Raw genomic sequence first — 92,605 nt, 5'->3', positions numbered from 1 at the left:
GGGCGGATCCTGAAGATGAGCGGCAGCCCGTGGCATGGGGTGGAGGCAAGCGGATCGGTGTCGGCGGGGCGATACCGTGAACGAGTTGGTGGGGTGGAAAGGAAGTGGGAAGGGCAGGGGCTTTGCGCGAGGGCAGGCGGGTTCCGCCGGGCTGGTGGCGCGATGATCGGCCGCCGCGCCATTTCCATGGAGGGGGCGGTTTTGTTTGGTAGACCAATCGAGCGGGGGTGGGTGTTTCCCCGGGGAAACGGGAGAGAGGTTTCCTGGGGGGAGAGGCAGGCGGGGGGGAGCTGTTTCCCCGGGGAAACAAAGGGCAGGGGAAAGGCAATCAGCCCGACCGGCCCTCTATCCTTCCCCCTGTCTCTATCCTTCCCCCCGCTTTCCATCAGCGCTGAAGTCCTATGCCCTGGCGTTCGAGATGTTCGAGCGTGTCGCGCAAGGCGGTCGCCAGCGTCTCCATATCCGCGCCCGACCCTGCATGAAGGCGGATGGTGATGCCCTGGCGGTTGACCGACTGCACCGTCAGCGCCGGGCGGCCATAGCGGGTGTTCCAGGTGAAGGGCTCGTCCTTGGGCGCGGATTGCGCGACGCGTGGGGCGTCGAGCAGACGCTTGAGCACTTCCGCCGCCGGGATCGTGGACGCGCCCGCAGCCCGCAAGGCGCGCTGCTCGGAGGCGAGGCGTCCTGCCTCCGCATTGATGGCAGGCGCCGCCTTCTGATCGTCCAGAGCCTGGGCCAGCGCATAGGCCGGCTTCAACTGCACGTCGGCAGGGGAGGCGAAGGCGTCGATGACCGCGTCCTCTATGCCCGCCACCTTGATCATCTTGCTGAGCCACCCCTTGGAAAGCTTCAACCGCTCGGCCATGCGGGTCAGGTGGCTGCCATAATGGGCCTTGAGCGCCTCGGCATAGTTGCGCGCGCGTTCCAGGTCCGACACGTCCTTGCGCGCGCGGTTTTCGAGGTCGGCAAGGCGGAAGGCCGCTTCATCGTCCAGTTGCGCGACCTGCGCCACGAACATCATGTCCGAATAGCTGTTCGCGCGCAGCCAACTGATCGACCAGTGGCGGCGGGTGCCGGCGATCACTTCATAATCATGATCCGCGTCATCCTCGATCCGGCGGACCACGGCGGGCACCTTCTGCCCGCCTTCCGCGATGATCGAATCGATCAGTTCGCGGCAATTTTCCTCATTGAGATGCGCGTAAAGGCGGGCATTGCCGCGCCAGATGCGCACCCTGGCCGGGTCGAGCAGCAATTGCGTGACCTGGCGCACTTCGCCGGAGGCGAGGCGGGCGAGGGCGGATTCGCGGCCGAGCAAGGTCGTGCCACGAGCGCGGTCCTGGCGGGGCGCAGCCGGGGCAGGGGAGGGGGGCGGCACGGGCGTCTGGGCCGTTTCCGGCTCGGCGGGCGCGGGCGTGGCCGCCTCCGGCTCGTCCGACAGAAGCGCCGCCAGATAATCGGATTGTTTACGCGCCATGACATTCCCCTTTCCCGAATCGGGAACATATGGTGAACATATGCGTGTAGGACAGACTTTTATGCCGCATTGACAATGTCCTCCTCCCGCGCTGGGGCGACGCGGCCCCAACCCTGGCGCACCAGCGCCTCGATCTGGCCCATGGCTTCGTCCAGATTGGCGCGGCAGCGCTTGTGCGTGCGCGGCGTGCCGATCGGCTTTTCCAGCTCATAGACCGTCATCATGCGCAGCGCCGCATGGCTGATCTCAGCGCTGTCGAGGATCGGGATGGGAAGGAGGGCAGGGCCGAAGCTCTGTTCCATGATGGCGCGGACCATAGAATGGCTGGGATCGTTGCTGTCGAATTTCGAGCAGAGCAGGCGGACGAAATGATAGTCGACCTCGATCCCCGCCTGCTGGAGCTGGCCGATCACCTGATCCATCATCGAGAGGAACTGGACGGTCGAGCAGAAATCGGGCGTGGTCGCCGCCAGCGGCACCAGCAGGGCGTTCGCCGCCTGCATCACCGCCAGGCTGATCGTGCCGAGCGCTGGCGGCGGGTCGAGCAGCACCACGTCATAATGGCGGGCGAGGTCCATCAGCCCCTGCTTCAGCTTGCGGAAGCGCGCCGCCAGCACGGAGCCGCCGTCGCTGCCCGCCGCCGCCAGCTCATATTCCACGTCGAACAGTTCCAGATTGGACGGGATCAGGTCGACATTGGGCCAGGCGGTGTGCTTGACCGCATAGAGCAGGTCGACCTGTGTCGGGTCGATCGACAGATAGGGGTAAAGCGTCTCTTCCCGCTGGATGTTGAAATGCGGGTTGAAGCCGAACAGCGTGGTGGTCGTCGCCTGGCTGTCGCAGTCGACCACCAGCACGCGATAGCCCTGGACCGCGAAATAATGGGCGAGATGGGTGGTGACGGTCGACTTGCCGACGCCGCCCTTGAAATTCTGGACCGCGATGATCGCGGGCACGTCCATCGGGGCGCGTTCGGGCGAAGCGCCCAGCACCTGCCGCATGTTCAGCAGCTCTTCCACCTTGTAGCCGGGGCGGCGTCCATTTTCGGTCGGCGGGGCAGGGGGCAGGCGGCCATCCTCCTCCGCCATGCGAATCCGATTCGTCGAGCAGCCAAGCAGTTGCGCCGCCTCGGCAATGCCGAAGCGGATATTGAGTTCCTTGCGGCTATCCGGCAGAAAAGCCTTACGGCGCAGGCGTTCGACCATCTTTTCGCCGGCCTCCGCCAGATCCCCGATCTGGGTTACCACTGCGTTCATTTGTGCCCTCACGCGCGAAGTTGAAGCTTGTTCCGGATTGATGTGCCATAAATCCTTCAAATTGGCAAATGAGGGGGATTTGAGATGCGGATCGGGGCCGAGGGTGGATAATGAAGCCATTTTCTGCCGGCAAGCCGGGACAAGGGGCCGCGTTCGGGCTATGCGTGACCGGCAGACGGATTCGTCGGAGAACGACACCATATGAGCTGGTACGATCGGCAGGAAAATTGGAAGGCGCAGAGCGAGGATGCCCGCAACGAAGCGGACATCGATTATGCGCGGGTCATTCATTCCGCATCCTTCCGCCGATTGCAGGGCAAGACCCAGATCCTCAACCTGGGGGACAGCGATTTCTACCGGACGCGGCTGACCCATTCGCTGGAGGTCGCCCAGATCGCGGGCGGGATCGCCCGGCAGTTCCGGCAGGATTTCGCGGACCATCCGGCCATTCCCCATCTGCCCGACCACAGTCTGATCCAGGTGATCGGCATCACCCATGATCTGGGCCATCCGCCCTTCGGCCATGGCGGCGAGATCGCGCTCAATTACTGCATGCGGCAGGCGGGCGGGTTCGAGGGCAATGGCCAGACCCTGCGCATCCTTTCGCGCCTGGAGAAATTCTCCGCCGGGGCAGGGGCCAATCTCATGCGGCGGACGCTGCTGGGGGTTCTCAAATATCCCGTTCCCTTCTCGCAGGCCTATAATCCCGCCTGCGCGCCACGGCTCAACGACAAGCCCACCGCCATCCGCATCATCGACCGCGCCGCATCGAAGCCGCCCAAATGCTATCTCGATAGCGAGAGGCAAGTGGTGCAATGGATATTGGCGCCCCTGTCGAGCGCCGACCGGGAGGCGTTCACGGCGTTGCGGCCGCAGACCGGCCAGCATCACAAGGCCATCCATAAATCCTTCGATTGCAGCATCATGGATGTGGCCGACGATATCGGTTTCGGCGTCCATGACCTGGAGGATGCGCTGGCGCTGCGCCTGATCAGCGAAGAGGCCTTCCGCTCGCTGGTGCCGGAGGAGGAATGCGCCTCCTTCCTCGTCCATCTGAAGCAGAAATATCCCGGCGAGTCCGAGAATAATGTCTATGAGAAGCTGGTCGGGACGCTCTTTGGCGAGGGCGGCGAACGCAAGCGCTGCATCAGCCGGATGGTCCACCATCTGATCACCCATTGCCGCATCGAAACGCTGGAGGAATTTGAGGAACCGCTGATCCGCTATCGGGCCGGGATGCTGGAAGGGCCGGCGCGGTTCCTGGGCGCGCTCAAGAACGCGGTCTACCGGGCCGTGATCCAGAGCGCGGGGGTGCAGCAACTGGAGTTCAAGGGCCAGAAAATGGTCGTCTCGGTCTTCGAGGCTCTGGCGTCGGAGCCGGAGACGTTGCTGCCCGCCGAACAACTGGCGCTGGTCCGGGCGGGGGAGGATGTGCCGAGGGTCATTTGCGACTATATTGCGGGCATGACCGACGGCGCCTTGCTCAAAGCCTATGACCGGCTTTTCAGTCCGCGCATGGGGTCGATTTTCGACCAGTTCTGATGGCGCGACGGCTGCCTGAGCCGGGTATGCCATGTGCGAACAGGATCTTGTATCGGGTGATGTTCCGACCCAAAGAGACTGTTAAACCTGCGCCGGCAATTCCGTTCGATAAACCACCTGGCGCAAGCCAAAGCTTGTCTTGACTTCGGCCACACCCGCGATCTTGGTAAGCTTGGCCCTGAGGAATGTTTCGAACTCGCTCAAAGATCCTACCAGTACGCGCAGATGATAATCGGCGTCTCCGGACATCAGGTAACATTCCATGACTTCCGGAAAACCCGAGACCATATTCTCGAAAATTTCGAGGTGCTTGTCATCTTGCCGGTCGAGGCGAACGCGGACGAACGCCGTGACCGACAAACCGACGGCAGCGGGATCCACCAGTGCAACATAGCGCGAAATGATACCCCGATCCTCCAGGTGCCGAAGCCGCCGCAAGCAAGGGGAGGGGGAAAGGCCCACCTTTTCCGACAACTCCTGATTCGACATGCGACCGTTGGCCTGGAGTTCGGCGAGAATTCGGAAATCGAGCGCGTCCATTTCCACATAGGGCATATTCTGTCTCCAAAAATCTAAAAACAAGCATAATCAGCTAAAGTGAATTCGGATACAGCAATTCTTCGCAAGGACATGCCCCGTTTTCCTACGCTATGCCTTTTCTCTCACATCGGGGCACAGCATATGGATTCGACAATTTCCCATTCACGGCATGACACGGTCAGCGCTCTGGAGCATTTGGAGACGCGCCTTCTCTGGCTGTCGTCCTGGATGATCCACAATGCCAATCACATCCGCCCCAAGCGCGACGGATTGAAGGTAGGCGGCCATCAGGCGAGCTGTTCGTCGCTGACCGCGGTCATGACGGCGCTCTATTTTTATGCGCTGCGTCCGCAGGACAAGGTTGCAGTCAAGCCGCATGCCGGTCCGGTCCTGCACGCCATCCACTATCTGCTCGGCAATCAGACCCTCGAGCGCATGCAGAAATTTCGCGGGCTTAATGGTGTCCAAAGTTATCCTTCCCGCACCAAGGACAAGATACCCGTCGATTTCTCGACCGGATCGGTTGGTCTCGGCGTCGCCGTGACCGCCTTCTCCAGCCTGGTTCAGGATTATCTGATCGCGCATGGGCAGGTGAAGGAGGAGAATGCCGGGCGGATGATCGCCCTCATGGGCGATGCTGAGCTTGACGAGGGCAATATCTATGAATGCCTGATCGAGGGGTATAAGCACGATCTTCGCAATTGTTGGTGGATCGTCGACTATAATCGCCAGTCGCTCGACGCCACGACGGCGGATCGCATGTTCCGCCGCTTCGATGATATTTTCGAGACCTGCGGCTGGCGGGTCGTCACGCTCAAATATGGCAAGATGCAGCAGGCGGCTTTTGCCCGTCCCGGTGGCAGGGCGCTCGAGGAATGGATCGACAATTGCCCCAATGCCGAGTTCGCGGCGCTCACCTATCAGGGCGGCGCGGCCTGGCGCGAGCGGTTGACCGCCGACATCGGCAAGAAGCCGAACGTCAGGAAGCTGCTCGACAGTTTCGACGATGAGGCGCTGGCCCGGCTGATGACGAACCTTGGCGGGCATTGCATCGAGACGCTGATCGATGCGTTCGACGGCGCCCAGGACGACAGGCCGACGCTTTTCATCGCCTATACGGTCAAGGGCCATGGGCTGCCGCTGGCGGGCCATAAGGACAATCATAGCGGGATGATGAACCCGTCGCAGATGGATCAATTCCGCGCCAGCCTGGGCATAAAGGAAGGCGAGGAATGGGAGCGGTGGGGCGGCCTTGGCGACAATGCGGCAGCCGAACTCAAGGCGTTCGTGGCCGGAAGTCCGGTCGCGAAGGTGAAGCCGGAGCCGGTCGCGCCTGCCGTTCCTGTTCCCGCGCGCCTGCCGACGCCCGAGGGCGCCGACCAGTCGACGCAGGCGGCGTTTGGCCGCATCCTCCTCGATCTCGCCAAGTCCGGCGAGGAACTGGCGGATCGCATCGTGACCACCGCGCCTGACGTCACCCAGACGACCAATCTGGGCGCCTTCGTCAATCAACGGGGATTGTTCCGCCGCCAGGAACTGGCCGATGTATTTCACAAGGCGAAGATTCCCTCCGCGCAGAAATGGACGCAGCATGCCGCCGGCCAGCACATCGAACTGGGCATAGCGGAGAATAATTTCTTCATCATGCTCGCCTCGCTGGGGCTGGCCGCGCCACATTTTGGCACACGGCTGCTGCCGGTCGGCACCGTCTATGATCCGTTCATCGCGCGCGGCCTCGATGCGCTCAACTATGGTTGCTATTCGGACTCGCGCTTTCTGCTGGTCGGCACGCCGTCCGGGCTCACGCTGGCGGCCGAAGGGGGCGCGCACCAGTCGATCAACACGCCGCTCATCGGCATGGGCCAGCCCAATCTGACCTATTTCGAACCGGCTTTCGCGGACGAACTGGCGGCGATGATGCGCTGGGCCTTCGATCATATGCAGCGGCCCGACGGCAGTTCCGTCTATCTGCGCCTTTCGACCCGGTCGATCCCGCAGATCGCGCGTCACGATGATGGCTGGGAAGTCGATGCGCTGAAGGGCGGCTACTGGCTGCGACGGCCCGCCGAGGGCGCGGAGGCCGCTGTCGTCTTCACCGGGGTGGTCGCGCCAGAGGCGATGGCGGCGTGGGAGCAACTCGCCGAGGACATCCCCGGCATAGGCCTGCTCAACGTCACCTCGCCCGACCTGCTGCATCGTGGTTGGTCGGCACGCCGTGCGGCGCGCTGGTCGGGAGGGGCGGTAACGCCTTGCCATGCCGAAAAGCTCCTTTCCGCGCTCGCCCCGGGGGCTGGGCTTGTGACGGTCCTGGACGGATCGCCCGGCGCCCTCTCTTGGCTAGGCGGCGTCAAGGGGATGCGGGTCAGCCCGCTCGGCACGGATAGCTTTGGCCAGACCGGCGACTTGCCGGACCTCTATCATGCCTATCGGTTGGACAGCGACGCCATCGTCGAAGCTGCTGCCGAACTCTTTCTGGGGAACTGACATGCCGATCGAACTCAAGATGCCGGCGCTGTCGCCGACGATGGAAAAAGGCACGCTCGCAAGATGGCTGGTGGCCGAAGGCGACATGGTGAAGCCCGGCGATCCTGTCGCCGAAGTCGAAACCGACAAGGCGACGATGGAGATTGAGGCAGCCGATGGAGGTCGCATCGCAAGTCTCGTCATCGCCGAAGGCACAGACGACGTCGCGGTCGGGACGGTCATAGCCTTGATCGCCGAATCCGGCGACGCCGTTCCGGAGCCCGTGCTCGAGCAGGCGGTTCCGGTTCCTGCCGCTGCCGGGCCCGTCGAGGCCACCCCAGTGGCGTCCATGCCCGCTCAAGCCCCTGTCCAGCCCAGGCATGCGCCGGAAGTGGCCGCGCCCCGTGCCCGCCTGTCGCCTGCCGAACGGGTCAAGGTCAGCCCGCTTGCCCTTCGCATCGCCGGGGCCAAGGGAATCAACCTTGACGGCATTAGCGGGACGGGCCCCAATGGCCGCATTGTTCGAGCGGACCTTGGCATCGGGTCACTCGTTACGTCACGACCCGACGCCGTTCCCCAGGCGATCGCCGTTCAACCGGCGCCCGCGATCGCGAGCCCCCCTGCAGGCGTCCCGGCGCAATCGGTCAAGCTCAGCTCGATGCGCAAGACGATCGCGCGGCGGCTCACCGAAGCCAAGCAGACCGTTCCGCATTTTTACCTGACGGCGCGTTGCAATCTCGATCCGCTGCTGAAACTGCGGGGTGAACTGAACGCCGGCCTCGCCTCACGCGGCGTCAAGCTCAGCGTCAACGACATGCTGATAAAGGCCATGGCGCTCGCGCTCGTCGAGGTGCCGGATGCGAACGTGCAGTTCGGCGGCGACGAACTGCATCGCTTCGGTCGCGTCGACATTTCGATGGCTGTGGCGATCGATGGCGGTCTCGTCACGCCGGTGATCCAAGGTGCGGACACGCTCTCGCTTTCCGCCATCGCAACGGCCAGCAAGATGCTCGCCATCAAGGCGCGCGACGGGAAGTTGCTGCCCGAGGAATATCAGGGCGGCACCGCGTCCATCTCCAATCTCGGCATGTTCGGGATCGATGAGATATTTCCCGTCATCAACCCGCCACAGGCGTTAATTCTCGGCGTTGGCGCGGGCGTCGAGCAGCCATGGAAGGTCGATGGGAAGATCGGCCTTGCAACCATAGTCGCCGCGACTGCCAGCTTCGATCATCGCGCCATCGATGGCGCGGTCGCGGCTCGGTTCATACAGGCACTACGCGCCCTGGTGGAAGAGCCGGTGCGCATCTTGGCCTGAAGGACGAAAGCCCGGGAGGAGGACAGCGCTCTTATGCCGAACCGGAGGGGCGAGGCGATTCCAAACGCGGATCACCCGGCGGCTTAGGGATAATGCCAAATGGTCGAGTGGCGCTCACGGACTTATCCGTCGCGCTCCAGTGAGAGGATCGGATCCGCGCCCGAGGGTGGTTTGAGATTGCCGGTGAACGGCCGGGGCAGTCAGGGATTCCGGCCCTTCAAACTCGTGAAGAATCGCACGGGCCATCGCGGCGTGACCCCTGGCGTCAGGATGGGAATCGCGCGGCAGCCGCCAGTCCGGGGCGAGCGGCACCATAAGATGCGGAATGGCGCCGTTGCCGAAAATCGCCCGCCCAAGGGCGAGTTCGCGCGCGCCTTCGGGCTGGAACACGGGCACCAGGATCAGCGGCCGGGCGCCGCGCGCCCGCGCCATCGCGACCGCGGCCTTTAACAGGCGGCGGTCGCTGGCGATGGCTTCATTGATGGCGGCCGCGCCATGATAGGGAAAGAGCACCCGTCCCAGATGGCCGAGCGCCCAGCTCGGCTCTGCCGCGTGCCAACGCCCCGCGCTGTCGATCCAGGGCCGGTTATGGTCGAGGTCGCGCGCCATCAGGCTGGGCGAGAACAGGAAGACCACCGCCCTGGGATTCCGGAAGCGCGGGAGTTCGCGCTGGAGATGCAGAAAGCTCTGGCTGACGGAATAGGCGTTGACCGCCAGATTGGCGCTCTGGATGCCGCTCGACCCTTGCACTTTTCCCGCCAGCGTATCCCGCCAGTTCAGTCCCTTGCCGAACATGATCGATTCCCCGACAAACAGGATCGAGGGGGCTGTCAGGTCGAGCGGCGGCGCGCCGGGAGCGACCCGATAGCCATGGCTGTCGATCTGATAGTGCGGCCGCCACGCATATTCCGGGTCGGCCACGCGGCGCGACGGGACATAGACCCAGCCGAGCAGCGGATCGACCCGGCGCAGCGGCTCATCGCCCGGAGTCCATGGCCGGCCTTTCCGCCCGGAGTTCCATTGCAGGATCACCTCGCTCGCGGGCAAGGCCAGCAGTACGGCCATGCCTATGACGATCCCGCGCCACAATCTGTCGCCGCGTCCGGCCCTGATCCAGCGCAGCGCGAGCATCAGGACAAGCGCGAGCGCCATCAGGATGAGCCGCTCGATCTGAACGATCGTCATCAGCCAGTCGCTGGGCACGAGAATGTCGGGGAGCAGATGGCGGTCGACCCAGGCACGGGTCATGCCGATCGCCAGCCCGCCCAGCAGCAGCGCGGCGGCGCCGACGCACAGCATGGCGCCTGGGCGCAGCGCCTGGCTCATGCGGATACGCCGGAAAAGCGGAACCATTGTCGGACGGGCGGCATGGACGGGCATGGCAAGCCTTTGTGCCGCTGCCGCCGCCGGTGGTTCAAAGGGCGAAGGCCAGCGCGATCACCAGCGCGCCTTCTGCGCCATGCTGCCCATCCTGACCGGTCCAGGCGACGTCAAGATCGACCCGGCCAAGGCGGCGGCGCAGGCCCAAACGCCAGTCGGTGGCGTCCCCCGCATAGCTGTCCGGCCGATCCTTCAAAAAGGTCAGCCGCCCGGCATGGCCGACCAGCGTCCAATTGCGGGCAAGGCCCAGATGGCCGTTCAGTTCCATGTAGAGCGTCGGCGCGTCCCTGAGGAAATAGGCGGGTGACAGGTAAAGGCGGCCGGAAACATGCCGACCGGCGATGCCGACATAGGCTTCGGTATAACTGCCGCCGCCGTTGATGGCGGAATAGCCGCTGTAGCGGTTGTGGACGATGCCGACATCGATCGTCGCCGCATCCGACAGGTGCTTTGCAAATCCGGCATAGGGCCGGAAGGACAATGGCTTCAGCCCTTCGTCGCGCGTCGCGACCAGCGCCGCTGCAGCGCCGAGATAGAAGCCCTCGTCACCGTCATGCACCATTTCCAGCTCCGCGACGGGCCGATGATCGCTGATCGGCTGCCCGCGCAGCCGGGTCTGGCTGGAAAGGGTCAGGCTGCCACCCAGTTGCGCGGCGGCGGGGGTGGCGAAAAGATGAGCGGTCAGCAGCAGGGCGCAACGGCCTAGTTGTTTAGTCGCGGCCCGCCGATGCCACGGCCACCGCGCAGGCGCCGTCGCACCCTGCGGCCCTGCCTTGCACCGTGGCGAGCGCATCGATCACCCCTCCTGCCGACATCACGAACATGAAGCGTCCCTGCCTATGCCCCCGCGCCTGATCGATCAAGGCGATGAGGCCGCTGACATGCGCCGCCGCATAGGATGTACCGTCCACCAGGCTCCATTTGCCGCCGGGCTCGGTCGCCGGGATGCCCGTCGCCGGCGCGATCTGGACGGGCGCGTGCCTGCCCGATACCGGACTGCCGGAGACGGCGATGACCCCCGGCCAGGAGGCGGGGAAACCGCCGTCCGGCCGATGCGGGTCATAGGCGGCCACGACTGCCATGTTGCGCGCCATGGCCGCGTCCAGCAGCGTGGAAAGCAAGCGGTCCGGCGGCCCGCCCAGGCTCATGTTGATGACCGCTGCCTTATGATCGATGGCATAATGGATCGCCCGGGCCAGGCTGAGGCTGTCGCACAATGCGATCGACCCAGGGCTGCCCGCCTGCCAGCAGGCGCGCAAGCCCAGCAGTTGCGCGTCCGGCGCCACCCCCACCATGCCGATCCGGTTGTGGGCCCGCGCCGCGATGATGCCGGCGATCGCCGTGCCATGCGCTTCGGCCGCGAAAGCCCTGCCCGTGACGAGATTGACATTGGCCCGCACCTGCCCCGCCAGATCGGGGTGGCGCGCGCCGATGCCGCTGTCGATCACCGCCACCGTGACGCCGCGCCCCGTCGCCAGCCGGTGGACCGCGTCCAGATGCCAGAGGGTTCGTGCGGGTTGGGCGGGGTAGAGCGGGTCATCATGACCTTGAGCGCCGCCGAGGGTCTGATAGTCATGCATCGGCTGCGACCAGGCGATATGGCTGTCCTTCGCCAGCTCCTGCATCATCGCTTCCGCAGATGCCCCGTCGGGCACGCGCATCACGAAACAGTCGAGGCCGATGACCGGCATCATCCAGTCCGTCACCAGCGTCAGATGATGATCGCGGGCGATGCGCTGCGCCGCGCGCAGCATCTGGGCGCGGCGAATGCCGTCGCCATAGTCGCCGTCATAGTCGCCGCCCGCCCGGAAATGAGCCGGCGGAAGATGGAGCATCACCAATATCTGCTCCCCCTTGGCCGGGTGCGTGGCGGCGGGCGCGGCGAGTGCCGCGATCAGCAATGCGATCGTCGCGCGCAGGCGGAACAGCGCCGGGATCATGGCGCGGGCTCGATCGGCTGGGCGAGCATGATGCTGCGCCGCGTGCGCAGATCGGCCAGCGCCGCATCCCGCCGGGTCGGCGCGACATCCAGCACATAGGCGCCGGCGGCGGTCGGACCGTCGACCAGCCTCGCTCCGGCGCGTTCGATCGTGAAGCGCAATTCCCGTTCAGGCGTATCGGGCCGGAAGATGACGAGTATGTTGCCGTCGCCCCGCGCCGCCGGTGCGCCCAGCGTGCGATAATCGGCCTGCTGCGCCGCCGGGCGGAAAAGGAGAACGGCCCCGCAGAGCAGCATGGCCGGCATCGCGGCGACGGCCGCCAGCACCGGCCATGCGAAGGTTCGCCGGGGCGGCGTCACGCGTTCGGCCCTTTGGGTCGGCGCCAGGTGGCGTTGCAACTTTTCCCAGCCCAGATCGGTTCCGATCGGCAGCCCTGCTATGGCCGCCTTTAACCGTTTTTCCCGGTCCAGGGCCGTCCGGCATTGGCCGCAGTCATGCAGATGCGCTTCCACCAGCGCCTGGTCATCGGCGTCCAACTGCGCCGTGACATACCAGGGCAGCAGCATTTCCATCGCCCGGTGCGGATCGCCGCGAAAGGAGAGAATGTCGGCCATGACCTGTCAGATCCAGTCGCCATAATCGCCCGGCAGGGCGCGCCGCAAGTGCCGCCGGGCATGGAACATCCGCGTCTTCACCGTATCGACCGGGCAATCCATGATCTCCGCGATATCGCGATAGCCGATCTCGTGAAAATAGCTGAGGTCGACGACTGCCCGCTGCTCCGGCGAAAGGTCCGCCAGCGCGTGGAGCAGCGCGGCGCGTATCCTGTTGTCGCCGGCGCATTGTTCGGGCGAGCGATCGGGGTTGATCCGTTCTTCGATGAACCTGTCCTCCACCGGATCGTCCTGTTTGCGTAGCGCCTTCATCGCCTTGCGCCAGCCGATGGTGAACAGCCAGGTCGACAGTTTCGACCTGCCGGAAAAACTGTCGGGCCGGTCCCATAGCACCAGCAACGTATCGTCCAGCACCTCCTCGACCAGATGCGGGCGGCGCAGGATGTTCGTCAGGAACCGCGCGAGGCGCGGCTGATAATGGCGATAGAGCGCCTCGAACGCCTTGAGATCGCGCCGCTTGACCCGCGCGAGCAGATACAGATCCTCCTCGGCGCGCGCATGCGCGCTCGCTTCCGTTCGGCCTGCCTTCCCGACTGTCTCCAAGAGCGACTCCTTCGCTGCATGAGTGTGCGCCCGCTGGCGCGGCGGTTCAAAAATATTTTGCAGGGGGCCATGAACCGGCCGCTTCGGCCCGCGCCACTCAGGGCTATTGAGGAAGGAGGCATGACATGTCTCATGCGCGATGGTCTGCGGTTCTGGCCGCTCTCATTCTGGCATCGACCGCCGGGGCGCAGCCCGAGGCCGACAGTTGGAGCGGCGCCCGGCTCGTTACCATCCAACTGTCGAGCTTCCGGTTCGAGCCGGCGGACATCGTGCTGGAACATGGCCAGCCGTACCGGCTGCATTTCGTCAACAATGCGTCGGGAGGGCATGATTTTGCCGGGAAGGAATTTTTCGCCCAGGCGCGGATCAGGCCCGAGGATGCGGCCAGGATCAGCGGAGGCCGGGTCGAACTTAGCGGCGGGGAAAGCGTCGACATCCATTTGATCGCGCCGTCGCCGGGCCGCTACAAGATACGCTGCACCCATTTCATGCACAGCATGTTGGGGATGACCGGGCGGATCGTGGTGCAATGATGGGCTGGCGCGCGCCGATCGACCGGATGGTGTGGGGCGACCCGCGCCGCCGGGCGCGCAAGCTGCTGCAATTTGCGGAGGTCGAGGCGCAGGGCGCGCGCGACCTTTTCCGCACGGCGGAAATCACGCGCGATCCTTTGCTGCGCCGCCGCCTCTTCGCCCATGGAAGGGACGAGGTGCGCCACGCCGCTTTATTCCGCGAGCGGGGACTCGCGCTGCGGCGGACGCTGGCCGATCCCGGCCCCGATCGCGCATGGGGCGACGGGCTGATTCCCGGCGAGCGCGGCTTCGACCGGCTGGAGGTCGAGAGAGAAAGCATGGTCGCGCTGCTGGCCTTTATCCATCTGTCGGAACGGGCCGCGGCGCACGCCTTTGCCGCTTATGGCGCGGCGCTGGACCATGATCCGGAGACGCAGGCGGTGATCGCGCGGATCGCCCGCGACGAGGAGGGGCATATGCGCTATTCGCACGACGAACTCGCTCGCCTGGCGCCGGATCGCGGCCGCCGGGCGGTGTGGGTCGCACGCCTGCGACGGCTCTGGCGGGCCTATTTGCGGCTGGCGCTGATCCTGGCCGACATGATCTCGCGGGTCATGCTGACCTTGCTCTATTTCCTGCTGCTGGCGCCTTTCGCCTGGATGGCGAAGCGGGCGGCCCGGCGGGAGGCGTCCGGCTGGCACATGTGCAAGGATCAGCCGCGCGACGATGGCGGAGGGCAATATTGATGAAGATCCTCGGCATTTCAGCCTTCTACCATGATGCGGCCGCTGCACTGACGATCGACGGGCTGCCCGTCGTCGCCGTGCAGGAGGAGCGCCTGTCGCGATCCAAGAACGACCCGGCCTTTCCCCTGCGCGCCATCCAATGGTGCCTCGACCAGGCAGCGGTGGAGCCGGACGATCTGGACGCGGTGATCTTCTATGAACGGCCCGCGCTCAAGTTCGACCGGGTGCTGACGACGTTGCTGCGCGGCTTTCCGCATAGCTGGCGCATCTTCCCCAGGGCGATGAAGAATATGGTGGGGGAGAAATTATGGGTGCGCGGCATCATCAGCGCGCAGTTGGGAATCCCGGTAAAGCGCGTTCATTTTACCGACCACCATCTCTCGCACGCAGCCGCCGCCTTCCTGACCGCCCCGACCGAACGGGCCGCGATCCTGAGCGCCGACGGCGTGGGCGAATGGGCGACGCTGACGGTGGGGCAGGCGCGCAAGCAGGTGGGCGGGCCGACGGAAATCAGCCTGCGGCGGGAAGTGCGCTTTCCCCATTCGCTCGGCCTTTTCTATTCCGCCTTCACCGCCTGGCTGGGATTTCAGGTCAATGAGGGGGAATATAAGGTCATGGGGCTTGCCGCTTATGGCACGCCGCGCTTCGCCGGGGAGGTGCGGCGCATCCTGCAACGGACGCCCGATGGAGCCTTTGCGCTGGACCTTCGCTATTTCGATTATCATCAGGCGGTCGACGCCGCCTATTCCCGCCGCTTTGTCGAACTGTTCGGCCCGCCCCGCGATCGGTTCGAGCCGATCGACCTTGCGACGCCGCTGGGGCAGCATCAAGCCGATGTCGCGGCGAGCGCGCAGCTTGTGCTGGAGGAGGTGATCGTCGACATCGCCGCCGCGCTTCAGAAGGAAACCGGCCTGCCCGATCTCTGCCTGGGCGGCGGCGTGGCGCTGAACGGGGTCGCCAATGCCCGCATCCTGCGCGAAGCGGGCTATGAGCGGCTGTTCGTGCCCTCCGCGCCGGGCGATGCGGGCTGCGCCTTGGGGGCGGCGCTCTGGGCCGACCGCATCCTGTTCGGCCAGCCGCATCGCGATTGCCCCGATCATCCCTTCTGGGGGCCCGCGGTCGAGGCCGACGATCTGGCGCGGCTGGCCGCTGAGGACGGGCTGCCCTTCGAACGAGTGGGGGATGCGGCACTGATCGACCGGCTGGTCGATGCGATCGGGCACGGCGCGATCGTCGGATGGATGGAGGGCGCGGCGGAATTCGGGCCGCGCGCGCTCGGCCACCGCAGCATCCTTGCCGATCCGGGCGATGCGGCGATGCGCGACCGGATCAACCGCGACATCAAATTTCGCGAATCCTTCCGCCCCTTTGCGCCGGTGGTGCCCGCCGAACATGCAGCGACCTATTTCGAGTTGCCCGCGGGCGGCGCACGTCTGGGCCGGTTCATGTCGGGCGTTTTCCCGGTCCGGCCTGAATGGCGGAATCGACTGCGCGCCGTCACCCATGTCGACGGCACCGCACGCGTGCAGATCGTGGAGCGGGCCATGGCGCCTCGCCTGCACGCGCTGCTCATGGCCTATTGGCAGCGTCACGGCTCTCCCGTCCTGCTCAACACATCCTTCAACCTGGCTGGCGATCCGATCGTGACCAGCGCCGCGGAAGGCTATTCGACATTCCGCCGCGCCGGCATGGACGTGCTGATCGCGGATAATCTGATGGTCCGCCGCGATCATGCGCGGCAGGACCATGAACTGGAGGCAGTGGCATGATCCCGCGCAAGGGGCGCTTGCGGCGCCAGCTCATCATCGTCGGCAGTGCATCCGGGACCATCGCGGATCTGGTGCGGGGTCTGTGGCGGGCGCCCGGCGGGCGGCGCTGGATGATCCCGCCGGTGATCTTCTTCTGCTCCGTGGGGGTGATATTGACGCTGGCGGCCGGCGTTGAGGCGCTGGCGCCCTTCATTTACTCGATCTTCTAGGGATGGATGCGCGCGCCCTGCCGCTGCTTGCCTGTCCCCGGTGCGGCGGGCGGCTGGATGAGGCGCTATGCTGTCGCGAATGCGCGGCAGGCTACCGGCAGGCCGACGGCATAGCCGAGCTGCGCCTGCCCGGCGCTGCGCGAACCGAGTTGGTCAGGAATTTCTATGAGGCGGCGCCATTCCCCGGCTATCCGCCCCGCGACAGCATCGACTGGCTGCGCGCCCGGGCGGAGCGCAGCCCGTTCGCCCGGCTGCTCGATGCGGCGATCCCCTATGATGCGCGGATCGTGGAGATGGGTTGCGGCACCGGCCAGATGAGCCTCTATCTCGCGCGCGGCGAGCGGATGGTGATTGCCGCGGATCTCTGCCGCGCGTCGCTGGCGCTCGGCCGGGCGGCGGCCCGGCGGCTCGACATCGGCCAGGTCGAATTCGTCGAAACCGACCTGCATCTTTCGGGGCTGCGTGAGGGTGCCTTCGATATCGTCTATTGCTCGGGCGTGCTGCATCACACGCCCGATCCCCGCGCTGCGTTCGGGCATGTGGCCCGGCTGGTTCGCCCTGGCGGCCTGATCGTCATCGGTCTCTACAACCGCTATGCGCGGCTGCCGCACAGGTTGAGGCGGGGGGTCGCAATGCTGAGCGGCGGGCGCTGGGTTCCGGGCGATCCGGTGCTCGCCAGCCGTCGGCTGCAGCCAGGTCGGTATCGGGCCTGGCTGCGCGATCAATATCATCATCCCGAAGAGCATAGCCACACATTGGCGCAGCTCCGCCGCTGGTTCGCGGACAACGGCATCGCCTATGTCCGGACCTTCCCCAGCGCGTTGCTCGGCCAGATGGAGGATATGCGGTTGACCGACGCCGAGGAAGATCAATGGTGGCTGGAAGACCTGTTGGCGCAGATCGGCTGGATCGGCCGGATCGGCTGGGAAGGTGGTCTTTTCGCGGCGGTCGGGCGCGCGGGGTAGCCAGCCTGGATCGGCGCCGGCGCTAAAATGCGCTCTTCCGCGCATTTCCAAACAGACTCTCAGGCGATTATCTTGTTTCTCTCGTCACGTACTAATACGGATCGTTTCATCCTTCGGTCACTGAAATATCGGGGAGATGGACGAGGTGATGGAAGATACGGCAGCCGCTCCGGGAAGGGGAGAAAGATCCGGGACGCCCGGCTTGAGAGCCATGTTGCGCCGTCTTGGGCCGGGGCTCATCACTGGCGCGGCGGACGACGACCCAAGCGGGATTGGCACGCACAGCCAGGTCGGAGCGCAGTTCGGATATGGTCTTGCATGGACTTTCGTCCTCAGCTTTCCCCTCATGGTCGCAATCCAGCAGGTGGCGGCCGAAATTGGAAGGGTGACCGGCGCCGGGATCGCGCGCAATCTGCGCCGTCACTATCCGCGTCCCTTGCTCTGGACGGTCGTGGCCCTTCTGCTGATTGCCAATATTGTCAATCTGGGCGCCGATCTGAGCGCCATGGGCGCAGCGCTGTCTCTTTTGGCAGGGGGAAATTCCACCTTTTACACCCTGTCATTTGGAATCGTCTGTATCCTGGCTGAGGTGGGACTGAGCTACCCTCGTTATGCATCCATATTGAAATGGACGACACTCTCGCTCTTCACCTATTTCGCCGTAGTCATGGTTGCGCAGGTTCCGTGGGCGCACGCGCTCCGATCTCTCGTCGTGCCGGAAATTCAGTGGAATGCCGCCTACGCAACGGCCCTCGTGGCGATCTTGGGCACGACGATCAGCCCCTATCTCTTTTTTTGGCAGGCCGGGCAGGAGATTGAGGAGCAGCATCGCCATCACGCCAAGCCGCTTTGCATCGCCCCGCAGACGGCCGGCCGCGAGCTGGCGCGCATTCGCTTCGATACATTGACGGGGATGGCGTTCAGCACCTTGGTCTCGCTCGCGATTGTCTTCGCTACGGCCGCCACGCTCCACGCTCACGGCATTTACGACATTGCGACCTCATCACAGGCCGCCGAAGCGCTGCGCCCGATCGCCGGAAAATTCGCCTTCGCCATGTTTGCCCTGGGCATTATCGGGACGGGCCTGCTTGCCGTTCCTGTGCTGGCAGGATCGGCAGCCTATGCGGTCACCGAGATGGCGGGGTTAAGCGGCAGCCTCGACGCCAAGCCGCTGTCGGCGCGTCTGTTCTACGGAACTATCGCTGCCACGACGCTCGGGGGGGCATCTCTAAACGGAATTGGCATCGATCCGGTCCGCGCGCTTTATTGGGCCGCTGTCGTCAACGGCATTCTGGCTGCGCCCCTCATGGTGGTCATGATGCTCATAGCCCGTAATCGTCGCGCCATGGGACGATTGTGCCTCCCCTTCGGTCCGACCGTCATGGGCTGGGGCGCCACTATCGTCATGTTCGCCGCAACCGGCATATTCCTTGTCTTTACCGTCCTTAGTTGACTGGATTGCTCCATCACCGCCTGGAGTGGAGCCGGTGCCAACCGCGGGCGATTCACTCGTTTCTTGTGACCGGGATGAGCGCACCTGATATGCCGCGAGAGGCCTTGGAGGCCAGGAATAGGATCACGTCGGCGATCGTCGAAGGTTGAACCCACTGCGCGAAGTCCGCATCCGGCATGTCGGCGCGGTTGGTCGGCGTGTCGATAATGCTGGGCAGGATCGCATTCACCGTTACGCTGGTGCCGACAAGCTCCTCCGCCAACGCCTCCGTCAGGCGATGCACCCCCGATTTTGCCGCCGCATAGGCGCCCATTCCGGCACCCGCCTTGATCGCGGCGCCGGCCCCGATATTGACGATCCGCCCCTCGCGGGCCGCGGTCAGGTGCGGCAAGGCCAATTGCGTGATCGTCGCGGCCGTCGTCAGGTTCATCGCCTGCATCCGGGACCAGTTGCCCAGATCGCCACCCGCCAGCTTGTCCCAGACGAAACCCCCTGCGATATTGACCAGGACATCAATGCCACCATGGGCGGCGACAATCCGCGCCAGAGCGTTTTTCGTCTTCTCGCCGTCCGTCAGGTCAATCCCGCCAATGTCCAGCGCGCCCGGCAAGGCAGACCTGGCCGCCGGAGCATAGTCGATGCAGGCGACCGCATAACCCTGTTCGATGAAGGCGTCAGCGGCAACGCGGCCCAGCGCGCCAAATCCTCCGGTGACGATAACCGATCTTGTCATGACTTTCCCCTTTATCGTGACTGTTCCCATGGAATGGGCATTGTCGCGACGATCGTTCCCGATCGTGAGACACTCCAGAATTGCATGCGTTCAGCCTAGCGCAGACACCGGAACCAACCAAGGGGACCGCAAGTCCCGCCCAGCTTCACCGAGACCATGCCATCAGCCGCGAACCCCGTTAATTATTGCCGCCGATCAGATCCCCCAGGCCGCCGAGCACGGAGCCTTCGCCGCGATTCTGTCCTCCCCGGCTTCCCGCCGCCGCGAGCATGCGGCCGGCCAGGCGGGAGAAGGGCAGGGACTGTATCCACACCTTGCCCGGCCCGGTCAGCCGCGCGAAGAACAGGCCTTCGCCGCCGAACAGGATGCTGCGCACGCCGCCCGCCCGCTCCAGATCGAAATCCACCGTGTCGGTATAGGCCGCGACGCAGCCGGTATCGACGTGAAGCTGCTCGCCGGGCGCCAGTTCGCGCTCCACGATCGTGCCGCCCATCTGGACGAACACCCAGCCGTCGCCTTCCAGCTTCTGCATGATGAAGCCTTCGCCGCCGAACAGGCCGGTCATGATCCGCTGCTGGAAATGGATGCCGATCGAAACGCCCTTCGCCGCTGCCAGGAAACTGTCCTTCTGACAGATCAGCCGGCCGCCATATTGGTCGAGCCGGATGGGGAGGATCGCGCCCGGCGTGGGGGAGGCGAAGGCGACCCGCGCCTTGCCATGGCCGTTATGCGTGAAGACCGTGGTGAACAGGCTCTCTCCGGTGACGAGCCGCTTTCCCGCGCCCAGCAGCTTGCCCATGAAACTGCCGTCGCTGCCGCCGCTGCCGTCACCGAAGACGGTGGTCATGCCGATCGCCGCATCCTTCCAGACCAGGGCGCCGGCCTCCGCCACGGCGCTTTCGCCCGGATCGAGTTCGATCTCCAGAAATTGCAATTCCTGGCCCTTGATCTCGAAATCGATGTCGTCGGCCAGGCCGGGTTGACGATGATGTTGCCAGGGACTGGGGTTCGGCATGTTCGCGCTCCTGATGCTTCGGGGCTCGTCATAGCCGCTTCCGGGCAGCTTGCGCCACCCTTTGGACCTGCATTCCCCAAGTGGCGTGTCGTTTGAGGTGAAGATCGCCTGTATCCGAGCGCTAGACAAGGATTTTCTGCCGCAAGCGGCACCTGCGGTCGCGCAGACTGCTGGATCTGGACGGATCAGACCGCGAAGCCGCTGTTTCCTTGCCCAGGGGCGGCGTTTTTCAGCGCAGCGGACAGATCTGTCCAGCCGCTTTCGTTCAGTTTGAGCGTGGATCGCGATCATGCGCATAGCGGTGGCGCTCGCAATCGGCGGATAGCGGCGAGGATGGCGCGTACCATCGTGCCGGTGACAGCGACCTCGGCCAGCTGGAAGGTGATGGTGCGGGCGTGACGGACCACACGTGCCCCGATCTTGATCAGCTTCAGTTGCAGGCTGGTCAACGACCAGTCGGCCATGGCCTCGGGCAGCTCGATGCAGCGCAAGAAGGTGGCCAGGTTGTACGCCAGGGCGTGCAGTTGCAGCCGCACCTCATTGTCGCGGAACTTCCGGCACGACAGCCGCGTCCAGCGAAAGGCGTATTTGCCCTCTTTGATGTGCTGCTCGGCGGTGCCGCGCTGGTTGTAGAACCGCACCACCCAGTCCGGCTCCATCGGCAGGTTGGTGACGATGAAGCCGACACGCGGGAACAGTTCGCCCGGATGCCATTCGATCTTGGCGATCACCCGGCGTTCCTTGTCCCAGGACGCCGCCTGATACTCGAATTCCTCGAAGAACCGCTTGACCTTGGTCAGTGACGGCCGCCCGACAGGGCGCGTTAGCCGATGCGCGATCTTGTCCTTGAGGACCGCGTTTGCGGGCAGCCGGATGGCGTAGAAGAACCGCGCTTCTTCCAATCGCTCATAGATCGCCGGGATCGCGTAGGCAGCATCGGCCCGGAAGAACCTGCCACCAAGGTCGCGCTCCGCGTAGCGCGCAATGACGGGGTCGAGAACATCACGCCAGCCATCGGCGCTGTGGACGTTGCCATGGCGCAGGGCGCAGCGTTCCAGCATCCCGAACTGGTTGAACAGAAAGTTGGGGTGATAGCAGCTACAGTCGAAATGGCCATTCCAGGCGGACCCTTCCTGGTCGCCATGGGTCGGGCTGACCGAGCTGTCCATGTCCAGAACGATGTACTTCAGCCCGTTACGGTCATGGAACCGGTCGATCCATTGCCCGTTCAGGTCGGCCAGCGCGGCACGGTTCCCGGCCAGAGCCAGCGTCTCGGTCTCGAACCGTCCCATCTGCGATGCCGAGGCCGCTTGTGCATCGACCGCTCTGCCGCCGACAACTTGGCGCATGACCGGATCGCAGGCGAGACGGTTGGCGTCGTTGACATCCTCGTATCCGGCCAGCCGCCCAAAGACTGATTGCCGGAACAGGCCGTCGAGCCGATGGACCGTGTTCTTGCCAGAGCGAGTATCGCGCAGCGCCGCTGACGCCAAATCGGACAACCCGAGCGCGTCATCAAGCTCGCGCATCACCAGAAGGCCGCCGTCGGAACTGAGCTGCGTGCCGCGAAATTCCAGCCGCACGCGAGGGTCGAAATCCACCCGATCTGCCCGTTGCAAGCCCGCACCCTCTGGGTGATCCATGAAACGCGCCCCTCGCAGCCTTCAACACCATGTTTTATATAGGAAATATAATGGTCAGGACAGCGAAATCAGCGCCTTACTTGGGAAATGTGGGTTGGAGGCTTGTCCGGCGGGGGCGCCCGCCGTCCGCGATGAGCGGCGGCGTGTTCTGACCCGACCCAAGGTCTAATTGCCCATTCTCCCGAAAGGTTCATCCTGTCCTTCAAGTTTCAGACGAGTCCGGGAGAGGATGATGTTACAGCAGGCAATGGCGCGGTTCGCGGGCAAGACACTGATCCGCGATAAATACGACAATTTCATCGGTGGCCAGTGGGTGGCGCCGACCCGTGGCGACTATTTCGACAATATCTCGCCGGTGACGGGACAGAGCGTGTGCAAGATCGCGCGGTCGACCGCCGAGGATATCGAGCTGGCGCTCGACGCGGCGCATCTCGCCAAGGAAAGCTGGGGTCAGCGTTCCGCCACCGAGCGGGCCAATGTGCTCAACCGCATCGCGCAGCGGATGGAGGAGAATCTCGACCTGCTCGCCATGGCCGAGACGATCGACAACGGCAAGCCGATCCGCGAGACGACTGCCGCCGACATTCCGCTCGCCATCGACCATTTCCGCTATTTCGCGGCCTGCGTTCGCTCGCAGGAAGGGTCGATTGCCGAGATCGACCATGACACGGTCGCCTATCATTTCCATGAGCCGTTGGGCGTGGTCGGGCAGATCATTCCGTGGAACTTCCCGATCCTGATGGCGGCGTGGAAGCTCGCCCCCGCGCTCGCGGCAGGCAATTGTGTGGTGCTCAAGCCCGCCGAGCAGACGCCCATGTCGATCATGGTGCTGATGGATCTGGTGGGCGACCTGATCCCCGAAGGCGTGCTGAACGTCGTCAACGGCTTTGGCGTCGAGGCGGGCAAGCCGCTGGCCACCAACAAGCGGATCAGCAAGATCGCCTTCACCGGGGAAACCACCACCGGGCGGCTGATCATGCAATATGCGTCGGAAAATCTCATTCCGGTGACGCTGGAGCTGGGCGGCAAATCGCCCAACATCTTCTTTGCCGACGTGATGGACGCGGACGACGATTATTTCGACAAATGCCTTGAGGGCTTTGCGATGTTCGCGCTCAACCAGGGCGAGGTTTGCACCTGTCCGAGCCGCGCGCTGGTGCAGGAGAGCATCTACGAGAAGTTCATCGAGCGCGCCGTCGCCCGCGTGCAGAAGATCGTGCAGGGCAGCCCGCTCGATCCCGCGACGATGATCGGGGCGCAGGCGTCGAACGATCAGTTGGAGAAGATCCTTTCCTATATCGACATCGGTCGGGATGAGGGCGCGAAGGTGCTGACCGGGGGTACGCGTGCGCATCTGGGCGGCGAGCTGGAGCAGGGCTATTATGTGACGCCGACCGTGCTGGAAGGGCATAACAAGATGCGCATCTTCCAGGAGGAAATTTTCGGCCCAGTGCTGTCGGTCACGACCTTCAAGGATGAGGCGGACGCGCTCCACATCGCCAACGACACGCTTTACGGTCTGGGCGCGGGCGTGTGGAGCCGCAACGGCAACACCGCCTATCGCATGGGCCGCAATATCCAGGCCGGGCGCGTGTGGACCAATTGCTACCATGCCTATCCAGCCCACGCGGCCTTTGGCGGTTACAAACAGTCGGGCATCGGCCGCGAAACCCACAAGATGATGCTGGACCATTATCAGCAGACCAAGAATTTGCTGGTGAGCTACAGCACCAAGGCCTTGGGCTTTTTCTGAGGCGAGCGGCGGGTCGCACCATGCCGAAGGCGGGCCTCTCCTCTTTCACGCCTTCGGCTTTCGGCGGGCGCCTGGAGACAGGTGCCCGCTTTTTTTGTTTTTTCCTTCTCCCTTGAGGGAGAAGGATATGGAGCCTTGCTGAGCGGAGCGAAGCTAGGCGGAGTTGGATGAGGGGGTGGCACCTGCGCTATCCCCCTCACCCAGCTTCGACTAGGCAGCAAGCTGCCAAGTCTGCGCAGCCCTCTCCCTCAAGGGAGAGGGGTAGGAGTGAACCCTATGAACCTTCCACCCCGCATCCTTGCCACGTTAGAAGCCGAAGCCTTGATCGCCCGGCTGACCGTGCGCCACGGCCCCTTGATGTTCCATCAGTCCGGCGGTTGTTGCGATGGCTCCGCGCCGATGTGCTTCCCCCGTGGCGAGTTCAAGGTCGGAGGGCAGGACGTGCTGCTGGGCCATGTCGCGGGCGACGTGCCGGTGTGGATCGGCGCGGCGCAGTTCGAATATTGGCGCCATACCCAGATCACCATCGACGTCGTGTCGGGGCGCGGCGCGGGCATGTCACTGGAAAGTCCGGAGGGGATGCGCTTCATCGTCCGCTCGCGGGTGTTCACCGACGAGGAGGTGGAAGCGCTCGCCGCAGCGGGCGAACCTTTGCGCGGCGGCTGATTATGCATAGATAAGAACAGGAGAATCTGCGGGAGAGGAAAATGACGGTGCTGGCATCGGAAATCGCCTTTGCGTCGAGCCATGCGGGCGATCCGGCCAAGGCCATGGCGGACGTGGCCGGGCAATTGGGCGACGAGCCGCTGGCCGGGATGCTGCTTTTCTGCTCGCATCGCTTCGACCGGGAGGCGTTGGCCCGCGCGGTCAACCGGCAGAAGGAGAATATGGGGGGCGATGGCGTGGTGGCGATCGGCTGTACCAGTTCGGGCGAGCTCACCGAAAATGGCTATGATGAGGACAGTTTGAGCGTCATCGGCTTTCCTGCTTCCGCATTTCACATGAGCTCGCTTTGCTTCGACGATATCGAGAATTTCGACCCCGCTGCCGCGCGCCAGGCGGTGCGCAGCCTTGCCGCCCGCGCCGAGCGGGAAAGCCGCCATCTGGGCGACAGGGTCAATCACGTCGCCTTGTTCCTGGTCGATGGCCTGTCGCACCGGGAGGAATTGCTGACCATGACGATCCAGGATGCGCTGGGCGACATCGCGCTGATCGGCGGATCGTCGGGCGACGGCATGGCGTTCCGCGAAACGGCGATTTTCGACGGAGGCCGCTTTCAGCCGCGAGCGGCGGTGGTGGCGATCCTGTCGACGCCGCGCCCCATTCATGTGTTCAAGGCTCAGCATTACCGGCCGAGCGAGGCGAAGATGGTCGTCACCGGCGCCATTCCGCAGGACCGGATCGTGACCGAGATCAATGCGGAACCCGCCGCGCAGGAATATCTGAGGCTCGCGGGTCATGCGGGCGAGGCGCTGGGCGTTGCCTTCTATGCCGCGCATCCGCTGATGGTGCGGGCGGGAGGCGATTATCATGTGCGGTCGATCCAGAGTGCGAACCCCGACGGCAGCCTCACCTTCTACTGCGCCATCGATGAGGGGATCGTGATGACCGTGGGCGAGCCGGTGGACCGGATTGCGCGTATGGACGCCCTGTTTGCGGATATTGCCGCCGAGGTCGGGCAGGTCGACCGGATCATCGCCTTCGATTGCGTGCTCAACCGCATCGATGCCGAACAGCGGCAGATCAGCCGGGACGTGTCGGCGCTTTATGGTCGGCACCGGGTGATTGGCTTCAACACCTATGGCGAGCAATATCATGCCCTTCACGTCAACCAGACCTTCAGCGGCCTTGCCATCGGGCGATGAGTGAAGCGGACCTCTCTTCCGCCGAAATCGAGGCGCTCAGGCATGAGAACCGCAAGCTGCGCAAGATCAATGCGGCGCTGATCGATCGCGTCGAACGATCGAGCGACATGGCCGGCAACGCCTTTTCGATGTTCGAGACGGCGATTTCCCTCGAAGCCATGGTGCGCGAGCGGACGGTGCAGCTCGAAGATGCGCTGGCGAAGCTCGCGGAGGCCAATGCCGACCTCGCTTCCGCTCATGCGCTGGCGGATGCAGCGCGGATGCGGCTGCGCGACGCGATCGACTCCATCAATGAGGGCTTCGTCCTGTTCGACGCGGAGGACCGGCTGGTCCTCTATAACGAGGCCTATCTGGGTTTCTGGCCCGAAATTGCGGATCATATCCGCGAGGGCATGAATTTCGACGAGATCGCCAAGCTCGCCGCTGCCCATCATCGCCCGGTCGGGCAGGACCGCTGGGTGTCGGACCGGCTGGCGCGGCACAGCGTGGCGGAGGGCGGCCATGTGCAGGCTCTGTCCGATGGGCGCTGGGTGCAGATCAACGAACTGCGCACCAGCGAGGGCGGCATCGTCGGCATCTATACCGACATAACCGAGGTGAAGGCGGAGGATGCCCGCGACCGGGCGCGGGAACTGGCCGAGCGCAACATCGTGTTGCAGGCGACGCTCGATAACCTCTCCGAAGGCGTGTGCCTGTTCGATGCGGAGGGGCGGCTGGCGGCGTGGAACGAGGCGCTGCAACGTCTGCTGGGATTGCCGGAGGATTGGGCGCAGGGACGGGGCACCCATGAGGCGTTGCTGGATTGGTGCCGGGGCACGCTGGGCATGGACGACAAAGGCTGCCTCGACCGGGGCGGGGCGCGCTATCGCAGCGAACTGGTCCAGGCGGGCGAACGGCGCTTCGAGATACGCAGCAACGCCATGGAACGCGGCGGTCAGGTGATCGGCTTTACCGACGTCACCGACATGCTGCGCGCCCAGGCGGCGCTGCGCGAGACGGCCGAGTCGCTGGAGCGGCGCGTGGCGGAGCGCACGTCCGAACTGGAGGCGGAGGTGGCTGAGCGGCGCCAGATCGAGGCGCAGTTGATGGACGCGAAAACGGCGGCGGAAAAGGCCAATCTGTCCAAGACCAGCTTCCTGGCCGCCGCCAGCCATGACCTGTTGCAGCCCTTGAACGCGGCGCGGCTGTTCGTCGCGGCGCTGGGCGACCGGCGGCTGGCGCTGCCTACGCGGGCGCTGGTCAACCAGACCTCCACCGCGCTGGATTCGGTGGAGGATCTGCTGGAGGCGCTGCTGGAGATCAGCCGCCTCGATGCGGGCGCGATCCAGCCGGAGATCAGCGATTTCCGCATCGACCGGCTGCTCGGCACGCTGCGGACGGAATTCGCGCCGATGGCCCGCTCATCGGGCCTGACGCTGACGGTGGAGACGGAGCAGGTCTGGGTCCGGTCCGACATCCGCCTGCTGCGCCGCATCCTCCAGAATTTCCTGTCCAACGCGCTGCGCTATACCCAGCGCGGATCGGTGCGCGTCATCTGCGCGCCGGGGCCGGAAGGCATTCGTCTGAGCGTCACCGACAGCGGCCCCGGCATCCCCTTCGACAAGCAGCAACTGATTTTCGAGGAATTCCGCCGACTCGATAGCCGGACGGCGGGCAAGGGGCTGGGCCTCGCCATCGTCCGCCGGGCGAGCGACATGCTGCGCCATGAAGTGACGCTGGAATCAGTGCCGGGGCAGGGCGCGACCTTTTCCATCCGCGTGCCGCCGGGCGAGGCGGTGGTGGAAGAGGGGGAGGGCGGCAGCCTGCCCCGCAGCGACCGGTCGATGCGCGGGCTCAAGGTGCTGGTGATCGACAATGAGCGGGCGATCCAGACCGGCATGTCGACGCTGCTGGGCGGCTGGGGCTGCACGGTGACGACGGCGGCGGGTTTCGATGAGGCGGTGGCCGCCTTTGCCGGGGACGGGGCGCCCGACATCATCCTGGTCGACTATCATCTGAACGACGGCGAGACGGGCGATACCGTGATCGAGCGGCTGCACGGCCATTTCGGGCGGGTGGTGCCGTCGGTGATGATCTCCGCCGACCGGGGCGAGGAATTGAAGGCGAAGCTGGACGGTTGGGGCATTCCCCTGCTGGGCAAGCCGGTCAAGCCCGCCCAATTGCGCGCGCTGCTGCGGACGATGTTGAAATAGGATATTGGAGGTCGGGAACAACTTAATCCTCCCCACGCGTAGCGCAGGAAGGATTAGGAAGGGGCCAGATGCCGCCGTTCCATTTCGTCCAGAACAGCCTGTTCGAACCCGGTCGGATGTTTCGGATCACCGATCTTGCGGCGGATCGCGACGAGCTGTTCGTCCGTCAGATTGGCCGCTTCGGCAGCGTCTTTCAGATGATCATGCACAGCGAATCTCCCGCATCACTGCGGGCGGCAGTGTCGCATGAAAGTTACGCAAGCTCAATTAAGCGAAAAGTTCTAGTCCGATTGGCAAAGGCCGCCCCCGAAGGAGCGGCCTTCCCAACCATCAAGCCGCCAGGTCGAAGCGGTCGGCGTCCATCACCTTGGTCCAGGCCGTGACGAAGTCCTTCACGAACTTGTCGCCCGCATCGGCGGAGGCGTAAACCTCCGACAAGGCGCGGAGCTGCGAATTGGATCCGAACACCAGATCGACCCGTGTGCCGGTCCATTTCTGCTGGTTGGTATCGCGGCAGGTGCCCGTGAACAGATCCTTCTGCCCCTCCACTTCCTTCCACGCCGTGCCCATGTCGAGCAGGTTGACGAAGAAGTCGTTGCTGAGAGTCCCCTGCCTGTCCGTGAACACGCCATGCTGCGACCCGCCATGGTTGGCGCCCAGTACGCGCAGGCCGCCGACCAGCACCGTCATTTCCGGCGCGCTGAGCGTCAGCAATTGGGCGCGGTCGATCAGCAGTTCCTCGACCGGAACGTTGAACGGTACGGGCAGATAGTTGCGGAAGCCGTCGACTTTCGGCTCCAGCGGCTCGAAATTCTGCACGTCGGTCTGTTCCTGCGTCGCGTCGGTGCGGCCCGGAGTGAAGGGCACCTCAATGCTGCGCCCGCCGTCCTTCGCCGCCTTTTCGATCGCCGCCGATCCGGCCAGCACGATGAGGTCGGCCAACGAGATCTTTTTCACGCCCGCGCCGTCGAACTCGGCCTTGATCTTCTCCAGCGCGGTCAGAACGCGGGAGAGCTGTTCGGGCTGGTTCACGTCCCAGTCCTTTTGCGGGGCGAGGCGAATGCGCGCGCCATTGGCGCCACCGCGATGGTCCGAACCGCGATAGGTCGAGGCCGACGCCCAGGCCGTCTGCACCAGTTCCCTCACGCCAAGGCCGGATGCCAATATCTTTTGCTTGAGCGAGGCGATGTCCGCCGCATTGACCAGCACATGGTCGACGGGCGGGATAGGATCCTGCCAGATCAGGTCTTCGGCCGGAACTTCGGGGCCGAGATAGCGCGCCTTCGGCCCCATGTCGCGATGGCACAGCTTGAACCAGGCGCGGGCGAAGGCATCCTCGAACGCCGCCGGATCGTTGCGGAACCGCTCGGAGATTTTCCGATATTCCGGGTCCATCTTGAACGCCATGTCGGCCGTGGTCATCATCGTCGGCACGCGCCTGTCGGGGCTGTGCGCGCCCGGCGCCATGTCCTCCGGCTTCTGGTTCACCGGCTGCCACTGCTGGGCGCCCGCCGGGCTCCTGACGAGTTCATATTCATAGTCGAGCAGCATGTGGAAGAAGCTGTGGTCCCAGGTCCGGGGCGTGGGCGTCCACGCGCCTTCGATGCCGCTGGTGATGGTGTGATCGCCCACGCCGCTTTCATAGCCGCTCTGCCAGCCCAGCCCCTGCTGCGCGATGTCGGCGCCCTCCGGTTCCCTGCCGATCTTCGATGCGTCGCCCGCGCCATGGGCCTTGCCGAACGTATGGCCACCCGCCGTCAGCGCGACGGTCTCCTCATCGTTCATGCCCATGCGCAGGAAGGTTTCGCGAATGTCCCGCGCCGATTGCAGCGGATCGGGATTGCCGCCCGGCCCTTCGGGATTGACGTAGATGAGGCCCATCTGGATCGCGGCCAGCGGGCTTTCCAGCACCATGTTCCTGTCGGGCTGAATGCGGGTCTGGTTGCCGGGCTGGTTGACCCAAAGCTCCTCCGTGCCCCAATACACGTCCTTTTCCGGCTCGAACACGTCGGCGCGGCCGCCGCCGAAGCCGAAGACCGGCCCGCCCATCGACTCGATGGCGACATTGCCCGCCAGGATCATCAAATCCGCCCAGCTCAGCGCCTGGCCATATTTCTGCTTCACCGGCCAGAGCAGGCGGCGCGCCTTGTCCAGATTGGCATTGTCCGGCCAGCTATTGAGCGGCGCGAAGCGCTGCGAGCCGGAAGAGGCGCCGCCGCGCCCGTCGCCGGTGCGGTAGGTGCCCGCCGAATGCCAGGCCATGCGGATGAAGAAGGGGCCATAATGGCCATAATCCGCCGGCCACCAGGGCTGGCTGTCGGTCATCAGCGCCGTCAGATCCTTCTTCACCGCGTCGTAATCGAGCGACTTGAACGCCGCCGCATAGTCGAAATCGTCGCCCAGCGGATTGCCCGACAGGCCGTTCTGCTGAAGGATGTCGAGCGAGAGCTGATTGGGCCACCAGTCGCGATTGGTGCGTCCCAGCAGGGATCGCAGCGCGGCCGGTTCCTTCATCGGGCAGGCCAGCGGATCATTGCTCGTCTTTGCGTCCATTGCACGATTCCTTTCAGCTTCTCCGGGACCGGGATTCTAGGCCATGCCCGGCGAGGGGGGAACATGGCAGGCCATGTTATTTTTCCGATAACAGTGTGGAATTTATTGCATGAGAGGGGGAACATAACTCCCCTCCCGCAAGCGGGAGGGGTCGGGGTGGGCGCCGCGCCAGCGGCGTTCTGCCCCAGCCGATAGGGCAGAAGCTCGCTTTGCTCGCGCCCACCCCTAACCCCTCCCGCTTGCGGGAGGGGGACAACTTTTCATCTCTATATACTGAACGCGAAATGCCCGGCGCCCTTTTGCAGCCGCCGCCAGTTTTCCGCATTCATATGCACCAGCGTATGATGATCGCCGCCCTCGAACCAGACATCCTGATCCATCAGCATGTCGTCGTCGATGATCGTCTTCAATCCGAAGGCCGCGCCCACCGGCGGGATCGCGCCCAGTTCGCAGTCCGGGAACAGAGCCGCCGCCGTATGCTCCTCCGCCAGCGCCACGTCGCGCGCCAGCCATTGCTGCAGGAAGTTGAAGCTCACATGCTTGGAGGAGGGCAGCACCGCCAGCATATATTCGTCGCCCGCCTGCACCAGCACGGCTTTGGCGACCTGTCTTCCGGGGACATGCGCCGCCTGCGCTGCCCGGGCCATTTCGGTGGCGGGCTCATGCGGCCATTCGTCGAATCGCGTGCCGCAGCGGTCCAGATAGCCGCGCAATCTTTGGGAAATCGCCATGACATCCTCCATCGGCCTACGCCTGAAGACATGGTCAGCCGGGCGTCAGGCGCGGTGCCGGAAAAGGATGCCGGCACTGGGGCGGGCGGCGGGTCTGGCCAATGCCATCCAATGGACAAGGAATAGCAGATTTAGCGCCGATAACCAATCATCATGGGGCCATGCCGATGCGCGGGCGAAGGCGTTCGTCAATGCCTCCAAAGGGGCATCGGCCCTTGCCCTGAATCGCTGGCGGATCAGCATGTTGCGCAGATGCCGGGCGCGGGCCGCCAGTTTAGGATGGCGCCGCCGCTGACCGCTCGGGGAGGCGGTGGCATCGCGCCATCCCCCCAATGGCGCGATTTCCGGGTCCGGCTGCCCCGACCATTTGCCCATGACGGTTACAGCCGGACCCAATATGCGCCGGCCCGCAGCGCCGGGGCGCTGCGGGCCGGTCCCGGTCAGGCGAAGGATGCCTGGGTGATCGCCGCCGCATCCACATTGGTCAACCGCGCCAATATGTCGCCGCTGCCGCCGTCGATGATCAGGCTTTCGCTGCTGCCGCCGCCATTGGCCGTGGGGTCACCCTGCACGATCTGGAGGCTGGCGAAGGTCACGCTGTCGGGCAGCCGCAGATGATCGACCCCGGCCTGGAAATCGGTGATCAGGTCGGCCACCGACAGCGTCTGGCCATGGGGCGCTTCCAGGATGAACAGGTCGGCTCCGGCCCCGCCGGTCAGCGTGTCGGTGCCCGCGCCGCCGTCCAGCAGGTCATTGCCGTCCAGCCCGTTCAGCAGGTCATTGCCGACATCGCCCAGCAACAGGTCGGTCCCCGCCGTGCCGGTCAGGTGCAGGTCGGCGCTGATCGCCACGCCATTGGCGTCGAAGGTCTGGACGAACACGCCTTCGGGCACGTCCACCGGCTCCCGCACGCTGATCGTGCCGGTGATGGTGGACCCGGCGGTGAGGCCGCCGACGATCAGGATCGCCTGATAGTCATGCCCCGCCAACTGGTCGAGCAGCGCCTGCGGCACATGATAGAGGCCGCTGGCGTCCGCCGTCAGCCCGCTGATATTGATCGCGCCCGTGGGCAGGGTGGTCGCATTGGCGATGCCGCTCAGGTCGATCGATGTCGCGCCGTTGGGCGTCACCTGCAGCAACAGCGTGGTCGGCGTACCGGCGATGGAGTCGATGTGGAACGTCTCGGCATGACCGGCGCCGGTCGCGATGACCCCGAAGCCGCCCGGCCCGACCTGAAGGCTGCTCGCCACATCATGCAGCCCTGCCGTGGGGTCATAGCGCTGATCCTCCAGCGCATAGGCATGGACGGTCGCATTCTGCCCGGTGGTGAGGCCGCTGACCGTCAGCGTCAGGCGGTTGTCCAGCGCGAACTGGTCGAGGATCGCCTGATCGATCTGGACGGTGCCGTCCACAACGGTCAGGGCGATCGTCTTCGACAATCCGTCATTGCCCTGGCCCACCAGCGCGAAGCTGGCATTGGCGGGGGCCGACCCGACATAGAGATCGACCGGCTGCCCGACGATCGCGGTGCTGGTGAGCTGGGGCGTGAAGACGATCTGGCGTCCGACCTCCTCGGGTTCCAGCACATAGCTGAGCGCATAGCCGCCATTGTCGAGCGCCTGAAGGTCGAAGGAAACGGCATCGCCGTCGGCGTCGCTAAGCTGCGACGCGATGCCCTGCAGATGCACGACGCCACCCGACTTGCTGCCGTCTGCGGCGAAGCGCTGCACCGCAAGCCCGTCGGCCTGATCGTCGCCGTCGACATCGACCACCCAACTGACGGCAAAGCCCCCGCCGGTCAGGGGCGTGACGCGCAGCGGATTATCCTCGTCATCGCCCGAAATCCGGCTGTCCGGGCCGTCCAGCCGCTGGCCGGTATCGACCCCCGCCACGCCATTGGCGTCGAAGGTCTGGACGAACAGCCCCTCGGGCAGCAGATGCGGCGTGCGCGCGCTGACCGTGCCGGTGATGGTGGAACCGGCGGTCAGGCCCGCGACATTCAGCGATGCCTGATAATCATGCCCCGCCAACTGATCGAGCAACGCCTGCGGCACGGCATAATTGCCGCCTGCATCCGCCGTCATATTGGTGATGACGATGATGCCGCTGGCCAGCCGGGTCGCGTTGGCGATGCCCGTCAGGTCGATGAAGGCGCCGCCGCTGGGCGTCAGCAGCAAGGTGACGCCGCTCGCCGGGCCGGAGCTGCTGTCGATATGGAAGGCTTCGGCATTGCTGCCCGGCAGCACGATCGTGCCCACGCCGTTTCCTGCGACCTGCCGGCTGACGCTGACCTGTTGCAGCACCGCCGCCGGATCATATTGCTGCACTTCCTCGGCATAGATGCTGGCGCTGACGGTCTGCCCGCTCGTCAGGCCAGAGACCGTCAGCGACAGGCGATGGTCGATGGAGAATTGATCGAGGATCGCCTGGGTGATCGCGATCTCTCCGTCGACCACGGTCACCGCCACCGACTTGGCCAGCCCGTCCATGCCAAGGCCGGTCAGGGCGAAGCTGGCGTTGGCGGGCGCGTTGCTCAGATAGATGTTCGTGGGCTCACCGATGATCGGCACGCCGGTCAGCGACGAGCTGAAGGTCACGGACTGCCCCACCTCCGGCCGGGCCAGCGAATAGGCCAACACATAGCCGCCATCGTCCAGCGCCTGCAGGTCGAAGGCGACATCCTCATCCGCGGCATAGTCGATCAATTGCTGCGCGATGCCTTGCAACAGCACGACGCCGCCGACCTTGCTGCCGTCGGCGGCGAAGCGCTGCACCGCAAAGCCGTCGCCCTGATCGTCATGATCGGCGTCGACCACCCAGTTGACGACGAAGCCGCCGCCCGACAGCGGCGTGACGCGCACGCCATTATCCTCATCATCGCTGTAGAAGCGCGATTCCGCGCCATCCAGCCGCGCGCTTTCGTTGACCGACTGGCCCTGCGCGTCGAAGGTCTGGACGAACACGCCTTCGGGCACGGCAACCGGCTCGCGCACGTCGATCGTGCCGGTGATGGTGGACCCGTTGGTCAGCCCACCGACGATCAATATCGCCTGATAATCATGGCCGGCGAGCTGATCGAGCAGCGCCTGCGGCACATGATAGATGCCGTTCGCGTCCGCGACCACGCCGTTGATCTGGATCGCGCCATTGGAAAGCTGAATGGCGCCGGTCACGCCGCTGATGTCGATGATCGATCCGCCATTGGGAGTGATCTGTATGTTGACGAAGGTTGGCGTGCCGACGACGGCGTCGATATGGAAGCCTTCAGGATGGCCCGTGGGCGTGGCGAGCACGCCGACGCCGTTCGTCACCGCGCGGCTGACGCTGATCTGCTCCAGCGCCGCCGCCGGATCATAATGCCAATCCTCCAGCGCATTGATTAAGACATTGGCGGTCTGCCCGGTGGTGAGGCCGCCGACCGTCAGGGTCAGGCGGTTGTCGATCGCGAACAGGTCGAGCATCGCCTGCGTGACCTCTACGCGTCCATTGACCGGGGTCAGCGTGACCGTCCTGGCCTGTCCGTCCGTGCCCAGCCCGGCCAGCGCGAAAACCGCATTGGCGGGGGCCGCCTGGATGAAGATATCGGTCGGCACGCCGACAAGGATGGTCCCGGTCGATTGCGGGTTGAAAGCCGCCGGCCGGCCCACATCCTCCAGCGCCAGCGAATAGGTCAGCGCATAGCCGCCATTGGCCAACGCCTGCACGTCGAAGGCCTGCTCGTCACTTTCGCTGTCGATCAGTTGCTGGGAAATCCCCCGCAACAGGATGATGCCGCCATCCTTGCTGCCGTCGGCGGCGAAGCGCTGGATGGCGAGGCCATCGACATCGCCGTCGCCATTGGTATCGACCGTCCAGTTGACCGCAAAGCCGCCGCCCGGCAGCGCGGTCAGGCGCAGCGCATTTTCCTCGTCATCGGCTTCGATGCGGGCGCCGACGCCGTCGATGCGCGTGCTCGGGTCGACGATGGTTTCCGTCGTGTAGAAATAATGGCCGGTCGGGGAGGGCGCGCTGCTGTTGCCCGCCGTATCGGTCGCCACCGCCGAATAGCGCACCGTGCCTTCGCCCAGTTGCGCGATCTCCGCAGCGGACAGCGCCACGGAAAAGGCCGTGCCCGTCACCACCGCCTGCTTGACCAGCGTCTGCGCGCCGTTGGTGAGGGTCAGCGTCACATTGCTGCCCGCCTCGACCGTGCCGGTGATGCTGGTGCCGTTCGCCGCTTCGCCGCCGGTCAGCAGCGGTCCTTCCGTTGCCGCCAGCGCAGTTGGCGCCGCGGGGGGCGTGGTGTCGAGCGTCACCGCGGCGGGCAGCGATACAGCGCCCGCGAGGCCAGCCGTCGATACGAAGCCCGCCGTGATCGACTTGGCGCCGTCCGCGCCCAGATCGCTCGCCGCCAGCGCAATGCTGACGGTGCGGCTGGCAATGTCTCCGGCGCTGAGGGTAACCGCCTTGACCTCCGTGCCGCCGATCATCAGGCGCAGCGTATCGCCCGCCGCCACGCCGCTGCCGGAGCCGAGGCCCACCGACACGACCACGCCGTCGGCCGCTTCCGCCGCCGAAATGCGCGCGCCGTCGTCCACCACCGGCCGGTCGGGCGCACCCAGGGCGCCTGCCGTTGGCGGGGTGGGCACGATCACCTGCACCTGGGTCGAGGCGTCATCGATCTTCTCCGCCAGCGCTGCGCCCTGATAGGCGGTGCTGTTGAGAGCAGCGCCGCCGCCGACCGCCGTGCTCACTTCGCCCGCCAAAGTTTCCTGCGCCACGATTTGCGAGGTGGCGACCGCCGTCAGCGTGTCGACCGCGCTGCTGCCGCTGGCCTGCGCGATGCTCAGATTGACGCTCGCGAGCGAACTGCTGATCGCGGCGGCCTGCGCTGTGATGCCGGTCCCGCTTGCCGCCGCGACGGCCTGCACGATCTGGCCGATGGCCGCGCTGCTCGTCAGGTCGACGCTGCCGCCTGCGACCTGGCCTGCAATGGCGGTGACGGCGGCGTCCAGTCCCGCCTGCGCGCCGCTGCCCGCCGCCTCGCTGGCGCTGGCCATGACCGACAGGATGTTGGCGACCTGGATCGCCGCCTTCTGCACCGCCACCGCATTGGCGAGCGCGGCGCTGTCGGTCGATGCCGCCACGACGGCGATCGGATCATAGCTGCCAAGGTTCAGCGCGGCGTCCAGGCCCAGCGCCGCCTTTACCTGCGCTTCAGCATTGGCGATCTGCGTGGCATTCGCACCCGCGCCCGCCAGCGCGGCGACGATGGTGGTCAGCGGCGTGACGACGCTCGACCCGTCCGGCGCGCTCAATTGGCCGGTAAAGGCGATGCCGGTCGAAATATCGCGCGATAGGTTGGTGCCGTCGCCTGCGATCAGAGGCGTCAGCACGATCTGGCCGGTGCCGAACAGGCCGCTGAAATTGCCCTGTGCGTCGGTCGTGGTGTAATATTCGGCGGTGAACAGGCCGTCGCCATTGGCGTCGACAAAGGCCTCGCCCGCGTCGCGTACCCCATTATTGTTGCCGTCGGTGAAGCTCTCATGGTCCCAGACGCCGTCGCCATCGGCATCGCGGAACACCAGCGCGTTTGCGATATAGCCGTCAATGGCCGCACCGCTCGCGCCCGGATCGAAAGCGACGTTCAACGAAGCGGCCCCGCTCGCATTGCCCGCCACATCGGTAAAGGCACCGCCCGCGACCGAGATGGCGACCGCGCCCGTCGGCGTCAGCGTCGCCGTATAGACATTGGCGTTGCTGGGGGAAACGGCGAGATTGCTCAAAGTCCCGCCCGAAACGCTGATGTCGCTCGCGTCGAACCCGGCGGGCGTTTCGCTGAAGCTGAAGGTCACCGTCGCCGTCTGCCCCGCCACCAAGGCGGCAGGTACGGCACTGATCGCCACCGCCGGCGCGGTCGTATCGACCGTGATCGCCAGAGCGGAGGACGCCGTCCCCACATTCCCGGCCGCATCGGTCGCCGTCGCGGTTATGCTGTGCGCTCCTTCGCCCAGCGACACATCGATGCTGAATGCGCCGCCGCTGCCCGCAGTCGCCGTGCCGAGCACCGTGCTGCCGTCCCGCAGCGTCACCGTGGCCCCGGCCTCCGCCGTGCCGGTGATGGTGAGCGCGCTGGTCTGTTTGGTGATCCGGTCGCTGCTGGAGCTGCCGCTATCGTCCGCCGCCGCCAGCGCCAGGCCGGTGGGCGCGACAGGCGCGGTCGTGTCCTTGGCCTTGCCGCCGCCGCCGCCCGCCGCAGCGGCAATGCCGCCGACCGCCGCCAGACCGCCCAGCACGCCGAAGATCAGCCCGTTGCCGCCGCCTGCGCCTTCACTGGCCGCAGGAGCGGAAGGCGCTGCCTCCGCCGGAGCCGCCGCAGCATCCTGCGCCGCGCCCGCCGCCTGGCTGATCCCGTTCCCGGCCTCGGCAAAGGCGGCATCGGGCACCTGCACCGTCACTTCGCCGCCGTGCCGCACATAATGGGCGCCGTTGACCGCCTTGCCGGTGGCTTCATCGATGATGGCAACAAGGGCGTCCTTGTCCGCGGTCAGCACATTCGTGCCCTTGCCCAGGGCGATCGTGCGGACCAGCTTTCCGCCCTTGGTCGAAATCTTCGCTACGATCTTCATTGCGGAACTCCCCTGTTACATATTGTCCGTGAATGGTTTTCAGCGTTCCCGGAACGCTTCCTCGATCTTCAGTACCGGCCGCAGGAAATAGTCCCACACCGTCCGCCGCCCGGTCAGTATCTCGACCGTGCCGGTCATGCCGGGAATGATGGGCAGTGGCCTGCCGTCATGGACCAGCGAGGATTGCCCGGTGCTGATCAGCACCCGGTAAAAGGCTTCCTCGTTGGGCTTGCGGTCCTCGCGCAGCGTGTCGGGGCTGATCGTCTCGACCCTGCCCTTCAGCGATCCGTAGACCAGGTAATTATAGGCGGCGAGCTTCACCGTCGCGTCCTGCCCCGGCCGGATGAACGCGACGTCGGACGGTCTGATCTTCGCCTCCACCAGCAGCACGTCGCGGAACGGCACGATCTCCAGCATCGCCGCGCCCGGTTGCACCACGCCGCCGATCGTCGTCACCTGCACATTCTTGACCGTGCCCCGCACCGGCGCGCGCAGCACCGTGCGGTTCAGCGCGTCGCGCCGCCCGGTCACGACCTCCGACACCTGCGACAGCTCGCTCTCCACCTTGGACAGCTCCGTCCCGGCATCGGCGCGGTAGCGGTTGGTGCGATCGCTGATCTGCATCTGCGCGTCGTTGATCTGGCGGCGCAGGCGCAGCACGTCGACCTCCGGCACCAGCCCCCGCGCGGCCATGGGCGCGGTAATCCCCAATTCCCGCCGCATCAGCGCGATCGATCCGGACAGCGCCGCCGTCGACTGATCCACCGCCGCCCGCCGCACGTGGTACGTCTCCGTCTCATAGCGGATCAGGTCGGCATCCCCGGATATCTCCTTCGGGAAGGAAAGCGACAACCCGCTCGCCTCCGCCCGCAAGCGCGCCGCGCTCGCCAGCAGGGACCGCCGCCGTCGTTCCATCTCGTTGAAGGAGGATTCCGCCCGCGTCGGATCGATCACGATCAGCGGCTGGCCCGCTTCCACAAGGTCGCCTTCATGCACCTTGAGCGCGGAGACGATGCCGCCCTCCAGGCTCTGGATCGTCTGCACCTTGCCCGACGGCACGATCTGCGCCGCGCCGGTGGTCACTTCCTCCAGCACGGCGAAGCGCGCCCAGACCAGCAACGTCGCCAGCAAAGCCAGCAGCAACAGGGAAAAGACCAGCCAGCCCGGATGCCGGTCCCGCACCTCGGCCACCGCCAATGGCGAACGCAGGGCAGAGAGCATCGTCATGCCGCCGACCTCACCTTGCCCTCGGACAGCGCTTGCAGCACCGCGTCGCGGGGTCCGTCGGCAATGACCCGTCCGGCATCCATGATGATCACGCGGTCGACTAGCGGCAGGATAGAATTTTTGTGCGTCACGATCACATAGCCCGCCCCGCGCTCGCTCAAGGCGGCGATGCTGCGCAGCACCTCCGCCTCCGATTGCTGATCCATGGCGGAGGTCGGCTCGTCGAACAAAGTGACGGCCGCCTCTGCCATGAGCGAGCGCGCGACCGCCACGGTCTGGCGTTGCCCGCCCGACAGCGTGTCGCCGCGCTCACCGACCCCCCGGTCGAACCCCAGTGGATGCGCGCCCGCCAGCGCCGTCACCCCGGTAGCCTCCGCCACCTGCAACAGCCGCTGGTCGCTCGCCTGCGGCGCCCCCACCAGCAGATTGTCGCGCAACGTCCCATGAAACAGCCGCGCATCCTGCCCGACCAGCAGCAGGGTAGAGCGAATATCGGCAGGCTCGATGGCGGTCATGTCGACGCCGTCGAGAAAGACCTGCCCCTCCTGCGGCCGGTAGAGCGCCGCCAGCATCCGCAGCAGGGTCGACTTACCGCTGCCGATCCGCCCGAGGATCGCGACTTTCTCGCCGCGCTTGATGCTCAACGACACGTCGTTCAACGCCGGTTGCGCGCCCTGCTCATAGGAAAAGCTAACATGGCGCAGCTCCACATCGCCGCGCCACGCATCGCTGGACAGCAAATGGCGGCTGGGATCGCGGTCCAGCGGCAGGGCCATGATCTGGTTCAGGCTCGCCAAAGCCGACCGCACCTGTTGAAACCGCACCGCCAGCGAGGAGAGCGTCACCAGCGGCGCCAGGGACCGGCTGGAAAGCTGCACGCAGGCCACCAGCGCGCCCGCCGTGGTCTGGCCGATGCTCGCCAGATAGACGCCCCAGGCGAGCAGGACCGCCGAGCCGATCTGCTGCACGGCAATGGTGATGTTGAGCGCCAGATTGGACCAGCGTTGGCTGGCCAGCGCCCGGTCCGCGATGAAGCCGCTGGAAATCTCATGCCGCCGCCGCATCCGCCCTTCGGCGCGCAGGGCTTTCAGCGTCTCCAGCCCTTCCAGGCTCTCGATCACCGTGCCGTGCCGCACTGCCGCCTCGCGCAAATTCTCGCGCGCCAGCTTCGCCATCGGAATCTGCACCAGCAGCGACAGGGCGAGCACGATGAGGAAGGCCAGCAACGGCACCGCGACCAAAGCCCCACCGATCATCGCGCAAACGGTCAGGAACAGCAGCGCGAAAGGCAAATCGGCAATGGTCGTCAACGTCGCGCTGGTCACGAAGCCGCGAACGGATTCGAACTCCTTCAGCACATTGGCGAAGGCGCCGGAGGATTGCGCCCGCGCCTCCAGCCGCGTCGCCAGCACCCGCGAAAACACGGCGTCGCCCAATATCAGGTCGATCTTCTTGCCCGCCGCGTCCAGCGCGTGGCTGCGAATGGTCCGCGACACGAACTCGAACAGGCAGGCGATCGCGACCCCCGCCAGCAACGACCATAGCGTCACGAAGGCGAGGTTTGGCAGGATGCGGTCATAGACCGTCATCATGAAGATGATCCCGGCGAGCGAGAGCAGGTTGATCACCGCCGACAGCGCCGCCGCCTCGTAAAAATAGCGGCGATGCCGCCACAGCACCGGCCAGAACCAGCCGCTGCCCTGCGCCGCCACCAGATCGTCGGCGCGTCCGTCCACAGCGGTCGGCGGCGCAAAGGCGATGCACCGCTTCACCTCATCCACGCCGATGCCGACCCCCGCCGCGTCGATCAGCACATCGCCGTCCCGCCGGACCGCCACCAGCACCAGCCCATCGGCCAGCAAGGCGACCACCGGCAGCAGATCGTCGGTCACCGCCCGCGCCCCGATGGCGCTGGCGCGGATGCCCAGTTCGGCAAGGCTGCGCAGCATGTCCTCGGGATCGCCGCTGGTCCCGATCGCGGCGCGCAGCACCGCCGCGCTCACCCCATGCCCGCGCAAGTCCAGGCAGCGGGCCAGCGCATCGGCCAGGGAAGTCACGGCCACCAACTCCGTCATGGCCTTGCCCCCGGCCCGATCATTGGCCCCCCGACGACCGCCGGATAGATGCGCCCCAGCACGCCCATCAGTTGATATTGCGTCTGCGCAATATCGAAGCGTTCGTTCACCAATTGGGCGCGCACATTGAACCGCTCCAGCTCATAACCCAGCAGGTCGAGAATGGTCCGCCGCCCCAGCCGGAACTGTTCGAACACGATATTACGCGCATCATCCGCCCGCGCGATCAGCCCCGCGAGCGAAGGTAGCCGCGCCCGCCGCTGCGCCTGGAATGTCCAGAGCCGCCGCACTTGCGCGCCCAGAGAAGTCCGGGCCAGCGTCGCGCTGGACTCCGCCGACTCCAGTTCCGCCCTGGCCGCTTCATGCCGCGCCCGCCCGCCGCCGCTGTCGAAGGGCAGGGCGCTGGCGCGTAACCGCACCGCAAAGCCGTTGAACAGCCGGGTGTCGCCTTCCACCGTCCGCTCGGACGTGCGTGCGCCCTCCAGCGCCAATTGCGGCAACCACCAGTTGCGCGTGCCCTTTACCGCCTCGGCATTTTCCGCGACCTCGATATCGGCGCTGCGCACGGCGGGACTGCCTGCCGCCATCGCCTCGCCATTTTCCGCCGTTTCAGGCAGGGCTCCGGCGATGTCCGGCACGCTTCCCTGCGGTTCGACCGGCAAAGTGGACACTTCGCGAATGCGCCCCCGCGCCTCGGCCAGCGTGATCTCCCGCGTCTGGAGCGCGGTGCGTGCTTGCTCCAGCCGCGATTCCACCATCACCACATCGGAAGCACGGCCCCGGTCGAAGCTCGCAATCTCCACCACCAGCCGGTCCAGCGCTTCCAGCGCCGCCACTTGCTGCGTGCCGATGTCGATCAGTTCCGCTGCCCGCGCATGGTCGATCCAGGCGGCGGCGAGCTGTTGCGACAGATCCGCCAGCGCCGCCTGCTCCTGCACCCCCAGCAGGTCGACCCGCAACCGCCGCCGCCGGATTTCCGCTGGAGTGCGTCCGCCGTCATAGACAAGCTGGCTGACCTTTGCTTCCGGCAACAGGGCGAAACCGGACGACCGGCTGCTATTGCCGTCATCCCACCCCAGATCGGTTTCCACCCCGAATTGCGGCCGGTAACTGGATTTCGCAGCGCGCACATCCGCGCGTCCGGCACGGGTCAATTGCTGCGCGGCGACGATCCTGGGATGCGCGGCGGCGACACGCTCAAGCACCTGCTCGAACGTCTCGGCCCTTGCCGGAGCCGACAAGATCGACGCGCCCAGCAACAAACCCCGCCACCAACGACCGGAAACCAACAGCGAAATTCCCCCAACAGACTCGCCGCTGGACTAAAGAGCCTTGGCTTTTCGCACATCACCCATATGCGGTATGGCCCGGTAAAAGCGGGTGGGATCGGACTTTCCTGTCCTGCTACGGGACTTTCCGTCGAGGCGAGACTGGCGCTTAATATTGTAGGGCGCATGTCGGCCCGGACATTTCCGTGCTCCTGCGCAGGCAGGAGCCCAGGCCTGCCGTCTGAACTGGGCTCCTGCCTGCGCAGGAGCACGTATTGCTTAACGGCTACACGATCTAGTCGGGAATCCGCCCTAATCCGCCCGGAAATGCACCTGATTGGCCTTGATCACCGCCTGCGTCCGGCTGAGCACCCCCAGCTTCTGGAGGATGGCCGACACATGCGCCTTGATGGTGGTCATCGACACGCCCAGATCATGCGCAATCTGCTTGTTGAGCCGCCCGCGCACCAGATGCGCCAGCACCGTCTTCTGCTGCGGCGTCAGGCTGTCGATCCGGCGGCTGATCTCATCCTCCTCCGCCGTTGGCGCGACGCTCTCGCCCATGGCTTCGGGCAGGTAGATTTCCCCCGACACCACGCGATGCAGCGCATCCACGATGGCGCTGCGCTTCAACGACTTGGGAATGAAGCCCGCCGCGCCCGCGGCCAGCGCCTCCTGTACGATAGCGCGGTCGAAGGCGCCTGAAACCATCACCACGGGAAGGATCGGGAAACGATCCCGCAGCAGTTTCAGGCCATCAAGGCGGCGGACATCGGGAATGTTGAGGTCGAGGAGGATCAGGTCGAAATTGTCCTGCTTTTCCAGCGTGGCGACGGCTTCGTCGAGCGTCGCCGCCTCGAAAATCTCGATATTGTCGAAGCTGATCGCGATGACGCTGCGCAGCCCGTCGCGCACAAGGGGGTGATCGTCGACGATCAGCACGCGTTCCATGATCGGCTCATCGCTCATTATGTGGCCCACCCCTCGGCCCGGATAATCGGACAAGTCATGGGATGAGGCAAGCCGCATCGCGCCGGGCGGAAGTGCCGCAACATTCTGCACATGATTGCCGCGTCCCATGACGATCATCTTACTATCCTTTACTTAGGCAGCTTGAACACCCAGAGCGAACCGCCCTGATTGATGTCCTTGAAGCTCTTGGCGACCTCGCCGCCCCACAGCGGCACCGCGCCGCCCCAGCCGGACATGACGGCGACATATTGCTCGCCATCCTGTTCCCAGGTCACGGGGCTGCCCACCACGCCCGAGCCGGTCTGGAACTTCCACAATTCCTGCCCGGTCTTGGCGTCGAAGGCCTTCAGATAGCCCTCTGGCGTGCCGGTGAAGACGAGGTTGCCCGCCGTCGACAGCACCCCGCCCCAGAGCGGCGCCTTGTTCTTATATTCCCAGACGATCTTGCCGGTCTTGGGGTCCATGGCGCGCAGCGCGCCGATATGATCCTGCGCAATCGGCTTGATGGTGAAGCCCGCGCCCAGATAGGCCGCGCCCTTCTTGTAGGCGATCGGTTCGTTCCAGATGTCCATGCCCCAGTCGTTGCTGGGCACGTAGAACAGGCCGGTGTCCTGGCTGTAGGCCATGGGCATCCAGTTCTTGCCGCCCAGGAAGCTGGGGGACGCGAAGACCGGCTTTCCCTTTTCCGTGGTCGGCGCGCCGGGGCGGCCAGCCTCGATCGTGTTGGGCTTGCCGCCCTTGTCGTAACCATTGGCCCAGGTCGTCTGCATGACGAACTTGTTGGCGCTGATGAACTTGCCGTTGGTGCGGTCGAGCACGAAGAAATAGCCGTTGCGGTCGGCCTTTGCGCCGAGTTTCATCGGCTTGCCGTTGATCGTCGCGTCGAAGGGAATGAACTCGTTCACGCCATCGAAGTCCCAGCCGTCATGCGGCGTGGTCTGATAATGCCATTTGATGACGCCGGTGTCGGGATCGATGGCGAGGGTCGAACTGGTGTAGAGATTGTTGCCGGGGCGCAAATGGCTGTTCCAGGGCGCGGGGTTGCCGGTGCCGAAGAAAAGCAGGTTGGTTTCCGGGTCGTATGTGCCGCCCAGCCAGGTCGCGCCGCCGCCGGTCTTCCACAGGTCGCCGGTCCAGCTTGCGTTGGTCTTGCCGGTGATGCCGTTATCCTTGCCGCCGAGCGTGCCCATATGACCCTCGATCGTCGGGCGGCGCCAGACCAGTTCGCCGGTGTTGACGTCGCGGGCTTCCACCGCGCCGACAATGCCGAACTCGCCGCCGGAGTTGCCGTAGATCACCTTGCCCTTCACCACCATCGGCGCGGCGGTGGCGGAATAGCCGGCCTGATAGTCAGCGGTCTGCTTGTTCCAGATGACCTTGCCGGTGTGGCGGTTCAATGCCACCATATGCGCGTCGAGCGTGGCGAAGATGATCTTGTCGCCATAGATCGCCGCGCCGCGGTTCACCACGTCGCAGCAGGGCATGATCGCTTCGGGCAGGCGGGCGTCATATTGCCATTTTTCCTCGCCGGTGCGCGCGTCGAAGGCGAAGACGCGCGAATAGCTGCCGGTGACGTAGATGGTGCCGTCATAGACGATGGGCTGGGCTTCCTGCCCGCGCTGTTTTTCGCCGCCCAGCGAGGAAGCGAAGGCGGGGACGAGTTTCGACACGTTGGAGGCGTTGATGGCCTTCAAGGGGCTGAAGCGCTGCGCCTGCGGACCCATGCCATAGGTCAGGACATCGCCGGGCGTTGCCGCGTCGTTCATCAGGTCCGCATCGGTCGGCCCCTCGGCCAGAAGCGGCGCGGCGGCGATCGCCAGCGTCAATATTGCGGCGCCGGACAGGCCACGCATCATATGTCCTCTCATTCCATCCTCCCTCTGTTGTGGAGCGTTGGACACGCCCCCGACATCATCAGATTATTGCACCCATTGTGCGCAGCAATTGGACCTTGGGTCGGTCTTTTTTGTTGGCTCCCTCCCCTTCAGGGGAGGGTTGGCCGATTTATCCGGGGTGGCGTTTGGGGCACACCCCCACCCCTCGGTCCCCTCCTGAAGGGGAGGGGAAGATCAGGTTTCATCCCGCCGCCAGCGCGGGCGTCCACTCGACCCCATAAGGCGCGAACAGCGCCTTCATCTCGCCGCTCGCGGCCATGGTGGAGACGATCTCCTCCACCGCGTCGCCCAAAGTGCGGCTATTTTCCTTGACCGCCATGCCGATGTCCCAGCCGGGTGAGGTGAAGGCAGGCAGCGGGCCTTTGCGCACCGTCAAGCCCGCAGCCCCCCGGTGCAGTCCTTCCTCGATCTGCGCCCGGCTGGCGAGCACCGCATCGGCCTTGCCCGCCGCCACTGCCGCCACCGCGTCGGAGCCGCTGGGATAGTGCGCCACATCCTTCGCCAATATCCCGCCGAAGGAGCCGATCAGGTAGAAATCGGGAATGGAATCCAGCTCCGCGGCGAGGCGATGGCCGCGCCATCCGGTCGGCGGCGCTTCCAGGTCGATGACATTTTGCGTACCCGCAAAACGAAAGCTTTCGCGATAATAAGGCGCGACGATCGCCACTTGATCGTTGCGCGCGGCGAAGGTCCGGTCGAAGGGAATGTGCAGCATCAGATCGCCGGGCGCGAAGCCGAGCAATCCGCCTTTCCACACGCCATGGCGCAGATCGTCGTCCACGCTTTCGTCGGCCACGAGCTCGGCCACATCGGCGCGCACGCCCAGCTTCGCGGCGAGGGCGTGGGCCAGATCGACGTCGAGGCCGACGAGCTTGCCGCCTTCCTCCCATGACCATGGGCGGCTGTCCTTATAGACCACCACCCGCAGCACGCCGAGTTCCTTGACCTTGCCCAGCGGCGCAGCATGGGTCATCCCCGGCAGCAGCCCGAGCGCCACCGCCGCGCCCGCTCCGCCCAAAAGGCTTCGCCGGCTGATCATGCCGTCAGCCCTGGAACTTGGTTTCGAGCCAGGCGCGGATCGCCCAGCCGGCCTTCTGGCCCAGAACATCCCCGAACGGTGGCATATAGACTTTCCCATCGTGGCTGGAGCCGTGGCGGAAACGCTCCACAAACCACTGATCGCCGGACTCGCCTTGCTCAAGATAGCGCAGATCGGGGGCGATGCCGCCGCTTTCCGCGTCCAGCCCATGGCAGCGGGCGCAATTCTGGCCATAGGCCGACTGGCCGATCTCGATCGCCTTGGCATTGCCGCTATAGGGGTTTTTGCCCAGCCATTCCTCGCCGATTTCCGGCAGGGCGGAGGTGTCGACGGCCTGCGGCGTCACATTGCCATGCGCCATCAGGCCGGTTGCCGTGGTCGCGCCTAAGATAGCCATGGCGCCCAGCAGCGAAATGCGTCCCAGATTCATCTTCGAAATCCTCACCCGTAATTCCCCTGATTGGCTGCGAGTGTAGGCCGACGGGCTTTGCTCCCCTATTGGCCGTTGGTACAATCCCGCAGCCGCCGCCCGCCCGATAGAGCCCTGGGAGGAGAGCAGGATGGAGAGGAACATGAAGCGCATCCTATGGGCGGGGCTGATGCTGGTCCCGATGAGCGCGCAGGCTGAGACGCTTTATGTCTCCAATGAGCGCGGCAACAGCGTCTCGGTGATCGATGCGGCCAGCGCGAAGCTGGTGGCGACCTGGCCGGTGGGCGGGCGGCCGCGCGGGATCACCGTGTCGAAGGACGGCAAATATATCTATCTCTGCGCGTCGACTGATCATGCGGTGCAGGTGATCGAGCGGGCGACGGGCAAGGTGGTGGCGGAACTGCCGTCCGGCGAAGATCCCGAGCAATTCTTCCTCTCGCGTGACGGCAAGACCCTGTTCGTCGCCAATGAGGATAATGCCGCGCTGACCGCGATCGATCTGGCGAGCCGGAGCGTCGCCTTCCAGGTCGATGTCGGCGGCGAGCCGGAGGGCGTGGCGCAAAGCCCGGACAGCCAATGGGTGGCCGTGACGTCGGAGGAAGACAATGTCGTCAACTGGATCGACGTGGCGAAAAGGGAGATGGTCGACGCGACGCCCGTCGACCTGCGCCCCCGCCATGTCGAATTCACCGCGGACGGTAAACAGCTTTGGGTCGCGGCGGAGGTGGGCGGCACGGTGCAGATCATCGACACCGCCTCGCGCAAGGTGGCGGAGACGTTGCACTTCGCCATTCCGGGTGTGGCGGAGCATCGCATCCTGCCCTGCGGCATCCGCTTCACGCCCGACGGCAAGACGGCGGTGATCGCGTTGGGACGGGCGGATCATGTCGCGCTGGTCGACGTGGCATCGCGCAAGGTGCGGGCCTTTGTGCCGGTGGGCAAGCGGGTGTGGCACGTCGCGGTGAGTGGCGATGGCGGACATGCCTATGCGGCCAATGGCCTTTCGGACAATGTGAGCGTGATCGACCTGGCCAATGCCACGGTGACGGGAACGATCCCGGTCGGCGCCGCGCCTTGGGGGATCGTGGTAGTTCCTTGATATTCCCCTCCCGCAAGCGGGAGGGGTTAGGGGAGGGCGTGAGCGCAGCGAGCTTCTGAGCCATCCGTGAGGCCGGAACGCCGCTGGCGCGGCGGCCCACCCCCGACCCCTCCCGTAAACGGGAGGGGAGAACAAGCGCCTCGCTTCCTTCCAACTCCCTCCTCCCAAGGGAGGAAGCCCTAAGTCCAATTTCCAGTATGAGGCTGTCCGCCCCACTCTTCCCTTCGCCGGGGGCTTTGACCGGCACATAAGAGGGAGGATGTTATGAAAAGGACGCTGCTCCTCGCGAGCGCGGCCATGGGGCTGCTTTGCGCGACTGCTACGCCAGCCATGGCGGGAACGACGGCCGATCTGCTGAAGCGGCTGCATGAAAAGGGTATTCTCTCCGACGATGAATATCAGGAACTGCTGAAAAATGAGAGCGCAGAGGCGGCGGCAGCCCCTTCGGCGCCTCCGGTAACGCCCGATGCGTCAGGCGGCGGGCGGACCGTTCGCATGACCGATAGTGGCGTGGGCTTCGAAATGGGCGGCGTGACGCTGAAATTTTCCGGCTCGGTCAACGGCTTCTACGTCCATGACAACGGCGAGGCGCCCAGCGCCACCAACAGCGTCGTGGGCGGCGTGGCGACCGTGGGCAGCAACAGTTCGGCCATCCGCAACGGCTTGCTCCCCGGCTTCCTGAAGGTGGAGGTCACGACCAACCAGGGCGGCTGGGACGTGGGCGCGCATTTCGGCATGTATCCGGGCATCAACTCCGTCAGCTATTCGGGCGGCGGCGCGAACAGCCCCGGCAATCCGCGCGGGCTTCAGACGGCGGGCATCGATTTCCGCCAGACCTATCTGACCTTTGGCCGCCCCGGCTTTGGCGAAGTGAAGATCGGCCGCGACATCGGCCTGTTCGCTTCGGAGCAGATATTGAACGACATCACCCTACTGTCGTCGGGCACGCCGGCGGGCAATGTCGCGCCGTCGAACACGACGCTGGGACGGATCGGCGTCGGTTATATCTATACCGACTTCCAGCCTCAGATCACCTATACCACGCCCAATCTTAGCGGCTTCACCGCCAGCATCGGCATTTTTGAGCCGCTCTCCTCGCTGACGGGGCCGGATGAGTCCAATAAGGAGCCGGGCTTCCAGGGCAAGCTGGTCTATGACGGCAAGTTCGGTGGCGTGGGGACGCGCCTCTGGGCCGCGGGCATCCGGCAGAAGCATAATGTGATCGCTGGCCCCGATTATACCGGCTGGGGCTGGGATGCGGGCGCGAAGGTGACGGTGGGGCCGCTGACGCTGGTCGGCACCTATTATGATGCCTCGGGCCTTGGCACGACGGCGCTCAACCTGTTCGATACCGATGGCCTGGGCAATAAGCGCGACAGCCATGGCTTCTATCTTCAAGGGCTGGCGAGCTTCGGGAAATTCTCTGTGGGCGGCAGCTATGGTGAGAGCAATCTCGACTATGCCAATGCCGCCGACGCGCTCGCCAATCCGACGCTTGTGGACAAGAATTCGAGCTGGGTCGGGCAGGTCCGCTATGGCCTGACGAGCTGGGTCACGCTGCTCAGCGAATATGTCCACACCAAGTCGGAAGCGCATAATGGCAACCGGGCGAGTTCCGACGCGATCGCGGCGGGGGCGATCCTGTTCTTCTGATCCGACCTTAGGAACAATGTCACGGGGCGGGGCCGCATCCTACCAAGGGTGCGGCCCTTTTCATGGGCAGATAAAAAGGATTGGGGATGAGGAAAGGCCTGTGGCTGGCGGGCACGGCATGGGCGCTTCTGGCTGGACGGGCAGAGGCCGACACCGCCGATGCCGATGCGGAGCGGCAGGCGATCATCGTCACCGCGCCGGGCGGCGCGGTCGATGCCGATGATGCGCTTCGCCTGACCGGCGCCGACATCAACCGCGCCGGAACGCCCGATCTGCTGGGCGCGATCACCCGCTCCATCGCGGGCGTCACCTTGCAGGACGCGCAGGGCAATCCCTGGCAGCCCAATCTCGTCTATCGGGGTTTCACCGCCTCGCCGCTTCAGGGGCAGGCGCAGGGGCTGGCGGTCTATCTTGACGGTGCGCGCTTCAACCAGCCCTTTGGCGATACGGTCGCCTTCGACCTGCTGCCCGAGGCCGCCATCGGCAGCTTCACACTGTTCGACAGCAGCGCCGTCTATGGTCTCAACGCGCTGGGCGGAGCGATGGTGGTCGACACCAAGACGGGGCTCAGCGATCCGGGGCTGGAGGCAAGCCTGACCGGCGGCCGCTTCGGCGCGCGGGAGGCAAGCGTGGCGGGCGGTTTCGGCAAGGGCGACTTTAGCGCGTTCGGCGCGTTCCAGTACCGTCATGAGGATGGCTGGCGCGACCATTCGCCGTCGACGCTGTATAATGGCTATGCCGATCTGGGCTTCGATACCGCGACGGGCGGGCTGCATCTGAAATGGGTCGGCGCGGATACCGACCTGACCGGCAATGGCGTCGCGCCGGTGGAGCTGCTGGCGGCGGACCGAAGCGCGGTCTTCACCTGGCCGGACAATGCCAAGGCGCGCTATGGCCGGGTCAGCCTGCATCCCTGGGTAGCGTTGAGCGAGCGGACGCGGATCGAGGGCACGCTTTATGCCCAGCGGTTGAAGCTGCGCACGGTGAACGGCGATGCCGCCGATATCGAGGGGTGCGGGGATGGACTGCTCTGCCTGGAAACCGTCGATGGCGGGGAAGAGGCGCTGCTGAAGGACGCGGGCGGCCAAGCGATTGCCGATGTGCTGGGCGGCGAAGGCTATGGCGTGCTCAATCGAGGGCGGCTCGACAGCCGGGCGATGGGTGCCCTGGCGCAGATCATCGACGAACGGCCTGTGCTGGGGGGTAGCAATCATCTCGCCATCGGCATGAGCTATGACACGAGCCGCAGCCGTTTCGGCGCCTCGACCCTATTGGGCGCGCTGACCGAAGATCGCAGCGTTGAGGAGCTGGGGCCGGTCATTGTGCAGCGGGATGGCGCCATCGGCCCGGTCGGGCTGGTGGCTCGTGCCAGCTATTGGGGGGTGTTCGCGCAGGACCGGCTCCCCTTGACGGAACGGCTCTCGGCGGAGATCGGGCTGCGCTATAATCACGCCGCGATCGTCATGCTTGATCGGATCGGTACGGCGCTCAACGGCGACCATCGGTTCGAGCGGCTCAATCCCGGCATGGAATTCGACTATACGCTGTCGGAAGGCCTGAGCCTTCGGGCGGGCTATGCGGAGAGCAATCGCGCGCCGACGCCTGCTGAACTGTCCTGCGCGGATGAGAATGCGCCGTGCAGCCTCGCCAATTTCTTCGTCGCCGATCCGCCGCTGAGACAGGTCGTCGCCAAAAGCTGGGAGGCGGGCGCGAGCGGGCAGGGGCGGCTGGGTGGATTTCAGCTCGAATGGCTGCTGTCGGCCTATCGCGCGCGCAACCGCGACGACATTCAATATGTCGCGTCGGACATTCGTGGGCGGGCCTGGTTCCGCAACATCGGCGCGACCCGGCGGCAGGGCGTGGAGTTCAATCTGAAGGCGAAGCGGGGCGGCTTTTCCGGCGGCTTCAGCTATGCCTTCACCGATGCGACCTACCGGCATGAGCTGGCGCTTTCCAGCCCCGCCAATCCGGCGGCGGATGAAGCGGGGGTGATCTTCGTGCGGCCCGGCGACCGGCTGCCCGGCATCCCGCGTCATAGCGCAACGCTGTCGCTGGATTATGCGGGGCGGGGCTGGTCCGTCGGCGGCGATGTGATTGCGCGGTCGGAGCAATATCTGGTTGGCGACGAGGGGAATGATCAGCCGCGGCTGAGGGGCTATGCGGTGGTCAATCTGCGCGCCGGGATCGACCTTGTGTCGGGAGTGACGCTGTTCGGGGAACTGCGCAATGCGTTCAACCGGCGCTATGCGACCTTCGGGACGTTCAGCGACGTGGGGGAGGTGGCGATGGAAGAGGCGCCGAATGCGTCCGATCCACGCGCCTATGGACCGGGTGCGCCGCGCCGTTGGTATGCGGGGGTGAAGGCGGAGTTTTGAGGGGAATGGTTTTTGGCCAATTGCGGACGTATCCTTCTCCCTCGGAGGGAGAAGGATACGGAGCCTTACCGAGCGGAGCGAGGTTAGGCGCAGTTGGATGAGGGGGAGCGGGCCAAAGGCCCGCGCGATCCTGTGGATCGCTTCCCCCTCTCCCAGCTCCGACTAGGCAGCAAGCTGCCAAGTCTGCGCAACCCTCTCCCCGGTGGGGCGAGGGATTTCCGAATGTCCGCAAACCACCCATGCCTGCCTTCATCCAGCCGATCAGCCCTAGGACCAAAGGCCCATTGCGGCGATCCGCCGCGCTGCGTCATCTTGCGCCAAAGCCAATTTTCCTGGGAGAGAGCCTTGACCGACATTCGCATCACCCTGGGCGGCATCGCCGCCGCTACGCTTCTGACGCTGGCGCCGCTGTCGGCGCAGGCCAAGGATATCGTCGTCCATATGAAGAACCAGGGCGCGGACGGCGCCATGGTGTTCGAACCGTCCTTCGTGAAGGCGGCGGTGGGCGACACCATCCGGTTCCAGCCGACCAACCCCAGCCATAATGCCGAAACCATGCCCAACATGCTGCCCGTTGGCGCCACGCCGATGAAGGGCATGATGAACAAGGAAGCGGTGCTGACCGTGACCAAGCCGGGCCTCTACGGCATCAAGTGCATGCCGCATTATTCGATGGGCATGGTGGCGCTGGTGCAGGTGGGCAAGGTGGCCCCGGCCGATCTTGCCGCCGCCAAGGCGGTCAAGCTGCCGCCTTTCGCCGCCAAGCGGATGACCGCCGCGCTCGCCAAAGTGAAGTGAACGGGCCGATGCTGAACATCCCTACGCAAAGAAGCGATGACCTCTACCCCGTGCCGCCCCACTGGGCGGCAGAGGCGAAGGTCGATGCGGCGGGCTATGCCGCCGGCTATCGCCGCTCGATCGAGGATGCCGACGCCTATTGGCTGGAGCAGGCGAAGCGGCTGAACTGGCTGCGCGAGCCGACCCGCGCCGATGAAAGCAGCTTTGCGCAAAGCGATTTCGGCATCAAATGGTTCAGCGACGGCATGCTGAACGTGTCCGCCAATTGCCTCGACCGGCATCTGGCCGAGCGCGGGGACCAGACGGCGATCATCTGGGAGCCGGACGACCCGAGCGAACCGGCGCGGCGCTTTACCTATCGGCAGGTGCATGAGGAAGTCTGCCGCTTCGCCAATGTGTTGAAGGGCGCGGGCGTGGGACGCGGCGATAGGGTGACGCTCTATCTGCCGATGATAGCGGAGGCGGCCTTCGCGATGCTCGCCTGCGCGCGGATCGGCGCGATCCATTCGGTGGTGTTCGGCGGTTTTTCGCCTGAAGCGCTGGCGGGCCGGATCACCGATTGCGACAGCAGGATCGTCATCACCGCCGATGAAGGCCGGCGCGGCGGTAAGACGGTGCCGCTCAAGCACAATGTCGATGCGGCGGCGGCGCTGGCGCCGATGCTGGAACGCGTGATCGTCGTCCGGGCGACCGGCGGCGACGTGGCGATGGAGCCGGGCCGCGACGCTTATTATGACGAACTGGTCCCAAGCGTTTCCGCCGACTGCCCGGCGGAGGCGATGTCCGCGGAAGACCCGCTGTTCCTGCTCTACACATCCGGATCGACGGGCAAGCCCAAGGGCGTGCTGCATTCGACCGGCGGTTATCTGCTCTGGGCGGCGATGACCTTCGATCTCGCCTTCGACCATCGGCCCGGCGAGGTGTTCTGGTCCTCCGCCGATGTGGGCTGGGTCACGGGGCACAGCTATATCGTCTATGGGCCGCTCGCCAATGGGGGCACGACCCTGATGTTCGAGGGCGTGCCCAACTGGCCCACGCCGTCCCGCATCTGGGAAGTGGTCGACCGGCATCAGGTGACGACGCTCTATACGGCGCCGACCGCGCTGCGTTCGCTGATGAAGGAGGGGGACGCGTTCGTGACCCGCACCAGCCGCGCTTCGCTGCGGCTGATGGGCACGGTGGGCGAGCCGATCAATCCCGAAGCCTGGCGCTGGTATCATGAGGTGGTGGGCGAAGGGCGCTGTCCGATCGTCGATACCTGGTGGCAGACGGAGACGGGCGGGCACATGATCACCCCGCTGCCGGGCGCGACCGACCTCAAGCCGGGGGCCGCGACCAAGCCCTTCTTCGGCGTTGCGCCTTTGCTGGTGGACGGCAACGGCGTGGCCGTGGAGGGCGCGGGCGAGGGCAATCTCTGCATTGCGCGGAGCTGGCCGGGTCAGGCGCGGACGGTGTGGGGCGATCATGAACGGTTCTTCCAGACCTATTTCACCACCTATCCGGGGCTGTATTTCACAGGCGACGGCTGTCGGCGCGATGCGGATGGGGATTATTGGATCACCGGGCGCGTTGATGACGTGATCAACGTGTCGGGCCATCGCATGGGCACGGCGGAGGTCGAAAGCGCGCTGGTGCTGCATGAGGCGGTGGCCGAGGCGGCGGTGGTCGGCTTCCCGCACGACATCAAGGGGCAGGGCATCTACGCTTATGTCACGCTCAACAGCGGCGAGGTTGCCGATGAGGCGCTGCGCAAGTCGTTGGTGACATGGGTGCGGCAGGAAATCGGGCCGATCGCCACGCCCGACGTCATCCAGTTCGCGCCGGGACTGCCCAAGACCCGTTCCGGCAAGATCATGCGCCGTATCCTGCGCAAGATCGCGGAGGGCGAGATGTCCGCTCAGGCGTTGGGGGACATATCGACGCTGGCCGACCCGGCAATCGTGGAGGAATTGATCCGGAGCCGGGCGGGATAAGTCGACCTTCTTTCCCACCCGGCGTTGCTTGCCGAAATCGCAGGGTTAAGGAAAAATTGACGGCCATTGGCCAAGCCCTGCTCCTAAACCATTGATCATAATCGCTTTGTGATCGGCCGCGTCCAATGATAGGAAGAGGCGCGGTTCCGAGGCAAAAGGTTGTCGATGGATAGGAAATTGGCAAGCGAACGGGGTGCCGAACAAAAGGCGTTGGCGGCGCGGTGGGGCATCGCCACCGAGGCCATGGAGGCTTTGGCCGGGGCGCGGTCCATGGAGGCGGTGACCTATGTGTTGCGGGCCTTCGCGCGCCGTGCCGTCGGGGCGGACGGCATTGCGGTGGTCCTCCGCGATGAGGACCAGTGCCATTATATCGCGGAAGATTCGATGGAGCCGCTCTGGGCGGGGCAGCGCTTTCCCGCCTCAAGCTGCGTGTCTGGGTGGGCCATGGAGCATCATCAGACAGTGGTGATCCCGGACGTTTTCGATGATGATCGCGTGCCGGTCGAGGCCTATCGCACCACTTTCGTGCGGTCCATGGTGATGGTGCCGATCGGCCGCATCGAACCCATCGCCGCGCTCGGCGCCTATTGGTCCGAATTCGCCCAGCCCACCGACAATGAGATCGCGCTGCTGGAAGGCCTGGCCCGCGCCGCATCCACCGCGCTGGAAAATGGGCGCCTCTTTGCGTCGCTCGAAGCGCTGAACGACCAGCTCGAACATCGCGTCCGGGAACGCACCAGCGAACTGGAACGGTCGCAGGACAGTCTGCGCCAAGTCCAGAAGCTGGACATGCTCGGCCAGTTGACCGGCCATGTCGCCCATGATTTCAACAATCTGCTGATGCCGATCGTCGCGGGGCTGGACCTGATCCTGTCGGGGAAGAGGACGCCGGAGTCCATCGAGCGGCATGCCACCATCGCCATGCAGGCGGCGGAAAGCGCCCAGACTTTGGTCCAGCGGCTCTTGACCTTCGCCCGTCGTCAGCCGCTTGCCGCCAAGGCGGTCGAGCTGCCAGCTCTGCTCGGCGGCATGCAGGATTTGCTTGCCAGCACGCTAGGGCCACGGATCGCGCTGTCGATCGATCTGCAGGCGATGCTGCCGCCGGTTCGCGCGGACGCCCATCAGCTTGAAGTCGCGCTGCTCAATCTGGCCGTCAACAGCCGGGACGCCATGCCCGATGGCGGCATGCTCAGCATTAAGGGGGAAGCCAGGCGCAACCGGCTGCCCGCCGCGCTTGCGCCCGGCCAATATGTCTGCCTCACCGTCACGGACAACGGCGCCGGCATGCCTCCGGCGGTCAAGGCGGCGGCGATGGAGCCCTTTTTCACGACCAAGCCGTCCGGGCATGGCACGGGGCTCGGCCTGTCCATGGTCCATGGCCTTGCCGGTCAATTGGGGGGCATGGTGGAAATCGACAGCGCCGTCGGCAAGGGCACCAGCATCCGGCTCTGGCTTCCCATCGAGCGCGCGCCCAGCCCGAAGGTCGATCTCCCGGTCGTGGAAGAGGGATCCAAAGAGCGTTCGGGGAAGGTTCTGCTGGTGGACGATAATGACCTTGTCCGGAACAGCACGCGCGAAATGCTGATCGACATGGGCTATGAGGTGATCGACACCGACCGCGCCGAACGCGCCCTTGGCATGATCGAGTCCGGCGATCGGCCCGACATCCTCATCACCGACCATATCATGCCGGGGATGACGGGGGTGGAGCTGGCGCTGCGCCTGCGTGTCGATCACCCGCACATCGCCTTGCTCATCATATCAGGCTATGAGGGGGTCGACCTGATCGCGCCGGACATCACCCGCCTGTCAAAGCCGTTCCGGCACCAGCATTTGCAGGCCTGTATAGCCGCGGCCCGCGCGCAGGCGATCTGACCGGGGGCATTTTCAAGTCGGAGGATCAGGCCGGAATAACCCGTCATGCCGAACGAGGCCGGCATGACGGGTTATCCCTTATTTTTCAAGCGGGTTGAACAGCGTCGACCGTATAATGCGCGCTGGTCTTGGCGGCGACTTCCTCCGCCGTCACGCCCGGAGCGAGTTCGACGAGGCGGAACGGGCTGTCATGGTCGGGCCGCTGGAAGACGCAAAGGTCGGTGACGATCATGTCGACCACATTCCTGCCGGTCAGCGGCAGGGTGCAGGCCGGGATGAACTTGGGGCTGCCGTCCTTGGACGTGTGCTCCATCACCACGATGATCTTCTTGACGCCCGCGACCAGGTCCATGGCGCCGCCCATGCCCTTGATCATCTTGCCGGGGATCATCCAGTTGGCGATGTCGCCATTTTCCGACACCTCCATCGCGCCCAGCACGGTCAGGTCGATATGCCCGCCCCGGATCATGGCAAAACTGTCGGCGCTGGAGAAATAGACCGACTGTGGCAGTTCGCTGATCGTCTGCTTGCCCGCGTTGATGAGGTCGGCATCCTCCTCGCCCTCATAGGGGAAGGGACCGATGCCCAGCATCCCATTCTCCGACTGGAGCGTCACTTCCACGCCCGCCGGGATATGGTTCGCCACCAGCGTCGGAATGCCTATCCCCAAGTTCACATAGAAACCGTCCTGCAGTTCCTTCGCCGCGCGGGCGGCCATTTCATCTCTCGTCCAGGGCATCAGACAGCCTCCCTCTGGCGAACGGTACGGAATTCGATCTTCTTGTCATAGGGCGCGCCGACGATCATGCGCTTCACATAAATGCCCGGCAGATGGATGGCATCGGGATCGAGGCTGCCCGTCGGCACCACTTCCTCGACCTCAGCCACGCAGATCTTCGCCGCCGTCGCCATGGGCTGGTTGAAGTTGCGCGCCGTCTTGCGGAAGATCAGATTGCCGCTCTCATCGGCCTTCCAGCCCTTGATGATCGCCACATCCGCGAAGATGCCGCGCTCAAGGATATAGTCCTGCCCGTCGAAGCTCTTGACCTCCTTGCCCTCGGCCACGGCGGTTCCCACGCCCGTCTTGGTGTAGAAGCCCGGAATGCCCGCGCCGCCGGCCCGGCAACGCTCGGCCAGCGTTCCCTGGGGGCAGAATTCCACCTCCAGCTCGCCTGCCAGATATTGCCGCTCGAACTCCTTATTTTCACCGACATAGGAGGAGATCATCTTCTTGACCTGCCGCGTACGCAGCAGCTTGCCTAGCCCTTCGCCGTCGATCCCGGCATTGTTGGAGGCGATGGTCAGATCCTTGACGCCCGAATCCCGGATCGCGTCGATCAGCCGCTCAGGGATGCCGCACAGGCCGAAACCCCCCGCGCATAGCTGCATCCCGTCGAAGAGCAGACCCTCCAACGCGCTCGCAGCATCCGAATAAAGCTTTTTGACCATAAGCATGCATCTCCTTCGAATGGCCATTCTGGCGGGAAGGATTTATCATTTCTAATGATTTGTTTTTTGCTCTAACCAAAAATAATGTCTATCAATCGCATCGGCCTCTTCCATCTCGAAACCCTGCTCTGGATCGACCGGCTCGGTACGTTCGCCGCCGCCGCCGAACGGCTGAACACGACGCAGCCCACCATTTCGGCGCGCGTGCGGGAATTGGAGGGCCATCTGGGCGTCCGCCTGTTTCGGCGCGAAGGCCGGACCATGTCTTTCACCCCGGCCGGACGCCAGTTGGTGCGGGATTGCGGACCGCTCTGGAGCGATCTGCAGAGCATGCTCCTGCGCTGTGGAGGGTTGGAGGAAGCGACCGGCGTGATCCGAATCGGGGCAGGGGAGATCGCCGCCGCAAGCTGCCTTCCTCCCTTCGTGTCCCAATTGAAGGCGGATATGCCGCATGTCAGCCTGGAACTGGAAATCGACCTTACCGCCAACCTGATCCAGCAATTGCTGACCGGGCGCACCGACATTGCGTTCGCGGCCGGGCCTGTGGCGCATCCGTCGCTCCAGTCCCATCCGATCGGGGCGGTTCGCCTGGCCTGGCTCGCCAGTCCTGCCGTCGCTGCGTCATTTCACGGCGATGCGGGGGATCGCACGATCCCGATATGGTCGCTGGCCAGCCATTCACCCATTTACGGGCGCATGCGCGATGCGATCGCCGCGTCGCGGATCGCGCATAAATCGCTCAACCTATGCAACAATGCGCGGATGATGATCGACATCGCCAAGGACGGGGGCGGGATCGGCATTTTCCCCGAGCCCATGGCCCGCGACGACCTGATGAGCGGCGCTCTGGTCGAGCTGGAGGGGATGCCGGCGCTGGCGCCCATCGACTTCCATGTCGCGAAGCGCATTTCCGACAATGATCCGGTGACTCATGCGATATTCGATCGCGCCAGCGCGCTTCGTCTGGGACCAGAGGGCGATGGCGATCAGGAACCCAATGCCTGATTGGGATCGATGGTCTTGATGCTGGTGGGCGCCTCCCGGCCTTCATAAGGGGCCGTTACACCGGGCGCGGCAGGGGCGGCGTTCGATCCGATGTTAACCTCCCTGTCGACATAGACCTCGAACAGCGTGCCGGAGGGTAATTTGACGTCCTTGCCCCGGATGATCACCGCCAGCGGCAGGAAGAGGATGCCCGCGCCCACCGCGCCTAGCGTGCCGGATTTGCCCTTTGCATTGCGTTCACCACGCACCGGCACGTCGATTCCGCCCGCCTTGACCGTGCTGACCTTGATGTCCAGCTTGCCGGACCGGCCCAACAGGCCATTGTCCCTGGCCCGGCTGACCTCTCCGACCGCCGGGCTGCCCGCAGGGATCAGCGTCACGCCCCCGATCGTGACCGGCTTGGCGACCGCCAGCTCGACCGGGTCGCCAACGCGCGCTGATTTGGAGGAAAGCTCCTGACGCGTCTCCAACTGGATGGTCATGCCTTCGGGAAGGATCATCGACTGGGCGAGGGCCGGACCAGCGGTCGCCGCCAGCAGCAGGGAGGCCAGGGCCGCCCATCTCCTGGTCCGGCGCATCGGCAATGACGCGTGAATCATCGGGCCATCCTCTCCACCTGATGCAGTTGGTCGGGCCTCCAAAGTCGAACGCAAGTTTACGCTTCTGAAGGCCGGGCATCAAGAAACGAGTCCGGCATCCCCAAATGGTTTTTCGTTCGGCCGATCTCAGCCCGCGGCCGAAGCCTTTTGCCGGGACGGCTGAAAGGCCTGCGCCAGTGGTCCTGTCATGCCGATGATGGCGAGATCCCCGTCCATCAGCATCCTGCCTGCCTGTTTCCGCTGCACCTTGCCGCTCGTCGTGCGGGGAATCGCGCTGGCGGGCACCATCACCAGATCGGTGATGCTCAGTTCCAGCCGCTCCATGGCGATGGCGCGCAATTTGCCGGCGGTTTCCTGCAACATCTCGTCGGACAGGGACCGGGCCTCGTCCCGCTTCATCTCCGCGATCAGGACGATGTGCTGCACGTCACCGATCTCGATCTCGACGGCGGCGGCGCTGGCCTGGCCGACCGTTCCGGACAGTTCCGACCAGATATGTTCGACATCGCTGGGCGCATAGTTGCGGCCGCGTACGATGATCGTGTCCTTGAGACGGCTGACGATGAAAAAACCCTCGGGCGTGGAAAAGCCCAGGTCGCCCGTTCGGAGGAACGGCCCGCCTTCATCCAGCCGCCCGCCGAAGGTCGCCTCCGTCGCCGCTTCATTATCGATATAGCCCACCGCGATATGCGGACCCCGCAGCCAGATTTCGCCCACTGAGCCATCGGGCAGCGGTTCGCCCGTCTTGGGATCGACGATACGTGCCTCCGCCCCTGCCATGGCTGGGCCGCAGCAAGCGAGGTCGAGTCCCTCGGCGCTTTCCTCCGCCCGCCCGGCGGCCAAGGCGCGGCTGTCATAGGTTCTGACGACCGGCTCGCTTTGCGGCGGCACCGCGATCGTCACCAGCGTCGATTCCGCGAGCCCATAGCAGGGCAGGAAGGCGCGCTTGTCGAAACCGGCATCGGCAAAGCATTCGGCAAAACGGTCGAGCGTGCTGGGCCGGACCCGCTCCGCGCCGTTGAAGGCGACCCGCCAGCTCGACAGGTCCAGTTCCGGGATACCCCGGCGCGTGGCATAGTCGACGCACAGGTCATAGCCGAAATTCGGGCCGCCGCTGGTATGGGCGCGATAGCGGGAAATCAGGTGCAGCCACGACATCGGCTTGTTGATGAACGCGGCTGGCGAGGTGATCACGCAGGTCGAGCCCAGGAACAGCGGCTGCAATATATTACCGAACAGCCCCTGGTCGTGATAATGCGGTACCCAGCCGACGAAATGGGAATCTTGGCTGTGGCCGAAGGCGGCCTGGATCATCGTCTCATTGGCGATGATGTTGCCATGGGTGATCATCACCCCCTTGGGGTTCGACGTGGTGCCGGAGGTGAACTGGAGCACGGCAAGCTGATCCGGCTTCAGCGTGAGGGGCGTGAAGGGATGCGTCCCCTGCCCTAGGGCGGAAAATTCCAGATAACGCATGGTGCCGGGAAGCGCGGCGGACAGTTCCTGCCCGAATTGGCCTGCCATGCTGTCGTCCAGCATGATGCAATCGGGCCGGATGTCGCCCAGCATGCTCAGGATATTCTGCAACCTTGCCCGCCGCCGCCCGACCGGCGCGACCGGAATGGCGACGCTGCCCACCGCAAGGCAGGCGAGCAGCGCAAGCGCGAAATCGGTGCCCGCCGAGAAGAGCAGGGCGATCCTGCGACCGGCCAATCCCCGCGCCGACAGGGCGCTGGCAAGCTGCCTGACCCGAGCCGCAGTTTGCGCATAGGTCAGGCTGTCTTGCGGCCCTTCGCCCAGATCGAATATCAGCGCGGGCCGATCCGGAACGGTATTTTCATGGCCAAGGACGATGTCGATTATCGATCGACTAAAGTCTATCTGCATCTTTTTTGCGAACCCGATGATCTTGTTATTCCGCCGCGAAGGCTATCCGAAGCAATCCGATCTTGCGCATGCGGAAACCGGCTGCCGACATGCGCAGATAGCGGGAATATTTCTCGACCGGATGGATGTCCGGATCGACCACGCCGCTTCTCACCGCGCCGCGCAGCTTGTTGCTCCACATTTCGCAGGTGCGCGCATAGTCCAGCCCATCGTCGCGCAGCCTTTCGATGCGGAACAGCCCCTTGGACGCGACAACGATGTCCTCCAGCGTGGGCAGCTCCGCCGCCGGGAAAATCTCGTTCGAGATGAAGGGATTGGCGTCCTCCGGCGACATCTTGCCATAGGCGATGGTCTGGAGCGAGAGCCGTCCCTTGCCCGCCGTCCAGTCGCGGCAGGCCTGGAAGAACTCGCGGTACACCCCACGGCGCTCGTCCACGCTTTGCTGCGGATGGGCGAAATGTTCGAACGCGCCGACGGAAATGATCGCGTCGAACGGCTTGTCGGGGCGATAGTCATGCCAGTTGGACAGGACCGCGCCGATGCCCGGATCGCCCAGCCCTTCTATATAGGCGAGCTGCTCCTCGCTGAGCGTCAGTCCGACGCATTCGGCAACGCCATAGTTGCGCCGCAGATTGCGCATCATGCCGCCCCAGCCGCAGCCCACGTCCAATATCCGCATGCCGCCCGCCGCGCCGACCGACTCCGCATGATAGGCGAGCTTGCGCTGCTGCGCCTCTTCCAGCGGCGCGTCCTTGGGCAATCCGTCCCACATCGCGCTGGAATAGGTCATGGTGGGGTCCAGCCAGGCCGAATAAAAGTCGTTGCCGACATCATAATGGTGGCGGATGGCGGCGGCCGAGCCGCCATATTCGATCTGTTCGTCCTGGATCATTGCGCGGCGGAGCCTTGTGCCTGTTGCGCCGCCATGTCGTTGACCGCCGAGGCGATGCCCGCCGCCGCGTCGCGGATCGCCTCCGCTTCGAACAGCAGTTCCAGCGGCAGTTCGTCGGGCAGGTTCAGCCAGTTTTCCAGTTCCACCATCAGCGAAATCGCCTTGGCGGAATCGATGCCGAAACTGTCGAACGGCGCGTCCGCCGACACGGCATCGGGCGCCACATTCACTATTTCAGCGATGCGCGCCACGATCCACGCTTCGATCTCCTCTGCTGTCGCTTGTCGAATAAGGTCGAAATTCATCAATGCCCCCCTGCAGACAATCGGGTTGTCCCGAAACTGCCATAATAACCATCCGCCTGCGTCGTGGCGGATGGGTGTGTGACGGAACCGATCTCCGGCTGGGCCGCGATCTTTTGCAGTTCCGGATTCTCGCGCGCCAGCCGGGCTGCCGCGACATGCACGCTCTCCTCCCCTGGAAGGAGGTCGTCGATCGTGATGTGCGACGGCTTGGGCAGACCCCACATCTGCCGCATCTCGTTCAGCGCGGCCTGAGATACTTCCACCTCATAGGCGACCGCTTCCCCCTGGCCATAGTCCATGGCCGATCCGAGCAGGGTCAGTTTCCAGCCCACGCCATAACAAAAGCTGAGCATGCGGACATCGGTGAAGCCGACGCAGCGGTCGATCCCGGCCTCATAGGCCAGTTCCAGCGGCGCGATCATGCACGCGGCCTTCCGTCGCAGATTGTGGCGGCGCATGCCCCGTTCAATGCAGAATCCCCGGCTCAGTTCCCAGGTGCGCCCGTCGTCGATCGGGCGGATGCCGGCCGGCAGGACGTGCGAAAAATGGTCGAGCAGCATGGAACAGTCGTCCGTGGGGCGGAAACGCAGCCCCATGACGACCCGGTTCTCGGTCGAAAACCCTATGATGTTGCTCGCGCGCGCATCATCATATTCATCATATTCCAACCCGTCCTTGACCTTGAGATCCCAGCCAAGCTGGTTGACGAACACCTCCGCGCGGGCCTGGTGCAAATCTCTGATCTCGTCCTGGTAAAGTGCGGAATTGTTCTTCGAAATCAGATGAATCAAATCCGTTCGTCTCCCGCATGCAGCGGCTGCGCCTCTAGCATATTATGCTGGGGAGGTCATCGGAAAGTTGCAGGCCGCAATTCATCGGCCCGGCAAAAAATCCAATCGGCAAAGGGGGCTTAGGCGGCCTGCTTGCGCTGGGCGCGCTGAACATGGACTTTGACCGCCTGCACGGAACGGTCCAGAGCCTCCGCAATATCGAGATCGCACCATCCCGCCTGCCGCTGGTGGAGGCAGAAAAGCTCGGTTTCGGTGAGCGACGGGGCGGCCAGATCGTCCTGCGCGTCCAGCAGGGCGATGCCCCGGCACAGGTACAGCGTGGCCATGGCGTGCAGGTTCGCCCGCTCTTGCCCGCTTTCCAGCGTGCTGAGCAGCCGGATTTCGACCTCATATCGCTTCTCGTCCCATCCGGTGATGGGAAAGCAGAGCCGCGGCAGCTTCTCCGGCTGTGCGATCGGCCCGCACCAGCCGGTTTCACCGAACAGGAAGCGCCGGGTTTCGCCGTCGACCTCATAACAGGCATGGCTGGCGGCCTGCAGGCCCAGCGCCTGGCTGAAGCGCGTCACCAGGCTGTCGATAGTGAGGGTGGTGTCGACGCCCGCGATGAAATCGGCCGCGGTGGTCGAACTTCCGGCGCGAAGCTGGAGGCTGGGGATATATTCGCTCATGGTTCCTCACGCGACAACTGCCTGCCACCATGCCGCGCAGGTCTTAAAAGCGGGTTAAGCGGACCCTCCGACGGTCCGCTTCCTCTTTGCGGCAGAGCGAGCCCTGAGCGCGTTGTCGAGCGACAGGTGCTTGACATGGCAGAGGAAAGGCAAAAGGTCGGTTAGCGAAGAGACATTAACGATGGGGACAACATGCGGCCGACCTACCGAACCGAACCTTCTGCCGATCATGCGGTCGATGAATGGCTGGCCTCCCATGGTGAGGATCAGGCCGCGCCCGTCATAGCGGGCGATACGAGCCGCCCGGAACTCTATTCGCGGGCGAGCTGGGAACCGCTGTTCAGGCAGATGCGCGAATCCGCGCCGCTGAACCGGGTGGAGGGAACCGCCTATGGCGACTATTGGAATGTCTGCAGCCATGCGCTGGTGAGCGAGGTGGAGGGGAAGCCCGATCTTTTTTCCTCCTCCTGGAAATATGGCGGCATCACCATCGCCGACCCCGCGCCGGGCGAGGAATTTCAGCTACCCATGTTCATCGCCATGGACGAACCCGAACATAGTGCGCAGCGCAAGACCGTGGCGCCGGCCTTCACCCCGGCGCATATCGCGGAACTCGCGGTAAAGCTGCGCGCGCATACGGGGGCGGTGCTGGACAGCCTGCCCGTGGGCAGCCGTTTCGACTGGGTCGAAAAGGTGTCGATCGAACTCGCCACCAGCATGCTGGCGACGATATTGGGTTTCCCCTGGGAGGACCGGCATCTGCTGACCTTCTGGTCCGACTGGGCCGGACATATGGAGGCGGCGCGTATCCCGGAACTGTTTCAGGTCCGGCGGGAGGTGCTCACCGAAATGGCGACCTATTTCCACCTTCTCTGGGAAGAGCGGCGCGCCAGTCCGGAGGGGGTCGACCTGTTGGGGATGATGATCCGCAGCGACAGCATGTCGGAAATGGGGCCGATGGAATTCATCGGCAATCTCGCTTTGCTGATCGTCGGCGGCAACGACACCACCCGCACCAGCATGTCCGCCGCCATATTGGGACTGGACCGCTTTCCCGATGAGCGGGCGAAGCTGATCGCGGACGAGAGCCTGTTGCCCAATGCGGTCCAGGAAATCATCCGCTGGCATACGCCGATCGCCCATATGCGACGTACGGCGACCGCCGATTGCGAACTGGCCGGACACAGGATCGCGGCCGGTGACAAGCTGGCGCTCTGGTATATTTCCGCCAATCGCGACGAAGCCGTCTTTCCCGATGCCGACCGGCTGGACCTGTCGCGCGCCAATGCCAGGCGTCATCTGTCCTTCGGCCATGGCATCCATCGCTGCGTCGGCGCCCGCCTGGCGGAATTGCAGCTTCGCATCCTGCTCGAAGAATTGATGAAGCGGCGGCTGCAGGTGAATGTGGTGGGCGATGTGCGCCGCGTCCATGCGAATTTCGTAAACGGCTTCCGGCATATCGAGGTCGAACTGACCCCTTATTGACGGTCCGCCAGGCCCGTCCGATCCGGAGAAGCACGTAGAGAGAGTTTAACCACCAGTTTACCAAGGCCGTCTAAAGGGAGAGGCATTCGAAAATATAACGGAAAACATGGGTCATGCATAATAGGGGTTATAACCGGCGTTGGAAGTGGAGGCTTCTGGCCTCGGCGGTGGTGGGAATGGCGTCGTCCGGCGCTGCATGGGGGCAGGTCCGGAATGATGCGGACATCATGGTGACGGCGCGCAAGGTGTCGGAGCCGCTGCTCAAGGCGCCGGTGTCCGTGACCAGCATTTCTGGCGACACGATTGTCGCGGCGGGCCTGCAGGGCATCACCGATTTGACTCGCGTCGCGCCCAATGTCGATATCAGCGGCGGCATTGCCGGCCAGTTGCAGGGCCAGATCTCCATTCGCGGCATTTCCACGCTGGTCCGCAATATCGGGCTGGAAACCGGCGTCGGCATCTATGTGGACGGCGTCTATGTGGGGCGGCCGGAAAATTTTGTTCAGCATCTGCTGGACATCGACCGGGTCGAGATCGCGCGCGGTCCGCAGGGAACCGAATATGGCAAGAACACCATTGCCGGCGTGATCAATGTTCAGACCAAGCAGCCTGACGCCGATCCCGGCCTGTCTGTCCGGTTCGATGCAGGCAATTATGATTATCGCCGCGGCGAGGCAGTGCTGGGCGCGCGCCTCAACGACCGGTTTTCGGTACGCGGCGCGATAGCCTATGCCCGGCAGGACGGTTTCTACAAGCATCTCTCAGGCGGGCAGGACGCCGGATCGACCGATCTGCTCACCTGGCGTCTGTCCGCCAAATTCGCGCCGACCGACCAATTGTCCTTCGTCGCGCGCTGGGACGGCCTGCGGGACCGTGGCGTTCCGGCCTTCTTCCAGGCCGATGCGCTGGCCGGCTATCCGGCGGATTTTCCGTCGAGGGAGCCGCTGCATATCAACAACAACCTCCCCAATCGGCTCCACCGCGACAGCCAAGGAATTTCGCTGACCGGCGAATGGACGTCCGATGCGATCTCGCTGACCTCCATCACCGCCTACCGGGATTCCTCCTATGATGCGTCGCTGGACGACGATCAGGAACAGGTGGACTTCGTTTCGGCGGATAATTTCAGCGACGATTCGCATTTCTTCAGCCAAGAACTGCGGCTGGCGGGCGAGGCCGGCAAGCTCCGCTATTTGCTGGGCGCCTATTATTTCGACCAGATGGTGCATACCGACCGGGGATTGGGGCTGGGCGCCAGTTTACAGCCGGCGCTGCCGTTTCTTTTGCCCAGCGATAATCTCCTGACCACCAGAGGTAGCGTTAAAACGGAAAGCCGCGCGATTTTTGGACGGCTCGACTATCAGCTGACCAACCGCCTCTCGCTTTCGGGGGGCTTGCGCTATACGCGGGAAAAGAAGCGCGCCCATTTCGAGCAGAACGATATTACCGGCACTTTTCCCAAATTGGGTTTTCTGGACCTGACCTTCGATGACGGATCGACCGACGACGACCTGTCGCCGAGCGCGAGCCTTTCCTATGAGGTTGCGCAGAACACCAATCTTTACGCCCGCTTTTCGCGCGGTTTCAAGAGTGCCGCCTATAATGTCGATCTGGTATCCTTACGTAGCGCCAGCCTGACCGCCAGCCCGGAAAAAGCGACCAGTTACGAGATTGGCTTCAAGACATTGACCCTCGACAAGCGGCTTCGGCTCAATGTTTCGGCCTTCCACACCGATTATGACCGGTTGCAGGTGTCGCAGGTTCTGGGTAGCGCGCTGGCGCTGTCCAATGCCGGCCGCGCGCAGATAGAGGGTGTAGAGGGAGAGCTGGCGCTGCAACTGTCCTCACGGCTTCGGCTGGAGGGGAATGCCGCCGTGCTCGACGCCCATTACAAGACGTTCGACAATTGCGGCGTCCCGGACTCGGTCGGCGGGGGCAGCACGGACTGTGCCGGCAAGGATCTGGTGCTGGCGCCTCATTTTTCGGGCTATGGCGCCGTCAGCTACGAGGTTCCGGTAACCTTCGGAACGATCTTCGCCCGGGCGGACGTGGACCATCGCTCGACCGTCTTTTTCGAGCCGACCAATTCCGACAGCTTCAAATCCGGTCCGCGCACTCTGGTTAATCTTCGCCTCGGCCTGCGCCACGGCAAATGGGATATCGCCGCTTGGGTCAGGAATCTGACCGACAAGATCTACAAGACCTATGCGGACGATCGATCCGGATTGGGTGTATTTAGAACGGCGGCTTATAGCGCGCCCCGCACCTATGGCGTCAGCCTTTCCTCGACATTTTGAACATGCTGCGCGGCGGCCCATGGGACGGGCCATTAATCAAATCTTAGCCAGCAGATGGTGAATAATTCGTGGCGCGATTGGCGCCGGGACAGCGGGAGTGGGATGGCGGACCAGATTTCATCGCGGTCACCTGATGAATGGGAAGACAGGCAGGACCCGATGGATGGCGACCAGCAGATCCTGGCGTCGGCTGGCGTTTTGCGATGCGTGGTGGACGGCAATGGCCTGCTTCACGCGGATCCCGCTGCGGCGCACCGTTTCGGCCTTATGGATTCGCAGCCGCTGTTTCACTGGCTTCGCGGCGTTCGCGGCATATTGCGCAGGCCGGTTTTCCAGTTCATCCGTGCGGTCCGGAAGGGGCAGGAGGCCGAGGCGGCCCTGACGCTGAACGGGGATGATGGCGGCCTGAAAAATGTTCGGGTCATTGCGCGGACACGGTGCACCCCCCTGGGTTGGACGGCCGTCGATCTGGTAGTGGTCGACGTTACGATCGAGCATGCGGAAATCGAACTGCTTCGGCGTAGCATGGAAAATCTGCGTCTGATCGTCGAATATAATCCGCAGCTTCCCTGGATTGCCGATGCGGAAGGCCGGATCATCGACTTCACCGATCGCTGGCTGGAAAATACCGGCCTTGAGCGGGACGAAGCGGAAGGGTCCGGCTGGCTTTCGGCTACTCATCCCGACGATATCGAGCCGGTGACCCAGCGCGTCGCTCATTCCCACGCCACCGGCGAACCCTTCGACGTGCGCGTGCGCCTGATGGTCAACGACCAATATCGCTGGATGCGGGCGCAGGCTTATCCCCGGCGCGACGATTCAGGCCAGATCATCCGCTGGTATGGCTATACCGAGGATATCCATGAAAGCGTGCTGATCGAGGAGCAGATACGCTGGAATGCCGAGCATGATTCGCTGACGGAACTGCCCAATCGGGCGATGTTCAACGCCTGTCTGGACAAGGCGCTGGCCAAGGCGCTGACCGACTTCAAGAAGGTCGGCGTGTTCCTGCTGGACATCGACAATTTCAAGGACGTCAACGACCTGATGGGTCATCATGCCGGTGACGAGCTGTTGAAGAGTTTCGCTGCCCGGCTAAGGGAGATCTTCGCCGGCGATGCGGTGGTGGCGCGGCTGGGTGGCGACGAATTCGCCATATTGATCGAGAATGTCGAAAGCCGGCAGCAGCTTGCCGACCTTGCCAACCGCGTCCTTACCATTCGCGAGACCTTTTTCGCTGCGGGCCGGTCGCTCGAATGCCGGGTCAGCATCGGCGTCGCGACCTTTCCCGACGATGGGCGTGTCGCGACGGAGCTTCTGCGCCATGCGGACCTGGCGCTTTATCGCGCCAAGTCGCTGGGACGCGGGCGCATGCAGATGTTCGAGCAGTCGCTGCTGGAGGACATGCAGGAACGCGTGGCCATGATCAACCGGGCCAGGACCGCCGTGCGCGACGGCACGATCATCAGCTATTATCAGCCCAAAGTGTCGTTGCAGACCGGCGAGCTGGTCGGGTTCGAAGCGCTGCTGCGGTGGCGCGACAGTTGCGGCACGATCCGCTCGCCCGCCGAAATCTATGCGGCGTTCGACGATCATGACGTGGCCGACATGATCGGCCAGACGATGACCAGCCAGGTATTTGCCGACATGGCCGCCTGGCGCGCGCGCGGCCTGCCGGTGGGGCATGTCGCGATCAACGTGTCTTCGGCCGAACTGCGGCGGGAACGCTTTGCCGGACGCCTGATCGAGACGATGGACCGGTTTTCCATCGAGCCGCATGCGATCGAGATCGAGATCACGGAAGGCGTTTTCCTGGGCGCGGGATCGGACACCGTGCGCCGGTCGATCGATGAGCTGCATCGGTGCCACATCCCCCTGGCGCTGGACGATTTCGGAACCGGCTTTGCGTCGCTTTCCCACCTGCGGTCCTTGCCGATCAGCACGTTGAAGATCGACCGCTCCTTCGTCAGCGGGGTGACGGCGCGCGAAAGCGACGCCGCCATCGTGTCGGCGCTGATCACGCTGGGACGCGCCTTGAACATGAAGGTCGTGGCCGAAGGCGTCGAGGAAGCGGACCAGTCGATCAAGCTCAAGGCGCTGGGCTGCGACTATGCCCAGGGCTTCTATTTCAGCAGGCCGGCGCCTTCGGAGAATATCCCCGCGCTGATCCAGTCCTGGAACGAGAACAGCGCCATCGTCACCCTGAACCGGCGCGCCGCGTCCTGGCCCTTGCGTGGGACGCGGGGCGAAGGCCGGACGGACTCGCTGACCGCCTGAGGGAGTCATCGCCGCTGGCTTCTTGCCGTCCAGCATGACGCAGGCCTGGCCGGGTTTGGATTTCGTTCCGCCCCCATACGCATCGTGTTCCTGCGCAGGCAGGAACCCAGTCCTGCCTGCGCAGGAACACGATGCGCTTCAAGTCAATCAGCCCTATCCATTGACAATCGTCCCGCCATTGGGATGCAGCACCTGCCCCGACATGTAGCTGGCGTCGTCGCACGCCAGGAAGAGGAAGGAGGGGGCGAGCAACGCTATTACAGCAATTTCTCGCCCAGGCTCGACCATGGCGACATGGCCGTGCTGAAGGTCCAGCACTGGCTACAGGCGACCGGAGCGACCGATGCCCGGCTGGCGCGGCTGGCCGAGATAAGCGGATCGGAGGACCGTCCGATCGCGCAAGACTTCGACCAACCTGTGATGCCTTGCGCGTGGAAGGCGGCCTTACTTCTTCAAGCCGTAGCGCGCGGCAGGCTCGGCATTGAACATGGATTGCAGGAGCGTTCCACTCGCGCTGTCATAGGCTTCGAGGAGAGACAGGTCCGCCAGCGACGGCGCGATGACAGGCTCGCCCTGCTCCAGACCCGACATCACCGAGTCAACGCAATCTTCGGTCGTCATGACGATAGCGTCCGGCAGCGGGTCCAGCTCGGCGCCGCCCGCCACGTCCCATCCTTCGGAAACCACGGCGCCAGGCAGGATCAGCCGCACATTCACACCAGTGCCTTCGACCTCGTTCTGAAGATATTTCGTCAGGAGATACACATAGGCCTTGGTCGACGCATAAACAGGAATGCCGATGCCGGGGAAGGGCGCGAAACCCGCGCCGGAACCGATGTTGATGAGCGTGCCCGCACCCCGCTCGGTAAAGCGCACGAGAGCGGCCTTCGACAAGGTCGTCAAAGCCGTGACGTTGAGGGCGATCATGTTGGCGATGACATCATCCGGCGTTTCGACCAGCGTTTTGATCGTGGAATAGCCGGCATTGTTCACCAGGAACGAAACCGAAGGATCGGCCGAAATGCGCTTCGAGACGGAGCTAACGCCCGCAGGATCGGAGAGGTCGGCGACCAGAACTTCAGCGCGAACCGAAAAACGGCTTTCCAGATCAGCCGCGATAGCGCGAAGCCGGTCTTCGCGCCGCGCGACGAGCACGAGATCATAGCCGCGCGAGGCAAGACGATCGGCGAAAAGCTTGCCGATACCCGAAGAAGCCCCGGTTACGATCGCTGTACCAAGATTCCCAGACAAATCGATTTCCTTTAGCACATGGAGGAATGATGAACGGGCAAGCGCCCAATTCTTAACCGCCGCAATATGCGTCCCGTCCAACCGGGACCATGACCAATACCCTCATGGACAAGGTGACATATATATTCACCCGCCCACGTAGCACCAGGTTCACCTTGCCAGATGTGGTCGGTCTAACTCTGTGTGAATATTAGAATTCCCATTCCGCTCTCCTGCAATCAGCTTGCTCAATCTGCGCTCACGCCGGCCCCAGCGGCTTGAGCGAGATTGCGATGTTTCGGCTGCATCAAACCGTCCTAGCCGCCATGCCCAAAAGTCCTCAAGGTACAACCCGCGCGCATGCCAATCGCGCCTTTCGCGCACCGCTTGGCTTCCAGGAGTTACCGTGAGCTACATCGTCGACCGTCATAATCTCGACTTTCTGCTGTTTGACATGTTCGATTTGGAGAAGGCGCATGCGTCCGGTCCCTTCGCAGGGCAGGACAGGGAGTTGATTTCACAGCTTCTGGATACGGCGCAGCGCATCGCTGAAGCCGAATATCTGCCTACGGCCGCCACGCTCGACGCCGTTCCACCGACCTTCGAGAATGGCGAAGCGGTCATGCCGGCCTATGTCGGTCGTGCGCTGAATGCCTATAGCGAGGCAGGTCTTTCGGCGCAGAGCTTTCCCGAGGAAGTCGGAGGGCTGGGCGTGTCGCATACGGTCAGCATGACCGTCAACGGCATGTTCAGTGCCGCCAATGTCGCGATCGCCAATTACTTCCTGCTGACCGCGGCGGCGGCACGTCTCTTGCTGGCATTCGGCACGGAGGAGCAGAAGTCCCGCTACGCGTCACATATGATCGCGGGGCGCTGGATGGGTACGATGTGCCTGTCCGAACCGCAGGCGGGCTCGTCGCTGTCCGACATCACGACGCGGGCCGATCCCGTGGGCGACGGCTCCTATCATCTGCGCGGCACCAAGATATGGATCTCCGGCGGCGGCCACCGCATGAGCGAGAATATCGTTCATCTCGTTCTTGCCCGGCTTCCCGACGCGCCCGCCGGCGTCAAGGGCATCTCCTTGTTCCTCGTCCCGCAAAAGCGCCTCGACGAAGCAGGCCGGCCGGGGGAAGACAATAATGTGACGCTGGTCGGTCTGGCGCACAAGATGGGGCAGCGCGGAACGACCAACTGCCAGCTCAATTTCGGTGAGGACGGTGCTTCGGTCGGCTATCTGATCGGCAAGCCCAACCAGGGGCTGCACGCGATGTTCCACATGATGAACGAAGCGCGCATCGGTGTCGGGCATATCGCGACAATGTCGGGACTGATGGGCTATCTCTACTCGCTCGAATATGCGAACGAGCGCCTTCAGGGCCGCCGCATCGGCCAGAAGAATCCCGGCTCGCCCCAGATTCCGCTGATCGAGCATGTCGATATCCGGCGCATGCTGCTGGCGCAAAAGGCGGCGGTCGAAGGCGCGCTGGCGCTGTGCACCTATTGCGCGCTGCTGGTCGATGAGCAAAATGGCGGGGGCGAGGTGGATCAAGCTGACCTCGCCCTGCTGCTTGAAGTGTTGACGCCGATCGTCAAGTCATGGCCGTCAGAACATTGCCTTGAGGCAAATAAATGGGCGATGCAAATATTGGGTGGCGCGGGATATACCAGCGATCATCCGGTAGAGCGCCTCTATCGCGACAACCGGCTCAACCATATCTACGAAGGCACGTTCGGCATTCAGGGCATCGACCTTCTGGGACGGAAAGTCCGTCTGGGGGAGGGGCGCGGCCTTGCCCTCCTGATCCAGCGCATCAAGGCCACGATCGGCGAAGCAGTGCACATCCCCGCGCTGTCCGGCCATGCGGCCAAGCTGACAGAAGCTCTCGCCTGGGTCACCGACGCCACCGCCGCGGCCCTGGCGGAGCCCGAAATGGAGCGCAGCCTTGCCAACGCGACGCTCTATCTCGATGCGACCGGGACGGTCGTCATCGGCTGGATGTGGCTGTGGCAGGCAATGGTCGCCGTTCGCATGGAAGAAGGCGGTGCCACCAACAGGGCTTTTTATGAGGCCAAGCGCGCCACCTGCGACTATTTCTTCCGCTACCAACTGCCGCACGCGCAGATCGACCTGGGGCTGGTGAATGCATTGGACGTCACCTGCCTCACCACGACGCCGGAGCAGATCCGCGCGGTCTAGGGATACAAGGCTCGGTTAGGCATGCGAGATAATCAAGAGGAGGATGGCTTGGGAAGCCGGAATACAGGAACGCCTGATCTGCTGTCGACGCTGGACCAAGGCATTTTGACGCTGACGCTCAACCGGCCGGAAGCGCGCAATGCTATGAGCGATCCGATGCTGGAAGCTATGGACCGCGAACTCGCATTTGCCGAAGGCAGTAACGAAGTGCGGTGCGTGGTTCTTCAGGGAAGTGGCCGTGCCTTCTGCGCCGGTGGCGACGTCAAGGCTATGGGAGAGAACCCCATAACGCCGTCCAAACTAGACGATCGCGTCGAGTATCAATGCGCCATTCAGCGCGCGACGTCGGGCAGGCTGGTCGCGATCGCCAAGCCCACCATGGCCATCATCCACGGCCCGGCTGCGGGTGCGGGTTTCGCGCTGGCGCTGGCTTGCGACCTCAGGGTCATGGCCCGCCCGGCTTTCCTGCTCACGGCGTTCGCGAGCGTCGCTTTGTCGGGGGATTTCGGCATCGGATATCTGCTCACCCGGCTCGTCGGGACAGCGCGGGCCAGAGAGATGATGTTCCTGCCCGAACGTATATCGAGCGACCGGGCGCTGGACATGGGGCTGACGAACTGGGTGTATGAAGCCGAAGACCTGCCCAAGCAGGCGGCCGTAATCGCCCGGCGCCTTGCGTCCGCTCCGCCCCAGGCGCTCGGCTATATGAAGGAGCATCTGAACAGGGCGCTGTCCTCCGAATTTGGCCCCTATATGGATCGTGAAGTGCGCTGCCATATCGATTGTTCGCAAACGGCGGACCATCTTGAGGGAGTCAGGGCTTTCGCGGAGAAACGAGCGCCCCTTTTCAGCGGGCATTAGAGTGGCCGGGCATTCCACCAGTCATCCCGGCCCGCTGCCCCGGTCCCTTTTGCCCGATGGCATCCGGTCCCGCATCGTCAGCGGGGCCGGCGATCTTGACATGCATATTCTCGAAGCCGGTTTTGAAGAGGAGTATCGGCCCGCCATTCTTCTTCTGCATGGCTTTCCCGAATTGGCGTGGTGCTGGCGCAGGCTGATGCCGCTTCTGGCGGCGGCTGGTTATCATGTGATCGCGCCCGACCAGCGGGGTGTTGGCCGCACCACCCCTCAGCCGGACGCTTATCACACGGATCTGGAGCCTTATGCCACAGGCAATCTGGCGAAGGATATCTTCAACCTCGTCGAAGCACTTGGTCTTTCTTCGATCGAAATGCTGATCGGCCATGATGCGGGTTCGATTGTCGCGGGCTTCTGCGCGCTCGCGCGGCCGGACATGATCCGCCGCCTCGTGCTTTCAGCGTCGCCTTTCGGGGGCGCGCCCCCTAAAGGCGCCGCGCCGGCCGCGCCTTTCCTCGACCATCCGGTCCATGAGGAACTTGCGCGACTGCCGCAGCCGCGCAAACATTATCAAGCCTATTATTCAGGCCCAGACGCGAACAACGACATGTGGCATCCGCCACAAGGGATTCACCAGTTTCTGCGCGGCTACTATCATCAGAAAAGCGCCGACTGGGACGGGAACAGGCCGTTCCCGCTCAAGAGCTGGACCGGCGCAGACCTTGCCCGATTGCCGCATTATTATTGCATGCCGGCACAAAGCGGAATGGCGGAGGTTGTCGCTGCCGTCATGCCCAACGCCAGGCAGGTGGCGGCGTGCGCATGGCTGAGCGATGCTGATCTGGCGGTCGCCGCCGCCGAATTTGCCCGCACCGGGTTCCAGCCCGCGCTCAACTGGTATCGCAGCGCTCTGGCAGAAGGCATGACCAGCCGGGATATGTCGCCGTTTCACGGCCAGCGCCTCACCATGCCGGTGGCCTTCGTTGCCGGTAAGGTTGACTGGGGTCCATATCAGGCGCCGGAGTTGATGGAAATCATGCGGGACGGGCTGGCGGCGGACCCGGTTTCCATTCACTTTATCGACGGGGCCGGTCACTGGGTGCAGCAGGAACAACCGGAACGCTTTGCGGAGATCGTGCTTGCTCTCGCCAAGCTGTCATGATCCCGCCGAATTTCACGCGGTTGAAGGCGCTGTGCCGTAAATCGCGACCAGAGGGTTGCGAAGGCTGGTCATTGCCCCATGGCGTGCGGATGGCATGATTGGGGCAGCAGTTCGCGCTGATAATCGGCCCGGCTCCAGGCGAGTCCATCGGTTCCTGTCCTGCTACACATGGATGGAGCCGTGCGCGCGATGGGGCGGAATGCGCAAAAAAAGCGGAGAGGCACAGAATGACAAAGCTCTTGAATGACCACCGGATCGATCCACGGATCAAAGCTATTTTTGGCGAGTATGGGGCGCCGACTGCGCCCGACTTGCTCACACGTGAAGAGGTGATCGCGTTCATGCACACTCCGGAGGCGCAGGAAGCTGTGGCAGCAGATGCCGACTTCTTCGCGGCGGCCGTGTGCGAAGAGTCCGCTCCATCCGCCGGCCTTGTCTACGAAACCAAGACGTTCATTTCGCAACCGGACGGGAATGAAATCAAAATCCAGTATATCCGCCCCGAAGGCACGGACGTCCTGCCCTGTGTCTATTATATGCATGGCGGCGGTATGGCGTATCTGTCGGCCTTCGATCCCAACTACCGCGGATGGGGCAGCATCATCGCGGCGCAGGGTGTGGCGGTCGCGATGGTCGATTTCCGCAACAGCCTGCTTCCCTCGTCCGCTCCGGAAGTGGCTCCCTTTCCCGCCGGCCTGAACGACTGCGTCGCGGGCGTGAAATGGGTCCATGCGCATGCCGAGGAATTGAAGATCGATCCTGCCAGGATCACTCTCGCCGGCGAAAGCGGCGGCGGCAATCTCTCCCTGGCGACCGCGCTGAAGCTCAATCGCGATGGCGACATCGGCCTTATAAACGGCGTTTATTCGCTTTGCCCGTTTATCGCCGGTCAGTGGCCGCATCCCGACCATCCCTCATCCCACAATAATGAGGGCATCTTCATCAGCATCGGGAACAACCGTCTTACCTTGGCCTATGGTATCGAGGCGTTCGAGCGTCAGGATCCGCTGGCATGGCCCATCTTCGCGTCCGAAGCCGATCTCAAGGGCTTGCCGCAAACGGTCATCAGCGTGAACGAATGCGATCCCCTTCATGACGAAGGCGTCGCTTTCTATCGCAAGCTGCTGGCGGCCGGGGTGCCCGCGCGCTGTCGTTCCCTGATCGGGACGGTGCATGCGGTCGAGATTTTGCCGAGATGCGCGCCGGACATTAGCGCCAACACCGCCAACGACATCGCCTATCTTGCAAGGACGGGAAGGTGACGGGAAATCTGCTCGCCGCCGATGTCGATGGCCCGCTTCTCGATGGAATAGCTAAAGGAGATTGAAATGGCTGACGGTTCTTGGTCGCCGACACCTTCATTAAGGAGCCAGGTAAGCGAGGCGGAGTGGCAGATGCGCGTCGATCTCGCCGCGCTCTACCGGCTTGTGGCGCTGCATGGCTGGGACGATATGGTCTATACCCATATATCGGCACGGCTGCCGGGGCCGGACCATCATTTCCTCATCAATCCCTACGGCATCTTCTTCGAGGAAATGACGGCGTCGTCGCTCGTGAAGGTCGATATGGACGGCCAAGTCGTCCAGGATACGCCCTACAAGGTCAATGCGGCGGGCTTCACCATTCACTCCGCGATCCATGGCGCGCGCGAAGATGTGAAGTTCGTGATGCACCTGCATACCGACCAGGGCATTGCCGTGTCGGCACAGAAGGAAGGGTTGCTGCCGCTCAGCCAGACTGCGCTGGCCGTCCTCCCCGAACTTGCCTATCACGACTATGAAGGCATCGCGCTCGATTGGGACGAGCGCGAGCGGCTGGTCGCCGACCTTGGCAACAATGCGGCGATGCTGCTGCGCAATCACGGCACTTTGGCCGTTGGCCTGGACGCTGGCGATTGCTGGCGCACCATGTTCATCCTGGAACGGGCCTGCAAGATTCAGGTCATGGCGCTGACAGCGGGGCGCGACAAGGTGCTGATCGCACCCGAAGAGGCGCAGGAGACGGTGGCCGCCCAGATGGCTGCGCGCGGCCCGCTTCGACTGGAGGGCGGTCAATCCGCTTACGAGTTGATCTGGCCCGGTTGCCTGCGTCGCCTCCATCGCGAACTGCCGGGTTTCGATGCCTAACAGAATACATGCGCGATGGCGTTATCGCGCCATTGCGCATCCCGTCTGATACAAGAAAGTCTGATAATGTCCGACCCCAAGGAAATCGAAGGCGCCACCACCCATTTCACGCAAATGGTCGATTCCACCAAAGAGGACTGGGCGATCATCGATAGCCATTACAAGCCCTTTCACGCGGGACTGTCCAACCGGATCCTGACGCATCTGAAGCTGCTGGACGGTGATTTCGGCGGCTATCCCGTGGATCGGCTGGAACATAGCGTCCAAACCGCCACGCGCGCCTATCGGGCGGGAATGGACGAGGAATATGTCGTGTGCGCTCTGCTGCACGACATTGGCGACACGCTGGGTTCAGGCAATCATGCGGATCTCGCCGCCGCGATCCTGAAGCCCTATGTCTCGGAAAAGAACCACTGGATGGTGGAAAAGCACGCCATCTTCCAGGGCTATTATTTCTTCCATCATATCGGTGAAGACCAGCATATGCGGGACAAGTTCAGGGGGCACCCGCACTTTGAGTATACGGCGGATTTCTGTCACCTTTACGATCAGTCCGCCTTCGACGCCAATTACGACACCATGCCGCTCGAAGCGTTCGAACCGATGGTCCACCGGCTTTTCTCGACGATGCGATATTCGTTCTACAAAAGCCCGACCGCAGAATAATCGGCCGATAGCAGACAGACATGATCGAAACGCGTTGCGTCAGCCTGAATGGCCTTGAATTCACCGTCGACATTGCGGGTCACGGCAATGAGCAGACCGTTCTGCTGCTACATGGCTTCCCGGAATCGCGCTATATGTGGCATCCTCAGGTAGAGGCTCTGTCGGCTGCGGGATTTCGCGTCATAGCGCCCGACCAGCGTGGCTATTCCACGGGCGCGCGCCCCGCAGAGCAGGATTCCTATCGCGTGGAACTCATCGTCCAGGATGCGGCGGACCTCATGCAGGCGCTGGGCATTGCTGACTTCCATCTGGTCGGACATGATTGGGGCGGGCAGATCGCGTGGTTGCTCGCGTCGGCTCATCCGGACAGGATTCGCACCCTGAGCATATTGTCGCGGCCCCATCCGGCGGCTTTCGCGCGGGCGATGGCGGAAGACCCGGAGCAGCCAGAGCGATCCCGCCATCACCGATTCCTGAAGGATCCGGACGCCTATGCCCGGATGCGCATTGACGGGCTTCGCCCCTTGCGGGAGGCTTTGGAAACCCAGCATGTGCCGCCAGAGATCGCGGCGGTGCATATCGCCAAGCTTGCCGAGCCGGGCGGCGTGGAAGGCGCCATCAACTGGTATCGCGCCAGCGGCTTCACGGGTGCCGAGACGCCCCCTATCGACCTGCCGACCCTCTACATCTGGGGCACCGAAGACGCGACGGTCGGGCGATATGCGGCGGAACTGACGTCCGACTATGTCACCGGACCGTTCCGGTTCGTGACCGTTGAAGGGGCGGGACATTTCATCGTCGATCAATGCCCCGACATCGTGTCGAATCTGCTGCTCGACCATATAAGGCAGGGCGCGGATAGTCCTGCCTAGAGCAGAATCCGACCCGATTGCATCGGATCGGCTGCTCTAGACCTTTGTTTTGCCGCGTTTTCCGAGTCAGCAGATGATTCTATCTGCTTAGAAAACGCTCTAGCAGGTCTGTCCGCACCAGCGCGCGCTCCGGTCTAGTTGTCACACAGGCGTCGTTGCAGCCGGTAGGCTGTCGGCGACATGCCGAGCCAGTCGAAGCAGGCGCGCCAGAGACTGCGGCGATCCGAAAAACCGAGATCGAACGCGATGTCGTCCAGATTGGCATCCGTCGCCAGCAGGGTGCAGAGCTTCCGCATCCGGACTTCCCGGGAAAGTTCACGGAAACTCGTTCCTTCCTGCGTGAGCCGGCGCTGCAAGGTCGCTGCGCTCATCCCGAGCTTGCGGGCCGCGACACGCTGATTGGGAATTTCCTCCTGCATCAGCACGCGCAATTCATCGACGATCGAACTGGACGCATCCGAACTCACCGAGCGCGGCGATCTCTGCGCGATTTCCATGAAGACGGACGATTCGTGGAAGGAGAAGCTCTTGTAGCGACGCACGCCGAGCGGCAGGTTGAGAATTTCCTTGGGATAGACCATGGAGACGCCGGTTCCGTGCCTCCAGCAACTGGTTGCAAGTCCGGTCAGAAGCGACTCGTTGCGATCGCCCAACAGGCTCGACAGCCTCGTGCGGACGGGTTCGATCCATTGGCCCGTGCCCCAGACCAGGACGCAATGAAACACCATCGCGATCAGCTCGACATAGATTTCGCCCCGTTCGGACAGATCATTCATCGCGTAGGTAATGCTAAGGCCGTCGGAGCCATAGCCGACCGATACCGTCATGCCGGAGGGAATGACCTGAACGAACTCGCAGAAGCGCTTCAGTCCTTCGCTCACCGAATCCATGTGGTTCACCGCGGTGAAGATCACGGTCCAACTGCCCTTCGGTAGTGGCCGGGGGGTGCACCCGTGTCCCTCATCGTCATATTTGTAAATTCCATCGACACACAGGTTCCAGAAATCCACACGGGAAATGCTCGCGGGCAGTTGGCCCAGCGCATCGCACAGCCCGGCTCCCGCCATCAGCGCGCGCGCCCGTTCCACGCCGAAAAATGTTTCGACATAATGTCTGGAAAGTTGTTCGGCGCCGAAATTACGGGCTGCGGTTGAAAACAGGACCGACCGGCTATCCTGCATCGCGCTGGGCCATGTCTGAGAGCCGAACATCGACGGATAGCCGCTTGAATCCTGAACTCGGCAGAGGTTCGCTTTCATATCCAGCCTCTCTGTTGGCGGCTCGTCGTTGCGAAGCCAGTCCTTGAAATAATTTGTACTATAGGACAAAAACTGGTTCAAGGCAATGCCTGCCATCCATGTCTTAGTAGAGGATAGTCCTGAATTGCCCGTGACCCGACGCCTTTCCACCATCCCCGGCACGCGCGTGAGGACACGTGGGCCAAAGCGAGCGCCTGCTCAGGCGAGGTCAGTCGAAACCCGCAAACGGATCATCGAAGGGGCGATCCTCGTTTTGGCGGATCGCGGGATTGCGGGCATGACGCACCGGGAGATCGCTCGCACCGCAGGCGTTTCCCTGGCGTCGACAACTTACCATTTCGCCAGCAAGTTCGACATCCTGGCCGCTGCTTCACAGGAAATGCTGGATGAAGACACGCTGCTTCTTCCCCGCGATGACGCTGCCGGGCCGAGCGGGAAGGGAGGGGCGGGGTGCCCCCGATCCTGGCTTGTGGAATTCCTGATCAAAGTGGGCAGAGAGCAACGAGTGCGAAGCGCCTGCTGGACCGAAATCATGCTGGATGCGCCACGCCACCCAGAATCTCTTGCGCTGGCCCGCCGTTGGTTCGCTGCCGCAGCAAAAGTCTGGAGCGAATGGGCCTTTTCATCAGGCGGTGACGACAACGAACTGGCTGCGCGATCCTATGGTGACATAACGGTCGGACTTCTTCTTTTCGTGCTGGTTCTTCGTCCTACCGAGGACGATCTGAGGGCGGTGTTCGATGGCGGCGAAGACCCCCTCGACCGGTGGGGACATGGCGAGAAGGCTCCCGCCGCCAAGCCTGCGCGGCTGACCGGCAAGTCGGCGGTGACGCGGGAGGCGATCCTGACGGCGACCCTGGATGAACTGGTTTCGAAGGGGCAGACGGCGATCGGCCTCAAGGCCATGGCCAGCAAGGCGGGGCTTTCGCCGTCCGGAGCCTTTTACCACTTTCCCACAACCGCCAGCCTGATCGAAGCCGCCCAGCATCGCCTGTTTGAAAATGCGAAGGATCGCTATCGCATCGTTGCCTCGCTGGAGCGCGGGGAAGAAAGCCTTGAAAGGCTGATCGATCGAACGACCGTCATCTTCTTCCGCGAAGCGACGGAATATGCGCTGGAAAGTCTCGCAATCTACCGGGTTTGGCTTGAAGCCAGCCGCCAGCCGTCGCTGCAATCGGCGATCTGGGCCGACATTGCGGACCAGCACAGCGCCTGGCGGCGTCTTTTGACACCGATCTCCTCGTCGCTGCGGCCCCTCGATCCGCTACTGTCTCAGGCGTTGTTCACCGGAAAACTGATCCGGCTGGTGGCCAGCGGTTCGCGGACGGAGGATCTGGCCCATGTGCGCCGGGAGTTTGCCCATGATCTGACCATGATCTCCTCCGGCCGTTTCTGGGTGTAAGAGTCCGTTTGAGAAATCGCGGAAGAGCGATTTCCGAGGCTGGTGCCGCAATGCGCCAATAGGCGCATTTTCAAACAGGCTCTAAGCCGATTGATCGAAACGCGATTTCCTCCTTGCGGCAAATTGCGACATCGCGGGTGCGATCAACCATCATTCTCCATCGAGCCGAAATCAATACAACGCGAATCAGCACAAAAAGACAAAACTGATGGAGGGGTATCATGACGAAAGGCTATTGCGTGCTTGCGTTGCTCTGCGGGGCTGCCGTTGTTCCGGCTGCTCATGCGCAGACGCCCGACGCGCCCGCGCAGGGGCGAAGCGGTCAGGAGCAGTTAGAGGACATCGTGGTTACCGCATCCCGCCGAAGCGAGACTATCCTGAAAACGCCTATCGCGGTTTCGGCTTATTCTGGCGACAAGCTGCGTGCCGCTCAGACGGTGGCGCTGACGGATCTTGTCGGTCCCAATCCGAACATCCAGATCGGCAATAGCTACAACTCAGCGAACGTCGCGATCAGAGGCATCGGCAATGGGTCGTCCATCAACGCCGGATCCGATGCGGGCGTCTCCATCCAGGTAGACGGCGTTTACATGGCCCAGCCCGCGCTCACATTGTCGACGTTCCTGGACGTGGCGCGTGTGGAGGTTCTTCGCGGTCCCCAGGGCACGCTCTTTGGCCGTAACGCCACGGGCGGGGCCGTGAATATCATCCCGAACGAGCCGACCCGGGAATTGCATTACGGCTTCGATGTCACGGCGGGCATTGATCCAGGCCGGATCAACACGTCAGGCTATGTCAGCGGTGCGCTCGATGCATCGGGTAAATGGACCGCCCGCCTGTCCGCCCAGCAGACCTATAACCGCGGCTACACGAAGAACCTGTCGACGCCGGAGACCTACAGCCCCGGCTATTCGAACAATCTTGTCACGTCCAACGCGCCGGGCCGACTGGACGACGCGAACAACCAGTCGGTTCGCGGCCAGATCAAATGGGAGCCTTCCGACAGCTTCAATGCCCGGCTGCTTGTCGAATATCAGCGCGATCACTCCAACGGCCCGGCAACCTTCCTCGAAGGCACGCCCGACCCCGACCAGCCTCTTCCCGCAATTCTCGTCGGGCAACCGCTTGGAAGTGTCAGCAAGCGCGAAGTGTACAACAATGAAGCGATGAGGCGGGTCGAAGGCAAGAATGTCAACCTGACGCTGAACTGGGCGCTGGGGAGCGGCGATCTCAAGGCGCTTGGCTCCTATGCGGACACCAAGATCCACAATATTCAGGACGGCGACGGAACCGACGCGCTCCACACCTATTCCGACTTCAACAACAAGACCCATCAATATTATGGCGAACTGCTTTACACGTCCGACGCGTCCAAGCCGTTCACCTATATCATCGGCACCAACTATTTTCATGAAAAGCTGAAGCAGGATATTTCGGTTCCGATCAGCCTGCTGCCCATGCCAGTCGATCTGGGTGCGAAGATCAACACCACTTCCTACGCCTTCTTCGGGCATGCCCAATATGCGCTGACGCCCGAGGCAAAGGTTTTTGCCGGCCTGCGATACACGCACGACAAGAAGGTCGATCTCGACGATTATAATAGCTACGTCGGTATCCTGCCGAGGCAGAGCACCTCGTCCAGTCAGGTCACCTATGAAGTGGGTGCATCCTATGCCTTCAGCACGAGGCTCGACGCCTATGTGAAATATGCCACTGGCTACAAGGGCGGCGGCTTTTCGGCCGGCGGTCTTGCTCCCGCCTTCGATCCGGAAAAGAACACCAACCTTGAAGCTGGCCTGAAAGGCTGGTTCTTCGATCACGGATTGCAGGCCAACATCGCTGCGTTCCACATGAAGTATGATAATCTTCAGGTGAACCAGATCAATGGCGCGTCGACACAGGTCGTCAACGCCGCGAAGGCAACCATCTACGGCATCGAGGCCGAAACCGTCATCCGGCCCGTCGAGGCGCTGCGGTTCGAGGTGTCGGGCGCCTATCTCCATGCGACCTTCGATCGCTTCCGCACCGGCGATCCGGCTCGCCCCGATCTGGGAACGATTGATCCCGATGGCACGCGCAGGTTCGATCTTGATGGCAACAGCTTGCCCCAGGCGCCTCGTTACAGCTTTAGCGCCGGCGGCTATTACGACGTGCCGCTCTCATCGGGCAAGGTCACGCTGGGTGCCCGTTACGACTGGAAGTCACGGCTGTATTTCAGCGAGTTCAACATCCCGGTCTCGTCGCAGTCAGCGGTGGGCAAGCTCAACCTGTCCCTGAACTATGAAAGTGAAGACCGGCGAATCACGGCGAGCCTGTTTGCGAAGAACATCACCAACAAACAGGTCAAATCGAATGTGATCGTGGTGTCGGCGCTGATCGGATCGCTCGCGCTCAGCCAGTATCAGCCGCCGCGGCAGATCGGCGCGTCGTTCGGATACCACTTCTAGAGAGAAACGACAGCAAACCGATGCCGACCGAACATCCGAGCGTGGCGCAGGCCCGAATAGTCAAAGACCATATAGCAGGCTTGATCGCGCGCTCGGATGACATGGATGATCTTGCGGTCGCGATGCGCTATGTGATGGACAATTACTGTCTGACAGGTGCCGAGCGCGACTTCGGATGCTCCACGACGCTCGTCGATCTCGGCACCTGTTCGGGCGAATGGTTCGTCCCGCCGCAGGCGAAGTCCGGCCACCATATCGTCTACATCCATGGTGGTGGCTGGTTCGCCGGGTCGATAGACACGCACCGCCATCTGATCGATCTTATCGCGCGAAAGACCGGGTGCGCGGTGTTTGCGGTCAACTATCGCCTTGCGCCCGAACATCCGTTTCCGGCGGGTCTTCAGGATGCCGGGCGGGCTTACGCCCATGCGTGCTCCAACGGGCCGGCGGGCCCGCTGGAGGCCGCCACCGTCGCCCTGATGGGCGATAGCGCGGGCGGCAATCTCTCCGCCGCGCTCGTGATCGACCTTTTGTCCCGCAACGCCCGGCTGCCCGATGCGCTGGCCCTCCTGTCGGGCGTCGTCGATTTCCGTCCGCCTGACCGGATGCCGCCGGGTTCCGACGATCCGACATGCGAGCCAACGACGCAGACCAGGATCGCTGAGCTGTATCTTCAGGGCGTTACGACAGTGGACGATCCACTGGTTTCGCCTGCCGCAGCCCCTTTGGATGTCCTTGAGAGATTCCCGCCGACCATCATTCAGGCGTCATCCGACGAATATCTGCGGGATCAGGATGTCGCCTTTGCCGCCGCGCTCTGGCGGCTGGCGGTGACGGTTCATCTCAGCATCTGGCCGCACCTGCCGCATGCCTTCCACCTCTTTCCGCAGGAACTGTCGGCAGCGGGTCGCGCAGTGGATGAAATCGCCGCGTTTCTGGGAGATGTCGAGGCGGCTCCGGTCGATAAACTTGCAAGCGTAGGAGCGCAGAATGACTAAATCCTGGCCGGCTATGTCGCTGAAGGAGGCAGAAGCGCAACTCTGCGTTCCGGGTTCGCGCTTCGAAATCCGCACGGCCATCATCAACGGCCGCGAATTGCGGACATGGGCGAGCCTGCCTGCCAACGTCGCTGAACTGGCAAAGCAGGTGCGGGCCAGGCATGGCGAGCGGGAATTCCTGGTCCTCAACGATGAGCGCGTCACTTATGATGGCTGGTTCCGCGCCGTTGCGACGCTGGCGGATCATCTCGTCCGCGAGGGCGTCAAGCCGGGGGATCGCGTCGCCATCGCGATGCGCAACCTTCCCGAATGGCCGGTGGTGCTGTTCGCGGCGACGGTTTGCGGTGCGATCGCCGTGCCGCTCAACGCGTGGTGGACGGGAGAGGAACTGGGCTATGCGCTCGAACAGTCCGGCTCCACCCTCCTCATCTGCGATGACGAACGCTTTGAGCGCGTGACAAGCGGCGGTTCGGCGCTTGCGGATCGCCTGAAAATGATCGTCTCTCGTTCGTCCCGTCCCGGCATCGTCTTGCTTGAATCCATCATCGGCGCGGTCGCGGACTATGCTCTGCTGCCCGAACTGCCGCTGCCGGACGTGAAGATGAACCCCGACGACCCGCTGACGATCTTCTACACCAGCGGGACGACGGGTCGGCCGAAAGGCGCACTGGGCACGCACCGCAACATGCTTTCGGGCCTGGTGGCGATCGATTTCATCGCCCAGCGCGGCGCGTTGCGCCGGGGCGAGCCGGCCAGCGAGCCTACGCCATCGGTCACATTGATGACCATCCCGTTGTTCCACGTGACCGGCTGTGCCGCGCTGTTGATGTCAGCCTTCGCATGCGGCGGCAAGGTCGTGCTCATGCACAAATGGAATGCGGTCGAAGCGATGGCGCTCATCGAGCGTGAGCGGATCACATCGGCGGGCGGCGTTCCGACCATCGCGTGGCAGTTGATCGATTCTCCTGAGAGGAGCCGGTTCGATCTCAGTTCGCTCAATTATGTCCCCTATGGCGGTGCACCGGCAGCGCCGGATCTGCCTTTCCTGATCGAACGGGAACTGTCGGCCGTGCCCTATAATGGCTGGGGCATGACGGAAACGTCCGGCACGATTACCGGGCATAGTGCGGAAGACTATCTGAACCGGCCCGACAGTTGCGGGCCGCCACTTCCAATTGACGACCTGCGCGTCGTCAACGAGGCGGGCGAGGCACTGCCCGTTGGCGAGATCGGGGAATTATGCGTCCGCGGACCGCAGATCGTGATGGGATATTGGCAGAATCCCGAGGCCACCGAAGCGACCTTCGGGGATGGCTGGCTGCATACGGGCGATCTGGCCCGGCTGGACGAGGAAGGCTTTTGCACGATCGTCGGTCGCAGCAAGGACGTCATCATCCGCGGCGGCGAGAATATCTACGCGGTCGAGGTCGAAAACGCCCTGTTCAGCCATCCCGCCGTCACGGATGCGGCGGTGGTCGCTCTGCCGCATGACCGGCTGGGCGAAGAACCCGGCGCGATGTGCCTGATCGCGGAAGGCCATGAAGTCAGCGAGGATGAGCTGAAGCTTTGGCTGCGCGAACGGCTGGCCGCATTCAAAATTCCGGTGGTGATCCGCTTTCACCATGAGCCCTTGCCGCGCAACGCCAATGGCAAGGTCATGAAAAATGAAGTGCGCACGCTGCTTCTCTCCCATGCGATGCAGGACTGAAATCCTGGCGCGACACGATTTTATCTGAGGAATAAACGATGGATTTCGCACTTACCGCCCGCCAGACTTCCTTTCGTGTTCGCGTGCGCGCGTTCATCCAGACCAACGTCAAGCCCCGCCTTGCCGATTACGAAGCCGAAGTCGCGGCCGAACCCCGCTGGAAGGTGATGCAGGTCATCGAGGAGCTGAAGCCGCTGGCCCGCGAGGCGGGCTTGTGGAACCTCTTCATGCCGCCGCATTCGGGTCAGGAACATGTCGACAACAGCTTTGTGTTCGAGGGTGAGCAACTGACCAACCTCGAATATGCGCTGTGCGCCGAAGAGATGGGTCGGGTATTCTGGGGTTCGGAGATATTTAACTGCTCCGCGCCCGATACCGGCAACATGGAAGTGCTCCACCGATACGGCACGCTGGAGCAGAAGGAACAATGGCTGCGCCCGTTGATGAACGGCGAAATCCGTTCCGCCTTCCTGATGACCGAACCCAATGTCGCCAGCTCGGACGCCACCAACATCCAGACGTCGATCCGGCGTGACGGCGATCATTATGTCATCAACGGCCGCAAGTGGTGGTCGACCGGCACCGGCGATCCGCGCTGCAAGATCGCGGTGGTCATGGGCAAGACCGATCCCAATGCCGACAAATATCGTCAGCAAAGCATGATCCTGGTGCCGATGGATGCGCCGGGCCTGCAGATCAGGCGCATGCTCAACGTCTATGGCTATGACCATGCGCCGCACGGGCATGGCGAAGTCGTGCTGGACAATGTGCGGGTTCCGGTGAGCAACATGCTGCTGGGCGAGGGGCGCGGTTTCGAAATCGCGCAGGGACGGCTCGGGCCGGGCCGCATCCATCACTGCATGCGGACCATCGGCGTGGCCGAGAACGCGCTTGAAGCGATGGCGAGCCGCCTGCTCTCGCGGCAGGCGTTCGGCAAACCGATCGCGAGCCAGTCGGTATGGGAGCAACGCATTGCACGCGCGCGCATCGACATCGAAATGACGCGGCTGCTCTGCCTCAAGGCGGCGGACATGATGGACCAGGCCGGCAACAAGAGCGCGCAGGTCGAGATCGCGATGCTGAAGGTTCAGGCTCCGATGATGGCGTGCCAGATCCTCGACGACGCCATTCAGGCGCATGGCGGCGCGGGGGTGTGCGACGATTTCGACCTTGCCTTCGACTGGGCCAACACCCGCACGCTGCGGCTGGCGGACGGTCCCGATGAAGTGCATGCGCGCGCCATCGCGCGGGCGGAGTTCAAAAAATACAAGGATGTGACGGGTGACAGCCTGTCGAGCGGCGATGTCGGGGCTGCGCGCTGATGCCGGGCGCGCTCGCCCTTCTTCGTCCCAGGGCAGGTGGGGATGACCGCGATGTCTGAAACGGCAGCGGTCGACAATAGCGTCGACGTCGGCAAATTGTCGGCGTGGATGGACGTTCATGTCCCGGAGTTCGAAGGGCCGATCAAGCTCGACAAGTTCTCGGGCGGCCAATCGAACCCGACCTTTGCGCTCGACACGGCGACGAAACATTATGTGCTGCGTCGCAAGCCTGCGGGCGCGTTGCTGGCCTCCGCCCATGCCGTCGACCGCGAATATCGGCTGCTGAGCGCGCTGTATCCCGAAGGCTTTCCCGTGCCTCGCCCCATCGCCCTGTGCGAGGACGGCGCGGTGATCGGATCGGCATTTTACGTCATGGAGCGGATCAAGGGGCGGACATTGTGGGACGGTGCGCTGCCCGATGAAACTCCAGCGGCGCGCCGGGCGATCTATGAGCAGATGGTGGAAACGCTGGCGCGGCTGCATCGGTTCGATCCGGCGCAGGTCGGCCTGACGGATTACGGCCGGCCCGGCAATTATTTCGAGCGGCAGGTGGCGCGCTGGAGCCGCCAATATCGCGCCTCGCAAACCGAGGATGTGCCGGAAGTCGAAAAGCTGATGGAATGGCTTGCCCGGACCGTGCCCGAGCAGACGGCGTCGACGATCATTCATGGCGACTATCGGCTGGACAACCTGATTTTCGAACCGTCAGGGCCGAAGGTGCTGGCGGTCATCGACTGGGAATTGAGCACGATCGGTGATCCGTTGGCCGATTTCAGCTATTTCGCGGCGCACTGGTTGATGCCTGCCGATGGTCTTGCGGCTCTTGGCAATGTCGATCTGAAGGCGGCAGGCATTCCCTCGCTCGAAGAGATTACCGACCTTTATTGCGCGATAAGCGGGCGGCCGCGCATCGCGAATCCCCACTGGTATTTCGCATTCAACCTCTTCCGGATCGTCGGGATCGTCCAGGGGATCCGCAAACGCATTATCGACGGCACAGCCTCAAGCCTCGAGGCGGAAACGGCCGCAGCGAAGCTCGTGCCGATGGCGCGGCTTGGCTGGGAACAGGCCCGGCTGGCTGGTGCCCTCGAACCGTAAAGACTGGAGAGTGATATGAAAAATCTGTTCGACCTCAGCGGCAAGGTCGCCATCGTGACAGGGTCGTCGCGCGGTATCGGGCGTGCGATCGCGGAAGCGCTGGCCAATGCGGGTGCACAAGTCGTCATATCCAGCCGCAATCTGGATGCGTGCGAGGAGGCTGCCGCGGCGATCAACGCGGATCTGGGTGAAACACGCGCGGTGGCGATCGCGGCGGACATTGCGGTGAAGGACGATCTGCGGGCGCTGGTCGCGGAGACGGAAAAGCGGCTGGGGCCGGTGGACGTTCTGGTCTGCAATGCGGCGGTCAGTTCGCATTATGGGCCGACGCTCGAAATTCCGGACGATGAATTCCACAAGATCATCAACGGCAACATTCTCTCCAACCAGTGGCTCGTCCAGCTTGTCGCGCCTGGAATGATCGAGCGGCAGGCCGGTTCGATCATCATTGTCGCTTCGCTCGGCGCCTATCTCGGGTCCGGCATGATCGGCACCTACCATGTGTCGAAGGCCGCCGACCTCCAGATGGTTCGCAACCTCGCGGTCGAACTCGGCAAGCACAGCATTCGGGTGAACGCGATTTCGCCCGGCATCACGAAGACGGATTTCGCGAAGCGGCTTTGGGAAGACCCGGCTGGCGTCGAGCAGGTAACCAAGCGCACGCCCCTGTGCCGCATTGGCGTGCCGGGCGAAATGGCGGGTGCGGCTGTCTATCTGGCGGCCGAGGCCAGCGCCTTCATGACGGGTCAGTCGCTGCTCATCGACGGCGGCATGGCGATAGGCCCGGCGAGGCTTTGATGCCGTTCGACGCGGATCGGCGGCAGATGGAATGCGGCACGCCGCAACAGGAAGTCAGGAATGAAATATGAGCAAATTGTTTGACCTGAGCGGCAAGGTCGCAATCGTGACGGGATCGTCGCGCGGCATTGGCCGCGCCATCGCTGAGGCATTGGCCGACGCGGGCGCTCGCGTCGTCATTTCCAGCCGCAAACAGGCTTCCTGCGACGAGGTTGCGGCTGCCATCAACGCGCGTTGCGGCGAAGGGCGCGCAATCGCCATCGAAGCCAGCATTTCGAACAAGGCGGCGCTTGAGGCGCTGGTCAAGAACGCCCAGGAGAGTCTCGGCCCGATCGATATCCTGATCTGCAACGCGGCGTCCAACCCCTATTACGGCCCCACTCTGGGTATCAACGACGACCAGTTCCGCAAAATTCTGGAAAACAACATCCTGTCGAACCACTGGCTGGCGCAGATGGTTGCGCCCTCCATGATCGAGCGCAAATCGGGATCGATCGTCATCGTTTCGTCGATCGGCGCCTATATCGGTTCGGACACCATCGGCACCTATCATCTGTCAAAGGCCGCGGATCTGGCAATGGTCCGCAATCTGGCTGTCGAATTCGGACCCCATAAGGTGCGGGTCAACGCCATCTCGCCGGGCGTGACACGGACCGATTTCGCCAAGGCGTTATGGGAAGATCCCGCGAAGGAGAAGGCGTTCAGCCAGCAAATCCCGCTGCGCCGCATCGGAGAGCCGGGCGAAATGGCGGGAGCCGCCCTTTTCCTTGCATCCGACGCCTCTTCCTATGTGACAGGTCAGGCCATCGTCGTGGACGGCGGCATGACCATCGCCCCGGTGGCGTGAATACAGGATCAAAATCATGGCGCGCTTCACGAATAAAGTTGTGGCGGTTACTGGCGCGGCCTCAGGCATCGGCGCCGCGACAACGCATCTGTTCGCAAATGAAGGCGCGCAGGTGATCGCGTTCGATACAAGCCCGGCATTGGCGGACAGCTTTGCTGGGGATGACGCCATCATCACGATGCAGGGCGACGCCGGACGCGAGGAGGATGTGCTGGCGATGTATTCGCTGGCGACAAGCCGCTTCGGCGGCGTCGACATCGTCTGCGCGAACGCGGGCGTGACGGGCGGCGAAGCCGGATTGTTCGACCAGAGTGTCGAAAGCTGGGAACAGGTGTTGCGCGTCAACCTGATCGGTCCGTTTCTGGCCGTCCGGCTTGGCGCCAGGACCATGTTGGATACCGGCAGGATCGGCTCCATCGTCTGCACCGCTTCGGTCGCGGCGCTGCGCGCGGGGGCGGGCGGTCCGGCTTATTCGGCGTCGAAGGCGGGCGTCATGAACCTCGTGCAGATCGCGGCTCAGCAGCTTGCCGGATCGGGCATTCGCGTCAACGCGGTCTGCCCCGGCCTCATCGAAAGCGGCATGACCAAAGACCTGTATGACAAGGCGCGCGCCAAGGGCCGGGAGGGGTCGATCGGCAAGCTCAACCCGCTCCGGCGCGGCGGACATCCGGCCGAAATCGCTCAGGCTATCGCCTTTCTCGCATCGGACGATGCCAGCTACGTCAATGGGCACGCCCTGGTCGTGGATGCAGGGCTTTCGACTTCTCACCCCTTCGCCCGACCCAGCGCTCTGGGCGAGACCATTTTTTGAGAGAGACATTATGATCGAAACGCATCGCCACGGCACTGTTCTGGAAATCAAGATCGGCAATCCGCCCGTCAATGCGCTGTCCGAGGATGTCCGGCGCGGAATCTATCAGGCGGTGCAGGCCGCCCAGACCGACGATGGCGTTTCCGCCGTGGTGATCCACGGGGCAGGGCGGATGTTCAGCGCGGGCGCCGACATCACCGAGTTCGGCAAGCCGCTCGCCGAGCCGGGACTTGCGGTGGTGATCGACGCGATCGAAGCCAGTGCCAAGCCTGTCGTCGCAGCCATCCATGGCTCCGCGCTGGGCGGCGGGCTGGAGGTCGCGCTGGGCGCGCACTATCGCATGGCGACCGCGAGCGCGAAGCTCGGGCTACCCGAAGTCGCGCTGGGTCTGTTGCCCGGTGCCGGCGGCACCCAGCGCCTTCCCCGCCTCGTCGGTATCGCTGCGGCGCTCGACATGATCGTTTCGGGCAGCCCCATTTCAGGGACCAAGGCGCTGGAAATCGGTCTTCTGGACAAGGTTGTGCCGGAGGCAAGCCTGGTGGAAGACGCCATCGCTTACGCCGCGACGATCGACCGGCCGCGTCCCA

The 92,605-nt window shown here is 63.9% G+C and carries 72 protein-coding genes and 1 pseudogene (1 of these 73 only partly in view); 40 read left to right on the top strand and 33 right to left on the bottom strand.

Features of this window, described 5'->3' with window-relative positions; genetic code table 11:
• Positions 1–385: 385 nt before the first annotated feature.
• Both K426_RS25250 and K426_RS25245 read right to left on the bottom strand, forming a co-directional pair.
• Positions 386–1,477: a ParB/RepB/Spo0J family partition protein gene (locus K426_RS25250; protein ID WP_066563677.1), complete on the bottom strand. Its 1,092-nt coding sequence runs from the start codon at positions 1,475–1,477 to the stop codon at positions 386–388.
• 59 nt (positions 1,478–1,536) lie between these two features.
• Complete coding sequence (locus tag K426_RS25245) at positions 1,537–2,733, bottom strand: AAA family ATPase (protein ID WP_066563674.1); 1,197 nt, start codon at positions 2,731–2,733, stop codon at positions 1,537–1,539.
• 201 nt (positions 2,734–2,934) lie between these two features.
• Between K426_RS25245 and K426_RS25240 the strand changes: the two genes are divergently transcribed.
• Entirely contained in the window at positions 2,935–4,275 is a 1,341-nt protein-coding gene (locus tag K426_RS25240; protein WP_066563671.1) for an anti-phage deoxyguanosine triphosphatase, read from the top strand.
• Positions 4,276–4,356: 81 nt separating this feature from the next.
• Here K426_RS25240 and K426_RS25235 read toward each other — a convergent pair whose 3' ends face one another.
• Complete coding sequence (locus K426_RS25235) at positions 4,357–4,830, bottom strand: Lrp/AsnC family transcriptional regulator (RefSeq protein WP_066563668.1); 474 nt, start codon at positions 4,828–4,830, stop codon at positions 4,357–4,359.
• A 126-nt stretch (positions 4,831–4,956) separates the two neighbouring features.
• Here K426_RS25235 and K426_RS25230 point away from each other — a divergent pair, with 126 nt between their 5' ends.
• On the top strand, positions 4,957–7,299 hold the full coding sequence (locus K426_RS25230) for a transketolase (RefSeq protein ID WP_066563665.1): 2,343 nt from the start codon (positions 4,957–4,959) through the stop codon (positions 7,297–7,299).
• Position 7,300: 1 nt separating this feature from the next.
• Positions 7,301–8,596, top strand: a complete 1,296-nt coding sequence (locus tag K426_RS25225; RefSeq protein ID WP_066563659.1) for a dihydrolipoamide acetyltransferase family protein — start codon at positions 7,301–7,303, stop codon at positions 8,594–8,596.
• 114 nt (positions 8,597–8,710) lie between these two features.
• Here K426_RS25225 and K426_RS25220 read toward each other — a convergent pair whose 3' ends face one another.
• The 5 genes from K426_RS25220 to K426_RS25200 form a co-directional block, all read right to left on the bottom strand.
• Positions 8,711–9,922 carry a hypothetical protein gene (locus K426_RS25220; RefSeq protein WP_145907721.1) on the bottom strand — a complete coding sequence of 404 codons (1,212 nt, stop codon included), beginning with the start codon at positions 9,920–9,922 and terminating at the stop codon, positions 8,711–8,713.
• A gap of 88 nt (positions 9,923–10,010) precedes the next feature.
• Positions 10,011–10,769, bottom strand: coding sequence for a TorF family putative porin (locus K426_RS25215; protein ID WP_066563653.1), 759 nt, complete (start codon positions 10,767–10,769; stop codon positions 10,011–10,013).
• A complete protein-coding gene (locus K426_RS25210) occupies positions 10,687–11,916 on the bottom strand; it encodes a S8 family peptidase (RefSeq protein ID WP_237230122.1) in 1,230 nt (409 codons plus the stop codon). Before K426_RS25210 ends, K426_RS25215 begins: the two co-directional genes overlap by 83 nt.
• The gene (locus tag K426_RS25205; protein ID WP_066563650.1) at positions 11,913–12,530 is read right to left on the bottom strand and encodes an anti-sigma factor family protein; all 618 of its coding nucleotides are present in this window, start codon (positions 12,528–12,530) and stop codon (positions 11,913–11,915) included. The genes K426_RS25210 and K426_RS25205 overlap by 4 nt, the downstream gene beginning before the upstream one ends.
• Positions 12,531–12,536: 6 nt before the next feature.
• The gene (locus tag K426_RS25200; RefSeq protein WP_066563646.1) at positions 12,537–13,133 is read right to left on the bottom strand and encodes an RNA polymerase sigma factor; all 597 of its coding nucleotides are present in this window, start codon (positions 13,131–13,133) and stop codon (positions 12,537–12,539) included.
• A gap of 125 nt (positions 13,134–13,258) precedes the next feature.
• Between K426_RS25200 and K426_RS25195 the strand changes: the two genes are divergently transcribed.
• From K426_RS25195 to K426_RS25170, 6 genes are all read left to right on the top strand, one after another.
• Positions 13,259–13,666, top strand: coding sequence for a cupredoxin domain-containing protein (locus tag K426_RS25195; RefSeq protein ID WP_066563645.1), 408 nt, complete (start codon positions 13,259–13,261; stop codon positions 13,664–13,666).
• Positions 13,663–14,391, top strand: a complete 729-nt coding sequence (locus K426_RS25190; protein WP_066563644.1) for a rubrerythrin family protein — start codon at positions 13,663–13,665, stop codon at positions 14,389–14,391. The genes K426_RS25195 and K426_RS25190 overlap by 4 nt, the downstream gene beginning before the upstream one ends.
• On the top strand, positions 14,391–16,160 hold the full coding sequence (locus K426_RS25185; protein ID WP_066563642.1) for a carbamoyltransferase family protein: 1,770 nt from the start codon (positions 14,391–14,393) through the stop codon (positions 16,158–16,160). The genes K426_RS25190 and K426_RS25185 overlap by 1 nt, the downstream gene beginning before the upstream one ends.
• Complete coding sequence (locus K426_RS25180; RefSeq protein WP_066563640.1) at positions 16,157–16,369, top strand: DUF5989 family protein; 213 nt, start codon at positions 16,157–16,159, stop codon at positions 16,367–16,369. The genes K426_RS25185 and K426_RS25180 overlap by 4 nt, the downstream gene beginning before the upstream one ends.
• Positions 16,370–16,371: 2 nt before the next feature.
• On the top strand, positions 16,372–17,334 hold the full coding sequence (locus tag K426_RS25175) for a methyltransferase domain-containing protein (protein WP_066563638.1): 963 nt from the start codon (positions 16,372–16,374) through the stop codon (positions 17,332–17,334).
• Between the two features lie 136 nt (positions 17,335–17,470).
• On the top strand, positions 17,471–18,787 hold the full coding sequence (locus tag K426_RS25170; protein WP_082749175.1) for an NRAMP family divalent metal transporter: 1,317 nt from the start codon (positions 17,471–17,473) through the stop codon (positions 18,785–18,787).
• Positions 18,788–18,839: 52 nt separating this feature from the next.
• Here K426_RS25170 and K426_RS25165 read toward each other — a convergent pair whose 3' ends face one another.
• From K426_RS25165 to K426_RS25155, 3 genes are all read right to left on the bottom strand, one after another.
• The gene (locus K426_RS25165) at positions 18,840–19,520 is read right to left on the bottom strand and encodes an SDR family NAD(P)-dependent oxidoreductase (RefSeq protein ID WP_066563635.1); all 681 of its coding nucleotides are present in this window, start codon (positions 19,518–19,520) and stop codon (positions 18,840–18,842) included.
• Positions 19,521–19,698: 178 nt separating this feature from the next.
• Positions 19,699–20,535 (bottom strand): TIGR00266 family protein, encoded by an 837-nt coding sequence (locus K426_RS25160; RefSeq protein ID WP_066563632.1) that lies wholly within the window; start codon positions 20,533–20,535, stop codon positions 19,699–19,701.
• Between the two features lie 287 nt (positions 20,536–20,822).
• Complete coding sequence (locus K426_RS25155; protein WP_006473457.1) at positions 20,823–22,178, bottom strand: IS1380-like element IS1247 family transposase; 1,356 nt, start codon at positions 22,176–22,178, stop codon at positions 20,823–20,825.
• Positions 22,179–22,410: 232 nt separating this feature from the next.
• On the opposite strand from K426_RS25155, the gene adh reads away from it, so the two are divergent.
• The 4 genes from adh (at position 22,411) to K426_RS25135 (ending at position 27,988) form a co-directional block, all read left to right on the top strand.
• The gene (gene adh / locus K426_RS25150) at positions 22,411–23,931 is read left to right on the top strand and encodes an aldehyde dehydrogenase (RefSeq protein WP_066564003.1); all 1,521 of its coding nucleotides are present in this window, start codon (positions 22,411–22,413) and stop codon (positions 23,929–23,931) included.
• Positions 23,932–24,207: 276 nt separating this feature from the next.
• Positions 24,208–24,597 carry a DUF779 domain-containing protein gene (locus tag K426_RS25145; protein ID WP_066563630.1) on the top strand — a complete coding sequence of 130 codons (390 nt, stop codon included), beginning with the start codon at positions 24,208–24,210 and terminating at the stop codon, positions 24,595–24,597.
• Between the two features lie 41 nt (positions 24,598–24,638).
• Entirely contained in the window at positions 24,639–25,796 is a 1,158-nt protein-coding gene (locus K426_RS25140) for an FIST N-terminal domain-containing protein (protein WP_066563627.1), read from the top strand.
• Positions 25,793–27,988 carry a NahK/ErcS family hybrid sensor histidine kinase/response regulator gene (locus K426_RS25135; RefSeq protein ID WP_066563625.1) on the top strand — a complete coding sequence of 732 codons (2,196 nt, stop codon included), beginning with the start codon at positions 25,793–25,795 and terminating at the stop codon, positions 27,986–27,988. The genes K426_RS25140 and K426_RS25135 overlap by 4 nt, the downstream gene beginning before the upstream one ends.
• Positions 27,989–28,041: 53 nt before the next feature.
• Here the strand turns inward: K426_RS25135 and K426_RS32240 are convergent, their stop codons facing one another.
• The 11 genes from K426_RS32240 to pedF all read right to left on the bottom strand — a co-directional run bounded on the left by K426_RS32240 (position 28,042) and on the right by pedF (position 46,786).
• Complete coding sequence (locus K426_RS32240; RefSeq protein ID WP_169575627.1) at positions 28,042–28,197, bottom strand: hypothetical protein; 156 nt, start codon at positions 28,195–28,197, stop codon at positions 28,042–28,044.
• 121 nt (positions 28,198–28,318) lie between these two features.
• On the bottom strand, positions 28,319–30,541 hold the full coding sequence (gene katG / locus K426_RS25130; RefSeq protein ID WP_066563621.1) for a catalase/peroxidase HPI: 2,223 nt from the start codon (positions 30,539–30,541) through the stop codon (positions 28,319–28,321).
• Positions 30,542–30,807: 266 nt separating this feature from the next.
• Complete coding sequence (locus K426_RS25125) at positions 30,808–31,272, bottom strand: aminoacyl-tRNA deacylase (protein ID WP_066564000.1); 465 nt, start codon at positions 31,270–31,272, stop codon at positions 30,808–30,810.
• Between the two features lie 440 nt (positions 31,273–31,712).
• A complete protein-coding gene (locus tag K426_RS25115; RefSeq protein ID WP_066563616.1) occupies positions 31,713–37,880 on the bottom strand; it encodes an Ig-like domain-containing protein in 6,168 nt (2,055 codons plus the stop codon).
• A 39-nt stretch (positions 37,881–37,919) separates the two neighbouring features.
• Positions 37,920–39,107, bottom strand: coding sequence for an HlyD family type I secretion periplasmic adaptor subunit (locus tag K426_RS25110; RefSeq protein ID WP_082749174.1), 1,188 nt, complete (start codon positions 39,105–39,107; stop codon positions 37,920–37,922).
• On the bottom strand, positions 39,104–41,182 hold the full coding sequence (locus K426_RS25105; protein ID WP_066563612.1) for a type I secretion system permease/ATPase: 2,079 nt from the start codon (positions 41,180–41,182) through the stop codon (positions 39,104–39,106). Before K426_RS25105 ends, K426_RS25110 begins: the two co-directional genes overlap by 4 nt.
• Positions 41,179–42,471 (bottom strand): TolC family protein, encoded by a 1,293-nt coding sequence (locus K426_RS25100; RefSeq protein WP_082749173.1) that lies wholly within the window; start codon positions 42,469–42,471, stop codon positions 41,179–41,181. Before K426_RS25100 ends, K426_RS25105 begins: the two co-directional genes overlap by 4 nt.
• Positions 42,472–42,762: 291 nt before the next feature.
• Positions 42,763–43,539, bottom strand: coding sequence for a response regulator (locus tag K426_RS25095; protein ID WP_066563608.1), 777 nt, complete (start codon positions 43,537–43,539; stop codon positions 42,763–42,765).
• Positions 43,540–43,550: 11 nt separating this feature from the next.
• Positions 43,551–45,290: a methanol/ethanol family PQQ-dependent dehydrogenase gene (locus K426_RS25090; protein ID WP_066563602.1), complete on the bottom strand. Its 1,740-nt coding sequence runs from the start codon at positions 45,288–45,290 to the stop codon at positions 43,551–43,553.
• 208 nt (positions 45,291–45,498) lie between these two features.
• Positions 45,499–46,356: a substrate-binding periplasmic protein gene (locus K426_RS25085; protein ID WP_066563600.1), complete on the bottom strand. Its 858-nt coding sequence runs from the start codon at positions 46,354–46,356 to the stop codon at positions 45,499–45,501.
• Between the two features lie 4 nt (positions 46,357–46,360).
• Positions 46,361–46,786, bottom strand: coding sequence for a cytochrome c-550 PedF (pedF, locus tag K426_RS25080; RefSeq protein WP_066563597.1), 426 nt, complete (start codon positions 46,784–46,786; stop codon positions 46,361–46,363).
• A 142-nt stretch (positions 46,787–46,928) separates the two neighbouring features.
• Here pedF and K426_RS25075 point away from each other — a divergent pair, with 142 nt between their 5' ends.
• The 6 genes from K426_RS25075 to K426_RS25050 all read left to right on the top strand — a co-directional run bounded on the left by K426_RS25075 (position 46,929) and on the right by K426_RS25050 (position 56,559).
• Positions 46,929–47,885: a PQQ-dependent catabolism-associated beta-propeller protein gene (locus tag K426_RS25075; protein WP_066563595.1), complete on the top strand. Its 957-nt coding sequence runs from the start codon at positions 46,929–46,931 to the stop codon at positions 47,883–47,885.
• 264 nt (positions 47,886–48,149) lie between these two features.
• Positions 48,150–49,538, top strand: a complete 1,389-nt coding sequence (locus K426_RS25070) for a hypothetical protein (RefSeq protein WP_066563593.1) — start codon at positions 48,150–48,152, stop codon at positions 49,536–49,538.
• A gap of 86 nt (positions 49,539–49,624) precedes the next feature.
• Positions 49,625–51,913: a TonB-dependent receptor gene (locus K426_RS25065; protein ID WP_066563591.1), complete on the top strand. Its 2,289-nt coding sequence runs from the start codon at positions 49,625–49,627 to the stop codon at positions 51,911–51,913.
• Between the two features lie 345 nt (positions 51,914–52,258).
• Positions 52,259–52,711 (top strand): pseudoazurin, encoded by a 453-nt coding sequence (locus K426_RS25060; protein WP_066563589.1) that lies wholly within the window; start codon positions 52,259–52,261, stop codon positions 52,709–52,711.
• Positions 52,712–52,719: 8 nt separating this feature from the next.
• Positions 52,720–54,684: an acetate--CoA ligase gene (acs, locus tag K426_RS25055; protein ID WP_066563584.1), complete on the top strand. Its 1,965-nt coding sequence runs from the start codon at positions 52,720–52,722 to the stop codon at positions 54,682–54,684.
• 165 nt (positions 54,685–54,849) lie between these two features.
• On the top strand, positions 54,850–56,559 hold the full coding sequence (locus K426_RS25050) for an ATP-binding protein (protein ID WP_066563582.1): 1,710 nt from the start codon (positions 54,850–54,852) through the stop codon (positions 56,557–56,559).
• Between the two features lie 85 nt (positions 56,560–56,644).
• Here K426_RS25050 and K426_RS25045 read toward each other — a convergent pair whose 3' ends face one another.
• Both K426_RS25045 and K426_RS25040 read right to left on the bottom strand, forming a co-directional pair.
• A complete protein-coding gene (locus tag K426_RS25045; protein WP_066563579.1) occupies positions 56,645–57,298 on the bottom strand; it encodes a CoA transferase subunit B in 654 nt (217 codons plus the stop codon).
• The gene (locus K426_RS25040; protein ID WP_066563577.1) at positions 57,298–58,008 is read right to left on the bottom strand and encodes a CoA transferase subunit A; all 711 of its coding nucleotides are present in this window, start codon (positions 58,006–58,008) and stop codon (positions 57,298–57,300) included. Before K426_RS25040 ends, K426_RS25045 begins: the two co-directional genes overlap by 1 nt.
• 84 nt (positions 58,009–58,092) lie before the next feature.
• Here K426_RS25040 and K426_RS25035 point away from each other — a divergent pair, with 84 nt between their 5' ends.
• Positions 58,093–59,013 (top strand): LysR family transcriptional regulator, encoded by a 921-nt coding sequence (locus K426_RS25035; protein ID WP_066563575.1) that lies wholly within the window; start codon positions 58,093–58,095, stop codon positions 59,011–59,013.
• On the opposite strand, the gene K426_RS25030 is transcribed toward K426_RS25035, so the two are convergent.
• The 6 genes from K426_RS25030 to K426_RS25005 all read right to left on the bottom strand — a co-directional run bounded on the left by K426_RS25030 (position 58,995) and on the right by K426_RS25005 (position 64,155).
• Positions 58,995–59,612, bottom strand: a complete 618-nt coding sequence (locus K426_RS25030) for a hypothetical protein (protein WP_066563574.1) — start codon at positions 59,610–59,612, stop codon at positions 58,995–58,997. The genes K426_RS25035 and K426_RS25030 overlap by 19 nt on opposite strands.
• Before the next feature lie 126 nt (positions 59,613–59,738).
• Complete coding sequence (locus K426_RS25025) at positions 59,739–61,499, bottom strand: fatty acyl-AMP ligase (protein ID WP_066563572.1); 1,761 nt, start codon at positions 61,497–61,499, stop codon at positions 59,739–59,741.
• 25 nt (positions 61,500–61,524) lie between these two features.
• Positions 61,525–62,391 carry an SAM-dependent methyltransferase gene (locus K426_RS25020; RefSeq protein ID WP_066563570.1) on the bottom strand — a complete coding sequence of 289 codons (867 nt, stop codon included), beginning with the start codon at positions 62,389–62,391 and terminating at the stop codon, positions 61,525–61,527.
• Complete coding sequence (locus K426_RS25015; protein ID WP_066563568.1) at positions 62,388–62,696, bottom strand: acyl carrier protein; 309 nt, start codon at positions 62,694–62,696, stop codon at positions 62,388–62,390. The genes K426_RS25020 and K426_RS25015 overlap by 4 nt, the downstream gene beginning before the upstream one ends.
• On the bottom strand, positions 62,696–63,430 hold the full coding sequence (locus K426_RS25010) for an acyl-homoserine-lactone synthase (RefSeq protein ID WP_237230119.1): 735 nt from the start codon (positions 63,428–63,430) through the stop codon (positions 62,696–62,698). The genes K426_RS25015 and K426_RS25010 overlap by 1 nt, the downstream gene beginning before the upstream one ends.
• A gap of 176 nt (positions 63,431–63,606) precedes the next feature.
• Positions 63,607–64,155 carry a hypothetical protein gene (locus K426_RS25005; protein WP_066563557.1) on the bottom strand — a complete coding sequence of 183 codons (549 nt, stop codon included), beginning with the start codon at positions 64,153–64,155 and terminating at the stop codon, positions 63,607–63,609.
• 192 nt (positions 64,156–64,347) lie between these two features.
• Between K426_RS25005 and K426_RS25000 the strand changes: the two genes are divergently transcribed.
• The 3 genes from K426_RS25000 (at position 64,348) to K426_RS24990 (ending at position 70,214) form a co-directional block, all read left to right on the top strand.
• Positions 64,348–65,640 carry a cytochrome P450 gene (locus K426_RS25000; protein WP_066563554.1) on the top strand — a complete coding sequence of 431 codons (1,293 nt, stop codon included), beginning with the start codon at positions 64,348–64,350 and terminating at the stop codon, positions 65,638–65,640.
• A 113-nt stretch (positions 65,641–65,753) separates the two neighbouring features.
• Positions 65,754–67,937, top strand: coding sequence for a TonB-dependent receptor (locus K426_RS24995; RefSeq protein WP_066563552.1), 2,184 nt, complete (start codon positions 65,754–65,756; stop codon positions 67,935–67,937).
• Positions 67,938–68,039: 102 nt separating this feature from the next.
• Positions 68,040–70,214, top strand: coding sequence for a putative bifunctional diguanylate cyclase/phosphodiesterase (locus tag K426_RS24990; protein ID WP_237230117.1), 2,175 nt, complete (start codon positions 68,040–68,042; stop codon positions 70,212–70,214).
• A 153-nt stretch (positions 70,215–70,367) separates the two neighbouring features.
• Here the strand turns inward: K426_RS24990 and K426_RS32695 are convergent.
• Together K426_RS32695 and K426_RS24985 are read right to left on the bottom strand one after the other, a co-directional pair.
• Positions 70,368–70,463: pseudogene (locus K426_RS32695) on the bottom strand (NAD(P)-dependent oxidoreductase); the annotation flags it as partial.
• 195 nt (positions 70,464–70,658) lie between these two features.
• Positions 70,659–71,465, bottom strand: a complete 807-nt coding sequence (locus tag K426_RS24985) for an SDR family NAD(P)-dependent oxidoreductase (RefSeq protein WP_158511786.1) — start codon at positions 71,463–71,465, stop codon at positions 70,659–70,661.
• A gap of 385 nt (positions 71,466–71,850) precedes the next feature.
• On the opposite strand from K426_RS24985, the gene K426_RS24980 reads away from it, so the two are divergent.
• The 7 genes from K426_RS24980 (at position 71,851) to K426_RS24950 (ending at position 79,328) form a co-directional block, all read left to right on the top strand.
• A complete protein-coding gene (locus K426_RS24980) occupies positions 71,851–73,644 on the top strand; it encodes an acyl-CoA dehydrogenase (protein ID WP_145907719.1) in 1,794 nt (597 codons plus the stop codon).
• Between the two features lie 48 nt (positions 73,645–73,692).
• On the top strand, positions 73,693–74,505 hold the full coding sequence (locus K426_RS24975; protein ID WP_237230115.1) for an enoyl-CoA hydratase-related protein: 813 nt from the start codon (positions 73,693–73,695) through the stop codon (positions 74,503–74,505).
• Between the two features lie 100 nt (positions 74,506–74,605).
• Positions 74,606–75,664, top strand: a complete 1,059-nt coding sequence (locus K426_RS24970) for an alpha/beta hydrolase (RefSeq protein WP_082749199.1) — start codon at positions 74,606–74,608, stop codon at positions 75,662–75,664.
• 227 nt (positions 75,665–75,891) lie between these two features.
• Positions 75,892–76,926, top strand: a complete 1,035-nt coding sequence (locus K426_RS24965; protein ID WP_066563539.1) for an alpha/beta hydrolase — start codon at positions 75,892–75,894, stop codon at positions 76,924–76,926.
• 66 nt (positions 76,927–76,992) lie between these two features.
• Positions 76,993–77,790, top strand: a complete 798-nt coding sequence (locus K426_RS24960) for a class II aldolase/adducin family protein (protein WP_066563537.1) — start codon at positions 76,993–76,995, stop codon at positions 77,788–77,790.
• Positions 77,791–77,856: 66 nt separating this feature from the next.
• On the top strand, positions 77,857–78,456 hold the full coding sequence (locus K426_RS24955; protein ID WP_066563534.1) for an HD domain-containing protein: 600 nt from the start codon (positions 77,857–77,859) through the stop codon (positions 78,454–78,456).
• Between the two features lie 20 nt (positions 78,457–78,476).
• Positions 78,477–79,328: an alpha/beta fold hydrolase gene (locus K426_RS24950; protein ID WP_066563531.1), complete on the top strand. Its 852-nt coding sequence runs from the start codon at positions 78,477–78,479 to the stop codon at positions 79,326–79,328.
• 134 nt (positions 79,329–79,462) lie between these two features.
• Here K426_RS24950 and K426_RS24945 read toward each other — a convergent pair whose 3' ends face one another.
• Positions 79,463–80,587, bottom strand: a complete 1,125-nt coding sequence (locus K426_RS24945) for an AraC family transcriptional regulator (protein ID WP_158511785.1) — start codon at positions 80,585–80,587, stop codon at positions 79,463–79,465.
• Between the two features lie 130 nt (positions 80,588–80,717).
• Between K426_RS24945 and K426_RS24940 the strand changes: the two genes are divergently transcribed.
• The 10 genes from K426_RS24940 to K426_RS24895 all read left to right on the top strand — a co-directional run.
• Positions 80,718–81,989, top strand: coding sequence for a TetR family transcriptional regulator (locus K426_RS24940; RefSeq protein ID WP_158511784.1), 1,272 nt, complete (start codon positions 80,718–80,720; stop codon positions 81,987–81,989).
• A 221-nt stretch (positions 81,990–82,210) separates the two neighbouring features.
• Positions 82,211–84,436, top strand: coding sequence for a TonB-dependent receptor (locus K426_RS24935; protein WP_066563522.1), 2,226 nt, complete (start codon positions 82,211–82,213; stop codon positions 84,434–84,436).
• A gap of 101 nt (positions 84,437–84,537) precedes the next feature.
• Positions 84,538–85,434, top strand: a complete 897-nt coding sequence (locus K426_RS24930) for an alpha/beta hydrolase (protein WP_158511783.1) — start codon at positions 84,538–84,540, stop codon at positions 85,432–85,434.
• Positions 85,427–87,142: a class I adenylate-forming enzyme family protein gene (locus K426_RS24925; RefSeq protein ID WP_066563507.1), complete on the top strand. Its 1,716-nt coding sequence runs from the start codon at positions 85,427–85,429 to the stop codon at positions 87,140–87,142. Before K426_RS24930 ends, K426_RS24925 begins: the two co-directional genes overlap by 8 nt.
• Positions 87,143–87,180: 38 nt before the next feature.
• Positions 87,181–88,464 carry an acyl-CoA dehydrogenase family protein gene (locus K426_RS24920; protein WP_066563505.1) on the top strand — a complete coding sequence of 428 codons (1,284 nt, stop codon included), beginning with the start codon at positions 87,181–87,183 and terminating at the stop codon, positions 88,462–88,464.
• A 51-nt stretch (positions 88,465–88,515) separates the two neighbouring features.
• Complete coding sequence (locus tag K426_RS24915; protein ID WP_145907716.1) at positions 88,516–89,562, top strand: phosphotransferase family protein; 1,047 nt, start codon at positions 88,516–88,518, stop codon at positions 89,560–89,562.
• Between the two features lie 15 nt (positions 89,563–89,577).
• On the top strand, positions 89,578–90,360 hold the full coding sequence (locus tag K426_RS24910; protein ID WP_066563494.1) for an SDR family NAD(P)-dependent oxidoreductase: 783 nt from the start codon (positions 89,578–89,580) through the stop codon (positions 90,358–90,360).
• A 67-nt stretch (positions 90,361–90,427) separates the two neighbouring features.
• Positions 90,428–91,207 (top strand): SDR family NAD(P)-dependent oxidoreductase, encoded by a 780-nt coding sequence (locus tag K426_RS24905; protein ID WP_066563491.1) that lies wholly within the window; start codon positions 90,428–90,430, stop codon positions 91,205–91,207.
• Positions 91,208–91,220: 13 nt separating this feature from the next.
• A complete protein-coding gene (locus tag K426_RS24900) occupies positions 91,221–92,018 on the top strand; it encodes an SDR family oxidoreductase (RefSeq protein ID WP_145907713.1) in 798 nt (265 codons plus the stop codon).
• Positions 92,019–92,028: 10 nt separating this feature from the next.
• Positions 92,029–92,605: the beginning of a 3-hydroxyacyl-CoA dehydrogenase NAD-binding domain-containing protein gene (locus tag K426_RS24895; protein ID WP_066563485.1), read on the top strand. 1,466 nt of this gene lie beyond the right edge of the window; the window shows 577 of its 2,043 coding nt (coding positions 1–577); it begins with the start codon at positions 92,029–92,031; the stop codon falls past the right edge of the window.

Origin of the sequence: Sphingobium sp. TKS, from assembly GCF_001563265.1 — a bacterium.
In the GTDB taxonomy this organism is placed as follows: Bacteria; Pseudomonadota; Alphaproteobacteria; order Sphingomonadales; family Sphingomonadaceae; genus Sphingobium.
The sequence above is the reverse complement of the archived record's forward strand: the minus strand, read 5'-3'. Positions and strand labels throughout refer to the sequence as shown.

Bases quoted from the DNA above. Each gene is read 5' to 3' on its own strand.
- katG (WP_066563621.1), bottom strand. From the start codon at position 30,541: ATGGACGCAAAGACGAGCAATGATCCGCTGGCCTGCCCGATGAAGGAA.
- K426_RS25210 (WP_237230122.1), bottom strand. From the start codon at position 11,916: ATGATCCCGGCGCTGTTCCGCCTGCGCGCGACGATCGCATTGCTGATC.
- K426_RS25230 (WP_066563665.1), top strand. From the start codon at position 4,957: ATGGATTCGACAATTTCCCATTCACGGCATGACACGGTCAGCGCTCTG.
- K426_RS25070 (WP_066563593.1), top strand. From the start codon at position 48,150: ATGAAAAGGACGCTGCTCCTCGCGAGCGCGGCCATGGGGCTGCTTTGC.
- K426_RS25025 (WP_066563572.1), bottom strand. From the start codon at position 61,499: ATGCAGATAGACTTTAGTCGATCGATAATCGACATCGTCCTTGGCCAT.
- K426_RS25165 (WP_066563635.1), bottom strand. From the start codon at position 19,520: ATGACAAGATCGGTTATCGTCACCGGAGGATTTGGCGCGCTGGGCCGC.
- K426_RS24970 (WP_082749199.1), top strand. From the start codon at position 74,606: ATGCATATTCTCGAAGCCGGTTTTGAAGAGGAGTATCGGCCCGCCATT.
- K426_RS25180 (WP_066563640.1), top strand. From the start codon at position 16,157: ATGATCCCGCGCAAGGGGCGCTTGCGGCGCCAGCTCATCATCGTCGGC.
- K426_RS25140 (WP_066563627.1), top strand. From the start codon at position 24,639: ATGACGGTGCTGGCATCGGAAATCGCCTTTGCGTCGAGCCATGCGGGC.
- K426_RS24990 (WP_237230117.1), top strand. From the start codon at position 68,040: ATGGCGGACCAGATTTCATCGCGGTCACCTGATGAATGGGAAGACAGG.
- K426_RS25195 (WP_066563645.1), top strand. From the start codon at position 13,259: ATGTCTCATGCGCGATGGTCTGCGGTTCTGGCCGCTCTCATTCTGGCA.
- K426_RS25005 (WP_066563557.1), bottom strand. From the start codon at position 64,155: ATGAGCGAATATATCCCCAGCCTCCAGCTTCGCGCCGGAAGTTCGACC.
- K426_RS25225 (WP_066563659.1), top strand. From the start codon at position 7,301: ATGCCGATCGAACTCAAGATGCCGGCGCTGTCGCCGACGATGGAAAAA.
- K426_RS25045 (WP_066563579.1), bottom strand. From the start codon at position 57,298: ATGCCCTGGACGAGAGATGAAATGGCCGCCCGCGCGGCGAAGGAACTG.
- K426_RS25040 (WP_066563577.1), bottom strand. From the start codon at position 58,008: ATGGTCAAAAAGCTTTATTCGGATGCTGCGAGCGCGTTGGAGGGTCTG.
- K426_RS24995 (WP_066563552.1), top strand. From the start codon at position 65,754: ATGCATAATAGGGGTTATAACCGGCGTTGGAAGTGGAGGCTTCTGGCC.
- K426_RS25155 (WP_006473457.1), bottom strand. From the start codon at position 22,178: ATGGATCACCCAGAGGGTGCGGGCTTGCAACGGGCAGATCGGGTGGAT.
- K426_RS25050 (WP_066563582.1), top strand. From the start codon at position 54,850: ATGGATAGGAAATTGGCAAGCGAACGGGGTGCCGAACAAAAGGCGTTG.
- adh (WP_066564003.1), top strand. From the start codon at position 22,411: ATGTTACAGCAGGCAATGGCGCGGTTCGCGGGCAAGACACTGATCCGC.
- K426_RS25095 (WP_066563608.1), bottom strand. From the start codon at position 43,539: ATGATCGTCATGGGACGCGGCAATCATGTGCAGAATGTTGCGGCACTT.
- K426_RS24950 (WP_066563531.1), top strand. From the start codon at position 78,477: ATGATCGAAACGCGTTGCGTCAGCCTGAATGGCCTTGAATTCACCGTC.
- K426_RS25115 (WP_066563616.1), bottom strand. From the start codon at position 37,880: ATGAAGATCGTAGCGAAGATTTCGACCAAGGGCGGAAAGCTGGTCCGC.
- K426_RS24945 (WP_158511785.1), bottom strand. From the start codon at position 80,587: ATGAAAGCGAACCTCTGCCGAGTTCAGGATTCAAGCGGCTATCCGTCG.
- pedF (WP_066563597.1), bottom strand. From the start codon at position 46,786: ATGAATCTGGGACGCATTTCGCTGCTGGGCGCCATGGCTATCTTAGGC.
- K426_RS24960 (WP_066563537.1), top strand. From the start codon at position 76,993: ATGGCTGACGGTTCTTGGTCGCCGACACCTTCATTAAGGAGCCAGGTA.
- K426_RS25125 (WP_066564000.1), bottom strand. From the start codon at position 31,272: ATGGCGATTTCCCAAAGATTGCGCGGCTATCTGGACCGCTGCGGCACG.
- K426_RS24965 (WP_066563539.1), top strand. From the start codon at position 75,892: ATGACAAAGCTCTTGAATGACCACCGGATCGATCCACGGATCAAAGCT.
- K426_RS25240 (WP_066563671.1), top strand. From the start codon at position 2,935: ATGAGCTGGTACGATCGGCAGGAAAATTGGAAGGCGCAGAGCGAGGAT.
- K426_RS24930 (WP_158511783.1), top strand. From the start codon at position 84,538: ATGGATGATCTTGCGGTCGCGATGCGCTATGTGATGGACAATTACTGT.
- K426_RS24915 (WP_145907716.1), top strand. From the start codon at position 88,516: ATGTCTGAAACGGCAGCGGTCGACAATAGCGTCGACGTCGGCAAATTG.
- K426_RS25035 (WP_066563575.1), top strand. From the start codon at position 58,093: ATGTCTATCAATCGCATCGGCCTCTTCCATCTCGAAACCCTGCTCTGG.
- K426_RS25205 (WP_066563650.1), bottom strand. From the start codon at position 12,530: ATGGCCGACATTCTCTCCTTTCGCGGCGATCCGCACCGGGCGATGGAA.
- K426_RS25235 (WP_066563668.1), bottom strand. From the start codon at position 4,830: ATGCCCTATGTGGAAATGGACGCGCTCGATTTCCGAATTCTCGCCGAA.
- K426_RS25175 (WP_066563638.1), top strand. From the start codon at position 16,372: ATGGATGCGCGCGCCCTGCCGCTGCTTGCCTGTCCCCGGTGCGGCGGG.
- K426_RS25170 (WP_082749175.1), top strand. From the start codon at position 17,471: ATGGACGAGGTGATGGAAGATACGGCAGCCGCTCCGGGAAGGGGAGAA.
- K426_RS25245 (WP_066563674.1), bottom strand. From the start codon at position 2,733: ATGAACGCAGTGGTAACCCAGATCGGGGATCTGGCGGAGGCCGGCGAA.
- K426_RS25020 (WP_066563570.1), bottom strand. From the start codon at position 62,391: ATGATCCAGGACGAACAGATCGAATATGGCGGCTCGGCCGCCGCCATC.
- K426_RS24925 (WP_066563507.1), top strand. From the start codon at position 85,427: ATGACTAAATCCTGGCCGGCTATGTCGCTGAAGGAGGCAGAAGCGCAA.
- K426_RS25015 (WP_066563568.1), bottom strand. From the start codon at position 62,696: ATGAATTTCGACCTTATTCGACAAGCGACAGCAGAGGAGATCGAAGCG.
- K426_RS25065 (WP_066563591.1), top strand. From the start codon at position 49,625: ATGAGGAAAGGCCTGTGGCTGGCGGGCACGGCATGGGCGCTTCTGGCT.
- K426_RS25000 (WP_066563554.1), top strand. From the start codon at position 64,348: ATGCGGCCGACCTACCGAACCGAACCTTCTGCCGATCATGCGGTCGAT.
- K426_RS25110 (WP_082749174.1), bottom strand. From the start codon at position 39,107: ATGACGATGCTCTCTGCCCTGCGTTCGCCATTGGCGGTGGCCGAGGTG.
- K426_RS25075 (WP_066563595.1), top strand. From the start codon at position 46,929: ATGAAGCGCATCCTATGGGCGGGGCTGATGCTGGTCCCGATGAGCGCG.
- K426_RS25105 (WP_066563612.1), bottom strand. From the start codon at position 41,182: ATGACGGAGTTGGTGGCCGTGACTTCCCTGGCCGATGCGCTGGCCCGC.
- K426_RS24955 (WP_066563534.1), top strand. From the start codon at position 77,857: ATGTCCGACCCCAAGGAAATCGAAGGCGCCACCACCCATTTCACGCAA.
- K426_RS24920 (WP_066563505.1), top strand. From the start codon at position 87,181: ATGGATTTCGCACTTACCGCCCGCCAGACTTCCTTTCGTGTTCGCGTG.
- K426_RS25185 (WP_066563642.1), top strand. From the start codon at position 14,391: ATGAAGATCCTCGGCATTTCAGCCTTCTACCATGATGCGGCCGCTGCA.
- K426_RS24905 (WP_066563491.1), top strand. From the start codon at position 90,428: ATGAGCAAATTGTTTGACCTGAGCGGCAAGGTCGCAATCGTGACGGGA.
- acs (WP_066563584.1), top strand. From the start codon at position 52,720: ATGCTGAACATCCCTACGCAAAGAAGCGATGACCTCTACCCCGTGCCG.
- K426_RS25030 (WP_066563574.1), bottom strand. From the start codon at position 59,612: ATGATTCACGCGTCATTGCCGATGCGCCGGACCAGGAGATGGGCGGCC.
- K426_RS25250 (WP_066563677.1), bottom strand. From the start codon at position 1,477: ATGGCGCGTAAACAATCCGATTATCTGGCGGCGCTTCTGTCGGACGAG.
- K426_RS24910 (WP_066563494.1), top strand. From the start codon at position 89,578: ATGAAAAATCTGTTCGACCTCAGCGGCAAGGTCGCCATCGTGACAGGG.
- K426_RS25090 (WP_066563602.1), bottom strand. From the start codon at position 45,290: ATGAGAGGACATATGATGCGTGGCCTGTCCGGCGCCGCAATATTGACG.
- K426_RS24935 (WP_066563522.1), top strand. From the start codon at position 82,211: ATGACGAAAGGCTATTGCGTGCTTGCGTTGCTCTGCGGGGCTGCCGTT.
- K426_RS25135 (WP_066563625.1), top strand. From the start codon at position 25,793: ATGAGTGAAGCGGACCTCTCTTCCGCCGAAATCGAGGCGCTCAGGCAT.
- K426_RS25145 (WP_066563630.1), top strand. From the start codon at position 24,208: ATGAACCTTCCACCCCGCATCCTTGCCACGTTAGAAGCCGAAGCCTTG.
- K426_RS25085 (WP_066563600.1), bottom strand. From the start codon at position 46,356: ATGATCAGCCGGCGAAGCCTTTTGGGCGGAGCGGGCGCGGCGGTGGCG.
- K426_RS25190 (WP_066563644.1), top strand. From the start codon at position 13,663: ATGATGGGCTGGCGCGCGCCGATCGACCGGATGGTGTGGGGCGACCCG.
- K426_RS25220 (WP_145907721.1), bottom strand. From the start codon at position 9,922: ATGAGCCAGGCGCTGCGCCCAGGCGCCATGCTGTGCGTCGGCGCCGCC.
- K426_RS25160 (WP_066563632.1), bottom strand. From the start codon at position 20,535: ATGCCGAACCCCAGTCCCTGGCAACATCATCGTCAACCCGGCCTGGCC.
- K426_RS25215 (WP_066563653.1), bottom strand. From the start codon at position 10,769: ATGCGCTCGCCACGGTGCAAGGCAGGGCCGCAGGGTGCGACGGCGCCT.